The 115,343-nt window shown below is 56.7% G+C and carries 111 protein-coding genes, 2 tRNA genes and 4 pseudogenes (1 of these 117 running past the window's edge); 71 read left to right on the top strand and 46 right to left on the bottom strand.

The features are described from left to right. Window positions 1–68: 68 nt before the first annotated feature. The 6 genes from L0664_RS13465 to L0664_RS13440 are packed head-to-tail and all read left to right on the top strand — an operon-like array spanning window position 69 to window position 5,247. Window positions 69–1,202 (top strand): ABC transporter permease, encoded by a 1,134-nt coding sequence (locus tag L0664_RS13465; RefSeq protein ID WP_235226403.1) that lies wholly within the window; start codon window positions 69–71, stop codon window positions 1,200–1,202. Next, entirely contained in the window at window positions 1,199–2,011 is an 813-nt protein-coding gene (locus L0664_RS13460; RefSeq protein WP_235226402.1) for an ABC transporter ATP-binding protein, read from the top strand. The genes L0664_RS13465 and L0664_RS13460 overlap by 4 nt, the downstream gene beginning before the upstream one ends. Window positions 2,012–2,019: 8 nt before the next feature. Further along, complete coding sequence (locus tag L0664_RS13455; RefSeq protein WP_235226401.1) at window positions 2,020–3,759, top strand: MlaD family protein; 1,740 nt, start codon at window positions 2,020–2,022, stop codon at window positions 3,757–3,759. Between the two features lie 8 nt (window positions 3,760–3,767). After that, on the top strand, window positions 3,768–4,415 hold the full coding sequence (locus L0664_RS13450; protein WP_235226400.1) for an ABC-type transport auxiliary lipoprotein family protein: 648 nt from the start codon (window positions 3,768–3,770) through the stop codon (window positions 4,413–4,415). A gap of 46 nt (window positions 4,416–4,461) precedes the next feature. Further along, complete coding sequence (locus L0664_RS13445) at window positions 4,462–4,770, top strand: ArsR/SmtB family transcription factor (protein ID WP_235226399.1); 309 nt, start codon at window positions 4,462–4,464, stop codon at window positions 4,768–4,770. An 18-nt stretch (window positions 4,771–4,788) separates the two neighbouring features. Continuing rightward, window positions 4,789–5,247, top strand: a complete 459-nt coding sequence (locus L0664_RS13440) for an SRPBCC domain-containing protein (protein WP_235226398.1) — start codon at window positions 4,789–4,791, stop codon at window positions 5,245–5,247. A 34-nt stretch (window positions 5,248–5,281) separates the two neighbouring features. Here the strand turns inward: L0664_RS13440 and L0664_RS13435 are convergent, their stop codons facing one another. After that, window positions 5,282–5,974 (bottom strand): sensor histidine kinase, encoded by a 693-nt coding sequence (locus L0664_RS13435; protein WP_235226397.1) that lies wholly within the window; start codon window positions 5,972–5,974, stop codon window positions 5,282–5,284. Window positions 5,975–5,994: 20 nt separating this feature from the next. Then, entirely contained in the window at window positions 5,995–7,443 is a 1,449-nt protein-coding gene (locus L0664_RS13430; protein ID WP_235226396.1) for an ABC transporter substrate-binding protein, read from the bottom strand. Window positions 7,444–7,553: 110 nt separating this feature from the next. Between L0664_RS13430 and L0664_RS18635 the strand changes: the two genes are divergently transcribed. The 9 genes from L0664_RS18635 (at window position 7,554) to L0664_RS13385 (ending at window position 17,700) form a co-directional block, all read left to right on the top strand. Continuing rightward, window positions 7,554–9,479 (top strand): sensor histidine kinase, encoded by a 1,926-nt coding sequence (locus L0664_RS18635; RefSeq protein ID WP_235226395.1) that lies wholly within the window; start codon window positions 7,554–7,556, stop codon window positions 9,477–9,479. Further along, window positions 9,476–9,916, top strand: coding sequence for a response regulator (locus L0664_RS13420; RefSeq protein WP_235226394.1), 441 nt, complete (start codon window positions 9,476–9,478; stop codon window positions 9,914–9,916). Before L0664_RS18635 ends, L0664_RS13420 begins: the two co-directional genes overlap by 4 nt. Window positions 9,917–10,013: 97 nt before the next feature. Next, window positions 10,014–11,720 carry an EAL domain-containing protein gene (locus L0664_RS13415; RefSeq protein WP_235226393.1) on the top strand — a complete coding sequence of 569 codons (1,707 nt, stop codon included), beginning with the start codon at window positions 10,014–10,016 and terminating at the stop codon, window positions 11,718–11,720. 224 nt (window positions 11,721–11,944) lie between these two features. Further along, a complete protein-coding gene (locus tag L0664_RS13410) occupies window positions 11,945–13,414 on the top strand; it encodes a phage tail sheath family protein (protein ID WP_235226392.1) in 1,470 nt (489 codons plus the stop codon). A 44-nt stretch (window positions 13,415–13,458) separates the two neighbouring features. Beyond that, entirely contained in the window at window positions 13,459–13,815 is a 357-nt protein-coding gene (locus L0664_RS13405) for a phage tail protein (protein ID WP_336247110.1), read from the top strand. An 83-nt stretch (window positions 13,816–13,898) separates the two neighbouring features. Continuing rightward, window positions 13,899–14,363, top strand: a complete 465-nt coding sequence (locus L0664_RS13400; RefSeq protein WP_235226390.1) for a phage tail protein — start codon at window positions 13,899–13,901, stop codon at window positions 14,361–14,363. A 206-nt stretch (window positions 14,364–14,569) separates the two neighbouring features. Next, window positions 14,570–15,943, top strand: coding sequence for a sensor histidine kinase (locus L0664_RS13395; protein WP_235226389.1), 1,374 nt, complete (start codon window positions 14,570–14,572; stop codon window positions 15,941–15,943). Between the two features lie 29 nt (window positions 15,944–15,972). Beyond that, window positions 15,973–17,043: an isopenicillin N synthase family dioxygenase gene (locus L0664_RS13390; RefSeq protein WP_235226388.1), complete on the top strand. Its 1,071-nt coding sequence runs from the start codon at window positions 15,973–15,975 to the stop codon at window positions 17,041–17,043. Window positions 17,044–17,046: 3 nt separating this feature from the next. Further along, window positions 17,047–17,700, top strand: a complete 654-nt coding sequence (locus tag L0664_RS13385) for a LysE family translocator (protein ID WP_235226387.1) — start codon at window positions 17,047–17,049, stop codon at window positions 17,698–17,700. Window positions 17,701–17,727: 27 nt separating this feature from the next. Here L0664_RS13385 and L0664_RS13380 read toward each other — a convergent pair whose 3' ends face one another. The 17 genes from L0664_RS13380 to L0664_RS13300 all read right to left on the bottom strand — a co-directional run bounded on the left by L0664_RS13380 (window position 17,728) and on the right by L0664_RS13300 (window position 32,389). Further along, window positions 17,728–18,342 (bottom strand): trypsin-like serine protease, encoded by a 615-nt coding sequence (locus tag L0664_RS13380; protein WP_235226386.1) that lies wholly within the window; start codon window positions 18,340–18,342, stop codon window positions 17,728–17,730. Window positions 18,343–18,403: 61 nt separating this feature from the next. Continuing rightward, on the bottom strand, window positions 18,404–19,255 hold the full coding sequence (locus L0664_RS13375) for a glycine zipper 2TM domain-containing protein (protein WP_235226385.1): 852 nt from the start codon (window positions 19,253–19,255) through the stop codon (window positions 18,404–18,406). A 31-nt stretch (window positions 19,256–19,286) separates the two neighbouring features. Then, on the bottom strand, window positions 19,287–21,188 hold the full coding sequence (locus tag L0664_RS13370; protein ID WP_235226384.1) for a formylglycine-generating enzyme family protein: 1,902 nt from the start codon (window positions 21,186–21,188) through the stop codon (window positions 19,287–19,289). A gap of 3 nt (window positions 21,189–21,191) precedes the next feature. Continuing rightward, window positions 21,192–22,427 (bottom strand): ABC transporter permease, encoded by a 1,236-nt coding sequence (locus tag L0664_RS13365; RefSeq protein ID WP_235226383.1) that lies wholly within the window; start codon window positions 22,425–22,427, stop codon window positions 21,192–21,194. Continuing rightward, window positions 22,424–23,146, bottom strand: coding sequence for an ATP-binding cassette domain-containing protein (locus L0664_RS13360; RefSeq protein ID WP_235226382.1), 723 nt, complete (start codon window positions 23,144–23,146; stop codon window positions 22,424–22,426). The genes L0664_RS13365 and L0664_RS13360 overlap by 4 nt, the downstream gene beginning before the upstream one ends. Then, window positions 23,143–25,494 (bottom strand): vWA domain-containing protein, encoded by a 2,352-nt coding sequence (locus L0664_RS13355; protein ID WP_235226381.1) that lies wholly within the window; start codon window positions 25,492–25,494, stop codon window positions 23,143–23,145. The genes L0664_RS13360 and L0664_RS13355 overlap by 4 nt, the downstream gene beginning before the upstream one ends. After that, complete coding sequence (locus L0664_RS13350) at window positions 25,494–26,090, bottom strand: hypothetical protein (RefSeq protein ID WP_235226380.1); 597 nt, start codon at window positions 26,088–26,090, stop codon at window positions 25,494–25,496. The genes L0664_RS13355 and L0664_RS13350 overlap by 1 nt, the downstream gene beginning before the upstream one ends. Next, a complete protein-coding gene (locus tag L0664_RS13345; protein ID WP_235226379.1) occupies window positions 26,090–26,647 on the bottom strand; it encodes a hypothetical protein in 558 nt (185 codons plus the stop codon). Before L0664_RS13345 ends, L0664_RS13350 begins: the two co-directional genes overlap by 1 nt. A 32-nt stretch (window positions 26,648–26,679) precedes the next feature. Further along, window positions 26,680–27,210, bottom strand: a complete 531-nt coding sequence (locus L0664_RS13340; protein ID WP_235226378.1) for a hypothetical protein — start codon at window positions 27,208–27,210, stop codon at window positions 26,680–26,682. Next, a complete protein-coding gene (locus L0664_RS13335; RefSeq protein ID WP_235226377.1) occupies window positions 27,207–28,121 on the bottom strand; it encodes a tetratricopeptide repeat protein in 915 nt (304 codons plus the stop codon). Before L0664_RS13335 ends, L0664_RS13340 begins: the two co-directional genes overlap by 4 nt. Further along, window positions 28,112–28,777: a hypothetical protein gene (locus tag L0664_RS13330; protein WP_235226376.1), complete on the bottom strand. Its 666-nt coding sequence runs from the start codon at window positions 28,775–28,777 to the stop codon at window positions 28,112–28,114. The genes L0664_RS13335 and L0664_RS13330 overlap by 10 nt, the downstream gene beginning before the upstream one ends. Then, complete coding sequence (locus L0664_RS13325; protein WP_235226375.1) at window positions 28,774–29,253, bottom strand: hypothetical protein; 480 nt, start codon at window positions 29,251–29,253, stop codon at window positions 28,774–28,776. Before L0664_RS13325 ends, L0664_RS13330 begins: the two co-directional genes overlap by 4 nt. Before the next feature lie 3 nt (window positions 29,254–29,256). Beyond that, window positions 29,257–29,910 (bottom strand): MotA/TolQ/ExbB proton channel family protein, encoded by a 654-nt coding sequence (locus L0664_RS13320; RefSeq protein WP_235226374.1) that lies wholly within the window; start codon window positions 29,908–29,910, stop codon window positions 29,257–29,259. Beyond that, a complete protein-coding gene (locus tag L0664_RS13315; RefSeq protein WP_235226373.1) occupies window positions 29,907–30,293 on the bottom strand; it encodes a DUF1664 domain-containing protein in 387 nt (128 codons plus the stop codon). The genes L0664_RS13320 and L0664_RS13315 overlap by 4 nt, the downstream gene beginning before the upstream one ends. A 4-nt stretch (window positions 30,294–30,297) precedes the next feature. Continuing rightward, window positions 30,298–30,915, bottom strand: a complete 618-nt coding sequence (locus tag L0664_RS13310) for a hypothetical protein (RefSeq protein WP_235226372.1) — start codon at window positions 30,913–30,915, stop codon at window positions 30,298–30,300. Between the two features lie 26 nt (window positions 30,916–30,941). After that, window positions 30,942–31,592, bottom strand: coding sequence for a hypothetical protein (locus L0664_RS13305; protein WP_235226371.1), 651 nt, complete (start codon window positions 31,590–31,592; stop codon window positions 30,942–30,944). 2 nt (window positions 31,593–31,594) lie between these two features. Continuing rightward, the gene (locus L0664_RS13300) at window positions 31,595–32,389 is read right to left on the bottom strand and encodes a hypothetical protein (protein ID WP_235226370.1); all 795 of its coding nucleotides are present in this window, start codon (window positions 32,387–32,389) and stop codon (window positions 31,595–31,597) included. Window positions 32,390–32,701: 312 nt separating this feature from the next. Between L0664_RS13300 and L0664_RS13295 the strand changes: the two genes are divergently transcribed. Both L0664_RS13295 and L0664_RS13290 read left to right on the top strand, forming a co-directional pair. Continuing rightward, window positions 32,702–33,799, top strand: a complete 1,098-nt coding sequence (locus L0664_RS13295; protein WP_235226369.1) for a helix-turn-helix transcriptional regulator — start codon at window positions 32,702–32,704, stop codon at window positions 33,797–33,799. A gap of 158 nt (window positions 33,800–33,957) precedes the next feature. Next, window positions 33,958–34,527, top strand: a complete 570-nt coding sequence (locus L0664_RS13290; RefSeq protein ID WP_235226368.1) for a hypothetical protein — start codon at window positions 33,958–33,960, stop codon at window positions 34,525–34,527. A 41-nt stretch (window positions 34,528–34,568) separates the two neighbouring features. Here the strand turns inward: L0664_RS13290 and L0664_RS13285 are convergent, their stop codons facing one another. Together L0664_RS13285 and L0664_RS13280 are read right to left on the bottom strand one after the other, a co-directional pair. Next, window positions 34,569–35,420, bottom strand: a complete 852-nt coding sequence (locus tag L0664_RS13285; RefSeq protein WP_235226367.1) for a hypothetical protein — start codon at window positions 35,418–35,420, stop codon at window positions 34,569–34,571. Window positions 35,421–35,486: 66 nt separating this feature from the next. Continuing rightward, a complete protein-coding gene (locus tag L0664_RS13280) occupies window positions 35,487–37,997 on the bottom strand; it encodes a CHAT domain-containing protein (RefSeq protein WP_235226366.1) in 2,511 nt (836 codons plus the stop codon). A gap of 396 nt (window positions 37,998–38,393) precedes the next feature. On the opposite strand from L0664_RS13280, the gene L0664_RS13275 reads away from it, so the two are divergent. The 11 genes from L0664_RS13275 (at window position 38,394) to hemP (ending at window position 47,073) form a co-directional block, all read left to right on the top strand. After that, window positions 38,394–39,221 carry an ABC transporter ATP-binding protein gene (locus tag L0664_RS13275; protein WP_235226365.1) on the top strand — a complete coding sequence of 276 codons (828 nt, stop codon included), beginning with the start codon at window positions 38,394–38,396 and terminating at the stop codon, window positions 39,219–39,221. After that, window positions 39,218–40,216, top strand: coding sequence for a FecCD family ABC transporter permease (locus L0664_RS13270; RefSeq protein WP_235226364.1), 999 nt, complete (start codon window positions 39,218–39,220; stop codon window positions 40,214–40,216). The genes L0664_RS13275 and L0664_RS13270 overlap by 4 nt, the downstream gene beginning before the upstream one ends. Then, window positions 40,213–41,262 (top strand): FecCD family ABC transporter permease, encoded by a 1,050-nt coding sequence (locus L0664_RS13265; RefSeq protein WP_235226363.1) that lies wholly within the window; start codon window positions 40,213–40,215, stop codon window positions 41,260–41,262. Before L0664_RS13270 ends, L0664_RS13265 begins: the two co-directional genes overlap by 4 nt. Window positions 41,263–41,337: 75 nt before the next feature. Next, entirely contained in the window at window positions 41,338–42,318 is a 981-nt protein-coding gene (locus L0664_RS13260; protein ID WP_235226362.1) for an ABC transporter substrate-binding protein, read from the top strand. A gap of 67 nt (window positions 42,319–42,385) precedes the next feature. Beyond that, a complete protein-coding gene (locus tag L0664_RS13255) occupies window positions 42,386–43,360 on the top strand; it encodes an ABC transporter substrate-binding protein (RefSeq protein ID WP_235226361.1) in 975 nt (324 codons plus the stop codon). Between the two features lie 81 nt (window positions 43,361–43,441). Next, window positions 43,442–44,410, top strand: coding sequence for an ABC transporter substrate-binding protein (locus L0664_RS13250; protein ID WP_235226360.1), 969 nt, complete (start codon window positions 43,442–43,444; stop codon window positions 44,408–44,410). Between the two features lie 46 nt (window positions 44,411–44,456). Further along, window positions 44,457–45,419, top strand: coding sequence for an ABC transporter substrate-binding protein (locus L0664_RS13245; protein WP_235226359.1), 963 nt, complete (start codon window positions 44,457–44,459; stop codon window positions 45,417–45,419). Between the two features lie 30 nt (window positions 45,420–45,449). Next, the gene (locus tag L0664_RS13240) at window positions 45,450–45,650 is read left to right on the top strand and encodes a hypothetical protein (protein WP_235226358.1); all 201 of its coding nucleotides are present in this window, start codon (window positions 45,450–45,452) and stop codon (window positions 45,648–45,650) included. After that, a complete protein-coding gene (locus L0664_RS13235; RefSeq protein WP_235226357.1) occupies window positions 45,647–46,468 on the top strand; it encodes a (2Fe-2S)-binding protein in 822 nt (273 codons plus the stop codon). Before L0664_RS13240 ends, L0664_RS13235 begins: the two co-directional genes overlap by 4 nt. 279 nt (window positions 46,469–46,747) lie before the next feature. Then, a complete protein-coding gene (locus L0664_RS13230; RefSeq protein ID WP_235226356.1) occupies window positions 46,748–46,918 on the top strand; it encodes a hypothetical protein in 171 nt (56 codons plus the stop codon). Beyond that, a complete protein-coding gene (hemP, locus tag L0664_RS13225) occupies window positions 46,918–47,073 on the top strand; it encodes a hemin uptake protein HemP (protein ID WP_235226355.1) in 156 nt (51 codons plus the stop codon). Before L0664_RS13230 ends, hemP begins: the two co-directional genes overlap by 1 nt. A gap of 59 nt (window positions 47,074–47,132) precedes the next feature. Here the strand turns inward: hemP and L0664_RS13220 are convergent. Further along, window positions 47,133–47,222: transfer RNA gene (locus L0664_RS13220), tRNA-Ser, on the bottom strand. Between the two features lie 222 nt (window positions 47,223–47,444). On the opposite strand from L0664_RS13220, the gene L0664_RS13215 reads away from it, so the two are divergent. From L0664_RS13215 to L0664_RS13175, 9 genes are all read left to right on the top strand, one after another. Next, a complete protein-coding gene (locus tag L0664_RS13215; RefSeq protein WP_235226354.1) occupies window positions 47,445–48,341 on the top strand; it encodes an SPOR domain-containing protein in 897 nt (298 codons plus the stop codon). 17 nt (window positions 48,342–48,358) lie between these two features. Beyond that, window positions 48,359–49,543, top strand: a complete 1,185-nt coding sequence (locus L0664_RS13210) for a D-alanyl-D-alanine carboxypeptidase family protein (protein ID WP_235226353.1) — start codon at window positions 48,359–48,361, stop codon at window positions 49,541–49,543. A 4-nt stretch (window positions 49,544–49,547) separates the two neighbouring features. Further along, window positions 49,548–50,177 (top strand): dTMP kinase, encoded by a 630-nt coding sequence (tmk, locus tag L0664_RS13205; protein WP_235226352.1) that lies wholly within the window; start codon window positions 49,548–49,550, stop codon window positions 50,175–50,177. After that, window positions 50,177–51,310 (top strand): DNA polymerase III subunit delta', encoded by a 1,134-nt coding sequence (locus L0664_RS13200; RefSeq protein ID WP_235226351.1) that lies wholly within the window; start codon window positions 50,177–50,179, stop codon window positions 51,308–51,310. Before tmk ends, L0664_RS13200 begins: the two co-directional genes overlap by 1 nt. Window positions 51,311–51,319: 9 nt before the next feature. Beyond that, window positions 51,320–52,117, top strand: a complete 798-nt coding sequence (locus L0664_RS13195; RefSeq protein WP_235226350.1) for a TatD family hydrolase — start codon at window positions 51,320–51,322, stop codon at window positions 52,115–52,117. Then, a complete protein-coding gene (locus L0664_RS13190; RefSeq protein ID WP_235226349.1) occupies window positions 52,114–52,908 on the top strand; it encodes an MBL fold metallo-hydrolase in 795 nt (264 codons plus the stop codon). Before L0664_RS13195 ends, L0664_RS13190 begins: the two co-directional genes overlap by 4 nt. A gap of 74 nt (window positions 52,909–52,982) precedes the next feature. Then, window positions 52,983–53,912 (top strand): AEC family transporter, encoded by a 930-nt coding sequence (locus L0664_RS13185; protein WP_235226348.1) that lies wholly within the window; start codon window positions 52,983–52,985, stop codon window positions 53,910–53,912. Window positions 53,913–54,276: 364 nt separating this feature from the next. After that, window positions 54,277–55,173, top strand: coding sequence for a hypothetical protein (locus L0664_RS13180; RefSeq protein WP_235226347.1), 897 nt, complete (start codon window positions 54,277–54,279; stop codon window positions 55,171–55,173). Window positions 55,174–55,882: 709 nt separating this feature from the next. After that, a complete protein-coding gene (locus L0664_RS13175) occupies window positions 55,883–57,628 on the top strand; it encodes a helix-turn-helix domain-containing protein (RefSeq protein WP_235226346.1) in 1,746 nt (581 codons plus the stop codon). A gap of 500 nt (window positions 57,629–58,128) precedes the next feature. Here L0664_RS13175 and L0664_RS13170 read toward each other — a convergent pair whose 3' ends face one another. Then, the gene (locus L0664_RS13170) at window positions 58,129–58,281 is read right to left on the bottom strand and encodes a hypothetical protein (protein WP_235226345.1); all 153 of its coding nucleotides are present in this window, start codon (window positions 58,279–58,281) and stop codon (window positions 58,129–58,131) included. 172 nt (window positions 58,282–58,453) lie between these two features. Between L0664_RS13170 and L0664_RS13165 the strand changes: the two genes are divergently transcribed. The 11 genes from L0664_RS13165 to L0664_RS13115 all read left to right on the top strand — a co-directional run bounded on the left by L0664_RS13165 (window position 58,454) and on the right by L0664_RS13115 (window position 72,745). After that, complete coding sequence (locus L0664_RS13165; RefSeq protein WP_235226344.1) at window positions 58,454–61,486, top strand: Ig-like domain-containing protein; 3,033 nt, start codon at window positions 58,454–58,456, stop codon at window positions 61,484–61,486. Window positions 61,487–61,801: 315 nt separating this feature from the next. Continuing rightward, the gene (locus L0664_RS13160) at window positions 61,802–62,680 is read left to right on the top strand and encodes a LysR family transcriptional regulator (RefSeq protein WP_235226343.1); all 879 of its coding nucleotides are present in this window, start codon (window positions 61,802–61,804) and stop codon (window positions 62,678–62,680) included. Window positions 62,681–62,771: 91 nt separating this feature from the next. Continuing rightward, the gene (locus L0664_RS13155) at window positions 62,772–63,608 is read left to right on the top strand and encodes a putative hydro-lyase (RefSeq protein WP_235226342.1); all 837 of its coding nucleotides are present in this window, start codon (window positions 62,772–62,774) and stop codon (window positions 63,606–63,608) included. A gap of 12 nt (window positions 63,609–63,620) precedes the next feature. Beyond that, a complete protein-coding gene (locus tag L0664_RS13150; RefSeq protein ID WP_235226341.1) occupies window positions 63,621–64,652 on the top strand; it encodes a TRAP transporter substrate-binding protein in 1,032 nt (343 codons plus the stop codon). A gap of 38 nt (window positions 64,653–64,690) precedes the next feature. After that, entirely contained in the window at window positions 64,691–65,227 is a 537-nt protein-coding gene (locus L0664_RS13145; protein ID WP_418888033.1) for a TRAP transporter small permease subunit, read from the top strand. After that, window positions 65,224–66,507, top strand: coding sequence for a TRAP transporter large permease (locus L0664_RS13140; RefSeq protein WP_235226339.1), 1,284 nt, complete (start codon window positions 65,224–65,226; stop codon window positions 66,505–66,507). The genes L0664_RS13145 and L0664_RS13140 overlap by 4 nt, the downstream gene beginning before the upstream one ends. Before the next feature lie 9 nt (window positions 66,508–66,516). Continuing rightward, window positions 66,517–67,278 (top strand): LamB/YcsF family protein, encoded by a 762-nt coding sequence (locus L0664_RS13135; RefSeq protein WP_235226338.1) that lies wholly within the window; start codon window positions 66,517–66,519, stop codon window positions 67,276–67,278. A 5-nt stretch (window positions 67,279–67,283) separates the two neighbouring features. Continuing rightward, entirely contained in the window at window positions 67,284–67,976 is a 693-nt protein-coding gene (locus L0664_RS13130) for a 5-oxoprolinase subunit B family protein (RefSeq protein ID WP_336247109.1), read from the top strand. Next, window positions 67,969–68,970 (top strand): 5-oxoprolinase subunit C family protein, encoded by a 1,002-nt coding sequence (locus tag L0664_RS13125; RefSeq protein ID WP_235226337.1) that lies wholly within the window; start codon window positions 67,969–67,971, stop codon window positions 68,968–68,970. The genes L0664_RS13130 and L0664_RS13125 overlap by 8 nt, the downstream gene beginning before the upstream one ends. A gap of 293 nt (window positions 68,971–69,263) precedes the next feature. Next, on the top strand, window positions 69,264–70,205 hold the full coding sequence (locus L0664_RS13120) for a GlxA family transcriptional regulator (protein ID WP_235226336.1): 942 nt from the start codon (window positions 69,264–69,266) through the stop codon (window positions 70,203–70,205). 134 nt (window positions 70,206–70,339) lie between these two features. Beyond that, the gene (locus L0664_RS13115) at window positions 70,340–72,745 is read left to right on the top strand and encodes a GcvT family protein (protein WP_235226335.1); all 2,406 of its coding nucleotides are present in this window, start codon (window positions 70,340–70,342) and stop codon (window positions 72,743–72,745) included. Window positions 72,746–72,782: 37 nt separating this feature from the next. On the opposite strand, the pseudogene L0664_RS13110 reads toward L0664_RS13115, so the two are convergent. From L0664_RS13110 to L0664_RS13085, 6 genes and pseudogenes are all read right to left on the bottom strand, one after another. Beyond that, window positions 72,783–72,959, bottom strand: a pseudogene (locus L0664_RS13110) (2-oxoglutarate and iron-dependent oxygenase domain-containing protein); the annotation flags it as partial. A 71-nt stretch (window positions 72,960–73,030) separates the two neighbouring features. After that, window positions 73,031–73,696 (bottom strand): aspartate/glutamate racemase family protein, encoded by a 666-nt coding sequence (locus L0664_RS13105; protein WP_235226334.1) that lies wholly within the window; start codon window positions 73,694–73,696, stop codon window positions 73,031–73,033. Between the two features lie 2 nt (window positions 73,697–73,698). Further along, window positions 73,699–75,000 (bottom strand): TRAP transporter large permease, encoded by a 1,302-nt coding sequence (locus L0664_RS13100; RefSeq protein ID WP_235226333.1) that lies wholly within the window; start codon window positions 74,998–75,000, stop codon window positions 73,699–73,701. After that, complete coding sequence (locus L0664_RS13095; protein ID WP_235226332.1) at window positions 74,997–75,671, bottom strand: TRAP transporter small permease; 675 nt, start codon at window positions 75,669–75,671, stop codon at window positions 74,997–74,999. The genes L0664_RS13100 and L0664_RS13095 overlap by 4 nt, the downstream gene beginning before the upstream one ends. 69 nt (window positions 75,672–75,740) lie before the next feature. After that, window positions 75,741–76,724 (bottom strand): annotated as a pseudogene (locus L0664_RS13090) (TRAP transporter substrate-binding protein). A gap of 25 nt (window positions 76,725–76,749) precedes the next feature. Next, window positions 76,750–77,991, bottom strand: coding sequence for an NAD(P)/FAD-dependent oxidoreductase (locus L0664_RS13085; protein ID WP_235226331.1), 1,242 nt, complete (start codon window positions 77,989–77,991; stop codon window positions 76,750–76,752). A gap of 116 nt (window positions 77,992–78,107) precedes the next feature. Between L0664_RS13085 and L0664_RS13080 the strand changes: the two are divergent. Then, window positions 78,108–78,929 (top strand): annotated as a pseudogene (locus L0664_RS13080) (glutamate dehydrogenase); the annotation flags it as partial. 117 nt (window positions 78,930–79,046) lie between these two features. Here the strand turns inward: L0664_RS13080 and L0664_RS13075 are convergent. Further along, window positions 79,047–79,940, bottom strand: a complete 894-nt coding sequence (locus tag L0664_RS13075) for a LysR substrate-binding domain-containing protein (protein ID WP_235226330.1) — start codon at window positions 79,938–79,940, stop codon at window positions 79,047–79,049. Window positions 79,941–80,063: 123 nt separating this feature from the next. On the opposite strand from L0664_RS13075, the gene L0664_RS13070 reads away from it, so the two are divergent. The 9 genes from L0664_RS13070 (at window position 80,064) to L0664_RS13030 (ending at window position 88,214) form a co-directional block, all read left to right on the top strand. Then, on the top strand, window positions 80,064–81,092 hold the full coding sequence (locus tag L0664_RS13070) for an ABC transporter substrate-binding protein (RefSeq protein WP_235226329.1): 1,029 nt from the start codon (window positions 80,064–80,066) through the stop codon (window positions 81,090–81,092). A gap of 69 nt (window positions 81,093–81,161) precedes the next feature. Beyond that, window positions 81,162–82,208, top strand: coding sequence for an ABC transporter ATP-binding protein (locus L0664_RS13065; RefSeq protein ID WP_235226328.1), 1,047 nt, complete (start codon window positions 81,162–81,164; stop codon window positions 82,206–82,208). Beyond that, window positions 82,205–83,068 (top strand): ABC transporter permease, encoded by an 864-nt coding sequence (locus L0664_RS13060; protein ID WP_235226327.1) that lies wholly within the window; start codon window positions 82,205–82,207, stop codon window positions 83,066–83,068. The genes L0664_RS13065 and L0664_RS13060 overlap by 4 nt, the downstream gene beginning before the upstream one ends. An 8-nt stretch (window positions 83,069–83,076) precedes the next feature. Further along, on the top strand, window positions 83,077–83,871 hold the full coding sequence (locus tag L0664_RS13055) for an ABC transporter permease (RefSeq protein WP_235226326.1): 795 nt from the start codon (window positions 83,077–83,079) through the stop codon (window positions 83,869–83,871). Between the two features lie 2 nt (window positions 83,872–83,873). Further along, entirely contained in the window at window positions 83,874–84,968 is a 1,095-nt protein-coding gene (locus L0664_RS13050) for an NAD(P)/FAD-dependent oxidoreductase (protein WP_235226325.1), read from the top strand. Beyond that, complete coding sequence (locus tag L0664_RS13045; protein ID WP_235226324.1) at window positions 84,961–85,260, top strand: (2Fe-2S)-binding protein; 300 nt, start codon at window positions 84,961–84,963, stop codon at window positions 85,258–85,260. The genes L0664_RS13050 and L0664_RS13045 overlap by 8 nt, the downstream gene beginning before the upstream one ends. Continuing rightward, the gene (locus L0664_RS13040) at window positions 85,257–86,657 is read left to right on the top strand and encodes an FAD-dependent oxidoreductase (RefSeq protein WP_235226323.1); all 1,401 of its coding nucleotides are present in this window, start codon (window positions 85,257–85,259) and stop codon (window positions 86,655–86,657) included. The genes L0664_RS13045 and L0664_RS13040 overlap by 4 nt, the downstream gene beginning before the upstream one ends. Continuing rightward, window positions 86,654–86,995 carry a RidA family protein gene (locus L0664_RS13035; protein ID WP_235226322.1) on the top strand — a complete coding sequence of 114 codons (342 nt, stop codon included), beginning with the start codon at window positions 86,654–86,656 and terminating at the stop codon, window positions 86,993–86,995. The genes L0664_RS13040 and L0664_RS13035 overlap by 4 nt, the downstream gene beginning before the upstream one ends. Before the next feature lie 49 nt (window positions 86,996–87,044). After that, entirely contained in the window at window positions 87,045–88,214 is a 1,170-nt protein-coding gene (locus tag L0664_RS13030) for an NAD(P)/FAD-dependent oxidoreductase (protein WP_235226321.1), read from the top strand. A gap of 36 nt (window positions 88,215–88,250) precedes the next feature. Here L0664_RS13030 and L0664_RS13025 read toward each other — a convergent pair whose 3' ends face one another. The 8 genes and pseudogenes from L0664_RS13025 to L0664_RS12990 all read right to left on the bottom strand — a co-directional run bounded on the left by L0664_RS13025 (window position 88,251) and on the right by L0664_RS12990 (window position 96,127). Further along, window positions 88,251–88,841 carry an ANTAR domain-containing response regulator gene (locus tag L0664_RS13025; RefSeq protein ID WP_235226320.1) on the bottom strand — a complete coding sequence of 197 codons (591 nt, stop codon included), beginning with the start codon at window positions 88,839–88,841 and terminating at the stop codon, window positions 88,251–88,253. Between the two features lies 1 nt (window position 88,842). After that, window positions 88,843–89,982 carry a transporter substrate-binding domain-containing protein gene (locus L0664_RS13020; protein WP_235226319.1) on the bottom strand — a complete coding sequence of 380 codons (1,140 nt, stop codon included), beginning with the start codon at window positions 89,980–89,982 and terminating at the stop codon, window positions 88,843–88,845. Continuing rightward, window positions 89,975–91,348, bottom strand: a complete 1,374-nt coding sequence (locus tag L0664_RS13015) for an amidase (protein WP_235226318.1) — start codon at window positions 91,346–91,348, stop codon at window positions 89,975–89,977. The genes L0664_RS13020 and L0664_RS13015 overlap by 8 nt, the downstream gene beginning before the upstream one ends. After that, complete coding sequence (locus L0664_RS13010) at window positions 91,332–91,487, bottom strand: hypothetical protein (RefSeq protein WP_235226317.1); 156 nt, start codon at window positions 91,485–91,487, stop codon at window positions 91,332–91,334. Before L0664_RS13010 ends, L0664_RS13015 begins: the two co-directional genes overlap by 17 nt. A 1-nt stretch (window position 91,488) precedes the next feature. Next, on the bottom strand, window positions 91,489–92,187 hold the full coding sequence (locus L0664_RS13005) for an ABC transporter ATP-binding protein (protein ID WP_235226316.1): 699 nt from the start codon (window positions 92,185–92,187) through the stop codon (window positions 91,489–91,491). Beyond that, window positions 92,180–93,991, bottom strand: a complete 1,812-nt coding sequence (locus tag L0664_RS13000) for a branched-chain amino acid ABC transporter ATP-binding protein/permease (protein WP_235226315.1) — start codon at window positions 93,989–93,991, stop codon at window positions 92,180–92,182. Before L0664_RS13000 ends, L0664_RS13005 begins: the two co-directional genes overlap by 8 nt. A gap of 12 nt (window positions 93,992–94,003) precedes the next feature. Next, window positions 94,004–94,870: pseudogene (locus L0664_RS12995) on the bottom strand (branched-chain amino acid ABC transporter permease). 48 nt (window positions 94,871–94,918) lie between these two features. Beyond that, on the bottom strand, window positions 94,919–96,127 hold the full coding sequence (locus L0664_RS12990; protein ID WP_235226314.1) for an urea ABC transporter substrate-binding protein: 1,209 nt from the start codon (window positions 96,125–96,127) through the stop codon (window positions 94,919–94,921). Between the two features lie 802 nt (window positions 96,128–96,929). On the opposite strand from L0664_RS12990, the gene L0664_RS12985 reads away from it, so the two are divergent. The 3 genes from L0664_RS12985 (at window position 96,930) to L0664_RS12975 (ending at window position 99,396) form a co-directional block, all read left to right on the top strand. Next, a complete protein-coding gene (locus L0664_RS12985; protein WP_235226313.1) occupies window positions 96,930–97,622 on the top strand; it encodes a ThiF family adenylyltransferase in 693 nt (230 codons plus the stop codon). Continuing rightward, window positions 97,594–98,100, top strand: coding sequence for a Mov34/MPN/PAD-1 family protein (locus L0664_RS12980; protein ID WP_235226312.1), 507 nt, complete (start codon window positions 97,594–97,596; stop codon window positions 98,098–98,100). The genes L0664_RS12985 and L0664_RS12980 overlap by 29 nt, the downstream gene beginning before the upstream one ends. A gap of 132 nt (window positions 98,101–98,232) precedes the next feature. Continuing rightward, window positions 98,233–99,396, top strand: coding sequence for an SAVED domain-containing protein (locus L0664_RS12975; protein WP_235226311.1), 1,164 nt, complete (start codon window positions 98,233–98,235; stop codon window positions 99,394–99,396). Window positions 99,397–99,616: 220 nt separating this feature from the next. Here L0664_RS12975 and L0664_RS12970 read toward each other — a convergent pair whose 3' ends face one another. The 6 genes from L0664_RS12970 to L0664_RS12945 all read right to left on the bottom strand — a co-directional run bounded on the left by L0664_RS12970 (window position 99,617) and on the right by L0664_RS12945 (window position 103,924). Beyond that, window positions 99,617–100,216: a zeta toxin family protein gene (locus L0664_RS12970; RefSeq protein ID WP_235226310.1), complete on the bottom strand. Its 600-nt coding sequence runs from the start codon at window positions 100,214–100,216 to the stop codon at window positions 99,617–99,619. 2 nt (window positions 100,217–100,218) lie between these two features. Next, on the bottom strand, window positions 100,219–100,569 hold the full coding sequence (locus tag L0664_RS12965) for a TA system antitoxin ParD family protein (protein ID WP_089423281.1): 351 nt from the start codon (window positions 100,567–100,569) through the stop codon (window positions 100,219–100,221). A gap of 392 nt (window positions 100,570–100,961) precedes the next feature. Further along, entirely contained in the window at window positions 100,962–102,077 is a 1,116-nt protein-coding gene (locus tag L0664_RS12960; protein ID WP_235226309.1) for a hypothetical protein, read from the bottom strand. 569 nt (window positions 102,078–102,646) lie between these two features. Further along, window positions 102,647–103,126, bottom strand: coding sequence for a DUF6538 domain-containing protein (locus L0664_RS12955; RefSeq protein WP_336247108.1), 480 nt, complete (start codon window positions 103,124–103,126; stop codon window positions 102,647–102,649). Between the two features lie 129 nt (window positions 103,127–103,255). Further along, window positions 103,256–103,342: transfer RNA gene (locus tag L0664_RS12950), tRNA-Leu, on the bottom strand. A 75-nt stretch (window positions 103,343–103,417) separates the two neighbouring features. Continuing rightward, complete coding sequence (locus tag L0664_RS12945; RefSeq protein ID WP_235226307.1) at window positions 103,418–103,924, bottom strand: DUF2306 domain-containing protein; 507 nt, start codon at window positions 103,922–103,924, stop codon at window positions 103,418–103,420. Between the two features lie 99 nt (window positions 103,925–104,023). On the opposite strand from L0664_RS12945, the gene L0664_RS12940 reads away from it, so the two are divergent. The 8 genes from L0664_RS12940 (at window position 104,024) to L0664_RS12905 (ending at window position 111,164) form a co-directional block, all read left to right on the top strand. Beyond that, window positions 104,024–104,821 carry a LytTR family DNA-binding domain-containing protein gene (locus tag L0664_RS12940; protein ID WP_235226306.1) on the top strand — a complete coding sequence of 266 codons (798 nt, stop codon included), beginning with the start codon at window positions 104,024–104,026 and terminating at the stop codon, window positions 104,819–104,821. 4 nt (window positions 104,822–104,825) lie between these two features. After that, window positions 104,826–105,482, top strand: coding sequence for a lipoyl(octanoyl) transferase LipB (gene lipB, locus L0664_RS12935; protein ID WP_235226305.1), 657 nt, complete (start codon window positions 104,826–104,828; stop codon window positions 105,480–105,482). A 146-nt stretch (window positions 105,483–105,628) separates the two neighbouring features. Continuing rightward, window positions 105,629–106,885, top strand: a complete 1,257-nt coding sequence (locus L0664_RS12930; protein ID WP_235226304.1) for a glycosyltransferase family 87 protein — start codon at window positions 105,629–105,631, stop codon at window positions 106,883–106,885. Between the two features lie 108 nt (window positions 106,886–106,993). Next, window positions 106,994–108,667 carry a cytochrome c oxidase subunit I gene (ctaD, locus tag L0664_RS12925; protein ID WP_235226303.1) on the top strand — a complete coding sequence of 558 codons (1,674 nt, stop codon included), beginning with the start codon at window positions 106,994–106,996 and terminating at the stop codon, window positions 108,665–108,667. A gap of 80 nt (window positions 108,668–108,747) precedes the next feature. Continuing rightward, a complete protein-coding gene (locus L0664_RS12920; protein ID WP_235226302.1) occupies window positions 108,748–109,311 on the top strand; it encodes a cbb3-type cytochrome c oxidase subunit I in 564 nt (187 codons plus the stop codon). Further along, on the top strand, window positions 109,301–109,810 hold the full coding sequence (locus L0664_RS12915) for a DUF2244 domain-containing protein (protein WP_235226301.1): 510 nt from the start codon (window positions 109,301–109,303) through the stop codon (window positions 109,808–109,810). The genes L0664_RS12920 and L0664_RS12915 overlap by 11 nt, the downstream gene beginning before the upstream one ends. A 32-nt stretch (window positions 109,811–109,842) precedes the next feature. Next, window positions 109,843–110,217 carry a DUF1304 domain-containing protein gene (locus L0664_RS12910; protein ID WP_235226300.1) on the top strand — a complete coding sequence of 125 codons (375 nt, stop codon included), beginning with the start codon at window positions 109,843–109,845 and terminating at the stop codon, window positions 110,215–110,217. A 50-nt stretch (window positions 110,218–110,267) separates the two neighbouring features. Then, window positions 110,268–111,164: a DMT family transporter gene (locus L0664_RS12905; RefSeq protein ID WP_235226299.1), complete on the top strand. Its 897-nt coding sequence runs from the start codon at window positions 110,268–110,270 to the stop codon at window positions 111,162–111,164. On the opposite strand, the gene L0664_RS12900 is transcribed toward L0664_RS12905, so the two are convergent. Beyond that, the gene (locus L0664_RS12900) at window positions 111,161–111,619 is read right to left on the bottom strand and encodes a GatB/YqeY domain-containing protein (RefSeq protein WP_235226298.1); all 459 of its coding nucleotides are present in this window, start codon (window positions 111,617–111,619) and stop codon (window positions 111,161–111,163) included. The two genes, L0664_RS12905 and L0664_RS12900, sit on opposite strands and share 4 nt — an antisense overlap. A gap of 220 nt (window positions 111,620–111,839) precedes the next feature. Here L0664_RS12900 and carA point away from each other — a divergent pair, with 220 nt between their 5' ends. Beyond that, window positions 111,840–113,000: a glutamine-hydrolyzing carbamoyl-phosphate synthase small subunit gene (carA, locus tag L0664_RS12895; protein WP_235226297.1), complete on the top strand. Its 1,161-nt coding sequence runs from the start codon at window positions 111,840–111,842 to the stop codon at window positions 112,998–113,000. A 132-nt stretch (window positions 113,001–113,132) separates the two neighbouring features. Next, the gene (locus L0664_RS12890) at window positions 113,133–115,001 is read left to right on the top strand and encodes a glycosyltransferase (protein WP_235226296.1); all 1,869 of its coding nucleotides are present in this window, start codon (window positions 113,133–113,135) and stop codon (window positions 114,999–115,001) included. On the opposite strand, the gene L0664_RS12885 is transcribed toward L0664_RS12890, so the two are convergent. Continuing rightward, window positions 114,955–115,343 carry the 3' portion of a GntR family transcriptional regulator gene (locus L0664_RS12885; protein WP_235226295.1) on the bottom strand. Its footprint extends 265 nt past the window's final position, so 389 of the gene's 654 nt are visible here — the last part of the coding sequence; its start codon lies off the right edge, out of view; it ends in the stop codon at window positions 114,955–114,957. The two genes, L0664_RS12890 and L0664_RS12885, sit on opposite strands and share 47 nt — an antisense overlap.

Here is a 115,343-nt window from a genome sequence, read left to right as displayed (position 1 = left end):
TGCGCGCTGACCCATCTGATCGCAAGGGCACGGTCGCATTGTGCTGTTCGCCGCCCCACGGACTGCATATGATCCCGCCCATGGAGCGCCCCGATTTTCAAATCTCCCTCATCGACGCAGCCCAGCGCGTGACCATCAAGGGCGCGATGACCCTGCCCCACGCGACCACGACCGAAGCGGATTTTCAAACCATCGCAACGGATCGCGATGTGCATCTTGATCTTTCGGGTGTCACCCGGTTCGACACGAGCGCCGCATGGATCATCGCATCCTTGGACGCGCGCCTGAAGGACGCCGGTCAAACCCTTGAAATTAATGGCACATCCGAGGAAATTAAAAGCCTTTTGCGCAGCGTTACAGCCGCAATGCCAACCCCCACTGTCGTTGAACAGCCCAAGATGACCTTCATGGATTGGGTCGCCAGCATTGGACAATCTATGGCCAGTGCATTCATGTATCTGGCAGAGCTCGTTGGTTTCTTGGGCCTTTTTCTCGCGCGATTGGTACGATCCTTGCGCCATCCAAAAGATTTCCGGCTGACCGCGCTCTTTCATCATTGCGAAGAGGTCGGGCTTAAGGCCGTGCCAATTGTCGCGCTTATGGCGTTCCTAATCGGCGTCGTGTTGGCCTTTCAGGGTTCAACACAGCTCAAACAATTTGGTGCCGAAGTTTTTGTCGTGGACCTCATCGCGATATCCATCCTGCGCGAATTGGGGATATTGCTCACCTCGATTATCGTCGCGGGCCGGACTGCGTCTGCCTTCACCGCTGCCATCGGGTCGATGAAAATGCGCGAAGAAATTGACGCCATGGCAAGCCTAGGCCTGGACCCGGCGATGATGCTGTTTGTGCCGCGCATCCTCGCGTTGGTGATTATGCTGCCAATCCTTGGATTGATCGCCAATGTGATGGGTCTGCTGGGTGGTGGGCTTATGGCGTGGATCGACCTTGGCATTTCGCCCGCATTGTTCATGACCCGTCTGGTTGAAGGGACGGACATCAACCATGTCATCATTGGCATGGTTAAGGCGCCTGTATTTGCCTTGATCATCGGCGTCGTCGGCTGTCACGCGGGCATGCAGGTCAAAAGCAATGCGGAATCTTTGGGGCGGATGACATCCTCTGCCGTTGTTGCTGCCATTTTCGCGGTGATCGTGGCGGATGCTTTGTTTTCCATCTTTTTTGCGGGGATCGGGATGTGAACCAACCAAACGACACAGACCGCGAGGTCGTCATTTCCATCCGCGGGCTTCGCAATCAGTTCGGCAGCCAAGTGGTTCATGACAATCTTGATCTTGATATCTACCGAGGCGAAATCATCGGCATTGTCGGTGGATCAGGCACAGGTAAATCCGTGCTGCTGCGCACGATTGCCGGTTTGAACCGCCCCAAGGCGGGCAGTGTTGAGGTTCTGGGCATCGACGTCCTGAATGCACATCAAGACGGGCGCGCGGACGCAGGCGTAAACTGGGGCGTTATGTTTCAGGATGGGGCTTTGTTTTCTTCCCTCACTGTGCGCGAAAATGTCGAAGTGCCCATGCGCACCGTTGACGGGCTTGATCCGCAGCTGCGCCGCGCGCTGGCGGATTTGAAAATCTCAATGGCGGGGCTGCCCTATTTTGCGGGGGACAAATACCCGTCTGAACTATCGGGCGGGATGCGAAAACGCGCCGGATTGGCCCGTGCACTCGCGCTTGATCCCCAAATTGTGTTTCTGGACGAACCGACTGCGGGGCTTGACCCGATTGGTGCGGCGGATTTTGATCAGCTGATATTGGGGTTAAGCAGGTCTTTGGGTCTTACGGTCTTTCTGGTCACCCATGATCTTGATACGTTACACGCGATTTGTGATCGCATCGCGGTGCTTGCCGAAAAACGTGTGCTGGTGACAGGGACAATGCAAGACATGCTGACGGTTGATCATCCGTGGGTCCATGAATATTTCCACGGGGTCCGCGCGCGCGCAGCCCTCGACACCAAAGCGGCCGCATCCGGCCCGACAAAGGACTGACGCAAAGTATGGAAACCCGTGCGAATTACATTCTGATCGGCGCGTTCACCTTGGCGGGCATATTCGGCATGGTCGGCTTATTCTTGTGGTTTGCCCGCGTCGAGCTGGACCGCTCTTTTGATTACTACGATGTGCGGTTTTCATCCGTTGCAGGCCTGAACGAGGCGTCCGATGTCCGGTTTTCCGGCCTGCCCGTCGGCCAAGTGGTCGATGTTCGGCTGTCACCCAATCAGGACGGCACAATTCTGGTCCGATTAGAAGTCGACGCTGCAACGCCTGTGCGGATAGACAGTGTTGCCACGATCGAATCCCAAGGCGTGACAGGCGTGTCCTTTGTCAGCATCGGGCCTGGCAACCCGCAAGAACCCCTTATGGCGGAGCGTTTGGGCAATGACGTACCTGAACTGATCGCCGGAAAATCTGCCATCCAATCCTTAACAGAAGACGCGCCACAACTGCTCACCGAAGCTTTGGTTGTTGTGCAAGAAGTACGTGATTTGCTGGGAACCGAAAATCAGGAACGCGTGCAGAATATTTTAGAAAACGCAGAAGACGCGTCTGAATCCTTAGCCGCCACATTGGAAGCCTTCGCCGAAGTCCCTGAAACGATTGAACGGTTCTCGGATCAAGTCGAAACCTTCAACGCCATTCTGGCAGGCATTTCGCCAGAGGTTGAGGCACTACTGTCCACGGCTGAAACAACCGTCGATTCCCTTGGCTCATTGTCCCAAGAGGCTGAAACAATGATCCTGACCGCCAATGATACGCTGGCCGTCGCGCAAGGGACCTTTAATGACGCCCAGCGCTATATCTCTGAGGATCTCACGGATACGACGGACGCGCTGCGCCAAACCGTGACCCAATTGCGCGCAGAGATCGAAACCCTCAGCGCGGATGCCCAAGCCTTGATTGCGACGTTCGATGGCACCGGTGTCGCGGCGACAAACCGGTTAACAGAAGCCCAGGCCACGCTTACCTCTGTTAATGATGTCTTGTCCCAAATCAGCGACACCGTCGGCACAGTGGATGGCGCGGCCGCGCGGTTTGATACTTTGCTTGAAACCGAAGCGACACCGCTGATGGCAGACGCCCGTGTCGCCGTAGCAACAGCCACAGACGCGATCAACGTGATCGGAGCCGCCGCCCAGACCGACCTGCCCGCAATCGTCGCCGACGTTCGTCAGGCCACGCAAACTGCATCTGAAACGATCAAGCAAGTGGCCCAAGACATAACCGCTGCAAGCGGACGCGTGGACGGCCTCAGCCTCACCGCCGAAGCCGCGTTGACCCAAGTCACCACCACCTTTGACAACGCCAACACCACCCTAGAGGCGATTACCCGCGCAATGGAAACCGGCGACAGCGCACTGTCCGTGGCCCAGAACGCATTTGCCGGTGCGGACCGTGTGATCAACGAAGACATCGACGGGATCATCACGGGCCTCGAGGGCAGCTTGGCCTCATTGAACACTGCAATTGCGCAAGTCTCCGACGACATCCCTAGCATCACCGCAGATCTGCGCGCCGCGGGACAATCCGCCGACGCGGCCTTTGCCACGTTGCGGCGCACCATTGACGCGTCTGGGCCGTCCGTCAGCGAATTCACCCGCACGGCCCTGCCCCTGTACACCCGATTGGCTGATGAAACCCGCGGGCTAATCAGCAATCTTGACCGCCTGACCGTTCAAATCCAACGCGACCCCGCGCGCTTTTTCCTCAACCAGCAATCCCCCGAATTCCAGAGATGAGACCAAATATGATCCGTGCTGCCACACAGAAATTAGCCGTCGCAATAACCGTCTTGTCCGTGCTGGGAGGATGTTCCGCAATTGGCGCTTTGGGCGATGCGACAACGCCTTTGTCGGTGTTTGATCTGCGCGCACCCGCGAACGCGCCTGTGGCACGGGGGGGTGCAGCCCCGGTTGATATCACCGTCGAATTGCCAACGACCAGCGGTGTGCTTGATACTGACCGGATCATGATCCGCCCTGACGCATTACAAGCGCAATATCTGCCAAATGTGCGGTGGGGCGATGAGGTGCCCGTCATGATGCAAACCCTGATGCTGCGCGCGTTGGAAAACACGAACGGTGCGCGCTATGTCGGGCGTCGCCCCTTAGCCGGCAGTGGGGATTACGCCATCGTCACCGAACTGGTGGATTTTCAGGCGGAAGTCGGTGCAGACGGGATCACAACGCGCGTATCAATCCGCATGACGTCCCGCCTCGTGCGTGAACGCGACGCCAGCATCGTTTCAAGCCGGACATTTACGGCCCAAGAAGACGCCGGATCAACAGAAACGCCCGCAGTCATCGACGCCTTTGATCGCGCATCCGACGCGGTTCTACTGGACTTCGCCGACTGGACCATGTCCGCAATCGGGCGTCGTTTATCCCCTGCTTGATCGGGACAGCTTGACAAACACGTAAGTCAGCACTTACACGTAAGCCATGACTTACACACTAGCTTTGACCGCTTTGGCCGACCCAACCCGCAGGCACATTTTTGAGGCCTTGTGGGATCAGCCAAGCACGGTCACTGATCTAGCAAAGGGTCAAACCGTCAGCCGCCCCGCGGTGTCACAGCACCTTAAAGTTCTTCAAGCCGCACAGCTTGTTCAGGTGACGCCGAACGGCAGCCATCGCATCTATTCGGTGCGACCGGATGGATTGGATCCACTGCGCGGCTATCTCGACCAATTCTGGGGCGATGCTCTTAACGCCTACGGTGCCGAAGTCCGGCGGCGCACATCAAATTAACCAAACAAAGGTAGACCCATGCTCGACCCAGTCATTAAGACCATTGATGTTCCTTGCTCCCAAAAACAAGCCTTTGAGATTTTCTGCGATATGTCCACGTGGTGGCCTCTCGACAAGCGGTCCATGTCCTTGATGCGCGCGGATGGTCCGGCAAAGCGGCTGAGTGTTGATGCACAGCTAGGGGGCCGCATCGTGGAAACCGCGATCGATGACGTCGAACATCATTGGGGCACGTTTACCCAATTCAACGCGCACCATCACCTACAGCTTGATTTTCATATGGGATTACCTGCGCAACAGGCAGGGCAAGTAGACGTTCGGTTCACCCCGTTGAACGCCACAACCACCCGCGTAGAACTCATACACAGCAACTGGGAAGGCTATGACGATATGGCCGAAATGATGCGCAATGGCTACGGAAGCAGCTGGGGAATGCTGTTTGAGGAAGCCTTTGCGGCCGCCTGCGCATCCGAATAATCCATTCACAATCGCCGATCTCAATGGACGTGTGTCAGTTTGGAAACCAGACGGACACACGCCCGCTCTGTCCGTTTCTGCCCGCATGTATTGCCAATCCACCACCGTAATAATGCGCGATGCGCTGCGCGATGGGCAGACCAAGGCCGCTGCCCTCAGCCCTGTCCTGCTGATTAAGCGTCACAAACATCTCAAGTGCTGCGTCGCGCAAATCAACAGGGATGCCGGGCCCGTCGTCTTCCACCTCCAGAATGCAGCGGTTGGTTTTACGTTGTGACGACAGGTAAATCTGACCGCGTCCGAGGTGGTGATGCTTTGTCGCATTGGACACTAGTACCCCAGTCAAAACATCAAGATCATCTGACGCGATCTTGGGAACGGCTGTCAGGTTGGTCGTAATTTCAAAATTTTTGACAAGGGGCGTGTTGGCGCAAACCCTTTCAACAAGGTCGTCCCAATTGCCGTCAAATGTTCGATCTGAATGCCCAACTTGCGAATATAGCATCAGGTTTGTGATCAACGCTTCAAGCCGAGTGCTCCGTTGTTTCAGCAGAGCCAGATATGCGGTCACATCACCTGATACCGCGCCCTCAGCCAGTTCCTCTTCGATCCAACCGGCAAGCTCTGACATCGCCCGCACCGGAGACTTCAGGTCATGTGATAGCCGCGTGGCCAGTTTCACGAATTCCGCTGGGACAGATGTGCCCATCGACGGAGGATCATTCATTTGGTCAGTGATGCCATGTGTCATAGGTCGACCAGCAAACGTCGGGCGTGTGTCGGGTATTTTGAACGCAGCGCGCCCCATCTTTGGATTTGTTTGTCTCGGCCCACTTGCGCCGTGATGATGTTCCATTGCTGTTCCACACGAGCCAGCGCGACATCCGGTGCCGTCAGCCCATTCAATGCGCGCGCAATCCATTTGGACAAGGAAAGGAAATATTCCCCCTGCCGCGCAAGGTAAAGATCAGGGATCGCTGTTTCCATGCTCTCTTGATGGACGTCAAGAAAGGCCGATGAATACGCATCTATGATGCCTGGATCTGCATAATGCTCGGCCCTAAAAGGATCAAAAAAGCCGTCTTGTTGGCGCACAGCCAGCGTCGACATATCCGGACAAGTCGCGAAAGCCGCAAAGATAAGGGCAAGATCAGGCTTGGACGATCCTGCCAACACAACGTAGTTCCAGCCCCAATTGAAATAGGGCGTCGTCAACAACTGATCCCCGACCAGCCCGCCCGGTGTTTTACCAAAGGCAAGTTTTCCACGCAGCCCCGACCCCGGCTTGTTAAAGAACTTCTGTGATCCACCCCAACCCACATTCGCGTAAACATCGCCATGCGCGTAGCGGTTCCAATTGTCGAACAGCCCTGCGTTGGCCGCTTCGGGGGCTAAAAAATCGCTCGCTCGGATCATGTCCTCTAACGCGCCAACGCCAGCATCATTTGCCAATTGGGGGGTCATATTCGGGGCGAGCGGCCATATGCCCCGCGCATGGAACCTGATCCACCATTCCCACGCGACATAGTTTGGATTGCGAAACAGCATCCCCCCAAACTGGCCCTGATCCGGTCGATGGAACCACAGCATCTGTTGGTCAAGTTCCGCCCAGGTTTGTGGCACCCGAAGAGGCGCGCCAAACCTGTCCTCATAACGACGGGCCTGCGCCGCGTCCCAGAAATCGGTGTTGTAAAACATCACATAGGCATCGCCATCCGTTTGGAAACCGTAGTTCGCACCGTCAAATGTGTCGCCCGTCGTAAACAAAGAAGTCTGGCGCGATGCCAAGATTTCGTCATATGCGGCCATTCCGTCCAACGGTGCAAGAACACCGTCTTCCACCAGATCTGGGATCGAGAACGTCGCAGGAAGCGCAAGATCAAAGGTCTGTGTGCCGCTTAAATTGTCCAAGGCGAGTTGGACATCTACGTCATCGACGGGGACTTCGGTGATCCGGATTTCAATGCCCGTCAGGTGGCGAAACTGTTCAGCAACTGGTGCGACATTCGCGCCGGACCCTGCGGGCAACAAGATCCGTAAGTACCCGTCAGTCCCGAGCCCAAGGGATTGCACCAGGCCCGCAATATCATGATGGGACGCCGCGCCACCTGCTGACGCCGCCCCCGCGATTGATGCCAATCCCGCACCTAAAACCCAGCGTCGTGACTTCTGACAATGCCCAGAACCTTTGTTCACTCCTTGCGCCCTTCCTATGCTTACAAAAAGGGGGCCTAAGGCAAGGTTGTTTAGACTTGGTTAACACTGCCTCCCTACATTGGTGAAAAATTCCTTAAGGCGGACCTTGTGTGATCGGGCAAACAACCACCAACAACGGCTCAATTGTATTTCGATTACGGCTGGCATTTGGCTTTATTTTTGTTGCATTGTTTTTGTTTGGCCTGTTTTCGCAAGGAAAATTCGTCGAAATTTCTACGCGAAAAAACGATTTAAGCCAGCGGGCCATTCCTTTGCTTGTCCGCGCCCAAGAATTGGTGGCGCTGCTGTCTACCCATTCCCAACAGATCTCAACATTGCGCGACATTGACACAACTGCTGATTTTGAAGAGATCGCCACGATTGCCGCGCAACGCAAAGACCGCTTCAACGAAAGTGTGGCACGGTATCAACAGCTGGCAGCAGATGGCGGGCTGCAAAATGCCGCCGAACTATTGTTCACCTCAACAGACCGCCTGATTGACCTCCAGACGCAGCGCCAGACAATTGCCCGCCAAAACGAAGATCGCCTGTCGGATCTGGATGCGATCGTCGAACGTATGGAGATCACCATCGAGGGGTTGCGGCTCGACGTTTTGACGCAACTTCAATCCAACACCAGCCGCATTGGCACAGCCCCCACCGCCGCGGATCAAATCGGGCCTTTATCGATACAACTCAATACGTTGGTGTCTTTGGGGCTTTTGATCGAAAAGATGCAAGACCTCGCCCAAAGCACGCGGCAGGGCGACACGGACATCAACACTGGAACCATGTCCGAAAACATCCGGTTTGTCCTGCGCCAAACCTTGGGGTTGCTGAACCGATTGGATGCCTCTCCCGAACGGACGGTACTGGCGTCTGATATTGTGCTCGCGCGCGACATGATCTTTGGCACCAACGGTATCATCCAAGACGCGCGCACCTACATCGACGTGCGAAATGCCATCACTTCAAGCGTAGAAGACAGTCTTGGGCGGATCACGGACATCGAAACGATTATTGCGCGCACCATTGCGGCGGCGGATGCGGGCGCACAAGAAACCAGCGCGCTTCTGAATGCCTCGATCCGCTCGCTTAGCATTTCAAATCTCACGACGATCGCAATGCTGTTCGGCGGTCTGATACTGGTTGTGGTGTTCTTGGTGGAACTTCAACTCAATCGACGCATTCACAGCCTTAGGGCCTCTGCCCGGCAGCTGTCGGTTGGTAATTTCGATGGCGAAATCAGTGTGACCGGGCAGGACGAACTCGGCGAAGTGGCGGACTCCTTGCGTCAATCGCAAACCGTTTCGAGGGATTTGAAACGCTCCAACGCCGATCTCAAAAGTTTCGCCTATGCGGCCTCGCACGATCTAAAAACACCGCTGCGTGCGATCACGGATTTGGCGGAATGGACTTTGGAAGACGCCAGCGACGAATTGTCAGATGACAACCGCCAGAACCTGGTTTTACTGGCAAGCCGATCCGAAAGACTGTCCAGCCTTCTGGACGGATTGCTGTTGTACGCGCAGGTCGACGGGATGGAAGACCGGAACGACATGGTTGATCTGGCCGCGGAATGCCACGGCATTGCCGACCTTCTTGATCCCGACGGGGCATTTTCGGTCAATGTCGAAACGACACATCCGCAGTTCTCAACGTCGGTGGTGCCCCTTCGCCAGATACTGACCAACCTGATGTCAAACGCAATGAAACACCACGATGCTGCACGCGGACGCATAGACATCCGCGCCACGATCACAGGCGATATCGCCCAAATCGAGGTTGAGGACGACGGCCCGGGCATCCCCACGCAGTATCACGCCAAAATCTTTGAGCTGTTTCAAAAGCTGGAATCGGCAGATGTCGTTGAAGGTGCCGGAATTGGCCTCGCCTTGGTCAAAAAACTATCGGAACGCCACGGCGGCGGTGTGTCGTTAAAATCAAACCAGAATAACGGGCGTGGAAGCGTCTTTACGGTGCGCCTCTTTGCTCAGACGCGCGCCAAACGCGACAAAAAGGAACCCAAGTCATGAACCACTCAACCGTTAGTTTTCTGCTCGTTGACGATGATATCGTCAGCATCATGTCCATGAAACGCACGATCAAAAAACTGCGGCTTCTCAATCCGGTCGTGGTTGCGGGCGACGGGCTTGAGGCGTTGGACATCCTGCGCCAAACGGGCGACGTACCCGAGATCAAGCACCCCTTTATTGTGATCCTCGACCTCAATATGCCGCGGATGTCCGGCCACGCCTTTATGAAAGAAATCCGCAATGACCCCGCATTGTCCGACACAATTGTCTTTATCATGAGCACGTCAGATTCCGCCCAAGACGTCGAAGAAGCGTATCGCGCCAACGTGGCCGGCTATATTCTTAAGGATGGAAAACCAAATACGTTCCGCGATGCACTGGAACTATTGGGCACCTATTCTGAAATCGTTTTGCTACCAAAAACAAACGCGTCCTGATTTCAGCAAGGCCCATCGTAAATAAATTCTTGAAAATTCCTTCTTTACGGTTGTCTTAACGAGTTCATGACAAGGCTGCCCCACTGGAGGCCTGTTCATGAAAATACTGATTGTGGAAGATGACGAGTTTGACTGCCGCATGGTCAAACGAAATCTAAAACGCGCATTCCCGGATGCCGATTTGTCATTTGATTGGGTCGACGTGCCGATCATTGCGGATATCCATAAAACCGTAAATTCCTATGACGTCTGCTTTGTCGATTACCGTTTGGGCTCCGTTTCCGGAATCGATGTTATCCGTGGCTTGTGCGACCTCGGCGCCAAAGTGCCCTTCATCCTTCTGACAGGTGATGAAAGCAACGAATTGGATGAAGTCGCCCTGGCCGCAGGCGCAGCGGATTTCCTGCACAAAGACAATCTGTCCGTCAGCTCCATTCGGCGTTCGACCCGTTTTTGCCTTGCACGCAACGAACAGGAACAACGCCTTACCGAAATGGCCTATAGCGATGCCCTGACAGGTTTGGCCAACCGAGCAGCCTTCGATCAGCGTTGCAAAATCTACCTCGCCAATCGCCACGAAATGAGCCCACCGGTCGCCTTAGTCTTGATTGACTTGGACAAATTCAAAGTGGTGAACGACACATTCGGCCACCCGATTGGCGATGTTCTTTTGCGGGACTTTTCGCGCATGCTGGCCTCTCATTTCGGCCCATCCGACATGGTTGCTCGTCTTGGTGGTGATGAATTTGGCGTTCTGCTGCAGTTAACCGACAAAAACCAAACCCCCGCCAGCCTGCGCAAATGGCTGCGGTCGGTCATGAAAACGCAATTTCAGATCGCGGACCTCGTCCTTGATGTGTTTTGCAGCATCGGCGTCAGCATTGTCCCCCCGGATTCCGACATCACACAAGCAACTGACATTCTCAGTCAGGCGGACCACAGGTTATATTCGGACAAACGGCTGCGGCGTTTGGGGGCGTTTAATGGCAATGCCCAAAGCGGCTCGCTTGATCTTGATCTTGATCTCGTTGTTCACAGCCTCGAAAGCGCGATTGAGCGTGACGAGTTCGAAGTCGTCTATCAACCCAAGGTCAATTGTAAGACGGGCGACATTACAGGTCTGGAAGCCCTGCTGCGATGGAACAGTGTCAATTTTGACGTCGGCCCTGCCCATTTCATTCCAATCGCCGAAGAATTCGGACTGATCAATGAAATCGGCCGGTGGGTGCTAAAGGCCTGTTGCAAACAATTGAAGGACTGGCGCGCGGGTGGGCAAATCCTCCATCCGATTGCGATCAATGTTTCGACCTTGCAGCTCGAAGATCCCAATTTTGCGACGATGGTGGGCGCTACTCTAAGCGAGTTCGGAATTGACCCGGCACTGATTGAATTTGAACTGACGGAAGGCGCCTTCGGTCTCCAACTAGAAGCCTGCATGACACAAATGCAATCCGTTGCGAACTTGGGCTGCCAGTGGGCAATTGATGATTTCGGCGTCGGATATTCTTCGCTCAGCCGACTGCACAAACTGCCGATTTCCAAACTGAAAATCGACAAAAGCTTTCTGGATCAGCTTCCCCATGACGTTGGTGCACAAAACATCAGCAACGCAATCATCTCAATGGCCCGCAGCCTAAGCCTAAGTGTGGTCGCTGAAGGGGTCGAAGATTATGGGCAATTGACCGGGCTTGATCTGTCCGACCTCGACGATTTGCAAGGGTATTACTGCTACCGCCCGATGTCGGCATCGGGGATGACTGAAATACTTTCTGCCCCGCTCAAAGGTAAATTACGCGCCTCATAAGGGTGCGGTTCAATTCTTCAACGCCGGTACGCGCCAACCGCATTGTCGCGCCCGGCCGATCGGCTTGTGCGCAGCTATGGTCAGGCGCGACACCGTACCAATGCGGCCGAAACAGGCCAATCACGTTGCGCTTTGCATCCGAAACACTGTTGCCCTAGGGTCAATCTATTCCTGAAAAGACGCCAAGAATTCGGCGTCCCTTTAGCGTATTTTGAAAGCGATCCATGGTCCAATACAAAAAGCCCGGCGTCTACATCCAAGAAAAAAACGCTTTTCCGGATACGTTCGTCCCAGCTCCGACTTCAGTTCCGGTGTTTATCGGCTACACCCAGTTCGCGAAATCCGGCACGACGGACCTGACCAATATCCCGAAGAAAATTTCCAGCTTCGCCGAATATGAACAGTGTTTTGGCGGCGACGCGCCCATGACAGTCACACAAGGCGCAACACCAGACCAGATCACGTGCACAAGCCCGTTTTTGATGCACCGTGGCATGCGTCTTTTCTACGGGAATGGCGGCGACACCTGTTACATCATATCGGTGGGGTCTTACGTCGACAAAGACCTCAATCCACTGCTTCCAGATAAAACGGCGTTGATCGACGCACTGCATTCCTTGGTTAAAACACCTGAACCAACGATGGTCGTTACACCCGACACCGCGTTGATGACATTGGCCGAATGGGGCGATGTGGCAAAGGCGGTGCTGGCCCATTGCGCAAATCAACAAGACCGGATTGCGATCCTCGATTTGGTCAACGGGACCCAGAAATTCGGCCTGCCCGACGCCATCGATCCCGTTCGTGATTTCCACGAAACCGTGGGGGAAATCGGATTGGACTATGGCACCGCCTACTATCCTTGGGTCAACACGAGCCTCGCTGAACTGGACGACATCACGTTCCTTCAATTGAGTGACGATTTCAAAAAGTCCCTGCAAAAGGATGTTCTCGCCGAGGCGAAAGATCAGACGCCTCACAATGCCATGCTGGAAGAGCTGGCAAACTACATCACCAATGTGCGATCCCTGCCGCGCGCGAAATCCGCCCATACCGCCCTAATCCAGGCCAGTACAACCTACAAAGACACGATGAAAAAGGTGCTCGCGGCGGTCAATGTGATGCCGCCCAGTACCGCAATGGCCGGGATCATAAATTTCACGGACACAACCGTTGGCCCGTGGAACGCCCCTGTGGACACGTCGATAAATTTCGTTTTATCGCCCACAGTCGATATGACCTCAGGCGAGCAACAGACACTAAATACGCCATTGAACGGCAAAGCCGTCAACGCAATCCGGAGCTTCATGGACCGCGGCGTGTTGGTTTGGGGCGCGCGCACATTGGATGGCAACAGTCAGAACTGGCGCTACATTTCAGTACGCCGCATGGTCATCCTCGTGAAACGATGGGTAAGAACCGCCTGCGAACCCTTCGTATTTGCGGCCAATGACGCCCAAACCTGGACGACTCTCAAAGCGATTATCGAGAATTTTCTGACCAGTTTGTGGAAACTGGGGGCGTTTTCCGGTGGCACTGCGAAAGAGGCATTTTCGGTCGAGGTCGGGCTCGGCTCAACGATGACGTCGGACGACATCCAAAATGGATACTTAAAAATTACCGTTCTTTTGGCGAACACCCACCCAGCGGAATTCATCACGCTTACGTTTACACAAGAGATGCAAAAACCATAAGACTCTGACGTCCGGAGGACACGACCATCGAACACGAAAATGCCGTGTGGCCACATCCGAATTCCCGTTTCACCCTCGCAATGGATAGTTTTGAAACAGACATTCCATTTCAAGGGGCCTCGATCCTTGACCCAGGAATCGAGACGACCGCCCGCCGTGCCGACAATGCGGAACATTCCAATACGGGAAAAGTGCCCGGGCAGATGACAACCAGTACCATAACTTTGAAAAACGGGATTATGCCACGGAATGACAGTTTTCATGCTTGGTATACTAAGATCGTGGTGAACAAGGCCAAACGCGAGACCATCACGTTACGGCCGCTTGACGAAAGCGGCAAATCAACGGTGGCGTGGAAGTTATTGAATGCCTGGCCGGCAAAATCACGGGCCCAGACTTGAAATCAGGTGGCAGCAAAGTTCTGATTGAAACCCTTGAAATCGCCTGCGAAGGCCTTGAATTTCAGGCACCTTAGGTGATTTGAATGAATAACATTCCTCCCGCATCTTTCACGTTCAGCGTTGCATTTGGCGATCAACCCCAAGACCACGACGCCGTGTTTAAAGACCTCGCAGGGATTGAAACAAGCCGCGAAGTAACAGCGATTTCCGAAGGGGACGCCTACAGTTCCCTGCATCGCCTCCCAACTGGCGTGCGACAGACCAACGTCACCCTGAAAAGAGGTGTCCTAACAGCTAACTTCGCATTGCTCGCTTGGGTGAAAACATCGATTGAGGATAATTTTTCCACGCCGATACAGCCCAAATCGGTCATCATCACATTGCTCGATCAGGATCAGGCCCCCGTGGTGGCTTGGACGTTGAACGCAGCGTGGCCCGTCAAACTACAGGCCGGCGCCCTAGACGCAACATCTTCGAAGGTGGCTGTTGAAACGCTGGAATTCGCGCGCAATTCAATCAGTAAGAAGGCGTTAAAGTCAGATATTTGATTTTCCCGGTGCCCGGCCCGCGTATCAGCAAAGGATGCGTTAAAGCTGCAAAAAACAGCGCTTAATCGTGCCAATACCTCAAAAAATCAGCACCTATGACACTGTGATCGTTACAATTTAACTCAAAGGTGTATTTATTTTTGACACTACACCTAAGCGTGTAATTCTGTTAGGATCCCGCAAAACGTGATTGAGAGGCGCGATTTATGCCCGAAAGTGCACTAGAATCCGTTGGCTTGCCGCCAGCGTCAGAAGACAAAACGACGTTAAAGACGTTCAATTCTTTCGCTATTGATCTCATCTCGATTCCCAATGCCGAAGATCTATTTTGGTATGTCGCGCGAAATGTGGTGGGGCGGCTCAACTTTGTGGATTGCGTTATCTATCAGGCAGACGACGCGCAAACCACATTGACACAGGTCGCAGCCTTGGGTGGCAAAAACCCGTTCGGGCGCAGCATCATCAACCCGCTGAAAATTCCGTTCGGTCAAGGCATCACCGGACAAGTCGCCCAGACTCGCCAAGCGATCATCGTCGACGACCTGAGCTTGGATGAAAATTACATCGAAGATACCCAGCGCGCGCGGTCTGAAATTTGCGTTCCGGTAATGTGCGAAGACCGCATTGTTGGTGTGATCGACAGCGAACACACCGATGTCGCGGCCTTTGGCGCGGACGAACTTGAAGTGCTGACAACCATCGCCGCCATGACCTGCGCCAAGCTAAAGCTGTTGGCGGAAGAAGACAGATCAAACCGCCGATATCACGATCTTGTCGCCGCGCATGCCCAGTTGAGCCGTGAGACCACCAATCGAAAAGCCCTAGAGGCTGAATTGTTCAACGCCAGAAAATTGGAAACCGTGGGCCGCCTGACCGGTCGTTTTGCTCATGAATTCAACAACTTGCTTACGGTTATGTCCGGCAACCTTGATCTATTGCAAGAAGACATCGCAGACGGGCCGCAGCGTGAGGCCTTGCAAGACGCACAAACCGCCGCGACCAAAGGCGCCACGCTGATCCAATCCATGTTAACCTTTTCCCAGCGGACCAGACTGACGCCCACGCGCCAGAACCTCAATTCGATCGTTAAGGACGTTGTAGAACAAAATGTTGCTGCGAACGGCCCTGTCATCGAACTTAGTCTTGGCCAAGACGTCGGCAAAATCGACGTTGATCGCAAAATTCTCGAAACTGTGCTGCAGCATTTGATCGCAAACGCACGCGATGCGATGCCACAGGGCGGCGAAATCCGCGTCGAAACTGACAACATCACCCACGCGTTGGGGGACGAACGATCCCTGGTCACGCCGCTGGTGTCGGGGCCCTATGTCCGCCTGTCCGTGCTCGATTTTGGCAATGGCATCGCGCCCCATGAATTGCAGCAGATCTTTGATCCATTCTACACGACAAAGCCGGCAGGTGCGGGAACCGGCCTTGGCCTTTCGATGACGCTGGGGTTCATGCAGCAATCTGGCGGCACAGTCGCGGTGCAATCCGTCGCCGGAACCGGATCGACGCTCGAGCTATATTTCCCCGCAATCCCCTCCCATGAAAACGACTTGTTAACCATCGGCCGTTAACTCTGGGTTAACGCTTTTGGGAGGGATGTATGACGGACTTTAACGAGCAAACTGTGACCAACGGGGACCATCTTCCCCTGATTAGTATCGAAAAGCTGCGGCATCCGAACACGCCGCAATTTTTACAAACAGCTGACCAAATCGGGAATGCCGCACGCACCGCTGGATTTTTTCGAATTTGCGATCACGGGATTTCACCAGAAAGTATTGAAGAAACCTACGCCGCCGCCGCTACGTTTTTCGCCCAATCCGACGCCACCAAACGGCGATATTATATTGGCAACAGTTCTAATCACCGCGGCTACGTCCCGTTTACCGAAAAAGGCGATTACCCGGACGAAGCAAACAGAAGCTACGAGGCGTTTGACCTCGGCCTCGATTTGCCACGTAATGATCCTGACTACCTTGCGGGGAACAGGGTGCTTGGCCCGAATGTCTGGCCTGCCCTTCCCGGTTTTAAGCGGGCAGTTGCGGGGTATTACGCCAAAGTATCGATGCTAGGACGGTTGATTTGCACAGCACTTGAGGCGCACCTGCGGCTTCCGGCTGGCGCAATGACCCAACAAATGACGAAACCTATTTCACAACTTCGACTGCTGCATTACGTGCGTCAGGCCGCCACGAAAGTGCATACATCCGTGAACATGGGTGCGCACACGGATTACGAATGTCTGACCCTACTGCACACGCGCAACAAGGGCCTTCAGGTGATGAAACAAGACAATCAATGGGTCGATGTGCCCGTCGATCCTACCGTCCTGATCGTCAACATAGGCGACATGTTAGAAGCCTGGAGCAATGGTATTTTTCGATCCACCCCCCACCGTGTGCTGAACCTAAGCCCCGAAAGGTTTTCACTGCCCTATTTTGTCGCAGCCAACCATGACACCGTCATCAAACCGTTCCCGCAACTTGTGCGTGACGACGAAACCCCGAAATATGCGCCCTTTCTGGCCGGTGAGCACCTTGAAACAATGTTGATGCGCGATTTTCCCTATCTGCGCCACAAGACCAGCGCGACTAAGAAAACCATGTCGAAACGATCCAAAGCACCGGTTCAAAACCCGTTTGAAACCCGCCTAAAACAAAGTGTCCCTTAATCAATGCCACCCCTAGAAAACATCATTGCCGTTGTCATCGCCGGAACCCTGCTGAGCATCACGCCCGGCCCCTCGATGCTTTATGTCTTGTCACGCAGTATCGGGCAAAGCCGCGGCGCGGGTCTGGCGTCTGTCATCGGCCTCGCGCTTGGGGGGATGATCCTCGCCGTGGCCACGGCGTTGGGGCTGGCGAAACTGTTCGTCGACATGCCGTCAATCGTCATCGCCTTGCGCTATTGCGGATCGGCCTATCTGGTCTGGCTCGGCGTCAAAATGATCCTGAACGCCCGCGCCGATGCTATGACCGACCTAACCGTAGAAACCGTTGCCGCCAGATCCTATTCGTCAATCGTATGGCAGGGTGTCTTGGTCGAAATGCTGAACCCAAAAACCGTTCTGTTTTTTGCCTTATTCCTCCCCCCCTTTGTGGATTTGCAAGGCACCGGATACGCGTCGGGGTCGGTTCAATCGCAGCTATTGGTACTCGGGCTTCTTGTCCCCCTCACGGCCGTGCCGTCGGACGGGGTGATCGCTGTCATGGGCGGCACATTGACACAAAGCCTGCGTCACCGACGCAAATTTCGCGAAAGACTGGGTTGGATCGGCGGGCTGATCCTGATCGTCATCGCCGCGAACCTGCATTTCAGCTTGCTCTAACCCTATCGCGGCAGACGCCCCGAACTCCTAAAAGCTGTCTAACCGCGTGGCATCCGCAATCTGGGCGACGCCAGCGGTTTGCCGCTGCCCCCGCGCGCTCAAAAGACCGACGAGCGCGCCATTTTGAACGACGGGCGCGCCAGACCATCCCAGCCGAACCAGACAGGATACTTCGGTCAGCGTGCCCGATTGGCCCAAATATTCACATCGCACATTTCGAAATTCACCTGCGCTGTCACGCACAAGTATCTCGACAGGGCCAGCTTGCAACGGCGCGATCACAACCTCACCTGCCGCTCCGAATGGCGCTTCGACAAATATCTTGGCAAGGTCCAATCCCGCCGCGCTTGAGCGGTCCAAAAACTCATAGGCCGGGTGTATTTGTACCGCAGATGGGCGCAGCGTTGCCTCGGCCTCAATAACGCTCACATTCGTTCCATCCGCCAGACAATGGGCTGCCGTTGCGACAGTTTGCCCATCAAGGCGCACACCGTTGCACATCGTTCCACCCGCCGTTCTGATCTGAACTGGCGTTGGCAAAACCATTGCGGGCACGTCTTCGATTTCGACCACGGGGCCAAACAAAAGACCACACCCCGTCAATAGAACCGCGATACAGGAAAACAGAAATAATCTGTGCAAAAACAAAGCCCTTTATGATAACCCCAGCGCGACAACCAATGCTGCGCTGGGGTTGGTTGCTTTAGATCAGGATGTCGTTCAGATCATCCAAAGCGCTATCGATAGATTGCACATGAACAGCCGCGCCAGCGCTCAACTCCCGTTCTGCATAGCCCAGATTGGCAACCGCATTCGATGTTCTGGGCCGCTGGGACCGATCCACGCGCAAAGACGTTGATTGTGGTGCCGTGACGCGCGGCTCATACCGCTGGATTGAAGACACAAACGTATCGGTATCCGCGCCCGTCTGCTTTAGTGCGCTGACATAAAGGCCACGTGTCCGCGTCAAATCCCCGACAACGGCATTGATGGCACGGTTATCGATCGCCACTTTCTGACGGATCAAACGGATTTGCGCCATGGCTTGCGTGCGATCACCGCCCGCACGCACTGACCTCTCAAGCGCTGTGATCTGTTGCAAACGGCACCGGTTAAGCGAGGTCATCGCAGACACAAGCCGATCCGTTTCGCGAAGGTCACGCGCGGCATCCCCGTTCACAGCGCGCCGCAGGCCAGCCGTCGACGATGACCGATTTTCAAGATCGGCAAGATAGCCCCCTGTCGCCCCAAGAATCGCACCAACCAGCGCGCCCTGCAAGGCACCAGCCAGTTGGTTATCATTGCGGTTGCGCGCGATGGTCTGTCCTGCAACGGCGCCGACACTTGCGCCAATTTGCGCATACCGCGCGATACGCTGATTGCGTTCTGTCGAAATCTGCGTGAACGGTGCCCTGAACCGCGAACATTCGTCGCGCGTGGCGGCCAGTTCTTCGGCGGTCGGCGCGACGGCACAGCCGCTCAATCCTAAGGCTGCCGTAAGCACGGCCGTTGAGAAAAACTTGGCGGATCGCCCCAAAAAGCTTGCTAAAATCATGTATCTCTCCTGTTTTGTGGTGGTTTGATGTCTACGGGTTCGATGCGCGAAGCCGGTCGCGCGTCGCGCGTGCGCTGTCAAAAAGCGGAAGGTAGGTTTCAAAAAGATTGGCGGACGGGTCTTGCTGGTAATCGCCAAGAACCTGTTCAAACAACGGCCAGGCCCGTTCGTCGTACAGCCACAACCCTTCTGCGGAGACGTCGCGCTTCAGGTCGGCCAAAACCTCACGAACAAGGCTCGGGTCTTCTGTAGCAACCGAATTGATCAGCGCCAGAACCGTGCGGGTCTGGCTGTCAATCATCACGAGCCGCGCGTCCAGCTCGCGCTCGACACGTTCGATCCCGTCGCGCAGGCGCTGGCCTTCGGAATGTTGCGCCACTTCTTCGTTTTCCGCGACCATCGCCCGCAGTTGCGGCAACCGTTGCAGCAGCGTGACACCCACCACGCCGTTCACACGGATGTTCAAGATTCCGGTCGCCGCTGATCGTATGGTTGCACGAATTTCGGCGCGACGGGCTTCGTTGATGGCGCTTTCCGATTGCTCAAGCGCGATTTCAACGCGTTGCAATTGTTGTTGCAGATCGGCGTTGTTGGCACCGCCCTCGCCCACGGCCGCCAAAAGCGCCCGCGCCTCTGAGCGAAACGCAGCCCCCGGTGTCTGGCGAATTTCGACAAGGGTCTGGTGGGCGCGTTCAAGTTGCGCATCAAATTCAGAATTCTGTAAATCCGTGCGATACTGGCCCGCATCAGGCGCACCGGCGGTCAAGATTGGTGGGTTCAAAACAAGCCGCAGCCCCGCAGGTGCAGGTGCGACTTCGCCGTCCAGATCAAAGAAAGGGGCTTCGGCGCGATGGGCCACACCAGACAGCGACAGCGGCGTCAACGCATGCCCCCCGCGCAACACAAACCCGCCCCGCGCCCCGTGCAGCGCATCCGGCCGCACCATCTGAAACAAATCCTGCGTGATTTCGGATGCATTGCCGACCACATCAAACAACCCCGCCAGATTGGGCGCTTTCGTACCCACCGGACCAAACGTCTGGCGCGATGTGCCGTCACTGATGACAGCAATTTCTTCGACCGCGGCGGCGCGGATCACATCTGTCTGCGGCTCGCGGATCAGGTAGGACGCGATCTGGGCATTCACACCAATCCCGACAGACCCGCCGCGCGCCGCAAATTCCCATTCGGCCTCGGACGGCAGGCGAAAGAATCCGGGCGATCCGGCCTGCCACGGCACAAGGGGTTCCCCGCCCGCTGCAATCCGGCGACGACTTTCGGCGGAAATGTAGGCATTCAACGCGCGCAATCGATCCTGCGCGTCAAAATAGCTTAGCCCGATTTGTGGCCGCGCATCCCGCCAACGGATTTGATCAGATAAGGCGGTAGAAACCGCACAAATACCCGCGTTTTCCTCAACCGTCGGGGATGCATCTGCGGCCCACGCCTCCAACGCCCCGCTGGTGAACAGGCTGTCCTGAAGCTCGGTCCATTCATGGCTTTGAATGTACAGCGCGCGCGCCAACAACGTTTGGCCATCGCTACCCACAACCGTATAGCCCCCCGCAACCGTCGCCGTGCGCGGCCCCTGCACGTAGCGTTGCCGCAGGCTGCCTTCGGCTGTGCCACCAAAGTTTCCAACAACGTGATCAATGACGGTGTTTGCGGGTGTATCCAGCCGCCGCAACGCCAGATGGCGCCCACACGGCAGCGCAATTACCAAATCTTTGGGCAAATCAGACGCAGGTGCGGCGGGCGGACATTCAGGTACGTCCAACTGTCGAACCGCCCGAAACACGCCCGGCGCATCAAGTTCACACCACGTCGGCGAAACCGCAGGCGGTGAGGCCGGCTGCGCGTCTGCCATCGTGCCTGCCATTGCAAATGCCAAGGCGACGGCCCAATACCTTTTGTTGAAAACGGCAAATCCCATCACTCAGTCTCCTCGCAAGGCATGTGTCAAAACATCGGGCGTCAGCGTTCGAATGGCCGCTGTTCCCGCCAGCGCACCAATTGCTATCGCAACCAGAAAACCGAACATCAGCGGCAAGGCATCGGGTGATTGAATATCGGACGGGGTCGACAGATACCCTTGAACAATCGTTTCCACGGGGCCCTGCATCACCCTGACCAGCCCCAGCGAAATCGCGCAGGCCAACGCCGTCATCACCACACCTTGAAAGGCTGGAAAAACCGCCAGATGCGCACGGGTCATCCCGATCACAGACATCAGCGCAAAATCGCGTTTTTTGCGCACCACGCTGAGCCATTGCAGCAGGAACGCGGTGATCACAAAGGCGGTGGCAGACAAGATCAGCACGATTTTGAACATCTGCCGCAACCCGACCTCCAGCTTTAGGATCCGGTCCACCTGATCGGTCATAAGCCGCGTTTCAAACCCCTGCGCATTCAGCCGATCCCGAAGCGCGGTTGCCGCAGCGACCTCGGGCGCATAGATGCGCATGGATTGCCAAGTTGCGGTTATAAGCGGCGGCAACCCCGCCGGATCATCGCTGTCAAACGTCAACCATTCCCGAAATCCAAGCAGCGTTTGGGGCGACACAAAACCGTTCTCTCCGCCCCACCGCTGATCTGGCAAAACACCGACCACCAACAAGGGCACAGTTTCGCGAACGGGGCTGGAATCAGTAGGGGTGCGTGCCAACAAAAGCGCGACACTGTCCCCTACATGCACGTCCAGTTTTTGCGCAGCGCTCGCCGTTAAGACGGTTTCGAAGGCAGCCAACGGAATATCCAGAAAACCCGCCATCACCGGATCACCCCATGCTGTTGTGCGCAAGTTCAGATCAAGGGCGATACCGCGACTGTCCGCCTTGCGCGCCCGCTGCGTCGACACAAAGAACGACGGTTCGGGAACAACAAAATCCGTTTCGGGCCAGTCGCCAATCCCCACTAAATCTTCGCCGGTGATCTGGTTTTCACCGACAATTATGACCTCACGATTGCGAATATCCTTCGCGAGGTCCTGCGCCCAGGTTTCCACCAAACCAACCCGAAGCGTATGAAGAACCACAGGCGGTGCAATCAACGCTGCAAGCAGAATGATCCCGACCGCCGTCAAAAGACGATCATGGATCAAATCTGCAATGGCAAATCGAACCGACAACCGGCGGCCCGCGCCGTGGGTTTGGTGGGCGGATACATCTCTCATGCGGGCAGGCTTTCGCGATCAGTCTCAAGCTCAAGCCGGTGATCCGTAATCGTCGCAATTTCGAATTCCGCACGCCGCGCAAGATCAACATCATGGGTCGCGATAATCACCACACTGCCTTCGGTCTTTGCGACCCCCGCCAAGGCCATCATCACCTGACGGGCATTATCCGCATCGAGCCCCGATGTCGGTTCATCCGCAAGCAACAGCAAACGCCGAACCGCGAGGCCCGCCATCAGTGCCACCCGCTTTCGTTGCCCGCCTGACAGCGCCGCACGACGTTTTTCCAAATGATCCGTCAGATCAAGAAGATCAGCAAAACCGCCCAACCGCGTGCGGGCCGCATCCGACCCGGACAGCCCCGCCAGATGCAGCGGTGCCATCGTCTGTTCATGAGCAGTCAGAAACGGCAACACCCCACCCGATTGCGGGACATAACCGATCAACTGTTGGCGCAGCTGCGCGGCCTCTGACACGTGCTGCAGTTCAATCGGCGGTTCATCCGGGTCGTGGGCCAATGTCACAACGGCCCCGTTTTCGGGGCGCCGCAACCCCGCCAGAACCTCAAGCAGGGTCGACTTTCCGCACCCTGACGGCCCCGTCACCGCAAGACACGCACCGCGTTCCAACGCCAACGCGCCCACATCCAACGTGAACATCGCGTCGGCGTCATCGCCCGCTTTGACACGTAAATTCTTGATTTCAAGAACTGGCCTCACGGCAAATCTCTCAACGGCAGGGGGTACACCTGATCTTCGGTGGATCGTTCATCCAGCGTGATCCAGCCGTCCTGCGTCGCATAAATGCGGTTGTAGGACGCAAGTTTCGCCGTCACTTCGTTGAGCAATTGTTCACGACTGGTCTGGCCAAGGTCAGCCCACGTCCCCGGCGTCATATTGATGAACTTTGATCCATAAGGCAGGTCATCCAAATAGCTTGGAAGGAAACTGCCGAATGACGGATCAACCGCAGTCGATCCGGCCTCTGCCTGCACGGAGGAAAAGAAATCCGCCATTCCGAGGTCTTTTTCGCGCAGCCGCGTGACAATATCCCCCAGACGATTTGCCAAATCGCTCAGCTGGTCGCGGGTGACAAACACGCTCACCTCAAGGGATCGGCGGTCCGGGTTCGCGATATCCTTATCCACCGCCCAACCGCGATAAAAATCAGGTGCTTCCACCCCTGAACGCGCGCCCAGATATTCCGTTTGATAGCGAAACAGCTCTCCTGCGACGGCCGCCGCAATCAACGGCGCATCGCCCTCGTCCTCAATCACGACCGGCCCACCAGCGTTTACCGCATCCAGCAACGGATCGTCGAACAAGGCCTGCGGTTGCGTCAAACGCCCGGTCAGCGACAGCTCGCTCAGCTGATCAATCACCAGCCCCGCCACGAGGTTTAGCGAATCCGCAAACGCCTTTTCGGTCTGGCCTTGAACGCTGAAATATTTGGAAATTGCGGCATCACCGGTTTGGGACAGCCGCGCATAAAGCTGCTGCCCGCGCGCCGTGTCATCGTAGCCTTCCGTGGATTGGCTGACCGATGCGGCCTCTTCTGTTTGCATGTGCAGCACAAACAGGGAAATATTGCGCTGTGCGGCCAGTGCGTTGATGGTCTCGGGTCCCATCCGGCTATCTGACGCCAGTGCATCCCCAACAGAACGCGGCGACGCGTCTGTGATCAGAAACACCAACCGCGTGTTGACTTCGCCCCAGTTCAAACCGCCAATGGCCAGATCAATGCCCGCAAAGGCATCTTCACGCCAATTTGCAGTCGATGCGGCGGCGGGCTGCATGTCTTCCACGTCGGCAAACAGACTGCCCCGCGACGACACCCCGCCAAAGTCACGGTAAACCCGTCGCAGGTATTCCACATCTTGTCCCGCACCTACGTTGTCGCGAAACCCGACAAGCGCGAAATCAAACTGGTCTTGCAGACCCCTGTCCGACAATCCGAACGAAATATCGCGCACAAAATCCTGCGTGCGATCAATATACGGCCCCATGGACCGCGTGGTGTCGATCACAAAGGCCACACCAACCTTGAGATCCCGGGCGTCGGCTTCGGTGGTGATGCGGTCTTCGCCGACAGGTTGCGCGCCCGCCGTTGAAATATCAGTGCTGTCACGGTTCAGTGCAGCCAGCTGGAGGATTGTGACATCCCCGTGGGTTTCCGTGCTGGTCTGAACAAAATCCAGCACAGGCATCAGATAGGGCCTTTCGACGCTGTTGACGGTCAACGCAGGTTCAATCGCGACAATTTTGTCAGGGTTATAACTGCCCTCTTCGATCTGGGTGTGGATCGAACGGATCGCGGCGCCTGATCCTTCTTCGAGATCAAGTACGTCAAAAACATCATTCTGCGAGGCGAAAAACACCGTCCGGTCCCGACCTGTGTTGGGCGCGTAAGACATGACCAGCATCGTGCGCCAGTCTTCGGTCTGGGACGCTTGAACCCAGCCTTCAGCCCCGCGTGTGCCCCGGCCCACCGCGAGGATCGGGACCGACCCGCTCATCCCCTCCGCGTAGACGTAAAAGACCGAAAACGCAGGCAACGGTGTGAAATTGCCCGCCTCATCCTGCAACCGCGCACCCGGTCGGCTGAGAACACGGCGCGCGCGTTCGTTGTAGGCCAGCGGAGATACCAACCCTGTAAGGGCGGGCTGGCCGGTTGTTGTCCAATCGGTGAGCATTGGAATTTCCGGCTCAGGCACCTGATCTGGTTCTTGATTTGGCACCGGTTCTACAGGCGCTTCTGGCTGAACCACGGCTTGCGGGAATGCGGGCAAAGCAGCCAAAATTGTATTTTGTGCCGCAGCGATGGCGCCCGCCGTTGTGTTCATCGCCTCCTCTTGGTTTTGCAACGCTGCGCGAAGTTCATCCAACTGGCGTTGTGCGGCGCCCTCAGACCCTTCGACAAACGGCACGGCCTCTGCCGCCTCGATCTCGACCGCAAATTGGTCAATCGCTTGTGCCACCTCTTCAACGGTTTGCATCTGTGCGTTGGCCGTCAAAGGCATAAGACCCACAAGGGCGCATGTGAAAAATGTACGCGTTGTAAACTGCATCAAAACACCTGTCGGAATTGGCTAAGGACAAAAGCGAAACCGTCTTGCGGGGCCCACACGAGCGTAAACGCGCCGGTTTCTGCGACGCGCAACATCGTAGTTCGTGCGCTGAGCGTACGCAGCACAAGCTGCGGATCAGTGATCGGCTGGGCATAGAGCGTCGCCTGCGCGTCAATCAGCGCAAGCCCAATCTGCGGCTGAGTGCCCGCCGCAAGACCGGGCGGAAGCGGCTGTCCCCCATTGGACGCAAAAGCAGCCGCCAAGCCCTCAAGATTGGTCGCCTTCCAATTGGCAATACGAAGCTGCCCTTCATTTTCAACGATCGCGGCATTGACGCTTTCAATCTGCTGGGTGGTTTCTGCACTGGCCTGCCCGCGCAACACACCATCACGAATGTCCCGCTGTTTAAGGTCTTCAAACCGTGCCCTCAGATCCGCAACGACGGCTGGGGCAACACCGGGCTCCAAAAGAACTTCCGCCGTTACGGGGGCTTCCAATACCGCATCCGGCAGCGCCAGCCCTTCTGCGGTGTCTTGGGCCACCGCGGCCCCGGCCGTCAGCATAGCCGTCAGCAAAAAAGGTTCGAATTTGATCATCACACAAGACCTCCTAGGGCGAAGAAAACGGGAACCAGCGCCAAACCGGTCACAGCAAAACCGGCATGGCGGCGGCCGAAATACGCAGCCACAGGGGCGACAATCGCCAAGGCTGTTGAAATTGTTAAGGAAAGCCCAAAGCATCCAAGAACCAGCCCGCCCGACATCAGCGCCAAAGCACCGCCAGACGGCCCCGCCAGAACCGCCCCACACATCACCGCGACCAACCACGCACAAACTACAGCCGCTGTGGCAGGGTCCGGCAAATAAGGGTCGGCAAAGACGGCCACAAACGGCGCGCTGGCCCCAATCAAGAAACCTGCAACCCCCGCAAACATAAGCGCAGGCCTGTGGCCACTGCGCGCAAGCGCCCACACACCTGCGCACGCCACCGCCCAAAACGTTACGTCCACGAACGGGGGCGGATTGCTAAGGAACACCACCAAACAGGCCACCACGCAGACAAGCCACACAACCTGCGCGACGCGGCTGAAAAACCGGATGTCGAAGACAAAGGCATAGGCCACGCCGATAAGGCCAAGCGTCAAACTAGACATCCCGCGACCTCCGCGCATGTTTGGCGCACGCCTTAGTCATAGATGTCACCCAACAACGTGCAGCGCCGGTTCAAAACGTCATGTTCCGAAACGAGCGCCTGAGTACGGAACCCCAAAAACATGGCCTGCTTTGTGGCGTCCGTTACGTCGACATCGATGCGGAAAATGCGTTTCTGAACCTCGCCCAAGCGCAAAATCAATTGGCTGTCGTTTTCCGCCCGCGCGGCTTCAATGTCAGCCAACACACGTCCGTTGAAGAAAAATGCGCAATCCAACAGGGTATCACTGCGTGCAGTCAGTGCGTCCACATCCAATGAAACAGCCGCTGCGCGACTTTGTTCAAGGCCTGCCGGGCAGCTTTCCGGATTTTCCTGCGCCCCCGCGCTTAGATCGTTGAAACGGGCGAACATTGTGCTCAGCTGATCCGAAAACGCGGACACATCGGCTTTGTAATCGTAGGTCGCGGCCTCGAACTCGGACAACCGGAACGAACAGCTTTGCGCGGCCGCACCCGTGGCCACCAAAGCCGCAGCCGTCGCCAACACGGACATGAAAATTCTCACTGCTCATCCTCCGTTGCGGCCAACATCCCGTTTAGTCCTGTGCGCAAGACCCCATCACAGTGCGACGGGCCAAGTGCTGCCAACCCTTGCTGATAGGCCGCGCGGGCCGCCTCTCTCTCACCGGTTTGGCGCAGGATCATCCCGCGCAGCAACGCAGTTCGCCCGTTCGCAGGCAAGGCCTCAAGCGTGCGGTTAAGACGCTGGAATTGCGTGTCTTTCTCGGCCAAAGCGCCAAGCTGAACAACAGATTCAAGGGTGCGCACCGCATCGATTTCGCACTGCTGCGCATCCTCCCCGGTGCCTTCGGCTGAAATCAATGCCAGTCGTTCCAAGGCAGACCAAAACGCAGGATCAATTTCAACGGCGCGGGCCAGCAATGCCGCAGCCTCTGCGCGGTCCGTGGCCAGCAATGCTGCAAAAAAAGCCTCGTCCGCGCGGCAGGATGGTGGCACGTCTCTGTCAGCGGCGTTCGCTAGGTGGGCTAACGCGGCCTCCTTTTCATCAGCCCGCAACGCCATTTCGACGAAGGCCACATCGACACGCCACCGTGCCGCATCAACGTGCGCCGACGCCATCAAATCATCCAACATGGCAGCGCGTGTTGTTGTTCCTGTGGCAATCGTTGCAGCCGCAAAACCGTGGCGCCACGCGCGGTCAACGCCCACGGCCAAGCGCGGCCTGCGCATCAGGCACGGCGATGCCATAGGAACAACGTTCGGCTCCTGCGCATTGGCTTTGGCCTCATCTTCAGCTTCGCCCGATTTGATAGCTTCAATGGCTTCAATCAATTCATCCGATTCCGGTGGGGGCTCAACCAAATCCACAGGCAAATCCAGCAGTGTTGCCGCCGCTAAACCCAAGACCAGTGCGCCGAGCGTGACGGAGTACAATTTGGTTCGCGTCACTGCCATTGCCGCGACCTCGTTTCAAAATTGCTCGCGCGGCGCGTGAAAACCAATGGTGTTCTTTCTTCGATCGGCACCCAACGCGTGGGCACCTGTTGGGCGCGCAAATCCCAATAGATGGCTGAAAATGCTTCGGTCCCTGCTGGCGTGACCACAAACGTCGGCACCTGCCCCGTGTTCACGAACGCGTCCGTGACGAGGGTGCTAAGATCAATGGCCTCTTGCGTGGTCGTGATTGGCAAGGCGGTGTCACGCAAGGCGCCCCATTCCAGATTAAGGCTCATGCGGTGATCGTTTAGATCGCGGTAGCCGCGCCGATCCATCGTCAACGTCGCCTCTGCCTGCGCGGTTGCGGCGACGGCTGCCCCATCCACCAAACCCACGGCAATCGCATCAAGATCAAGCAGCGTCATACCCGCGTCCGTGACAATCCAATAGGCACTTTGCGGCACCACGGCGACATCCAATGGGGACGGATAAAATAGCTCTGGGCGATCATCGGATCGCACCTCCCCGCGCGGTGTCGGCGGCGACGCGACCGTCAGCACCAACATCGTCGCAAGGATCAACACCGCCAGGGCATTAGCCGAAATATCGAGCATTCCAATATCGGAATCCGCGGCCCCACCAGCCTGCCGCGCCCTGAAGCCGAGGCCAATCATGCGCCGCCTCCGTCCAAAAACCGCTGACGCAGCACATCCGCACCCATTTCCCCTTGCCCGAGGGGAGAAAACTCAAACAGGGTCAACGGGGCGGCACCTGTGGCGGGCCGCGCAGACAGGGTCGTTTCAAGTTTGGTCAGCAGCGTGGCGATACTGTTTGCACCATCCTTCCGCACACAATCGCCGGCCAACGCAACCAGCACGCGCCCGCCCTGCATAAGACGTTCTTCAAGGCGTCCGTTGTCCAGATCATCAATCGCAAGGGAGGTTACCGTGTCCGAACCGGCGCTGAGATAGCTCAGAACCTGTCCCTGCTCACATAACACCAAATGGGCATAAGGCGCAGGTTGAAGGTCTTGAGGTGGCTGCACATCCTGCAACGCAAAAACAATGACGAACACACCAATGGTCGCGAACAGAATATCCACAAGGGCCGTATAGGACGCGCCGTGGCTTATGGTTCGCGATATCCGCATGACCTAGTGGTCACCCCCGTCGCCGAAATTTTGCGCAAGGGCCGCATCACGCGCCGCATCGGATTTAAGCGACACAGCCGTCGTCAGCGCCATCACCGGAATAACAAGAACCAGCCCCGCAAAGGTCGTATCAAATGCAAATTGAAGAGCGCCCAGAACAGAGGCGAGCGCCTCTTCGCGCGCGCTGTCCGCAAAGACATCGCCAAGATCACCGATCGCATCAGAAATGCCGATCACCGTGCCGATGAACCCCAGCAATGGAAGCACCCAGATCGCATAAGACAATGGTGCCAGCCTGATCGCCGCAAGATGATCCCACCGCTCACTGAACAGGCCTGCTGACACGCTTGTCTCTTGCGCGGTGACGACGCTGGGCGCGGGGCCCGTGTGCCCCGCCAGTCGCGCGAACAAACCGCTGGGTGCAGATTGAAACCCCCAAAGCTGGAGAACCCCGAACACCAGCGACCACACGCCAACCACACCAATCAAAACAACAAACCCGTTGCCAAACAGCCGTTGAACCATGCCCGTTGCCGCCTCCGCCCCGGGGTCGGCCAACGCCCACCCACAAGATGCGATGGCCCCCACAGCCACAAGACCACTCAATACAAGGGGGGCCATCAGGCGGGCAGACCGGAACTGCACATGACCGGTCATCCTTCGTCACCTTCCGGTTCGGCGGCGCGCAACACATCCATATGACCGCGAAGGGTGACGATGCTTTGCGCAATGCGGTCCCGCTCCCCCTCAAGGTTGGTCAGGGTCAGGTTCATACGGTCGATGATCCCGCCCAGTTGCGCGGCCTTGTCCGCCTCGCCAGCCTGCTCAGCCGCATCCCTCTGGTCATAAAAGGTGTCCAATTTTTCATCCTGCTCTGTGATCAATTGATCCAATGCGCCAAGGTGGCGTTCGGCTGCCGCCAACACGTCTTCGATTTGGGTAAGTGCCAGTTCGGGATCAGGCGGGGGCGTGTCCTGCGCGTGTGCAGTCACGACAGCGCCCAAAAGGGCGAGCACCCCAAAAAGAAGACGCACAGGCATCAAATCATTCCGTCGCGACGTTGGACGGCTCGGCGACGATGCCAGCCTGACTGACAATCGATGACATCTGCTCGTTCATCTGGCCCAGTTCATCGGAAATCGCCCGCATGGTTTCCAACGCCTGATCCGCCAGATCCGCCTCGTAATAGGCGATGACGACTTCACGCTGGTCCTCGATCTGGTCAATCAACGCGAGGGATTCTGCCGACTGGTTGCGAATTTGCTCTCGCAGGGTCAGCGCTTCGTCGATGCGGGCCTGCCAGGTGTCTGCCACAACCGACAACGCCTGATTGTTGGCCGCGCGCACGCGCAGATCATCGCGACGATCCGCCCAGATTTCGAGCATGGCGTTGATGTCCTGCCACACCTCGCTGTCACTACCGAGGTCCGCCTGCATCTGCCGCGCGGCTTCCAACATTTCGTTAAGCGCCTGCGCTGCGGCGTCACCATCCGTGGACGTGGCGATCACTTCGCTCAGGACAGCAACACGATCTGACAGATCAGTCGCAATGACCGTCACGCTTTCCACAAGCTCGACCATGTCGGGTTCGTCGGTTTGGGCGAATACGGGCGTTGCGCTGGCCAGCAGCGCAACAAGAACCGAACGATAGATAATCTTCATGTCATTTTCCTTTTAGGATGGGGCAATTATTCAGTGGCGAGGCTGGCCTGAGTGGGCACAACCACAACATTTTCCGAGATTTCGGACAGCACAGACGCCATTTCTTCCAGGCCGTCCGTCAGCGTGCTCAGATCCTCGACAAAGGCCTGAACCGCGCGCACTTCTCCGTTGCGCATCAATTCGGCGCGCAACAAGGCGTGTTCTGCCAGCAGGGAATTCAGCGTGCCTTCCGCCGCGATGATCTGCGCAGATTGCGCATCAATCGACGAAAGCGAATTGGTCAGCGCCGCGATACGTGCATCGCGCGACGGGCTTGGCGGGTCACGCTCGTTCTTGCGCAGCAGAACCAGAACGCTCGCGCGCGCATCATCCAGCGCGCTCATGAAGGGGGACGTCACGCTGATTTTTCCGATCACCTGACGGGTTTCGGTTTCGATTGTGTCCAGAATTGCGAAGGCTTGATTGGTCCGGTCATCCTGCGACGTGCTTTGCAGGTTTTCCATGGATCGCATGGTCTGATCGACCGATGATTGTACGCGTGCAGAGATGCCGCTCAAATCCGCGCCCAATTCCTGCAACTGTTCCTGCCGGGCAAAACCGTCCTGCGCAAAAACCGGCGTGGTCACAAAACTGGCCACCACGGCAGCAATCGCGACTGCGCTTACACACCTCAACATCATCAATATCCCCCAATAAGTTCGCAACGTCGCAGAATTGCGCCCGTCGCAGCGTCAAGCCTGCGGCCCCGTTGGTCGTAAAAAACAAAATTGCTGACAGCCTCGGTCACTTCGGCATCCGCATTCGCCCAGCGCCGCAACACGCCCCCGATGGCCAAACGGTCCGTCGCTGCATCCGGATCACTGCTTTGTGCAAGATCCTCCATGCGGTTGTTCAAGGCCTGCAAACCTTCTTGTGCGCAGGCTGAAAACGTGTCGGCCCGCTGGATCAGATCAGCCAGTTCCAGTTGGGACAAATCTTCGCGGAACTGTTCTGCGCTGTCGACAAAGGCGGTGGGGCATTCCAGCAGGTCCTGATCAGTCTCGAACGCGCGGTTTTGATCTTCGATCCGCGAAAACCTTTCGGTAAGCTCAAGGGCGATCACGTCAATTGCATCCACCTGATCCGTCAAAGACCGCGCTTGTTCCCCGATCTGCGCAAGCCGCGACGGACAGGCTTGTTCGGACAACAACGGCAAGAAAACAACGTCTTGCGTTGCATCATCGGCCGCTTCGGTTTCATCCAGACCGCTCAAGATATCGGCGGGCGGCAGCGTTGCTTCGAAATCAGGCTGGGCCAGCGGCACGGCCTCAACGGCGACGACGATGGGCGCGCTTTGCACGGATTGCTCAAGCGCGCTTAGCGCTGCTTCGATGTCATCAACGGACACCTGCGCGACACTGCCCGACACCCCTGCCACCACCAACAGCGCTGACATCGGCAGCGCCCCGTGGCCAACACGTCGTGCGTTTTTCATCCACTTGTTTTTCGTTAGCACCAGCGTCCCCCAACCCCAGAATTCCTCCGCCTCTGAAACGGTTAACTGGATGCTTGCCAAATGTGACCGGACCCGAGTCCGGTACGCCTTGGATTTTTGAAAAAGCTTCCTCAGCGCAAACTGAAAGTGAATCAAGTCACTGCACCACCCGCCACGAAGCGCTTGATACGATATGCAGAACATGCATGAATAAGGACGGTCCGAGGCCCCTGCTGGGGGGCGCCCTACCATTCCTTATGCTGGCTGACCTTTCGGGGACCGGTGAGCCGCACAAGATTTCGGAAGATACGGTTGGAACGACTGAACGCGGACACGTGGGAAAAGACATTCCCCCTTAAGCTCGTAAACGCCATTCAGGACCCTCAAAATTGGGGTGAAGTCCTTGAGGTGTTCATGCGCATGACGGGCGCGACAGGTGCAATCATCACTTTGCGCGACAAAGAAACCTGCCAGATCGTTAACGATGTCGAACTTGAACAAAAATATCACTCGCCCCTGATCCGCGGCTTTTCCACGGACGCTATCGTGCATTACCTGACCAATCTGCGCACCATCGATCCGTGGGCAGAATTTCAGCGGTCTTATTACCCCCACCGCCCCGTGCAGATGTCAAAGGTTTGCCCGCAACACACCATTGAGGACCGCCGCTTTTTCGACTGGCTGAAAACTGTGGGCTTTCAGGATACAATCGTCTTCGAACTGGACCGGATGGCAGGCTATTGGACAGCGATCAATCTGTTCTATGAAACCCCCGACATGCCCGAAACCCAAAAAGCCATGGAGACGGCCAATGCCTACTACGACCTGATCCGCAACGCGTGGGTCACGTCCCAGACCATGGCCAAAACGCGCCAATCCAGCGCGGCCCTGCTGGATCGTGCGGCAGGTGCCGGATCGCCCACGGCAATCGTGGGGCCCAACGGGGAACTGCTGGAAAACAATGATCTGTTTGATGGCGTCCTGGGGAGCCAAGCGATCAAACTGTCCGGCAAAAAAAAGAAGCTCAGCTTTGCGCATTCGGTGTCAGTGGTCGGGCTTGATAAATGGGCGCAGCACAACTTTTTGCGACACGCCGCCGAAACTGCGCCACTGCTGCTGTTGGCCAGCCCCGTTGATCCTGATCCGATCTTTGCAGGCAAACGCGAAAACCACTGGTTGTTGACCTGCACCACCCAAGATGCCGCCGTTCCGGCGAAAATCACCGAAACGGCGGCAAATCTCGATGCGCTCACGCCTCAGGAACGCGCGTTATTTATGGCCATTGCCAAGGGCCAGCCGGTTGCACAAGCCGGCGAAGCTGTCGGGCTGAAACGGTCCCGCAGCTTTGAGGTCTGGTCGTCCGTCAAAGAAAAGCTGGGCATCAAAAGCGCGCACCAACTGCGTGGCTAAGCTACGAAAAACGCATCCAATTTGAAATAAACCGTTAAAACGCAACCCGTCGCAACGCGGCGCAACCGCGTGCGCGCGACCGTTGTCTATCCGTTCTGCACTGGCATCCCAATTCGGGGCTGCCTGACGATCCCACGTCCGCAGGAAAGGTTGACGAAATGAAACATTTTACCCTCTCTCTTATGAAAGCCGCGATGTCGCCACGCCAGACGATTGGGTCTGTCATTGACGGTTTCGCCCAAATGGGTGCGCCTACCCTTGCCCCAAACGCCAATGCGGTAACCTACAGCCTGACGCCGCAATTCGTGCGCACATTTGCGATGTCGGGCTATCCGTTCCTGACGTTTTATGAATTCAACGATCTGGCTGGATGGTATCGCGACACGTACTTCGCGCCAGATCACGTGGCGGGCTACACAGAAGACGTGGGCAAGACCTACACTGTCTGGACCCACCAAACGGTCAGCGCCTATCGCCGCCATATCATCATGGACGATCTGAAAGACGACATCGAAATTTCATTCGAAGTCCCGTCCCTGAACAGCGCCGCGTGGTTCCCCCTGCGCATCTGTATCTATGATCGTGACGGGCTGTATTTCCAGATGGACCAAAAGCTGGTCGTCGATCGCATCCATGCACAGGGCACATCGCTTACGTCGTGGAAGAAAATCGCGCCCCTGTGCGAAAGCCTGCCCCGGCTTCATTCGCTGACGGATACGGCACATTAAACAAACAAAGCAGTGGGCGTCGTCATGATGCGCCCGCTGCCCTATTTCAGCAAATAATCCCCGAACGACACATGCACGGACTCGTCGCCCTTTTCTGACACATGGGTCAGAAAATCCATCAGCAATGCAACCTGTGCAAACGTCAGATCAACCACACCGGATGTCGCGTCCGTTAGGCCGATATAGTCGGCCAAATTCGTCATCGTGTGCAGCCCGTACAGGCATCGATACCCCGCATCACCACTGACAGGAAACGCCAGATATCCCGAACTGCTTTGTGGCAGCCGGAACGTTTGCCTGTCCGACAAAGGCTCGGGCGCAAACATCGATGGCATCAAACACGACATCGCCCGCCCGTTGGGAAAATCATGCAGCAACAGAAAATGCCCCGCCTGTTTGACGGGCTGTTTCAATGTGATTTTCAGAGTCACCTTGTCGCGCGGTGTGAAATAGGCAAGGCCGCCATGGCCCTCGTCACCGCCAATTCCGCCAACGTTCAAAACCCTGTCGCGATGAATGGCAATCGGGGCTGTGGGGTCAACGCGTTGGCGCAGTGTTTCGCGCAACTGACCCGCCGTGGACACCCCGTAACTGCCCACGCCCGCCCGTTTCAACGCAGCATCAAAATCGGCAAACGGTTGCAAAAACAGGCGGTAATCAAACCCGAACCGCGCCAGGTCGAACAGATCGACAAACCGTGCCAGTTCCCAATTCGCAGCCATCCGTTTGCCGGACTTAAGTCGCGAAAACTGGAACTTGTTACAATCAAGAACCTGTTGCTGAAGCTCGTTCCCGAAGGTGTGTTTGGGCAAATAAGCCCCCAGCAAACCTTCCAGATGCGCCAACTTCTGGCCAAAATCCTCAATTGTGTGTTTTTCAAATTCGGCCGTCATATTGAAACCCTTCTCGCATTTTGCCCCACATGTTTTGCACCACGTATCAGGATCAAAGGTATCCGTTCAGTCCGCTGGTTGCGGCGGGTTGCACTTCTCAAACACCGCAAATGCGGCCCAACTGACGGGGGCCACTTCGGGCGCAGGGCTGCCGATGCCACCCGTTCTGTTTTGTGCCGCGCCGACCGGATCAGCCTTGCCCGCCGCACCCGACTGAAGCATTTTGAGAACATGCACCGGATCATGGGTCGGGTCATCCCGCAGCGCCTGCCAGAACTGCGCAATAAACGCATCCGCGACAGAACTGGAAATATCCCAAAGCGTTCCGACAAAACACTGCGCGCCCTTTTCCAACACCAAAGCCGCAAGCGACGTGTTGTGCGCCAGTGTGACATCATCAACCCCCGAAGAACACGCCGCGACCAATGCAACACGCACGCCGTTCATATCAAAATCATCGCGCGCAAAATCCGTCAGGTACAAATGCGTCTCATCCCCCAACTGCAAGGCCGCTAAATCCGGACGCGCCGGTTCCGTTTCAAGGTGCGTGGCAAGGGACACATAGGCGGGTTTGGTTCCCAACAGGTCCACGGCGCGGCCACGTGTAAAGTCCGCACCAGAGGCAAAAGTTATAGGCCACATCATACCATCGTCAGACTCGGGCGCCAGTACAGGCATCTCATTAGGCTCACGTGCAAAGGCGTTGAACTGAACCAACCCGCGCCGCGCTGCACCATCCACACGAACAGGGGCCACATCGATCACATACCGAACAGCGATGCGTTCAACCAAACAGGTCACACCATCGCTCAAAATCCCGATCGGGATCATCCCGAGCGCGCCCGATGCCTCAATCTCAAGACACTCCGCGTGGTCCAACTCATCCGCAATCGGCGTTATCAAATGGCCGTACAAAACCTGCGCGGGGTCACGCCATGCAACCGGGTCTGACACCGCGTCCCGCAGATCGGCGACAGTTCTGTTGAAGGTGGCTGGTGTCATATCAATCCGCTCAACCCGGCTGTAGTCGTGCCCTTGAACATGCAATTCGCAAATGTCCCCAGCCGGCACAAAGCTTAGCCGGATACGTCCGCGTAAAGGGGGCGGCAACGTTGCCACCTGCCCTGTGTGCCGCGCGGTAGTTTCAAATGCCAAAAGCCCGTCAACAACCTGCGACATGCGCGCCAGAAGCGGCGCGGTGCCCTGTGCTGCGCGCATCTGGGCAAGGTCTTGTCGCCACGCGAGCCATTGCTGTTCCATCTTCAATTCTGCGGCGTCAAAGGGCACGGGTTGGTGGGCCAGTGCCTCCGCCATCGGCCTGCGCGACAACAACGCGTATCGGCGCACGCGATCAAAGAAATTGCGCAGCACCATGACCTCCTGAAACCGCCCAGCACTGCGCAAATCGGCCGTCGTGAGGTCCAACAGCTTTTCGCTTTCTTCAATGGCACTGCGCAACGCATCATCGTCCAGATCATGGATCAACAGCGCCAGATATTTCAGCGCCAATTTGCCTAGAAAAACCGCCGCGTCAGGCTTGCCCGCAAAGTGCGCCAGTGCTGCAAGGGTGGCGACAATCTCCGCCTCACTTTGCGCCGTGCCATCCCCGACAAGAAACGCCCCCGCCCGTTCGATGTTGTGGCGCGCACCGTCCAGATCAGCCCGTTCCAGCAGGATTTGCGACAACATCAAGGACCCGATCCAGGCCAGCTCCATGGGGGCTGCGGCGCACATCTGCGTCAAATAGCGAACAACCTCATCAGAGGGCCGGGTCCGCTGCGCCGCAGCCACATAATGCGCCACCAGATCAAGTTTATGCATCCATTCATCGGGGTCATTTTGATCAATCCAATCCAACCCGTCCCGCAGGATTGCGGCCTCTTGCGCATGATCCCCCCGCAACGCGGCAAGGGCTGCACGTGCTTTGAACAGGCTTGTTTCACTGGGCAACGGGATCGCATCAACCGCTTGGCGAATCTCAACCATCCGGTTGATCAGCCGATATGCCCGCGCAGAATTGCCCATATGCAGGGCCAAGCGTGCGTCATTGCCCAGCACGGCCAAATAGGGTGCGGCCTTTTCGGGATCATCCGGCATCGCAGCCGTCGCTGCAGCCAAATGCGTGGCCGCATCCGTCAAACGGCCTTCGGTCCAATCCAGCAACCCGATAGCATTCGCCCATTTCAGCCATTCAACCTGCGGCGCATCCACGTCAGGCTTTGATTTTTCATACAACAGGCGGGCGCCGTCAAAATCCCGCTTTTGCTCAAGCGCGATGGCCCACTGACGCCCGATTTTGCGCGCATCCAGCCCCGCCGCCAAACATCGTGCCTCAAGATCGGGATACAGCGCCAGTGCCGCGTCAAACTCGCCGTTCTCGCGCAGCGCCAGCGCAAACGACCCTGTCACATCCACAACAAACTGGTCAGATGCCGAAGGGGGCAACGCAGCCACAGCGTCGCGAAAACAAGGCAACGCCTGCGCAGGCTTCCCCTCTCCCCACAGCGCTTGCCCCTGTGCGAAAAGTCGCGCCGCGATATCCTGATCCGTCTTGGCCATTTCCAAATAGGATGCCATGCCCCCCGCGATATCAAGAGACCTACCCAGCGTTTCCAACAAAACAATCAAATATCGACGCTGCACACTGCGGCGCAAAGTTTTGCAAACGGACAGCAGTAACAAACAATCCGCTTGCCTTTGAAATTTCCTGACAATAAAAGTCAGGTATAGCCAGGGCAGGTCTCCTACCGCGTTTTTGCGCGCCCAAGCCAAAGTGACTTCACCAGAAAGAGGAAATCTAACCGTTTCCGAGGGCACGTGGCTTTTACGAACATGAACACGCTTGTGACTTATATGCATCCCCTATCGCGGGGCGAAGATCGTCCTCGTATTGGCGATCCTCATGGCGACGGCAACAGGTTTGCTGGCTCTCTGGAAAAGACGCGAAATCGTTTTGACCGTTGGGACGGCAGCATGACACTCAGTTCACCACTTACAGCCAAAGGACTCTCGGTGGGGTATGGCGACACCACCGTCGTCAAGAACATCGACCTTGAGATTCCAGCAGGCCAGATCACGGCGCTTGTCGGTCCGAATGGATGCGGGAAATCGACCTTGCTCAAGGCGTTTGCACGGATCCTGAAACCCACGACCGGCCACGTCACGTTGCAGGGCCAGCCGATGACGTCTTATGCCACACGCGACGTGGCGACCCGGCTCGCGATCCTGCCGCAAGGGCCTGTTGCCCCCGAAGGCCTGACCGTGACCGAACTGGTGGCGCAAGGGCGGTTCCCCCACCAGACACTGTTTCGCCAATGGTCCCCCGGTGACCGTGATGCCGTGGAGCGCGCGATGCGCCTGACTGATCTGGAAGACTTTGCCGACCGACCCGTGCACAGCCTGTCCGGCGGGCAACGCCAACGGTGCTGGCTGGCCATGGTGCTGGCGCAGGATACGCCGCTTTTGTTGCTGGATGAGCCGACGACCTTCCTTGATCTCAAGGTGCAGGTTGATCTGATGGCGCTGTTGTCGCGCATTGTACACGAGGACGGGCGCACCATGGTTCTTGTCCTGCATGAATTGAACCTTGCCGCCGCTTTTGCCGACCGCATCGTCATGATGCGTGACGGAGAAATAGTTGCGCAAGGAACCGGCGCAGAGGTCATCTGCCCCGAAGAATTGCGCGCAGTTTTCGATCTGCGGTCTGATGTGATTGCGGACCCCGTAACAGGCCGCCCGGTGTGTTTGCCACGCACATCCAATCATGTGGCGACGCCCATAATTGCGGCTGCTGCGGAATGAACGCGACACGCACCATATGTGCCGCCACCGGATTTTGGCTGTGCCTTGGCGGGGTCGTACTGGCGTTCCTGTGGCACGTCTCGGTCGGCGCAAAGGCCATCCCGCTGGGGACTGTTTGGCAGGCCATAACAGCCCCACAAGATGGGGTGTTTGACCATGTGGTCGTTCGGGATTTGCGGATGCCGCGTGCCATCTTTGCACTCAGCGTTGGCGCTGCCCTTTCGGTTGCTGGTGCGTTGATGCAAGGGGTGACGCGCAACCCGCTGGCGGAACCGGGGATTCTGGGCCTGATGGCGGGCGCGACCTTTGCGGTCATTATCGGGATTGGCTGGTTCGGGCTGGCTGGCACGGCATATGTGCCGTTGTTCGCGGCGATTGGCGCCTTGATCGGTGCGGTCTTGGTCTGGACAATCGCAAGTGCGGCCCCGGGGGGCGCAACCCCGCTGACGCTGATCCTTTCGGGGGCCGCAGTGGGTGGATTTCTTTATGCAGTCGAAAGCGCTGCGATCCTGCTGAACGAAGACACATTTCGCAATTTCCGGGTGTGGCTGTCCGGCTCACTCGCGGGGCGCGATATGGCTACCTACCTGTGGGCGCTGCCGTGGTTCATTGGCGGTCTGATCGCGGCATTGCTGATCGCCCATCAAATCACGGCACTGGCCATGGGCGAAGAAACAGCGGCTGGGCTGGGCGTCGATACGTTCAAGATCAAGGTCGCCGCGTTGGGCGCGGTCGTGGTTCTGACGGCGGCGGCGGTCTCGGTCGCGGGACCGCTTGGATTTGTCGGGCTGGTCATCCCGCATCTGGTGCGCTTGTTCGTAGGATCGGACTACCGCCTGATTGTGCCGTTCTCGGCGATTGTCGGGGCGGGATATGTCACGCTGGTCGATATCGCCGCCCGTGTCGTACTGGCACCTATCGAAATCTCTACGGGGATCGTCACCACGATGCTTGGCGCGCCAATGTTCATCTGGTTGGTAAGGGTCAAGCTATGAGCACGACAACCCTGATCGGTTTTGGCGGGCGGCTGGCACTGCGTGTGCCGTACCGTGCGGCGCTTGTTAGCTTGGGACTTACGTTTGCAATTATTGGCGTGCTGACATGGAGCCTGATGACAGGGTCGTATCCGCTTGATAGCACCCAAGTCTGGGCGACATTGTTTGGCAATTCACCCTCTGACACTGCGTCTACTGTCGTGTGGGAATTTCGCTTTCCACGCACCTTGGTTGCCTTACTCGTGGGTGCGTTTTTGGCCCTCTCTGGGGCGGCACTGCAATACGTCACGCGCAATCCTTTGGCCGATCCCAGCCTTGTGGGGGTCAGCCAAGGCGCCGCTTTGGTTGTCGTTTCAGTCACCATTCTGGCGCCGGGCATGGGGTCCTACCTGCGCCCCATTCTGGCCTTTGGCGGGTCACTGGCAGTGGCCGCATTGATCCTGCTGGCATCCTCATCGCGGCGCGGCGGCGACACGCTGCGCTTCATTCTGATGGGGATCGGCGTCGCGGCACTGATTTCGTCTTTTACATCGGCCTTGCTTACGTACGGCGACATAGACCGCGCTATGTCAGCCCTCGGCTGGCTTGCAGGGTCCGTTCATTCCGTCGGCTGGGACGAGGTGCGCTGGCTTTCAGTGACGGCGTTCTTTGTGATCCCTGCGTTCATGGCAGCCGCACGCCCGCTGTCGGCAATCCGGTTCGGCGAAGACGTGGCCACGGGTCTTGGCATACGGGTGCGGATGGCGCGTTGGGGGTTGATCATCCTCGCCGTGGCACTGGCCGCCACGGCGGTTGCCGCCGTTGGCGCGTTGGGGTTCGTGGGCCTTGTCGCGCCGCATCTGGCCCGCCGTTTGGCGCACTCCGGTGTCGGTATGCATCTGGTGTTGACCGGATTGACCGGCGCTTTGCTGGTTGGTCTGGCCGATTTCGCGGGACGCGCGGCCTTTGCCCCCATCCAAATCCCCGCCGGATTGGTCACCGCGATCATCGGCGTGCCCGTCTTTGTCGCGCTGATCCTTCGAACACAGGCGCGATCGCAGCTTTAAAAAACACAACATAAGAAGACCGGTCAGGCAGCAGCATCTATGCCACCCCGCGGTCAAACACCAAAGGATGAACCTATGAAAACCCTTGTTTGGGCCACGGCCACGCTTTTCGCCGTGACATCGTCTGCACTGGCACAGGATACACGCACGGTCACGGATGACCTTGGCAATGTGGTCGAAATTCCTGTGACGCCGCAACGCATCGTTGTCTCACGATCTGACTGCCTTGCCACCCCGCTGATTGAGCTTGGCGCGCCACTGATCGGTGCCGGATCCATGCAGGATGACAGGTTTAACAACGGCAAGCCCTTCATTCGTGGCGCGACCGCTCTTTATGGCACGCAATTTGATGCGGATCTTGTAGATATCGGGTTCATCAACCAACCTGACCCCGAAATTATTGCGGCACTAGAACCAGATTTGATCCTGATCGCGGCATGGGCTGCGGACAACTATGATCAGCTGTCCGCCATCGCCCCGACCTACGCCGCAGCTTGCTTTGATCCACCCCTTAAGGAATGGCTCGCGACGTTGGCCGATCTTGTTGGCATGACCGCTGAACATGACAGACTTATGGCTTCTTACACGTTCAAGCTGGCGAACACCCGCGCGGTCTTTGCCGATCGCATCGGTGATCCGGCGGATGTCAGCGTGGTTTTCGCAGACCCCTTCGATGAAGGGATCTATGTGGCAGACGATTACGGCACGTTTACCGTGGTCGCCGACGATCTTGGGCTTTCCCGGATCACGGCCACTGATCTGGGCATGTTGACTGACAACGGCAACCTGAGCTTTGAATTGGTCGAAGAACTGGACGCCGATTTTATCTTTTCCAGCCATCAAAGCTTTTTCGGCCAGCCGCCATCGCATCAAATGGAGGTTTGGCGCAGCAACGTTCCCGGGTTCGACGACTTGTTGCACGCCCCCCGCAATAACCAACTTGTCATTGTGGATCGCAGCCTTGTGCGGGCCTTCGCGGTTGATGGGCTGAACACAATGCTCGCGGTGCTGACCAGCCAGATCGCTGAACGCGATTTCGTCCCCTTGGCAGAATAGGCCTCCCCACAGCAAGGCAGCGCCCCCTTCGCGAAACCCAGCGGACACAGTAATCGAAGGAAACACCATGAAAACGAAGCTTACCGTCCTATGCCTGACGATCTGTGCGGCTTCGCCCGCGCTGGCGCTAGACTGCGCTGACGGCCAGCGCGCCTTTACCCATGCAGGCGGTGAAACCTGCATTCCCGAACAGGCGCAGCGCATCATCGGGTTGCACGATCAATCCGTCACCCTGACACTTGTTGAATTGGGCGCCCCGGTTGTCGGCAGCCATGGCCGCGTGGATGACGACGGACAATTGTACATGCGTTCGGTTGATCTTCTCTTTGGTCTTGATTTCGACAGTGGGCAGATCGGTTATGCTGGTACGTGGGACCAGATGGATTTTGAGGCAATGGTCGCGATGACCCCCGATCTGATCATTGGTCGCGAATATGACATGGAAACGCGCGACAAATTCGAAGCCATCGCGCCCACTGTTTTTATTGCTGATACCCCGACCGGCCCCATGGCCTTTCCGCGCGAAATTGCCGACGCGGCGGGTGTCAGCGACACGTACGAAGCCCAGCTCGCGATCTATGAAGCAAACCTAGAACGCGCAAGATTTGCATTGCCGCACGTGCAAGGTGCCACCTATTCCAAAATACAGGGGTGGGACGGCAAACTCGAAGTCTATGCAGGTTATGGTGGGCTGACCAAGGTACTGGCCGATCTGGGGTTTGCGCGCGGCACGGTTGGTCAGCGCATGGCTGATCGTGGTGTCGTTTGGGGCGAAGAGGTCAGCGCCGAAATCCTGCCAGAACTCGAGGCGGACTACCTGTTTGACACCTACACAATCGCCTACGGCGATACCCTCGCCGATCCCGCATCACGCCTGAACGACGCCGTGCCCGGTTGGTGTGACTTCCTGACGGCCTGTACCGAGGGCCGCTACATCGTGTTGCCACGCGAGTATGCGACCGGGTTTTCTTTCACCCAGCTGAACATGTTGTTGCAGATGATCACCACCAATGTGGCCACCAGCGGGGCACCCCACGGTTAAGCAGCCCTAGCAGCACCAACCTTCCGGTCAGGCAGCTACCGCGCCACCCAGCCATTCCAGAACCTCAAGGAACTTTGGCCTATGAAACAACTCCTCATCACCGGCGCGGCATTTTTTGCGGTGGCCACGCAAGCATCAGCAGACTGTCATGATGGTCAGCGTGCTTTTGTTGACGACCGCAATATCAGCGTTTGCATTCCCACCACCCCGCAACGGATCGTCACGACTGTGGACGAGGCGATTTTCGTGCCGCTTTATGAACTGGGCGTTGTTCCTGTTGGCACCACAGGATCAACCCTACCCGACGGCACGCCATTCATTCGCGGCGGCATGAACAACGTTGGGGTCGATTTTCAGACCGCAGATAACGTCGCCTTCATCGGCGACTACGACGTTATGGATTATGAGACAATTGCCGCAGTAAACCCCGACCTCATTATCGTTGGACACTGGGGCGATTGGTTCAACGGAGATATCGAAAAACTGTCGCTGATTGCACCGACAATCAGTATCAACATCGAAGAACGCACGGGCTTTGCCACCCATGACTACCTTGCCGATATCACCGGAACCCAAGCGGAACTCGCCGAGGTCAAGGCCCGCTACACGTATCAGGTTGAGACGCTGCGCAGCGTTGTGCCGGACGGGACGACAGCCTCAATTCTTGTCCTTGATAGCGGCCAACTCCATGCGTTTCATACCTGGCCCGGTCTGGGGCAAATCCTGCGCGACGCGGGAATTGATGCGCCCGATATCATCAACGACATCGCAGAAGGTCAGTCAGCCACTTTTTCCGCCGAAGTGTTGGAACAATTCGACGCGGACTGGGTGTTTCTCTCTTACGCGAACCAAAACGGCGAAACGCCCGCTGACGCCATCGCCAACATGGATGCATTGCTCCCATCTTGGTGCGCGGCACTGACGGCCTGCCAAGACGGGCGCGTCATTCCTGTTCCCATTGTCGAAACCGCCAGTTGGTCGCCTGACGCATTCTTTGCCACGACGATGATGCTGATCAGCACGATGGGAAATCCGCTGAACTACAACTGATGACACCTGAAATTTAGCATCACCCAGCCATATGAAAGGACCCGCTATGAAACATCTCATGTCATTTTTGGTGACGCTTTTGGTAATGGTCTTTCCTGCTTTTGCGCAGGACTACCCCCTGAGGATCGAACATAAATTCGGCACGACGATCATCGAAACCCCACCAACGCGGATCGCCAGTGTGGACTTTAACGGTGCGGACAATTTGCTCGCCCTAGGCGTTCAGCCTGTTGCGATCCGGTACTGGTATGGCGATAGCGAAAACGGACTCTGGCCCTGGGCGCAGCCCCTACTGTCATCAACCCCAGAAGTCCTGCGGGGTGATCTGAACTTTGAACAGGTCGCGGCATCCGAACCCGATGTCATCCTGGCCCTCTGGTCGGGTATTACCCGCGAAGAATATGACCAATTGTCCAAAATCGCGCCCGTTGTCGCCGTACCGGACGGGGTGGGCGACTATGCTTTGCCGTGGGATCAACTCGCCCTGATCGCGGGCGAAGCGACGGGCAAGTCAATTGAGGCTGAAAAACTGGTCGCAGAACTGCGTGCAGACATCGCCGCGATGGCCGCCCGCAATCCTGAATGGCAGGGAATGACCGCCGCTGTCGCATATTATTGGAACGATACACCGGGCGTGTACGCGGGCAACGATATCCGGCCTTTGCTGCTGTCCAATCTGGGGTTTCGCACCCCCGACGACATCACCCAAGCCATGCCAAGCGGTGAATTTGCCCTCACGTTCTCTGAGGAAGAATTGGACATCATCGATGCCGACGTCCTGATTTGGATCACCGATGGCAGCGCAGACCAACGCAATAAAATCGAAGGCCTCGCCCTGCGTCCGGTCCTTACGGCGTTCCGAGAGGGGCGCGAAGTGTTCACCGATGATATTCTGACATCCGCGTTCAGTCACGGCTCACTCCTCAGCCTGCCCTTTGTACTAGAACAGCTGGAACCAAGGATAAACGCAGCGATCGACGGTGATCTGGCGATAGGCGTTCCAGAATAATCCTCAATCTCATGCCGAAGTGTCTGACCGATGAAACACCTCATCAAGATCACCGCAACGCCGTGGCCCGATGGCACCCAAACGGTCGCGATGCCACAGGCAAATCAGGTTTTTGCTAACGACAGCAATTCCATCTGCGCCACCTCTCGGAGGTCGATTCAGGATACAGCGCGCGCCGTCGTCCATGTGATCGGACAGCATCGCACCAACCGCGATTTGGTGACCGAATGAGCGAGATACCCCCCGCCCTTCATGATCTGATAGCGGACCTCGCGCCGCTGGAGGGCGCGTTCTCGCCGGTTCTAAGTATGGGTCGGTGTTCTGCGGCCAACCTGTCGTTGTCGGATATCACAGACGATTGCGCCCGCCGCTTGATGGCAGATGTAGCCCTCAGTGAACCGGATGGGGACGCAAAGCTTGCAGCGGCTTATCTGATCGCAACGGTGTCATGGAATGTCTGCGAACCTCTTGCAGGCTTGGCCCTGCGCGGTCTTTGGATCGTGGCTGCAAAACAAGATGCAATCGCGCTGTCTGAACGGTTTGTGCATTGGGAACAAGACCGCGAAAAAGGCGTGAGCCTCACATTTGACCTCACCATCAATGAAACCGCCGTCGCTTTTGCCGACGTGCCTGCACCCCGCGAATTCGCCAAGGTCCTTGAACAGTTGCACGCCCCGCTTATCGAAACATTGCACCGTGTCTGTGGCCTGTCGCGCTCAGCGCTTTGGCGATTGGTATCCGACAGTCTCGCCTCCGCCTTTCTGGAACAAGGGCGCGCGATTGATCAGGCTGAAATCGCCATTGGTCGCGCACGCCGCATTCTGCGGGATCGCGGATCGAAACTGTTCAACAAACAAACCAACTTTGAATGGATCAGCCTGCCAGAAGCACCAGACATCGGTGACTGGATGCGCCTTCGCGGTGGCTGTTGCCGATATTATACCTCTGGTCGATCAGATGCGGAGTACTGCACAACATGCGTCCTGCGATCCGCCGACAGTCGCCGGGACCGCTATCGCGATCACCTGCGGCAAACAAAGCTGTCATGAAAAACAAACGTGTGGGATGGCAAACATTCCCAGTTTTAATTGGGTGCGAACCACAACCTGACAACGCCGGGGCCGTCGTCGGCCTTTTGCGCCAATGGGATCGACGCTTTCTCTGACAGAACAGCCCATCCCATATCAGTGCGCGGCATATTTCGCGCATTTGTCACAGGTAAGCCCTACCCAGTTGACATACCCTACAAAATCACTCAGGTATAAACTAGCAGCCATCCTGTACTTGGAAAGCCAGAACGTCAGTCAGTTTCAAACCGAGGTCTTCTGATGACCAGCAATCCAATCGAGCCCGCACCAACCGATCCTGAACCACGTCACTCCCTCCCCCCGCGCGCTGAGATTTTTCAGTTATTCGAGGAGACTGGAGGAGAAATGGAAACCGAGCTTGAGGCTCTCTTGACACGGCGGGCGGCCCAAACCGCAAAGCCGACAAAGTGATGTATACACCGACCAAAACCGAGAACGCGTCGCACACGCCCGCCTATGACGCCCGCGAGATGACCGACGCGGATGGCAAAGCCCTCATCACGCTGGATGGACAGGTCTACACTCTTCGCATCACCCGATTGGGAAAGCTGATCCTGACAAAGTAAGCCCCAAGTGAAGCGGGTCTGAAAACAATCTGGAAACAACGCATGTTCGCTAGATGAAATGGCGGAGGCTCAGGGATTCGAACCCTGGGAGGACTTTCACCCTCGTCGGTTTTCAAGACCGGTGCATTCGACCACTCTGCCAAGCCTCCGCTGGTGCCTTCTATAGGGGCGCATGTTTGATTCGAAAAGTCCGATCACATCACCGCCATCCAAAGGGGAAATCCGCCGAAAAACCGCGCAAAGCCTTTCAAAGCAATGCGACCAAGGCTAGTGTCCATCAAAGGCGGGCGTTAAGCGCCCCCACCACAGAGCGGAAAAAGCCCGAAAAGGGCACAGCGACCGGTAAACCGGCGCACATAAGAGGGCAAGACATGTCGGGCAAGACACTGGTATCATTCAAACAAATCGGACTTCCATTGGCATTGGTATCCACATTGATCCTCGCGGGGTGTGATGAAAATGGTGAATTTGCATTCCCCACGCTTCAAAACGCTGCTGCCAACGAAGACGTCCCCGCCGTCGCACAAAGCGTGCAATTGGTCGAACGCGACGTCGAAGCGCCCGACGCATTTCAAGTCACAGAAGCCGGTTTATGGGATGGTCGCCCGTCCCTTGGCGGTGTCTGGGTGGCCCACCCTGACGTGACCGAACCCGAACGTGTCATCATCCGCAACCAATCAAACGGGACCTTTGTGATCGGCGCCCTGTTCCGCCGTGAACGCGACAACCCCGGCCCGGCCCTTCAGGTGTCATCTGATGCGGCATCCGCGCTGCAAATGCTTGCCGGATCGCCAACCCAATTGCAGGTAACAGCCCTGCGCCGCGAAGAAGTCGCCGAAACACCGCAAGCCCAGCCAACAGCCGAATTTGAGGCCCCCACAAACATCGCCGCAGCCCCCATCGCAAGCACACCGCTTGACGCCCCGGGCGCCGCGACGCCCGATCCTGTCGCCGTGGCCGCAGCCGCGATTGATGCCGCTGAAGCGGCCGCCCCCGCGCCCCGTCCGGCCCCCGCAGCGGCAGTGTCGTCAAACCTATCCAAACCGTTCATCCAGATCGGTATTTTCTCAATCGAAGCGAACGCCAACGGCACCGCTGATCGGATGCGCGCCACTGGCATCGTGCCCACTGTGCTGGAACAAACCAGCCAGGGCCGCACATTCTGGCGTGTTATCGTCGGCCCGACGTCTTCTGAATCCGAACGGGCAGAACTGTTGCGCCAAGTCAAATCACAGGGCTTCGAAGACGCCTACTTTGTTACCAACTAACCGATAGACGAGGCCACATGATCCGCCGTTTTGCTGCCACCTTCCTGCTGATCGCAACCGCCGCCCCGCTGGCCGCACAGTCCTTTGACACCCGTGCGACGGCGGCCTACGTGATTGATCATTCCACAGGCACCGTCCTGTTGGAAAAGAACGCGGATGATCCGTTACCGCCGGCCTCCATGTCCAAACTCATGACGCTTTACATGGCATTCGAGGCGATCAATCCCCAAGGCGGCCAAGACCCGATCCTGACAGTGGATGATGTGTTGCCCGTGTCACAACACTGCATGGATTACACTGGGTCAACGATGTTTCTGGACACAACTGACCGTGTCCGCGTTGAGGATTTGCTGCGCGGCGTGATTGTGTTGTCGGGCAATGATGCGTCTTGCGTGATCGCCGAAGGCCTATCGCGTAATGGGTCAGAAGCAGGGTTCGCGCAGCAAATGACGGTACGCGCACAACAGCTCGGTATGATGAATTCCAGCTTTGCCAATTCCAACGGCTGGCCCGCGGCGGGGCAACGCATGTCCATGCGCGATCTGGGTATCCTCGCGGATCGCCTGATCAGCGATTACCCCACCTTCTACCCGCTGTTTGCCGAACGCGAATTTGACTATGACGGCGAACACCCCGCAAACACGCGAAACCGCAACCCGCTTCTGGGTCTTGGCATCGGCGCGGATGGTTTGAAAACCGGCCACACCTCTGAGGCCGGATACGGGCTGGTCGGGTCGGCGAAGCAGGGCAACCGCCGCGTGATCTTTGTGCTCACGGGCATGGAATCCGCCGCACAGCGCGCAGAAGAGGCCGAACGCATCGTTAACTGGGCTTTCCGCCAATTCACCCAACGCGACATCGCCCGCGGGGGCACCCGCATCGCAGAGGCGGACGTCTGGATGGGCGAACACCCCATCGTCGGGCTGGCCTTGCGAGAGGATTTATCCCTTCTCGTACCTGCAACAGGGAACGGCGATATCGACGCCGAAGTCGTCTACAACAGCCCCATTTCTGCCCCCATCGCAAAGGGCGACGAGATCGCAGAACTCGTGATCCGTCTGGAAAACTTGCCCGAAACGCGCGTGCCGCTTGTAGCAGATACCAGCATCGAGGCAGGCGGTTTCAATTCACGCTTGCGCACTGCGGCTGAAATTCTGGTCGCCCGGATGGTGCCCGCCGACCCTGCCCTCGAAGCGGAATAATTTCATGGCCAACGCCGCCCGCACGGGCCTGTTCATCTCATTTGAAGGCATCGACGGGTCCGGAAAATCGACCCAAGTCAAATTGCTGGCCGAAAAGTTCCCCGATGCCGTGATTACACGCGAACCCGGCGGCAGCCCCGGCGCCGAAGAAATCCGCGCGCTTTTGTTAACGGGCGATCCAGACCGTTGGTCTGCCGAAACCGAGATTTTGCTGTTTACCGCTGCGCGCCGCGACCACCTTGAAACCACGATCCAACCTGCGCTGGACGCAGGGCGCACCGTTATCTGTGATCGCTTCGCCGACAGCACCCGCGTTTATCAAGGCGCGACACGTGGTGATTTGCGCGCAACGGTCGATGTGCTGCACGACGCCATGATCGGGCGCGAACCGGACCTGACCATCATCATCGATATGGATCCCGCCGTCGCCTTGTCGCGTGGGTTGGCGCGCGGATCAGGCGAAGACCGCTTTGAAGACATGGGATTGGCCTTTCAGGAAACCCTGCGCCACGGCTTTCTCGCGCTTGCCAAGGCCCACCCGAACCGCTGCGTGCTGATTGACGGCAACCGCGATCCCGCTGCGGTGGCCGCTGAAATATCCGCCCATGTCGCGGACCGCACGGAACCGGCCTGATGGCCACTGCACCCGAAGACCGCCCCCTGCCCGATCAGATCGAAGGCGCGCCGCATCCGTCGCAAACCGCCAATCTGTTCGGCCAGTCACGCGCTGAGGCCGATTTCCTTGAGGCATTCACAACGGGCCGTCTGCATTCCGGCTGGCTGATCACGGGCCCCTTGGGTGTCGGCAAGGCGACGCTGGCGTGGCGTATGGCGGCCTTCCTGTTGTCCCAGCCCGTCGTTGCGGATGATGATATGTTTGGCGCACCCCCGCCCCCGACGGCGCTCGATGTGGATGATGATCACCCCGACATGTGCCTGCTACGCTCGGGCGCGCACCCACGCCTGTTCACCCTGCGCCGCGCATGGGATGAAAAGGGTGATAAACTCAAATCCGTAATAACCGTGGATGAGGTCCGCAAACTCAAAAACTTCTTTGGCATGTCGTCAGCAGACGGCGGCCGCCGCGTCGTGATCGTCGACCCGGCCGATGAAATGAACGTCAACGCCGCCAACGCGATCCTGAAACTCCTCGAAGAACCCCCCGCCGATGCGGTGATCCTGATTGTATCCCACCAACCCTCGCGGCTTTTGCCCACCATCCGGTCGCGCTGTCGCGAACTGCGCTGTGGATTGCTCGGCGCGGATGATGTCACCGCCGCCCTCGCACAGGCCGACATTCACACCGACGCGGGCGAAGCACTGACAGCACTTTCTGGTGGTTCCGTGGGCGAGGCGATCCGCCTCACCAACATGGACGGCCTCGCCCTATACGACGAACTGGTGTTCCTGTTCGGCGGTCTGCCGAAATTCGACCGCCCCCGTGCTCTGCGGCTGGCCGACAGCTGCACCGGGAAGGCAGGCGCGACCCGCTTTGCCCTCACCCTTGATCTGATTGACAAATTCCTCGCCCGCACTGCGCGCGCAGGCCTTCAAGGACCACCTGACATTCAGGCCGCCAAGGGCGAGGCTTTGCTGCTGGCCAAACTGTCCCCCCATGACGCCGCCGCGCGCCGCTGGGCCACTTTGGCGCAAGAGGTGTCCGATCGCACGCGCCACGGCAAGGCCGTCAATCTTGACCCTGCCGCGCTCATCCTTGATACGCTATTCAAGATCGAACAGGCCGCGCTGGACGTGGCCCCTGCTTAAGGCCGCTTTATGTCTGCACCACACATCGTCGACAGCCACTGCCATCTGGATTTCCCGGACTTCGATGATGAACGCGCCGACGTTGTGCAGCGCGCCGTGGACGCGGGCGTCACCCGCATGGTCACCATCTGCACCAAACTGAAAAACGAACCCCACGTGCGCAAGATCGCCGAAGAATTCGCACCGGTGTTTTACGCCGCCGGCACGCACCCGATGTCGGCGGCCGATGAACCCTTGGCCAGCGTTGATGACCTTGTCGCGATGTCCCAGCATCCTAAATTCGTCGGCATCGGTGAATCCGGGCTCGATTATCACTACACGTCTGAATCCGCCGACATTCAAAAACAATCCCTGCGCATCCACATTCAGGCCGCCCAGGAAACGGGCCTGCCGCTGATCATCCACAACCGTGCATCTGACGACGACATGACCCGCATTCTGTCGCTGGCCTACAACGACAAACCCTACACCTGCGTCATGCACTGCTTTTCCAGCAGCTCCGAACTGGCGCGCGTCGCGATTGACCTCGGGTTTTATCTGTCCATGTCCGGCATCGCCGCGTTCCCCAAATCACAAGACCTGCGCAACATCTTCAAAGACGCCCCCGTGGACCGCATTTTGGTGGAAACCGACAGCCCCTACCTTGCCCCGCCGCCCCATCGCGGCAGACGCAACGAACCCGCATACACGGCCCACACTGCAAAAATTGGCGCGGAGACCTTCGGAATGGATTACGCAGATTTCGCCGCGCAAACCTCAGCCAACTTCGATCGCCTGTTCGCCAAAGCCGCGGGTTGGACACCATGACAACAACCCTGCGCATCCTTGGCTGTGGCTCCTCTGGTGGCGTGCCCCGTTTGGGCGGCCATTGGGGCGCGTGTGACCCTCAAAACCCTAAAAACATCCGCAAACGCTGCTCCCTTCTGGTGACGCGCACGACCGACACAGGCACCACTCGCGTGCTGATCGACACCTCCCCCGACCTGCGCCAACAGCTGCTGGACGCGGACGTGGGTGAACTGGACGCGGTTATTTACACCCATGCCCATGCGGACCACGTGCACGGCCTCGATGACATCCGCATGATCGTTTACAACATGCGCCAGCGCCTTCAGGTCTGGGCGGACGGGGACACTGGCAATCAACTCTTGGCGCGCTTCGGCTATGCTTTCGTGCAGCCCAAGGGTTCTAGCTATCCGCCAATCTGCGATCTGAACACCATTCAAGGCGACGTTACGATTGATGGCGCGGGCGGCCCCATCACCTTCACCCCGTTTGAGGTCGAACACGGCAGCATCGACGCGCTGGGGTTTCGCATCAACGACGCGGTCTATCTGCCGGATGTGTCCGACATCCCCGATGATGTCTGGCCGCATCTTGAAAACCTCGATCTATGGATCGTGGACGCCCTGCGCCGCGACCCGCACCCGACCCACGCCCATCTTGCCAAAACGCTGGACTGGATCGAACGGGTCGCCCCGAAACGCGCGGTGCTGACAAATATGCACATCGATCTTGATTACGAAACGCTCAAGGCCGAAACGCCCGACCACATCACCCCCGCCTACGACGGCCTGACCCTGACGTTAGCCAACTAGGTGCACCGCTCCCCCTTCATCTTGGCCAAAAAACTCCCGCCGGAGGCACGTTTCAGCACGGTGCAGCATACCTGATGGTCGATATCGTCAACATCATCCTGCCGGTCTTTATCGTGATGGGTTTTGGATATCTGGCAGTCTGGCGCGGGTTATTTTCTGATGATGCCGTCGACGGGCTGATGAAATTCGCACAGCAATTCGCGATTCCTGCCCTTTTGTTCCGTGCAATCTCGACCCTTGATCTGGGCCAGAATTTCGACGCCCCGATCCTCATCAGCTTTTATGCGGGCGTCGTGGGGGCGTTTGCCCTTGGCATGATCGGCGCAAGGTTTCTGTTCAAACGCAGCTGGGAAGACAGCGTCGCGATTGCATTTTGTTGCTTGTTTTCAAATACTTTGCTGCTTGGCTTGCCGATCACCGAACGCGCCTTCGGGCCCGACGCGCTGCTCGGCAATTACGCGATCATCGCCTTTCATGCCCCGTTCGGCTACGCGCTTGGCATCACCGCGATGGAACTGGTGCGCGCCCAAGGCACCCCGCTGCGCCATCTGCCCGCCAAAGTCGGCAAAGCGATGTTTTCCAATGCGCTGGTGCTTGGCATTGCGCTCGGCTTCGTCGCCAACCTCGGTCACATTCCCGTGCCGATGGTCCTGACCGAGGCGATTGATCTGATGGTCCGCGCCGCCCTGCCGGCCGCCCTGTTTGCCCTAGGCGGCGTGCTTTATCGCTACCGACCAGAGGGTGACATCCGCACGGTCCTGTTTGTCTGCGCCGTTTCCTTGATGGTCCATCCGGCCATCACCTGGACATTGGGCGGCGCGCAAAATCTATCCGACACCGCCCTGCGCTCTGCGATCCTAACGGCCGCCGCCGCGCCGGGCATCAACGCCTATGTCTTTGCCAATATGTACGGCACCGCCAAACGTGTCGCGGCCACCTCCGTTCTGATGGGAACAGCGCTGTCGATCCTGACAACGTCGTTCTGGCTGACGATTCTGCCGTAACGCACGTTCAAACGCGCGTATCAGTGTGAATTTCAAGCGGATCTTGCGCGATAATCCGGTCGAATTGGCAGGACGTCAGACGAACCGGATCTTCAATACAAATCCGCCAATATCCGGCTCGACCTCTTTAGTTGCACTATAAAATTCCTTTGCCGTGACCTGCACGATCACCAACAGCCCTTTGACTGACATCGGTTTTCAGCCAAATGTTTGCTGATCCCCGCCAATCCTTTGGATCGATATTTCAATCACAACAATGACCTGCCTTTTGTAATTGCAGATCACGTGCGGGTTCGCCGTGACAGCAGTTCGCGCACGGCGCGATTGGCTGATCTCATGAGATTTGAACGCAGGGACAAGTAACATGCATAATCGGGAAACGTTGCCAGCTGGCTTACGAATGATCACCGGGCTTTTTATTGCTTTGGTCGTGGCCATGGCGACGGTTATCATCTTTGTTCTCACCGTCTTGAACAGGCTGGATCTACCCATTTTGTGGGCTTTCTTTTGGACGCTGGTCGTCTATGCGACGTCCGGGTCGTTATCGCTGGTCATCACAATGGTCTTATTTTCCAAACGTGATGAAAGGTTGCGAAACGGGTTGACGGCTCGAGGAGGGCGTTCTGTCCGTGGGACAGAAAACAGAATTCGTTTCAATGAAAGGCGCATAGGCGCACAAACTACCCGTCTTTGTCGTGCTTGGGACAAAGAACTGACATCCCGACATGGTCTTAATGTCATCCCGATCAAACAAGTCATGATGGGTCGGGTGCTGAACCAAGTTAATGGGCACCCGCAGGATGCAGACTTGGTTGATGATTTGACTGCCAATGTCGTCAGGTTGGGGGCAAACTCTAAGCCTCAGATAGGAACTGAGAGCGCATTGGCGTATTTCGGAGAGGCACATTCCAGAAATTTTGACGCGATCGCTGATTGGGCCGGCCAAGATATCGGCTTGGTTCTTGCTGTTCGCAGCGAAGAAGCGTCATGGAAAGAGGTTCAGTCAATCATAGATCGTGCGGATGTGTATTTCGTAGACGCGGATTTCATGGGTGATCTGGAAGACACCGTCGACTACTGTTTGCGGCTGCGCAACCACGCGCCCAACATCCCACTGATCCTGATTTCCAGCGAAGTTCGCGGTCATGATCTCACGGCGGAACGGTCCGCTATTTGTGATGTCACGCTCAAACCACCCCTCACGAAGGCAATAATACAAAACGGGCTTTCGACGGCCTATCAAAACCAAAGAAGGGGGTAGCTCCCCATACCGACCAACCGGCCTGACCACTTCGAACACGTCAGCCAGCAGCTTGTCTGGCAATATGCCGCTGTCGATCGCCAAGTCTTGTGAACATCGGGAACTGGCCCAGGACATCCATGCTAGTTCGGTCGAATCGATCTTGCTTAGGGGAACTTCGAAGAAGGCCGAATGTGTGCCGACGACAAGCACGTGCGTTGAGACGCGACAGGAAAGTTGAATCTGCGGATTTCAGACAAAAATCGCTCCAGATTGGCCAAAGTGCACATCAGACATTTCAATACCCCGAGAGCTGCATCCTTTTGCGGCCCGTGAAGGTCGCAAGTCAGACCTTTGGCAATGATCATGAACGGATTTGGAGACAAAAATGCAGCTTAACGTCTTAACAGCACTGCAACGCTGCCGCTTAGGGCGGCAACAAGGCGTAAGTTTACGCTATCGTTAACTCGCACGTTTCCCGGGATCATGGGCATGTGGACGGTACGGCCAAAATCGTTCTAAACTGGCCACGCTGGCTCATTTGCGGAATGCGATGCCTCTTCGTGAGGCGAGAGCCCATGGATCACTCGCCCAAACGCGAAGATTCCTCAATATTTCCTGTTTGAAGCGCATTCCTGCCCGACGAAAAGACTGCCTTGTGTTTGGTACCTTGCTCGCCCGTTCATGCTTTTGCTGCCGATGGAGAAACCATCCCCCAATGTTAGGACGTTTGAAAATTCTATTGATCTGTGTGGTTGTTGGCTTTGGGGGGATGCTTCCCGCAACGGCTGATCATTTGGCACAGGACTGTGATCCCGCCGGTGAAAGCGCCCCGGCTTACAACACGCTTGAGGACGTCTCCGGCGGCCAGCTACGTCCCTTGATGACGGAACACCTTTCCGATCCGTCAGGGATGATTGCCAGTGACGACATCCACACGCACGCCTTTTCCTACACACCCTGCGTCGATCGATACGCGATCAAACGCCCCGATGGTGCGCTTTGGCTGCGGTTTACGTTGAACAACCCCAATGATCATCGGGTCGAATGGAGGATTGCCTTCATGGAGACTATTTTTGATGAAATGGCCCTCTTTGAACAAACCGAAACGGGGCTGGACGAGCTTGCGCGAAACGGCAGAACGGTCCCGACGGATCAGCGGTCTATTGTCAGTGTGAGGTCCGCGCTAGCCGTCACCTTGGCCGCCAATGAGACCAAGGAATTTTACGTTCGAGTGGCAGGCACCTTTACCCCGCATGCGACACCACTTCTTGTGTCCGAGGAATTCTTTTATCGGTGGTCAACGTCGTTTCAGACCATTTTGATCGTTTTGATGGGGCTTATCGCCCTTCTGATCATGCTCAGCTTGATCTTGTTTCGTCAGGTGACGACCGAGTTTTACAAGTATTATACGCTCTATTTGCTCGCGTCGTTCATGTTCATCTTCATCCTTTACGGCTGGTTCCACAGGGTCTTCGATGTTCAGTTCCCAGTCACATTTACGGTTCCGGCCATTCAGCTTGCCGTAGGGGTCGGCGTCATCACCAACATCCAGTATACGCGGGTCCTGTTATCAAGCGGAAAACGGTCTCGTATGCAGCAGCGCGGCTTTGTTATCCTGACAGTCATTGCCGTCGCCTTATGTGGGATCGCAGTTCTGAGTCCCTGGCAACACGCCATGCCAAACGTCCTCATGCAGTTCATCAGCCCCTTGATCCTGTTGGCCTTCGCGTGCGCGCGATTGGGCCGTGGCCTTCCACAGGTGCTGCCTTTGTGCGGGTCTCTCATCTGTCTGGTTATTGGGCTTGCAATCGCGAACTACTTTTTTGTGTTCCCGCCCCACATCACGGCGTCAGACTCCGTCATAGAAGTGATGCGTTGGCGTGCAGGGACGTACAGCTATACATTTGCGATCATTGGCGAAGCGATGTTCATGATGTTGGCGATTTCGATGATGCTTCAGGGTATCCGAAGCCGGAGCAAAATTGCATTTGAGGAAGTTGAGACCCTGCGCCGTTCGCTCGAAGCGACCCAGGCCAAGAACGCTAAAATCGCAGAAATAGCGCAGGCGCGGGCGCGGTTCGTAGAAGACGCCTTGGGCGACGAAGCCGAAGAACGGGTGCTACATTTCGAAGACCGCCTAGAGGTGCGAGCGCGGAAAATTGTGCTCGATAATGTCGGGAAAGAAGGATTCGGGCCACAAGCACTGGGTGCAGAACTGGGCGTAAGTGAACGCACGCTCAGTCGGCGGATGAACGACGCCCTCAATATATCGCCCGCAAGATTTATTCGGGAAACACGTCTTGAACTGGCGCGCGACCTTATTGTGCTTCGACATTACAGCAGCGTTGCCGAAGTTGCCTATGCGACGGGGTTCTCGAGCGTGAGCCATTTCACGAGGCTCTATGGTGCCAAGTTTAACGAAACACCCCGTGAAACATTCAAAACGACCAAGCGGGCAAAGGCAGCATTGTGATCTGTCAGGCATGCACCATGCGCCTGTCCTAGGGCGCGGTGCACACGCGAATTTCGCGCGATCAAGGCCTGACAACCGGCCCATTTGGCCCGCCCAGCATGCCGCAACCGTCCCATCACAGATATCCCATTTCGGACAAGTTTGAGTACGTTTCAGACAATCCATCCATGGCGTGTTCCCCGACGTCAAACGTTGTGTTTCAGGTGCATCACGACGTGCAACTGCTGCCTGCCCCCCCTGAAAATCAACACCGCTTGCCTGCGGATTTCGAGGGCGCGGTAGACGTTTGCACAGTGCGAAATGACCCTTATCGCGCGACCGTTCTTGTTTGGTCGCGCTTCAACGTCTCAACAGGAGAAGTTTTTGATGGCGAACCAATTTGTAGGATTTTTTGAGACCAGTTCAGTTGTTTTGTTTTCACCCAACACCTTATCACGTCGATCCTCGCCTGACGTACCACATCAAAATAGCGCCAAAGCGACGACAAGCGCCTTGTTGCGTCAGTTGTGCAAAATCACGGCCTTTGCGATCCTGATTTGGTGCGCGTGGGTCATCGCAGCATTTGCCCAAACGGACACAACAGCGCCGACTCTTTTGTCGATAGAACGGCTGGACCCGTTGGACGAATACCCCACAGTAACGACATTGACCATGAGGTTCACCTTCTCTGAGGATGTGAGGGAGTTCGACCTGAAAGATGTTGGCATCAACAGGGACCCCACTAGCGTTGCGAGTGTCTTATCCGGGAGTGTCTCGCAAGAGTCCGCGTCAGTATATGATGTCACAGCGGCTTTCACGGTTTCAGGTGATGATGGGGCTGTAGCCATGCGTCTCTATGACTTTGCCACGATCGAGGACCTCGCTGGAAATGCATTGACCGACGCAAGCGCCACAGGCGTTGCCGAATGGTACAGATTTGATACGAGCGCGCCCACAGCTGTCATCGGATCAACAGAGCCTGATCCCACAAATGCATCGCCGATCCAGGTCACGTTTGAATTTTCAGAAGAGGTTACTGGGTTTGCAGGGTCCGACATCAACGTAACCGGCGGCTCGGTCTCCGGATTGACGGGATCGACAACCAACTACACTGCGACGATTGTACCGTCCGGCGATGGGACCATTACGGTCGATCTACCCGCAAACGTCGTGGATGATCTGGGCGGTAACAGCAATGCCGCGGCGGCCCAATTCACCATCGAAAGTGATCGAACCGCGCCGACAGCGACGTTCTCTGCGCTGCCCTCCACTCAAGGGTTGGCAAGCACGCAGATGACGTTGACATTTTCGGAAACTGTCAGCGGCCTAACTGTGGCGGATTTTGAAACACCCAACCTGACGGTGTCGAACCTGCAATCAACGGATAGTATTACCTACACGTTCGATGTGGTTGCGAATAGCGACGGGGTGGGCAGCATATCCCTTCCTGCGGGCGCCGTGCAGGATGGCGCGGGCAATGCCAACGACGCGGGGGGTTCTTTATCGACGACAGATGCTGTGGTGTCACGGCCAGACGTTACCTTTGTCGATGTGACCGAAAACATGAACGACACCCTGCCTGATATGCGACAGTATCAATTCCTCGTGACGCAGCCCGGCGGAGGCGGTGTAGACGAAGGGCCAAGTTTTGACCCCGCTAATGTTGTGGTTACGAACGCAACGGTTTCCGCGGCTATTCTTAGCAACGGCGACGGCAGTTTCCTACTCTACGCCGAACCGACGGGCGGCGATGTTACGGTCGGTTTTCCTGCGGAGTTCTTCGAAGATGACGCCTCAGGCAATCTAAGCAACGCCATCGCCCCGATTTATATTGAGACATTTGACTTCACCCCGCCGACCCCGACGATCAGTTTCGAGGGGTATGACCTTGAAGACACCTTCACCGCACGGATCACGTGGGATGAGGACGTCACCGACTTTGATCTGTCCGACATCACGCCCGTTGGCGCGACGCTTGGTGGGTTCACCACGGTTAGCGCCGCTGAGTATACCGTCGAGGTGACGGCCATCGACCTGACCACCGCACCGTCCATCAACATCGCCGCTGATGTAGCCGAGGATCTGGTGGGCAATGGCAACGTGGCTGCGACCGGATCAACACCGACAGCCGACGGGACCGCACCAACGCTTGTTATCAGCGGCGTGCCCGACGGTTTTGGCGGGCCGCAGACAGTGACGCTGACGTTTGATTGGGGCGAACGCGTTCTGGGGTTTGAAGACAGCGACATCGCCGTTACGGGCGGCACGATCGGCACAATCAGTGGCGGCCCACAAAGCTGGACGGCCCAGTTTACTGTTCTGGGAACCGAGGATGTCTCGGTGACGGTGGCCGCCAACGCCGTGCTGGACGCCAGCGGCACACCCAGCGCCGAAACCAGCAGCAGTGGCGCGGTTGAGACAACTTCACCCACGCCCACGATCACCTACACAAACTATGACAGGATCGCCCCGTTCACAGCAACGATCACCTTCGATGAGGACGTGACCGAATTTGTTCTCGGTGATCTTGTGGCGTCCTCGGCCCAGCTCAGTGAATTCACTGCGGTGTCAGCCAGTGTCTACACGGTGACAGTGCAAGGGCTCGATCTGCTGACACCGCCCGAAATCTCGGTTCCGGCTGGTGTGGCGCAGGATGCGGCGGGCAACCTTAACGTCGCGGCCGCTGGCCCAACGCCGCCGGCGCCCGACGGTGTTGCACCTGTCGTCACGATCACCGGCGTGCCGGACGAGTTCACAACCACACAGACCGTCACGATCACATTTGATTGGGGTGAAGATGTCATCGATTTTCGCGATGATGACATCACTGTCACGGGCGGGACGCTCGGATCGATCAGTGGCGGCCAGCAGACGTGGACTGCCAGCCTGACAATTGACGGGGACCAAAATGTGGTCGTGGCGGTCGCAGCCGGTGCCGTGCTGGACGGATCGGGAACGCCCAGTGCCGCGGCCTCTGTCGTCGGCACGTTTGCAAGCGGGACAATTGCTGAAGAACTGATCCGCGATTTCATGGCTGCACGTTCGGTGGCACTGCTGGCAGCACAACCGTCTTTGTCGGGATTGCTGGATGGTGATGAAACGTCCGGAGCGATTTCAGTGTCGCGCAAATTGGGCATCGTGGAAATTCAAACGGGCGGTGGACGGCCGATTTGGGGGGCACTGAATTCCAACTGGTCCTTCATTGACGGTTTTGACACGGCCTATACCAACCTCAGCTTCGGATCGCATTTGACGCTGAATCACGAAAAGCTTTTGGGTTTGATGGTTCAGTTCGACCATGCGGTGTCCAACGAAGGACTATCCGAGATCGAAGGCACAGGTTGGCTGGTAGGCCCCTACTACGTGGCGCGCTACAATGATGTCGATCTGGATGCACGGCTGCTTTGGGGGCGCACGCATAACGATATCCGCCCCATCGGCACCTACACCGACAGCTTTGCCACAGAACGCCTGTTGGCGATGATCAACCTGTCCGGTGAAGTAGATGCAGGATCAGCGACACTGCACCCGTTGGTCGGTTGGTCGTTCACCGACGATCACTCGGGCGCCTATATTGACGCATTGTCCAATCCTGTGGCGGCCCAGCGCGTGCGGCTGAACGAACTCGAAGTGGCGTTGGATTGGGTCTTGCCCATTGTGAATACGGGCACTGATTTCATCGGCGGCGCGGCGGGTATTTTCGCAAAAGAGGATGGCGGCAACGGGGTAGTCGACGGAGGACGCGCGCGGCTTGATCTGGGTCTTCGCAGAAAAGGTCACGGACCGCTCGATCTCGAATTTGGTGTATATGTCGATGGTCTTGGACAACCCGACTACGATGTTTATGGCGTAGATCTGGTGGTGGACTGGCGGTTCTAGTCTGCGGACGCCGGGCACTGCCCATCCCCTCTGATCAACAATCATGGCCTTCCCCCAAACCTTTGACGTTGGGGGTAGGCTGTTCTGCATTTGAGGCGCCAGGCAACGGCGAAAAAACCGAATTCGCCGGTTGGGCCAAATCGCTCGCCCGACAAAATAACTCATGAAATCTTGGGTCTGCCGGGGCAGTGAAGCAGGGCAATACTGCGTTGCCGGTGCGCACTCAAAGGCGGACACCTTCGCAAACTACCCCTGCCCCTATATTCAAGATTATTATGCATTTGCAGCCCTATCTATCCAACGTATGAATAGGACATGACTTTTGATCAGATCAAAACCTTCTTGTGGGTGGCGCGGTTGGGCGGTTTTCGCAAGGCAGCCGAACGGTTAAACCTGTCGCAGCCCGCCGTCTCCACCCGCATCTCCAATCTAGAACAAGAACTACGTGTGCCCCTGTTTGAGAGGGGTCCGGGAGAGCTTGTTCTGACAAAACACGGGGCATTGCTGTTGTCTTATGCCGAACAAATGCTGTTCGTTGAGGAAGAAATCAAACAACGCGTCGCAAATCCGTCCGAAGCAGAAGGCCTGTTTCGTGTCGGCGCGTCCGAAACCATCGCCCAAGCCTGGCTGCCGGACTTTCTAAAGGCGTTCAGCGAACAATACCCGCGCGTAAACGTCGATCTTACGGTCGACATTTCACTCAATCTGCGCACGGAACTGCTTGATCGGAAACTTGATCTGGCGCTGTTAATGGGCCCTGTGTCCGAATTCACCGTTGAAAATGTCGACCTGCCGTCCTTTGATCTGCATTGGTATCGCTCAACAGCAAACCCGCAGACCGATCTGAAAATCATTCCCGTCATTTCATACTCTAACAAAACCCGCCCCTATCGCGAATTGATGTCGGAATTGTCGCGCAGGGTCGGGCCGAAACTTCGGGTGTATGCCTCCGCGTCATTGTCAGCGAGCTTGAAAATGATCGCGGCGGGAATCGCCGTCGGCCCCTATCCTCGCGCACTTGCAAACGACTTTCTCGAAGCGGGGCAGATCGTTGAATTTGATCCCGGCTATCGCCCCCAACCACTGTCGTTCACCGCATCCTACCTGTCAGAACCACGCAGCTTTCTAGTTGAAAACAGTGCAAAAATCGCGCGGTCCGTGGCCCAAGAATGGGACAAAACCCACCCCAAGTAGTTCCAAAAAATCTATCACTATAGATCAAAAATGATAATTTGATTGGTGACGCGCCAACATGTGATGGTTGTTCGTGAACCTGGGGGCGCGCATGACATCAAGACTGACATCACATTCCGATTTGGTCGCCGCGTCCGCTATCGATGTGCGGGCGGCAATCCGCGACGGGTCCTACACGGGCCATACGGCTGGGCTGGCGGCGGGCAAACTCCAATGCAATCTTGCGATTTTGCCGGAACGATTTGCCCTCGATTTCTTGCGATTTTGCCAGCGTAACCCCAAACCCTGCCCGATTGTTGGCGTTGGCGATACAGGCAAACCAAACCTGCCGACCCTTGGCCATGACATTGATATTCGCACAGACGTATCAAAATACCGCGTGTTTCGAAATGGCGCGCTCAGCGAAGAGGTCACCGACATTGCGGATGTTTGGGCCGATGATCTTGTGACTGTTGCGCTTGGCTGTTCGTTCACGTTCGAAAATGCGCTTTTGCGCGAAGGTATCCCTGTGCGCCACATCGAAAAGGGGCTGAACGTCCCGATGTATCGCACGAACATTGATCTGGTCCCCGCGGGTCGGTTTGGCGGCCAAATGGTTGTGACCATGCGCCCCGTGCCCGAGGCGCAAGTTGCACAAGCCCACGACATCAGCCGTCGTTTTCCGCAGGCGCACGGTGCCCCAATCGCAACGGGCGACCCTGCACAGATCGGCATTTCAGACCTGTCGCAACCCGACTGGGGTGACGCGGTTGAGGTCCGAAACGGCGAAGTGCCCGTCTATTGGGCCTGTGGCGTGACCCCCCAGAACGTTCTGCTGGATGCGGGCCTGCCAATCTGCATCACGCACTCGCCCGGTCATATGTTGATCGCGGACGTGGCCGAGGACGCAGAGACAACAATTCTAAAAACAGAAAAAACCACCAACTAGGAGACTAAAATCATGAAACGCACCCTATCCATTCTTGCCGCCACAACGGCGCTCGCGGTTCCCGCATTCGCGGAAGACCTGTCCGTTGTTGGCAGCTGGTCCAGCCTGCCCTTGCACAACCAGTACGAAGTGCCGTTCTGGACAATGACATTGCCCGAAGCATCCGGTGGCAAGATCAATGTCGAACTTACAACACACAACCAGATGAGCCTTGGTTTGGGCGATGTCTATCCGCTGCTCGGCCAAGGCGTTTATGATGTGGCGATGACCGTGGGCGATTATGCCGTTTCTGATGCTCCCGAACTCGAAGGGCTCGACGTGCCGCTTCTTGCTCTGACAGCCGACGATGCGCGCGCCATGGTCGATGCGGCCCGCCCGATGGTGGACGACATTTTCCGTGATCGTTTCAACAGCCAGGTTCTGGCGGTCGCGCCCTACCCGCCGCAAGTCGTGTTCTGCAACAGCGAGATCGGCAGCCTTGCCGACCTTGAGGGCCTGAAGGTGCGCGCATCCGGCCGCATGACAGCACTTCTCCTCGAAGCGCTGGGTGCTGAGGGCGTGAATGTGTCCTTTGCCGAAGTTCCGGGTGCATTGCAAAACGGCGTTGTCGATTGCGCTGTGACCGGTGCCGGTTCGGGTTACAGCGCTGGCTGGTGGGAAGTATCCACGCACCTGTTGCCGATCCCCCTTGGGGGCTGGGACCCTGTTGTCACCGCCATGAACCTCGACAAGTGGAACAGTCTTGATGCAGAAACGCAGGCGTTGATCTCGTCCGAGATTGTCACCGGTTTCGAAGACCTTGCCTGGGCCAGCGCGCAAGATGCTTTGGTCAACGACGTGGCCTGCCTGACCGGAAACGGTGAATGCCAAACGGGTGAAGCGCGTTCCATGACACTGGTTGAGGTCAGCGACGAAGACTTCGCACGCGCCCGTGACTTGCTGACCTCCGAAGTGCTGCCAGACTGGGCGGAACGGTCAGGCGAGGATTGGGCCGCGCGCTGGAACGAAAGCGTCGGCCAAGTTGTCGGTGTCACGATCGAGTAACCTTCAAAAAAGTGGACGTGCCGAACATGGAACTCAAGATGATACAGACACTTCGGGCTCTCAACCGCAAAGTAGCCCTGCTGGTCGGCTTTGGATTGCTCGCCTGTGCAGCCTTCGTGCTGACAGATATCATCATGCGCCGGTTCGGCACGTCGCTGGGCGGCACCGAGGAAATCGCGGGCTATGCTATGGCCCTCGCCACATCCTGGGGCATGTCTTACACACTTCTTGAACTTGGCCACGTGCGCATCGATCTGGTGCGCACGCGGTTCAAAACCTTCGGCAGGGCCCTGTTCGACGTCTTTTCCATGATCGTTATGACAGGCGTGATTATCACGATCGCAATCAAGGCGTGGCCAGTCGTGGCCCATTCGCTGACCAATGGATCACGGGCGAACACACCACTGGAAACGCCCCTCGTCTGGGTTCAGTTTCCGTGGTTCGCAGGCTGGGTCTGGTTTGCCATCATGTCGACCCTTACGACGTTGTGCGCGCTTGGTCTCTTGCTCAAACGTCGCCACACAGAAACCGAAAGCATCATCGGTGCCTTCGCTGAACAGGACACTTTGCAATGATCCCCTTCGTCTCCGTCGGCCTTCTGGCGTTGCTGGCGCTGTCCATTCCTGTCGGCATTGTACTGTTCTTGCTGGGCTTTGGCATCGATGCCTTCTTTTCCGGCTTTCCGCTGATCCGGGGCTTGGGCAATATGGTCTGGTCGTCGTCCAATTCAGCAACGCTGATCGCAATCCCGTTCTTTGTGCTGCTGGGTGAAATCCTCGTGCGCAGCGGCGTTGCAACCCGCACCTACGCTGCACTTGACCGCTGGGTGTCGTGGCTGCCGGGTGGGTTGGTGCACGCTAATATCGCGACCGCGACAATGTTTTCGGCCACCTCCGGGTCATCCGTCGCCACAGCTGCTACGGTGGCCACGGTTGCCATGCCGCAAGCCGAAAAGCTGGGGTATGATCCGAAATTATTCTCAGGCGCAATCGCCGCTGGCGGCACGCTTGGCATCATGATCCCGCCATCCATTAATCTGATCGTTTACGGGTTTCTGACCCAGTCTTCGATCCCGCAGCTGTTTCTTGCAGGGCTTATTCCAGGCATCGCACTGGCACTGATGTTCATGCTCGTTACAGTGATCATCTGCCTGATCCGGCCTGATCTTGGCGGTTTGCGCCGCACGTTCCCGATTGCGCAGATGTTGCGGGCACTGATCGATTTGATCCCGATCATTATCCTTTTCGCGATGATTGTCGGGTCCATCTATCGCGGTTGGGCCACCCCCACCGAAGCGGCCGCTGTCGGTGTTGCGGGTGCATTCTTGATCGCCTTCGCGTTCGGCGGAATCTCATGGGACATGCTCACCCAAAGCCTGACAGGGACGGTCAAGATCACATCGATGATCATGCTGATTGTCATAGGCGCATCATTCCTGAACTTCACGCTGGCCTCTGCCGGACTGGGCCGCGAATTGACCGCGTTCATGGAAGGTCTGGGCCTGTCACCGCTTGGTTTCATCCTCGTGGTTGTGGTGCTCTATATCGTGCTCGGATTTTTTATCGAAACCCTGTCGCTGATGGTTGTAACAATCCCCATCATCGTGCCCATGGTTCTCGTGCAGGGGTATGACGTAATCTGGTTTGGTATCCTGATGATCGTGCTGATCGAAATGGCGCTTATCACGCCGCCCGTCGGGCTGAACCTTTATGTGGTGCAAGGGGCGCGTAAATCTGGCAGTTTGAACGAGGTGATGCTGGGCGCATTGCCCTACTGCCTAACGATGTTGGCGATGGCGTTCCTCTTGATCGCATTTCCGAACATTGCTCTCTTCTTGCCGACCTACCTTCAATAGGACCGAGATATGCGTATCGACCTCAACTCTGATCTAGGCGAAGGCTTTGGGCCTTGGAACATGGGCAACGACGCACAGATGCTGTCTATCGTGACGTCGGCCAACATCGCCTGCGGCGGCCATGCCAGCGACCCCGAAACGATGTTTCGAACGCTTGAACTTGCGCGCGATAACGGGGTCTGTGTCGGCGCTCACCCCGGCTACAACGACCTGATCGGTTTCGGGCGGCGCGTGATCCCCATGTCCCCGGCCGAAATCGGCAGGATGTGTGCCGCCCAAATCGGCGCATTGATCGGTATTGCCGCGCAAGTCGGCGTGCCCGTCACATATGTAAAGCCGCACGGCGCCCTTGGAAATCTAGCGGCGCGCGATCGCGATGTCGCCGATGCCATCGTCACGGCTGTGCAAAAGATTGACCCTGAACTGGCCATCCTTGCGATTTCTGGCACACAAAGCGAACACGCCGCCCGTGCTGCAAACGCGCCGGTGTTTTCTGAAATATTCGCAGATCGCGGGTATCTGTCCTCTGGGCAACTTGTCCCCCGCGACCAAGACGGCGCAATGATCCACGACGCGGCCGCGGCGGCGGATCGTCTGGTTTCGTTTCTTGAAAGCGGCCTTATGCCAGTCATCGATGGCGATCCGATTAAGCTCGCTGCGCAGTCTATCTGTGTGCACGGCGACACTGCGGGTGCGGTGGATATGGCCCGCGAAATCCGCACAAGACTTACAGCCCAAGGCGTTCAAATCGCCAGTTTTGCGCGTCAGTAAGGCCCATGATGGAACCGCAGTTCAAGGCCATTGCTGATCACGCGGTGTTGGTGACATTTGCCAAAGACGTCAGTGAAGAAGCCCACAACAGCGTCATCGCACTGGACAACGCGATTGCCGCTGACACGCCCGTTGGTGTGATTGAAACGGTGCCCGCTTTGGTGAACCTTTTAGTCTCTTTCGATCCCATCATGACGGATCACATAACCATCGAGGAACATATCCGAAAATGCCTCAATGGTTTGAAAACAAAAGTAATAACAGGTGTTCAGCGGCATATTCAGGTGTGCTACGAGGCGTCGTTCGCACCGGACTTGGGCGCCGTCGCATCCGCGACTGGGCTTTCGAAAGATGCAGTTATTAATGCGCATCTGGCAGGCGATTACCACGTTTTGATGTACGGTTTTTCACCGGGCTACGCTTATTTGTCGGGCGTGGCAGAACAGATCCAAGTGCCGCGAAAACCCGCTCCGGTTCGTGACGTTCCGGCAGGCAGCGTCATCATCGCTGGCCCTCAATGCCTCATAACGACACTCACCATGCCAACAGGTTGGTCGATCATCGGCCGTTCACCCAACGCGATCTTCACGGGCGATCCGACCCACCCTTTCCTGTTCGATGTCGGGGATAATGTGACTTTTGAACGGATCGACCTCGCAACGTTTGAGAGTTCCAACAGGAAAATCGATCATGGCTGACGCGGTGTTTTCTGTTTCATTCGCCGGGCCGCTGGTCACGGTTCAGGATGCGGGCCGTCCTGGAAATATGCGATACGGCGTGTCGGCCTCTGGCCCGATGGATCGATTGGCCTATGACGCCGCCAACGCGGCCCTCGGCAATCCGCAGGGGTCCACTGCGATTGAAATATCCCTTGGCGGCTTGATGTTGCAGTGCAAAGAAGGTGCCGTCACCCTTGCCATTACGGGCGGTGATTTTGTCGTCGAACACGGGACGCAAAAAACCAGTTCCTGGACGGTCCTGACGATCAGCAAAGGTGAAAGGATTGCGATCCGCGCCGGTCGGGCGGGAAGTTGGGCATATCTCGCATTTGCGGGGTGTGTCGTGTCAAAGGATTGGCTCCAAAGTCAGGCGACACATTCGACATCGGGTTTTGGCGGTGGTGCTGTGCAGGCGGGGCACTCCCTGACAATTTCTGACGCCACTATTTGTGACGATCGTCTGGGCGAAATAGTACAGCCAGATTTCACGTCTGACGGCCCTATCCGCATCGTAACCGGCCCCCAAGACCATCATTTTTCCGAAGGCGCCACAGAACGGCTTGTGACCGAAACCTACCAAGTCACGGATGCGTATGACCGCATGGGAATGCGTCTGAGCGGCCCATTGTTGGAATTGGACGGTGCGCTGTCCATTCCTTCGGAACCAATTGTGCGCGGATCGATCCAGGTGTCTGGCGACGGGGTTCCAACTGTGCTCCTCGCGGATCATCAAACCACAGGTGGGTATCCGAAAATTGCCACCGTCATCTCTTGCGACACAGACAGATTGGCGCAATTTCGGGCAGGACAGTCTTTGCGCTTCACATCGATTTCAAGTCCCCAAGCGATTGACGACGTAAGAACCTTCTTGACCCAGAAAACCCAATATCTACGGGACATTTCTGTGCCCCGTGGCTCATTGGCGCAGCGGTTGATGCGTGAAAACCTCATACACGGCTGCGTGTTCGACTAAGTGCCATTTTGATGCTTCGCACGCCTATCGTCACACGACCACAAGCGTTGAGGCACAGCTTCACCCTTTGACGGGAACTTACATTTGACAGCTGTGCCAGCCCCCTTGGCCGCCATGGCATGTTAAGGGAAATCAACAATCCCTAACGATAGCCACGCCCAAATGCCCTATTTTGCGAAAAACCGATTACGCAGATGACGGTGTTGGGCTGTGTACACCCCGACCGTTGACGGTATTTGGCAGACACGGCAATCTATCGCAGACTCGCCCCGTCAAGAACTGGACCTCTCACTTTGGGACCTTCAGAAGAGAACTTCGCATTCATCGTCGAAGACGGCTTTACCATGCAGGCGTTTTCATCTGCGATAGAAGTCCTGCGCGTTGCGCAAAAACTGGGTGCCGGAAATTCCACCTCTTACTGCGTCGCGTCTTTGGATGATGGCCCCGTTGCGGCGTCCAACGGCATCGAAATACTTCCGACATGTGAAATCGACCGACTACCGATAAATGCGACCCGGGTGATCGTGGCAGGTGCGGGGGCGGCGCGCCGTGCGAACAGCGAAATGATCAAACGGCTTCGGCGTTGGGCCCGGGCAGGACAATCAATCTGGGCGATTTCGTCTGGTGTTGTCCGGCTCGCGCAGGCGGGCCTGATTGATGGCCGCACTGTTTGTGCACATTGGGAAGACGTGCCCTATCTTAAGGAAAACCACCCCAAAGTCGACGTTTCTACGTCTCTGTTCATCATGGACACAAAGCATTCTACCTGTTCGGGTGGCGGTGCCGCAGCTGATTTGATGTTGAAATATGTTCACGACAATTGCCCCGATGGCATGGTCGAAGACATCGCGTCCTGCCTGATGATGGAAGGCGTACGCGACGGCAAATTAAAGCAAACATATCCCGCGCAGCTTCGATACGTCACGGCCAACAGACAGGTTTTCGCGGCGATCCAATTGATGGAAGCAAATCGTTTTGATGCTTTGTCATTGTTTGAAATTGCCCGCCGGTCTGGCGTGTCTCAACGTCAGTTAGAACGGCTATTCCAATCCGAATTCCAAAAGACGCCCGGCGCGATATACAAAGAACTGCGCATGTCCGAGGCCCGCCAAGAGGTCCTGATGGGGCGCAGGTCTATCGCCGATATTGCCCTGGATTTCGGGTTTGAACCTGCGCAATTTTCCAAAGTCTACCGCAAGGTTTTTGGTGTTCTGCCGTCCGCAGACAGAAGATAGGCGTTTGCGTTCGTCGCAATGCATCCACGCTGACGTCGATATCTGCCCGTTGCATCCAACCAAATGCCCCTATCGTAAGGCCTAATGCGGGTGCTGTCCCATCGTGTCCGTGGCCTTATGAAAAGTGAAATACCATGACCACACATGCACGGATTATTATCATCGGCGGCGGCATTGTCGGCACCTCGACGCTGTATCATCTCGCCAAAGCAGGTGAAAAAGATGCGTTGTTATTGGAACGGCGTCAGCTGACGGCAGGGGCCACTTGGCACGCGGCTGGCAACGTCCACACCCAAAGCGCTTATGCAAATCTGTCCGCGCTTCAGGCCTATTCCCTGCGCCTTTATGACGGCCTCGCCGAAGAAGTCGGGCAAGAGGTCGGAAGCCATATCGTTGGCGGATTCTTCCTTGCGCAGACCAAGGAACGGATGGAGGAATTCAAGCACCTCGCCGGTAAATTCCGCAGTATAGGGCTTGAGTATGATCTGGTGACGCCTGACGAAATCAAAGCAAAATATCCGCTGTTGAATGTGTCCGATCTGGAAGGCGGCGCGTGGGACCCCGAAGAAGGCTATGTTGATCCCTATTCCGTCACGATGGGTCTGGCCGCGGGTGCGCGCAAATACGGCGGCAAAATCAAACAGAACTGCCAAGTTGACAGCATCACACGCCTGCCGTCTGGCCAATGGCGGCTGACCGCGAACGACGAGGTATTTGAGTGCGAAACCATCGTGAATTGCGCCGGATTCTGGGCCCGCGAAGTCGCCGAAATGGTCGGCACAACCGTGCCCATCACTAATATGGAACACCAGTATTTGGTGACCGACACGATGCCAGAGGTCGCCGCACTTGGCTATGAATTGCCAATGATCCGTGATTGCGACAGCCAGTATTACCTGCGCCAAGAAGGCCAAGGCCTGTTGCTCGGCCCATGGGAACAAAACTGCCGGACAGCGTGGAGCAAAGGCCGCGCGCCGTGGTCGTTTGGACAAGAGTTATTCGAGGATGATTGGGACCGGCTTGGCGATGGATTAGCATCAATCTTTCACCGGGTTCCAGCCTTGGACTCTGCGGGCATCAAACGCGGCGTGAACGGCGCGATCAGCTTTGCCCCCGATGGCCGCCCGATGATCGGCCCCATGCCCGGCGTGCCGAATTTCTTTGTGGCCTGCGGGTTCCTTGGCGGGATTGCACAGGGCGGCGGCATTGGCCTCGCGATGAGCCAATGGATCCTTGAGGGAGAAACCGAGCTCGATCTGCATTTCATCGACGTGGCCCGATTTGGCGATTGGACCACCCGCGAATTTGCCCGCGAACGCACCCACGAAATCCTGCCGATCCGCTACGAGCTGATCTACCCCGGCATTGAACGCAAAACCGGGCGACCTTTGAAAACAACGCCGATTTACAATGACTTGCTGTCGCACGGCGCGGTGATGGGGCAAGCCTACGGTTGGGAACGTCCGCTGTGGTACGCGCCAAACGGTGAGGTCGATGAGCCGAGTTTTCAGCGCCCCAACTGGTGGGACCACGTCGGCCGCGAGGCTACGGCAATGGCAGCGGGCTGCGGTCTGTCGGACATGTCGAGCTACGGGAAATTCCGGATTTCCGGCCCCGATGCGCAGGCGTTCTTAGACCATATCGGATCAGCCAAAGTACCGTCAAAACCGGGCAAGGTGGCGTTATTGCTGATGCTGAACGAACGCGGCGGGATCGTCGGTGATATCACGATCGAAAACTCTGATGATGGCAGTTTCTACTGCGTCGGCGCGACGATGGGCGTCGCTTTGTATCAACGCTGGATGGAGGATCATGCGGGCGATTTCGCTGTCTCAATCGAAAATATAACCGACCAGTTCGCCGCCATCGGGATCGCTGGTCCAAAATCGCGGGCCTTGTTGAACACACTGTCCGCCGACGATTTTGACGACTTTCCGTTCATGTCCTCAAAACAAATCGACATCGGGCGCGTGCGCTGCACTGCAATCCGTATTTCGTTTTCAGGCGAACTCGGGTGGGAATTGCACTGCCCGATGTTGAACCAGAAGGCGCTGTTCGACGCATTGATGACCGAGGGCAAAAACCACGATCTGATCTTGATGGGTGGACGTGCCATGGGAATGTTGCGGATCGAAAAAGGCTATCGCAGCTGGGGCGCAGAAATGACGACCGAGGTCACACCACATGCCGCTGGGTTGCAGCGGTTCTGCTCAAAAACCAAAGACTACATCGGCCGCTCTGTGGTCGACAGGCAGCGCGATATTGCGCCCGCAAAAGTCTTCGTCACGGTCGAAGTCGACGCCAACGCGCCGCCTTGCTGGGGGACAGAACCTGTCCTGAAAGACGGGCAATTGATCGGGTATGTCACGTCGGGCGGTATGGGCTGGCGGTGCGGAAAAATGCTTGCGGTGTGTTGGATTGATGCAAAGCATCGCACAATTGGCGGTGCACTGGACCTACAGGTTTTGGGCCAAATCTATTTAGCGAAAGTGCTGGCAGACCCCGTTTTTGACCCCAACAATCAACATCTATTGGGTTAAGCAACGAAAACCATGCTGCCCGCCGCGTCATGCCCTGTGCCAGCCAGCCCCGCTGATTTTTACCCACGGCCACGGCCTTTTTGTCGGCCTCTGGCAATTCGAAAAGCACCTTAGGGGCCGCAAACACCTGCTCTATCGGGGTAGGATCGATCCCGTGATTTGCGATGTAAAAGAACCCGTGATCCGTCGCGGCGCCCCAGATCGCACCGGACACGTTGATAACAGGGACCGTTTTGACATCCGTTGATTAGGCTTTTGCAAAATCTGTTGTCACAACAATATCCGTCAAGAATTCAGATGATCAGGATTGATCGTTCCCGGGCGTGCGGCCTCTATAAGGGTCAGAATATCTGTGATCGGCAGATCCGTCTGTGCGGCGAGCACGGATTTATAAGGCGGCAGATTGGTGCATTCCAACAGGATATGTTTGTGATGGGGTTGGCGACTGGCCGCGACAAGCTCACCAATTTCGCGACCCGCCCGGGCGGCGTCTAGTGCTGTCAGGTTTTGGGCAATGACCTTGCGTAGATGCGAACCGCGAGGCAATCCGATGACGTCGGTTTGGTACATTCCGAAATGGGCGGTGTTCAGGCTTTCGGCGTCAAAGGTCACGGTCAGGATGTCTTGGGGCGCGTAGCGTGCGCACAGATCCGGCAAAGCAACCAACGCCGAACTGATAAAAGGCTTGTCAGTCAGCTGAGAAAGATGCGCCTGCCAATACGACAAAAATCCGCAGGACGTGACAATCACATCACCACGTGCCTGCGCAATCGCCTCTTCAAACGGCGCAATCGGAATCGCCGCGGGATCATTGCTAACGATCTGGCCCACGCTGGCACCGGACACCCGCAAAATCTCGATATCGCCAAGATAGGTCGCCGGACTGGCGACATCCCCTGCAATACGTGGGAAATCGGTGTCGAGTTGTAGAACAGTGACCAGAGGCGGCATGTCTACTGCCTGATATTCTCGGGCAGCCATGTCGCCAATTGCGGAAATGCGACCAGCAGCACGATCATGACCAACATCAGCCCCACCATGGGCAGCGCCACCTTCGAGATATAGCCGATCTCGTGGCGGGTCATGCCCTGCAATACGAACAGGTTAAACCCGATGGGCGGTGTGACCTGCGCCATTTCCACAACGACCACGATGAAGATACCAAACCAGATCGGGTCGATGCCGGCTTGTCGGATCATCGGTTCAACAATGGCCATGGTCAGCACAACGGACGAAATACCGTCCAAAAACATGCCAAGGATGATGTAGAACACCGTCAGCGCGGCGATGAGAGTAATCGGGGACAAATCCAACCCATCAATGTAGGCCGCCAATGCGCGGGGCAATCCGGTAAAACCCATCGACAGCGACAGGAACGCCGCCCCCATCAGGATCAACGCGATCATCGCCGATGTGCGCGTGGCCCCCATGAGGCTTTCAAAGAAAGTGCTCAAGCTCAGCGAACGTTGGAACATCGCCAGCGTCAGGGCCCCCAGCACCCCGACGGCTGCTGCTTCGGTCGCAGTGGCCCAGCCAAAATACATTGATCCGATGACCGCAAAAACGAGGCATAAGACAGGGATAAGAAAACGACTTTCGGCCAGCATCGTACCAAAGCTGATGCTTGGTTCAGGTTCGGGACGCTGGTCGGGGCGCAGGAAATGCCAGGCCACGATGTAGGACATAAACAACGCCGCCAACACAAGGCCCGGAATGATGCCCGCCATAAACAGTTTAATGATGCTTTCATTGATCGACACGCCGTAAACGATCAGTGTCAGCGACGGCGGGATCATCAGCCCCAACGTCGCCGCCCCTGCCAATGTGCCCACGATCATGTATTCTGGATAGCCCCGTTTGCGCAGCTCTGGGATCGACATTTTGCCAACAGTCGTAAGGGTCGCCGCCGATGACCCCGATACAGCCGCAAATATCGTACAGCCTGCGACATTGGTGTGCAGCAATCCACCGGGCAGCCAGCGCATCCACGGGGCCAACCCGCGAAACATATCTTGCGATAATCGTGTTCGATAAAGGATTTCACCCATCCAGATGAACAGCGGCAAAGCCGTGAGCGTCCAAGACGATGAACTCGTCCAGATCGTGGTGATCATCGCATCCCCAGCCGGGCGCGTGGTGAACAGCTCCATGCCGACAAAGGCAACGCCCATCAGGGCAAGGCCGATCCAAATAGAAGACCCAAGCAGCGTGAACAGAACGAGAAGGAAAACGATTGTTGCATAGGCTTCGGTCATTCTACGGCCTCCGACACAATGGGGTTCACGCCGGTCACCAGCATCCGGTACAGCGTATCCCACAGCGCAACGGCCAGCAAAATGGTACCAATGGACATGGCCAATTGCGGAATCCAGACGGGGGTATAAACCAGTATGCGACTGCCCTCCGCCACGGCTGCGAAATCCAGCTGGAACAACGCGACCAGCCATTCAGGAAGTTGGTCTTGCCCTTGCGTGCGGTCGTTCAGCATTTCGGAAAAGAAATTCGCCTTCACGGCGTAGCGTGCAAAATAGGTGGCAATGATAGCAGCCCCGAACACGGCGAACCGGTCCAGCCATTTGCGCAGAAAATCATTGGTGTTCAGGATAATCGACACGCGGATATGCGCCCCGCGCGTCAAGGCATGGCACAGCGCAAAGAACGATGTCGCGGCCATGGCGTAGCCTGCAAATTCGGTGGTTCCCGGCACCGCGACACTTGTCCAGCGCGCGACCATGCCGACAACAATCAGCGTCAGGATCATGATCATAAAGAACCCGGCAATGACGCCACTGGCAACGTAGACCCCGTCCAATACACGCCACACCGGGCGCAACATGCGTTCAAGTCGTGGCCCCGCGATCAGACACAAAACGCCCACTAAGCTGGGCAGGACAAAGAGCCAGACCCAAGACGGGCGACCAGTCACGCATGCAAGGTACTCATTTCTAGTATAAAAACGGGCCAGCCCACACGTGTGCAGGCTGGCCCTTTGATCTTAGTTTGCGTTGTACGCGTCAAGGATCGCCTGGCCGTCCGCACCGGCTGTTTCAAGCCAATCGGCAGTCATCTGCGCCCCAATCGCCTCCAACTCCGCAAGAAATTCGGGACCAGCGTCCTGAACGGTCATGCCGTTGCTTTCAAGCTCTTGAAAGTAGAAATCGGACAGCTCAGCAGATTTGGCGGCACAGGATGCGGATGTCTCATCGGCGGCCTTCTGGATGCCCGCCTGAACGTCTGCGTCCAGACCGTCCCACACTTGCGTGTTCACCATCACATAGTTGCGCGGCAACCATGCGTTGACCTTGTAGTAGTGGGACAGATGTTCCCACACCTGACGGTCATAGCCAGTTGAACCCGATGAAATGAACGCAGATGCAACACCAGTGGCCAGCGCCTGGCTCAGTTCTGCTGCTTCGATCTGCACAGGGATCATCCCCAGTTCTTCCGCAAAGGTCGCCGTGGCCGAATTGTACGAGCGGAACTTGATGCCTTGCGTATCAGCCGATGAATTCACTTCTTGATCGAAGTAGAAACCCTGACCAGGCCATGGGCACGTATAAAGCGCGACGAGGTTAAGGTCAGCCAACTGCGCGTTGACCGTGTCACGGGCTGCCTGCCAAAGACGCTCGTTGTCGTCATAGCTTGTCGCGATGAATGGCAGGTTGTCTCACCCCAAAAGCGGCGCTTCGTTGGCATGTGCAGACATGAACCGCTCACCGATCGGCACTTGGCCTGTCTGGACAGCGCGCTTGATGTCGCCACCGCCAAACAACGACCCGCCCGGGTGGACTGTGATGTCGATCGCGCCGTCTGTGTAGTCGCGCACAAGGTCTGCAAAGATCACGCCATGTTCAGAATGGAAATTTGTGGCCGCATAGGCCATCGGCATGTCCCAGGATTGGGCGTGGCCGTCTGCGATTGCAGATGTTGCCATCAATGCGCCGAACGCAGTTGCGGATACTGTTTTAAGAAAAGTCATTTATGTCCTCCAAGACGGCAACGCATCAACGCGCAGCATATTTTCTGGGATCGAAGGCCCCCAAATCTATGTTTGGCTTTCTTCCGCCTATCAGGTCCGCAATGATCCGACCCGTTTTAGGACCACCTGTCAAGCCAACGTGCTGATGCCCAAACGCGCTATAACTCTTGCCCGACTTATCATTGGCCCCGATCAACGGCAGACTATCGGCGGGCGCCAGACGGTGCCCCATCCATTCAACGACGTCATCGCATGTCATATCTGGCAATATCTGTGCGACCTGACGGCGCAGCATTTCAAGCGGCGCGCGGCTGGCATCTGTTTCAAGACCACCAAACTCGATTACACCCGCCGCGCGCAATCGCCCTTCCATCGGCGTAAGCACAAACTTGCCACTTGCCACCATCATCGGAGCCTTCGGCATCACGGATGGGTTGATGAATTCCAAATGGTAGCCCCGCTCACTTTCGAACGGCACCGTCACGCCCAACTTATGCGCGATCTCTTTTGACCACGGCCCCATGGCAAAGACGATGTGATCCGCGATCATGGGTCCAGCACTGGTTTGCAGCCCTGAAATGACGCCACCCTCGACATCCACATCCTGCACCTCAACAATCTGCAACGCACCGCCTTGATCTACAAAATGATCGGCCAAGGCTTTGACATACGCGCCGGGGTCAGCAATCCGTCCGTGGTTCTTGCACGCCACGACCGTATGAAACGCGGGCCCGAACGACGGGTCTCGCGTGTCGTATTCCGCCCCCGAAATCACCTCAAAATCATATCCGGCGGCTTTGCGTTTGTTCCAGCCATAGGCATCCGCCTCATAGGACGCGCGGGTCGCATAGCCGAAACAATAGTCGTCATCATGGATGAACCGCGCTGCGGGCGATTGTGCTGCCAGCTGGCGGTGTTGGTCCAACGTGTCGTGCATCAAGGCACCCATCGCGGTTCCGTAACGATCCACATGTGCGTCCGTCGCGTGGCTTAGGTATTTCGCCAAAAAGGGCAGCAATTTAGGAAGATAGGACCACTTCAAAAACAATGGCGCGTCTCGGTTCAACACCATCGCAGGCGCTTTTCGCAAAAGCCCCGGAACAGTAACCGGAATAATGGCGCCCGCCGCTAAAACGCCCGCATTACCGTGGCTCGTGCCCGATGCAGGCCCAGCGCGATCGACAATGGTTACGTCATGCCCGTCCCGCTGCAACCAGATCGCACAAGACAGCCCGACGATGCCTGCGCCCACGACGATCACTTTCATGGCCCACTCCCGTTCTTCACGCAAAACCGTCCCACAGCGCGTGCCAGAATGAAACCCCGGTCGGTTGACTGTCCTGCTGCCCCATGCGTCTTTGACCCACCAACAACACGGGGCGCAGCGTTCAATATGCCATCCATAGCTATCTTGCCGATGCACATTTTGACGGCATCAATGGCAACCGCGATCTGTCCCGCATGACGGTTGCCATACAGGGGTTCGGCAACGTCGGGTATCACGCCGCCAAGTTTCTGAGTGAGGACGACAAAGCCAAAATCATCTGCGTCATCGAACATGACGGCGCGATATATGATCCTGCTGGCATCGACATTGAAGCCCTCAAACAGCATCAGATCACCAGCGGCAGTATCAAAGATTTCACAGGTGGATCGGTCTCGATCACTCAAGATGAAGGTCTTTGGGTCGCGTGCGATATCCTTGTGCCCGCAGCAATGGAGAATGCGATTACGATGGCCAAGGTCGACGAAGTGCGGGCAAAACTCATTGTCGAGGCGGCCAATGGCCCAATCAGATTTGATGCAGACCAAATCCTGCGTTCGCGCGGCATTACAATCCTGCCCGATCTTTTCGTGAATGCAGGCGGTGTCGCGGTCAGTTACTTCGAATGGATCAAAAACCTGACCCATATCCCGTTTGGTCTTATGGAGCGACGTCGTCAGGAACGACGCGGTATGACGCTGACCCATGCAATGGAAGAAATCTCAGGCAAGCAGCTTTCGCCAGACCTTCGACAAGAACTAATCGGCAGCGGAAACGAGATCGATTTGGTGCGGTCGGGCTTGGAAGACGTTATGCGAAACGCCTACGAGAGGATGTCGACAGCGCTTTCGCAGAACCCCGAACTGAAAGACTTTCGAACCGCGGCATATGTCTGCTCTATCCAGAGTATTGAAGCGGCATATGACGCCATCGGAATTTAGTTACTTGCTTCAAACAATACAATTGCCACCGCTCACGTCAGGCAATAAATTCGCGACCGCTCATTCCACAACTATTTCCAAAAAGTGGCCCATGGAATTGGGGCTGGATAGGTGCGCCTAGAATTTTCTTAAATCTTCGGTTGCTATCTGCAGGAATGTTTCACCCAACGGTGACAACGGTCTATGAGATGGCAGCAAGACGCGGAACGCAAATTCTATTTCCGGCAAGAATGGCCGAATCTCGATCATTCCATAGTCGCGCAAGGAACGGGCTGTCACGAGGTCGATAATCGATACCCCTGCCCCAGCTGCAACAAGGTTCCCGACGGCCATAGACAGCTGGGATTCGATGTTCATTATTCTTTGGACATTGTAGGCGAGAAATATCGCATCAATTTTTCGACGAGATATGTAGTCCGATCCAAGGGAAATGTAATTCTGCCCCTCGAAATCATTGGGCCACAAGACAGATTTTTCAAGTAATTTGTGCCCTTTAGGTAAAATGGCAACGAAGGGGGCCGCATGCAGAATTTTGGACGTAACCGAGGGATGTTCGACGTCAGTTTCAGCAAAGCCAATATCAAACTGTTGGGACGCAACGCACTGCAACACACGTGGAGAACTGTGGATCTTGAGGCTGACCGAGATGTCAGGCCTGTCATCGCAGAACTGAGCAATGACCCTCGGGAGGAAATCGAGGGCGAGTGCCGGTAAACCTGCAATATGAAGCGCGCCACGTCTGAAACTGCCAATATCTTTTGCCGCGTCTGCGATTGTATCAAGACCGATGAACGACCTCTCGACTTCTTCATACAGCGCAATTGCTTCGGGCGTCGGCAGCAGCCTCTTTCTTTGACGCAAGAACAAGGCGTAGCCGATTGTCTTCTCTAGGTCGGCAATCAACCGGCTGGCCGCAGGTTGTGTCACATGCAGGCGGCTTGCGGCCTCTGTGACGCTGCCCGTGTCGATCAGGGCGCGAAACGCCTCTAACTGGCGATGGTTAAGACGCATTTTCGATGGCTTCCTATGACTCTATATTTATAATATTTATGCATGAAAACATCATTATATACAATTTGCTATATGATGTGCCGTCTGGAAATATTTGTGAATATCAACAACAGGGAGAAAAAAATGCAAAAATTATTCGTCACGGCCAGTATTGTTGCACTGTCAGCAGTTGCAGCATCTGCGCAGGACCAAACTCTTTACCTTGGCGCTTACGGCGGCTCGACAGAGACATTGATGAACGAAACGATCATCCCGATGTGGGAAGAAAAGACAGGTGCGACTGTCGTTTATGTGGCTGGAAATTCGACCGACACTCTGGCAAAACTGCGCGCCCAAGAAGGGGCGCAAGACCTTGATGTCGTGTTCATCGACGATGGCCCGATGAGCCAGGCAATCGGTTTCGGATATTGCGATACTGTAAACGAAGAAACGTTCTCCGATCTTTACGATGCTGCGCGTATGCCGGAAAACAAGGCGGTCGGTGTCGGCATCATTGCGACGGGCCTCGCCTATAATACTGAAGTTTTCGCTGCAAATGGCTGGGACGCGCCGTCGTCGTGGAACGATCTGGCCGATCCAAAATACCAAGGCGTTCTGGCTGTCCCGCCGATCACAAACGGCTATGGGCTGCATGCCTTGATCGCCACGGCCATCGTCAACGGCGGCGGTGTGAATGACATCGAGCCGGGCTTCGCTGCATTTGAAGATGCAATCGACGACAATGTTCTGGTCTATGAACCGTCATCCGGCAAGATGTCCGAACTTTTCCAGAACGGTGAGATTGCTTTGTCCGTCTGGGGCAGCGGCCGCCTCAAGGCGCTGGCAGATTCCGGGTTCCCCGGTGCATTCGCATACCCTGACGAAGGGGGGATCAAACTGCTTGTGACGGCCTGTCCGGTCGTAGGTTCGGATGTTCCTGAACTGGCGCAAGACTTCTTGGCATTTGTCACATCACCCGAGGCCCAACGCCTGTTTGCCGTCACCAATGGCTGGGCACCGGTGAATGCAACTGTGGAATTGACCGCAGAAGAAAGCATCGCCCTGCCCGTCGGGCCAGCGATTGTCGATAATCTCATCACCGTTGATTACACAATCGTTAATCCTGCCCGGGGTGATTGGACACAACAATGGACCCGTCGGATCGAGAACTAAACGTTGATCTGACAAAACGGGCGCGTACAAGATTTGTGCGCGCCCCACATTATTATTGGGGGCCATGCAGTGTCATTTCTCAAATTTGAATCGCTAAAAAAAGAATTCGGTGACTTTGTCGCCGTGGGTGACATGAGCCTTGATGTGGAACGCGGTGAATTCATTTCACTGCTTGGTCCGTCGGGCTGTGGAAAAACCACGACGCTTCAGATGGTGGCAGGTTTGTTGCAGCCAACTTCTGGTAAGATCATGTTGGACGGCAAGGACATTACCAACACGCCCCCCAACAAGCGGGGTCTTGGCATTGTGTTTCAAAGCTATGCCCTGTTCCCGCATATGACCGCCACCGAGAACGTCGCATTCGGTCTTGAAATGCGGGGTGTCGGCAAAGCAGATCGGATGGCGCGTGCCCATGCGGCGCTCGAACAGGTTCGGTTGGCGCAGTTTGCAGACCGCTACCCCAAGGATATGTCGGGCGGCCAGCGACAGCGCGTCGCGTTGGCCCGCGCACTGGTGATTGAACCACCCGTTTTGCTACTGGACGAACCGCTCTCAAATTTGGATGCGAAGCTGCGCGAAGAAATGCGGATCGAATTGCGGCTTTTGCAACAAGACATCGGCGTAACGACGATCCTGGTCACACATGATCAGGAAGAAGCCCTGTCGATGAGCGACCGGATCGTTGTGATGCAGCGCGGTGAGGTATCGCAAATCGCAGCACCGCTGGATTTATATGAACGACCAACGAACACCTTTGTGTCCGACTTTGTCGGCAAAACAAACCTTCTGAACGGCCACGTCAGCGCGCCAAACACAGTTTCCGTAAACGGCACGACCATCGACGTCGATACTGCATCCGCAGATGTGGGCAGTCAGGTGACGTTGTCGGTGCGGCCGGAAAAACTGCGCCTTTGCGATGACACGACTGGTCAAAAAGTCCGCATCGACGCGGCGATTTTCCTTGGCTCAAGTTGGCTCTACCGTGTGACGGGCGAGCTGGGTGAATTGTTCATCACTCAGCCCAACACAGGCTCTGCTGGGTATTCAAAAGGCGACATGGCACACGTGAGCTGGCCTGCCGGATCGCTCACCCTGTTCGAGGATGCAGTGTCATGAGCGCTGCGAGCCCCAGAACAACACCCTATCTGCTGACAGCACCCGGCGTGCTGTTTTTCGCCGCGCTGTTGGGTTTCCCGATGGTGATGACGTTTGTCTTGAGCCTGCATTCGTATGATTTCAACACAGGCATTCAATCAGACTGGACCCTTGCGAACTATGCCGATGTCCTTGGCGACAGCTATTTTCACAAGATCTTCAGCCGGACGTTCGGGCTTGGCCTTTTGGTGACGCTGATCTGTGTTCTGATCGGGGTGCCAGAAGCCTACGTTCTATCGCGCTTAAGCAGCGGATGGCGGTCTGTTTTCTTGCTGGTGGTGCTAGGCCCCCTCCTCATTTCAGTCGTTGTGCGGACTTTGGGGTGGGCGTTGTTTTTCGGGGGTAATGGTATTCTCACTATGACCGCGCAAGCATTGGGGTTCAGTGACGAACCCGTCAGTCTGATGTTCACCTTTGCTGGTATGACCATTGCTCTCGTCCATGTGCTTGTCCCGTTTATGGTGATTTCGGTCTGGGCGTCGTTGCAGAAAATCGACCCCCAAAGCGAAGACGCCGGCCTTAGCCTCGGGGCCACAAAATTTACCGTTCTGCGCCGCATTACTTTGCCGCAGGCCATGCCGGGTATTCTGTCGGGCAGCATTATCGTGTTTGCACTGACCGCCAGCGCCTTTGCAACGCCCGCAATCATCGGTGGACGGCGCATGAAGGTCGTGGCGACAGCCGCCTATGACGAATACCTCAGCACGTTGAACTGGCCATTGGGCGCGACGATCGCGGTCCTGCTGTTATTGGCCAATATCGTCATCATCCTGAGCTTCAACAAAATCATCGAACGGCGCTACGCCAAAGTATTCGAGTAGGAAAAATCATGAGACGTCTTGGCCCGGTTGCCCTCATCTTTCACGCCGTTTTCGTCATCTTTATCCTTGCCCCTTTGGTGATGGTGATCGCTGTATCATTCACGGACAAAGGTTATCTTTCACTGCCGACGGACGGTTTGTCGTTGCGGTGGTTCTACGCAATTCTGGACAACCCTTCGTTCATTGACGCCTTTTGGATGTCGGTCTGGCTTGCCCTGATTTCCGCATCCATCGCCGTCATCATTGCTATTCCGGCGGCTCTGGCGATTGCACGGCACAAATTTCCGGGTCGGGACTTTATCGCAGCGTTTCTGCTTTCCCCCCTGATGATCCCGCATCTGGTGCTGGGCGTCGCATTCCTTCAGTTTTATTCACAAATCGGGTTGGGCGGCTCGTTTTACGGGTTGGCGGCGGCGCATATCGTTCTGGTGACGCCCTATGCACTTCGGCTTGCGTTGTCAGCGGCGACCGGTCTGTCGATTGAGGCAGAACAGGCGGCACTCACACTCGGCGCTAATAGATTTACAGTTTTTCGCAAAATTACGTTGCCGCTGATCCTGCCGGGTGTTGCCGGTGGCTGGCTGTTGTCTTTCATCACCAGCTTCGACGAACTGACGATGAGCGTGTTCGTGGCGTCGCCCGCGACCCAAACCTTGCCCGTGAAAATGTACAATCACATCACCCAGACCATCGATCCATTGATTGCATCCGTGTCCACGGTACTGATCGTTCTGACCTTCATCTTGATGCTGATTTTGGACCGCTTTTATGGCTTGGACAAAGTCTTCGTCGGGAAGGGCTAACGATGGCCCATATCGTCATAGGAGGCGGCGTCGTTGGTTTGTCCATCGCCTACGGACTATTGAAACGAGGCAAAGATGTCGTCGTTCTGGACGGTGCCGACGATGATTTTCGGGCGTCGCGCGGGAACTTCGGACTCATCTGGATCCAAGGCAAAGGCGAACACGCGCCACATTACGCGACGTGGTCACGTCGGTCCGCAGACCTTTGGGCCGGTTTTGCCAAGGATCTTTTGGTCGAAACGGGTGTCGACGTCGCCTATCAGGATGCCGGTGGCATTGATTATTTCACGGACGAAGACGTCTTGGAAAAACGCGGTCGATCCCTGTCCCAATTGGCGCAACAACTGGATGACGATTATCCTTTTGAAATTCTGGACCACAGCAAACTTAAGGCACTCGTTCCGGAAATTGGCCCCAAAGTCGTGGGCGGCATTTACTCTCCCATGGATGGCCATGTGAACCCGCTTTCCCTGCTGCGGGCCTTGTCGATTGCGGTGCGCAATGCTGGCGGAACGATCAGGACAGGGGCGCAGGTTATCAGCGTGGGCGCACGCGACAGGGATTTTTCTGTACTGCTGGCGGACGGCGCGAAAATAGACGGTGATGCGCTGGTTCTCGCGGCGGGTCTTGGTTCCGTTGAACTGGCCGAAGAACTTGGGTTTGACGCGCCGATCAGGCCCCAACAGGGCCAAGTTCTGATTACCGAAAAGCTCCCTCATTTTTTGAAATACCCGTCGGGAACCATTCGGCAGGTCAATGAAGGTGGCGTGCAAATCGGCGCATCCAAAAGCGAAGCGGGGACGAATGACAGCGAAGACATCGCAACGAGCGCTTCTCTCGCGCAGCACGCAATCGACATTTTCCCGCATCTGGAGCGCGTGAAACTGGTCCGAAGCTGGGCGGCGCTGCGCATTATGTCGCCCGACGGCTATCCGATCTACCAACGGTCCCAATCCGCGCGCGGCGCAAGTTTCGTGACCTGTCACAGCGGCATAACGCTTGCTGCGGCACATGCCAGCCTGATGCCCGACTGGATTCTGGAACGAAACAGGGCTCCGGACGTCTCCCAATTTAGCGAAAGCAGGTTCCATGTTTAAACTTATGGAGGGCGAGGACGTGCAAGACAGCGTCACGTTCTTGTTCGAAAATCAGCCGGTTAGTGCCACCCCCGGCATGAGCGTCGCCGCCGCGTTACTGGCCGCAGATGTCTCAATTTTCCGCCAAACACCGGTCAGTCAATCCGCTCGTGGTCCGTTTTGCATGATGGGCGCATGTTACGACTGCCTCGTGTTTGTGGACGGGATGAATGTGCAGGCCTGCATGACGAAGGTGCGTGACGGCATGAAAGTGTCCCGCGTTCCGATCATCAATAAGGACATCGAAACATGAATGACCCGTTCGACATTATCGTCATTGGTGCCGGCCCTGCGGGAATTTCCGCGGCGTTAGAGGCAGATCACCACGGGGCAACCGTCTGTTTGCTGGATGAACAGGCCAGTGCGGGGGGGCAAATCTATCGCAACGTGTCCCAATCCACATCGGCGCGCACCAAAGTGCTCGGGCCTGATTACCTTGAAGGGGGCAAGATGGTGCGCGATCTTGAACAGTCAGGGGTCGTTCACCGCACGGGCGTTACCGTTTGGAAAGTCGGTCAGGACGGGTCCGTGGCCTATAGCAAAGAGGAAACAGCGGCGCAGATCAAAGGCCGCCACATCATCATTGCAAACGGGGCAACAGAACGTCCCACCCCCCTGCCCGGATGGACAAAAGCCGGCGCAATGACTGTCGGGGCAGCACAGATTTTGATGAAATCCGCAGGGATCGTGCCGACAGATGCCGTGCTGATCGGGTCTGGCCCGTTGCTTTATCTTGTTGCGCAACAATTGGTGTCCGCCGGGGCGCCCCCCAAAGCCGTGATCGAAACGCAGACCAAAAAGGATTTGTTGGGCGCGACCCGTCACCTTGTGCCCGCGCTCAAGGGCTGGAAACAACTGGCGAAGGGTTTGCAGTTGATCGCTGCGATACGGATGGCTGGCGTTCCTCGTTTTACCGCTGCCACCAACATCGCGATCCACGGCGAAGACAAAGTGGATCGGGTCAGTTTTGACGCAAACGGGAAAAGCCATTCTATCCAGACAACAAGCGCGTTGCTGCATCAAGGTGTTGTTCCCAACACGCAGATCACGCGTTCGATTGGTTTGAAACACGTCTACAACGCCCAACAACACTGCTTTCATCCCGTGACCGATGCGTTCGGGCAGTCCTCAAATAGCGTGTTTTCGATTGCCGGGGATGGTGCCGGGATTGGCGGCGCCAAGGTCGCGGCGCTTTCGGGTAAAATCAGCGCCCTGAACGCAGTGTGTCAGATCGGCATAATACCGAGGGGCATTTGCGAAACGCGCGCCGCGCCATTGCTCAAAAAGCGGTCTTCTGAACTCGCCATTCGCCCGTTTCTTGATGCAGCCTATCCACCGCCTACGGATGTTCTCAGGCCCGCCGACGATACGATTATTTGTCGATGCGAAGAAGTCACCGCTGGTGATATCCGCCGTTTCGCCAGCCTTGGATGCAAGGGACCAAACCAGGCCAAATCCTTTGGCCGGCCCGGAATGGGCCCATGCCAAGGGCGTTATTGCGGGCTGACAGTCACCCAGATCCTCGCCCATGAAACAAACCAGTCCCACGACGCCGTGGGGGCGTATCGCATTCGCGCACCGCTCAAACCCATAACGTTGAAAGAACTGGCCAGCCTTGAGACCCCCAAAGAACCGGAGACCGCGACGTGATACAAAGACTTCATACGACCGAACGCCTCAGCAAAATCGTAAAGTACAATGGCGTGGCCTATTTTTGCGGGCAAGTCGGGGATGGCGATACTGTGGCTGCGCAAACAACGGACTGCCTTGCGCGTGTCGATGATCTTTTGACGCAAGTCGGTTCAAACCGCGAAAACATCCTACAGGCGATCATATGGGTGGCGGATATCGACGATGTCGCAGAGATGAACGCGGTCTGGAATGCATGGATACCGCAGGGCCACGCGCCTGCCCGGGCCTGCAGTGAAGCAAAACTCGGGCGGGCCGAATTGAAGGTCGAGATCATTATCACAGCCGCCTGCCCCTAACGGACAGCACGGCCCAGAACCCGACAGTCACCTCAGACGAGGCACGAAAATGAACCCGAAGTCCAATTCGATCACCACTGAAACGATCATCATAGGGGGTGGTTTGCATGGTCTTTCGACCGCCTTGCATCTGGCCATGCGCGGGATGACGGTCGTGGTGCTTGAAAAAGACCGTGTGGGGCGTCACGCCTCGAGCGCGAATGCCGGTGGTGTGCGTCGTCTGGGGCGTGCATTGCCCGAAGTTCCTTTGTCCGTTGCATCTGCCGATATCTGGCAAAATATGACTGACCTTGTTGATGACGACTGCGGTTTCGTGTCCTCTTTTCAGGTGAAGCTGGCCGATACGCAAACCCATATGGACCAACTGCGTGAGCGTGCGAAACAGGTCCGTGCGATCGGGTTCGAGCACGAAGAGATCATCGACCAGCAGACCTTGCGCGACCTTGTGCCAGCCGTTTCAAAAGACTGCATCGGGGCATTGGCCGTCACAGGTGACGGGTATGCAAATCCGTTCCAAACCGTGCGGGCATTTTACACAAAGTGCATCGAGTTGGGCGTCGTCATTCATCAGGGCAGCGGCGTTGAAAACATCAGTCGTGTTGCAGATGACTGGTCGGTTCGAACCGCGCACCACACAATCACAGCCCGAAATATCGTAAATTGTTCTGGCGCTTGGGGTGGAAAAATTGCTGCCATGTTGGGGGATCACCTGCCGATTGACGCAAGGGCACCGATGCTGATGATCACAGAAAAGATGCCGCATTTCATGGACGGCGTCGCCGGTGCACAGGGCATCCCCCTGTCGTTCAAACAATTCCCGAACGGAACCGTTCTGATCGGCGGCGGCAATGTCGGCAACGCCTATCTCGAGACCAATAAAACCGACCTCGATTATCAGGGGTTGGCATTATCGGCGGCCACCGCGCGGCGGTATTTTCCAATCATGGAAAACGCGAAAATCGTCAGGTGCTGGGCGGGAATCGAAGGATTTATGCCCGACAACATTCCGGTGATCGGCAAAGGTCGGCAAGACAACGTGTTCCACAGTTTTGGCTATTCGGCACACGGATACCAGATGGCACCGATATGTGGGAAAATCCTCAGCGAATTGATCATCGACCAAGGGGCCACTTTGCCGATTGATGCGTTCGATCCGGCAAGGTTTCGTAAAAATTCGCGTGAAAATGGTTCAGAGAGCATCGCAGAATTTGCCTCTTAGTGGCAAACAAAACGCCATGCGTTTGGGGTCATCAAGCTAGATATCATTCGAAGAAATTATGGCTTCCGCGAGGTCGGCAATTGCGATCTTCGACGACATGGATTTGTCCCTCAGCCGTTTATAGGCATCTGCCTCTGTGATGTTCTTGGTCTGGGACAGAATGGCGACCGCCTTCTCTATCTGGCGACGTGCCTTCAACGTCTCATCAAGCGATTTGATACGCTGTTTCAATCGACCCTCATGGCGGGCGACGCCGATGGACGTCGTAAGCGCGGACAGAACGCCAAACACGCGGACAGGTTTGGACAACACGCCATGCACGTGAAGGCGCTCAAGCTCAGCCAGAATTTCGGGTGTTTCGTAAGCGACGATTGCAATCCTTGTGATCGTGTCACTGCTGGCCATCCACGTGAGGTCCTTTGCGTCGTCAAGACGGTTCAAAAGGAACATGACCACATCCACATCATCAGGCACAGACGTCGGAACTGGCCAAATCGTGCTCGTCTGGCACCCGATACGCCGAAGGTGATCGTTCAGCGTCTTGCGGTCTTCGTCATCGGGATGAATAACCAACACCCGCGTTTGACGCAGGCGTCTAAGAAGTTTGTCGTCTCGCTCGTCTTGCATGTCAGAGCGCCACTTCTGGTTGCGGAACCGAGCGATTATAGGTGATCAAATAAGGGTCAGGGCGAACCGCGGTTTTGCTGCGCCACACGATCTCATAGGATCCATCGGCATTTGACACCGCAACATGCGGGCGAAGCGTGAAATGGTTGGTATCCAGATCAATCGATAGATCGCCCCCCGGCGCCTTGAAGACAGCGCCCGACAACGCGGACAAGACATTGTCCGTATCGCTACTGCCGCTCAAACGAAAGGCTTCAGCGAAAAAGTGAACAAGCGAATAGGCAACCTCTGCGTAAACGCTGGGACTACGCTCGCCACCATATCGGTCCTCAAAGCCCTTTCGAAACAAGATGTTCTGCGGCGTATTCATCGATCCGAAGTATGCGGCGACCGCGATGTGCCCGGCCCGCGCTTGCGTCCGCAACTGCGCGAGTTCTGATTCCATTGTCGTCAGGGACGCGATCGGCGCGTTTGCTGCACCTTCGCTCAGCGCTGCATGGGCGTCATAAAACGTGACGCTGTCCTGCCCCACAACTGTTGAAATGATCACATCGGGTTTGATTGCAAAGACCTTGCGCAACTCGGCCTTCATATCCGGTCCACTCGTACCGAAGGGGAGGTAGGATTCGCCGATGATGTCGCCATCGCTATCGGTGACGAATTCCTTGACGATGCGGTTGATCTCGCGTGCATAAAGCGTGTCAGAACCGAGCAGCCCGATCCGCTGCCCGTGATGTGCATAAATGTATTCAAGCAATGGAATGACCAATTGGTTCGGCGTCGCGCCGCCGTAGATCACGTTTGGCGAATATTCAAAGCCTTCATAAACCGAAGGGTAAAACAAGATACCGTTCAACCGTTCGACGATGGGCAACACGGCCTTGCGGCTTGACGACAAGCAACACCCGAAGATGAAATTCACCCGATCCTTGAGCAAGAGTTCGGTCGCCATTTCCGCATATTTCTGATCGTCCCCTTGGGGGTTCATTATGATCGGATCGAGAAGTTTGCCGTCAATTCCGCCGCTGGTGTTGATCTTTTCAATGGCCAGCAGCGTGCCTTGCAGATGCGCGTTTTCCGTCACGGACATTGATCCGGATTGGGAAAACAGCACGCCGATCTTGATCTTACCTTTATCCATCCGTGCCACTGCCTGCGCCCAATTGTTCATCGACCTGCTGACCAATCGCGAGGAGTTTTTCATCCTCACCGGGCCGCCCCATCAACATCATACCAACCGGAAGCCCGGATGTCCCGGTTCCGATTGGTAGCGTCAAGCACGGCAAGCCCGCCAAATTCCCGATCCAGCAAAACCACGTCATGGCGTCCTGCGTGCTCACACGCCGCCCACCAAACTCCTGCCAATCATCACCGTGTCGCGGGGCCGTCACCGGCAACGTTGGCAAGCAGAGCACATCCCAATTGCCAAATTCGGACAACAAGGTCTTGATCAGCCGCGCCCGCAGTTTTTGGGCGTGCAAGACCTCAACAGCCCTAAGCTCCTTGCCCGCTTCAAGATGCGCGCGGGTCACGGATGAAAAGCCGGTCGGGTTTCGCGCGAGGAGTTCCGCATGATACGACGACGCCTCACAGTGCAAAATCGCCTCCCACGCGGCAAAATAATGCCGCACCCCTGCCAATTCGCGATCCTCAACATCTGCACTCAGCCTGCCCAGCGCTAATCTAAGGCATGCGTCGACATCGCCCGTCCTCTCAAGGCCCGGCCCAACCAGATTGATGATCTTGACGTTAGCAGGCGGTTCTTGGGTCTGGAACGTCACTGCAGTGTGGGTCGATACATCGTTGGGATCAGGCCCCAGTATGATCGGCAAGATCGCGGCAATCGCATCTAGGGACGTAGCGATTGGCCCCGTTGCGTCAAGCGACCAACTGAGCGGCAAAACCCCATATCGCGATGCGCGGCCATAGCTGGGTTTGAAACCATAAATGCCACATGCACTGGCCGGAATACGAATAGATCCCCCAGTGTCGCTGCCCATTGCTACGGTCACTATCCCTGCGGCGACGGCTGCCGCTGATCCGCCACTGCTACCGCCCGTGATGTGATCCGTGTTGTGCGGGTTGTTTGTTTTGCCGATGTTGGATGTGGTGTTGGTCGCGCCGTAGGCCCATTCGTGCATGTTGGTTTTTCCAAACACCACAGCCCCTGCCGCCCGTAGCCGCGCGACGACCGTTGCATCCATGCCGCCGGGTTCAAGCGGTCGTGCATCCGAACAGGCGGTCGTGGGATAATCCACCGTCAGGTAATTGTCTTTGAACGCAATCGCCAGTCCGTCAATAGCGCTGAGCGGCGTTCCAGCCTTGCGCCGCGCATCTGAAGCTTCGGCTTGGGCCAAGACGTGGCCCGGATCAATCGTAACGAACGCGTTCAAGGCCGCCGCGCCCGCCGCGCGGTCCAAGGCCCGTTTAGCCAGCGAAACTGCCGTTTGCGTCCCTGTGGCGAGGGCACGGATGTCATCGCAGATCGGGTTAGGTGGTTTCAACATAGTACGCCTCCGCAACAAAGGTGTGTGCTGGCTCGTCAAACGGGGATCCCGTTAGGGTTTTCAGGCCACCCCGAATGCGGGCCAAGGTCGCTGCAATGCGCGCTTTCTGGTCTTGCGTGAGATCTTGATCCTTTGTCATATCAAACCCCCAACAATTCCTGTTGCAGGTCCTTGTCCGCCAAAAGGCTGTCGCGGTCGGTCTCCATGCGCACTTCGCCCTTTTCCATGACGTAGGCCCGTTCACTGATCGACAGACAGAAATCGAGGTTCTGTTCCGCCACAAGGATCGCGATGCCGCGCTCTTGGTTGATGCGCTTCAGGATTCCCGCCATTTCGTCGATAATTGATGGCTGCACACCTTCTGTCGGCTCATCTAGCAGTAGGATTTTCGGGACCGTGGCCAGCGCACGCGCCAACGCAAGAACCTGCTGTTGACCACCCGACAATCCACCCGCCAAGTCGCCAGCTTTGGGGTGCAGCAACGGGAAATCCTCCATCGCCTCGGCCACCGCCCGTTTGGCGTCATGCCCGTTGGTGGCCGCCGCGACAGCAATGTTTTCTGTCACAGTCATACGGGGAAACACGAACCGGCCTTGCGGAACGTACCCCAACCCCAATTTCGCGCGTTTGGCGGGTGAATTCGGGGCGGGTCGACCGTCAATCTCAACCGAGCCAGACATTGCAGGGATCAAGCTGGTTGCATAGCGCATGACCGTCGATTTCCCGACGCCATTACGGCCCAGCAGGGCAACGATTTCGCCTTGCTTCACCTCAAGCGACACGTCGCGAATGATGGTGGTTTTGCCATAGCCGCCGGTGGCATTTTTGATCTTAAACATGCGCGCGCCTCCCCAAATAAATGTCCAGAACGCGATCGTCCGCGCGCAGCGTTTCAATGTCGCCCTCCGCAAATACCTCGCCCTGATGCAACACGGTGACGTGCCCCTGCAACGTGCGCACAAATTCCATGTCGTGTTCGACAACGACGACCGTGGTGTGCCGCGCAAGGATGCGCACCAGCGCCGACAATTCGCGCGTTTCTTGCGTGGTCATGCCCGCCGCCGGTTCATCCAAAAGAACGACACGCGGCGCCAGACACAGCACCATCCCGATATCGAGCCATTGTTGCTGACCGTGCGAAAGTGCCCCAGCCTGAACCTCGGCCTGTTCTTCCATCCCCAACATGCGCAGGATCTTGTCGCTCACATCGACGGCCTTTTGCGGCGTCTTTGTCCGGGCGTAGGCGGCCACCCAAAGGTTGTCGCGCACGCTCAGATCGCCGAACACCTGCGGCTTTTGGTTTTTCACGCCCATGCCGTTGCGCACCCGCTCAAAGATGGGCGCGCGGGTGACGTTTTGCCCCCCAATAGACACCGTGCCGCCCTCGGGTTGGTACAACCCCACACAGGTTTTCAAATACGAGCTTTTGCCCGCCCCGTTGGGACCAATCAGCGAATAAGGCCGACCGGGCGTAAACGTCCGCGTGACGTTGTTGACCGGAATGACACCGCCAAACCGCTTGAACGCATCGCGCGTTTGAAGGTCCTTGGCAGGACCCGCCTCGATCGCGGCGTCCTCAAGGATTTGACCTAGAACGGCTTCGTCAATCTGGACGGCACCGGCGTGGCGCGCGGCGTCGTTGGGGTCGGGTAGAAACCGTTTCCACAGATCGCCCAGCGCGCCAAGGATGCCGTTGTGAAGGTATAGGACCAGCAGGATCAGCACAGCACCAAGGATCAGGGTGGTCTGCCCGCCCGCTGATCCACTGCCCAGCCAGAACGACAGGCTGCCGATCAGCAGCGCGCCCAGAAACGGCCCCGCCAAAGTGCCCAAGCCCCCGACCAGAACGTAAATCGGGATCAACAACGCCTCTTGCACCGAAAAGATCGACGGGTTGAGGTAGTTTGCCCAAAGCGCGAACAACGCCCCCGCAACGCCAGCGATGGCCCCCGCATATGAGAAGTTGAGCACCTGAATTTTACGCACATCGTAGCCCAAAAGTTCCGTCTTTTCAGGGTCGATCCGCACGCAGTCCACGATCCGCCCGAAGGTGCTTTTCATCAAAAAGCGGGTCAAAAAATACAGCGCGGCGGCCACGATAACGACCACGACAAACGCGGCGTTGGGTTTCAGCTTGCTCGCCTCGCTTCCAAAGCCAATCACAATGCCCGGAATGTTTGACAGGCCATTGTCCCCGCCAATGACCGCGTCGCCAACGACCAATCGATAGGTCTGCGTGACGGACCACAACAAAAGCGTGAACGTGTACGACAGGATCGTGCTTTGCAGCGCGCCCATACGCGCGTAGAAAATAATATAGCCCAGCAGCGCCGCCACAACCGCCCCAAACAACGCGCCCGCAGGCAAGGCGAGGATCAGTGTGTTGCCCAGCGACGGCGCAAGATTGATCGCGATGACGCTGCCGAAATAGCCCCCGAGGCCATAAAACGCCGTCTGCGCGAGGCCGAGGAACCCGCCTCGCCCCCAAACCACATCAAGGCTTAGGCCAAGCAACCCCGCGATGATCCACGAGGTCGCCACAAAGGCGAGGTACGGGTTAAGCAGGCCGGACACCGCAAGCGCGATCAGTGTCGCGAGTGCCGGAAACACCAATCCTGCCGAATTGAATAGTTTTTGTGACATTGAAAATGCGCCTTACAATTTGCGACGCCATTTGGCCGAAATCCCGAGCGGGAACAGCCAAAGCAGCAATGCGGTCATGAGGAAAAAGAAGACATCGCCGATCACGGATGTCATGAAACTTGCGGTGATGGACGCGCCCCCACCAAGGCCAAGCGCGGCAAGCGCACTGCCGGTCAAGGTCACAGGACCCGCAACAACGACGGTCAGAAACCCTTTGACCGCAAAGAATAAACCCATTGATGGGGTTGCTGGAATAATCGGCAATAGTATTGCACCAGCAAACCCGGCCAACCCGCAGCCGACCGCAAAGGTCAGCGTGTTCACCCGCGCCGATTCAATGCCGATGGCCTGCGCCATTTCGGGCGACTGGATGGACGCGCGGGCCTTCATTCCGTAGACCGATTTGGTCATCAAGACATAGACGAAGACAACCATCAGCGCCGCGATCCCGATCATCGCCAGCGGATAGATCGCCAGGCTATAGCCGCCGATCTGGATATTGCCCTACGGCATTCCGATGCCGGGTGTCACTGTCCCGAATAACAAAACAGCCCCTTGGTTGAAGATCATCCCAAGGCCCCAAGTTGCCAGCATCGTATCAAAAATGCGCCCATAGAGCTTTCGGATAATCAACACCTCGACGATGGCCCCGATCAGCATGGTCATCGCCACCGCAAACGGGATGGCCAACAGATAGGGAATGCCGATCTGTGTCGCCGTCAGCGCCGAATACGCGCCCACCATCAAAAACTCGCCATGGGCCAGATTGATGACACCCATCAAACCGTAGACCACCGCCAGACCGATCGTCGCGATCAGCAGAATGGATGCGCTGGACAAAGACGACAGCAGCACTGTCGCCAAGAAATCTAGTTCCATTGGAACCTCCTTGGGATGGGCGCACCGTGACCGATGCGCCCGGCAAATTTAGTCAGTTTCGGGGGTGAAATGTTCGGCCAGATCAGGGGACGCAACCAGATCACAAACCTCGTTTTCATAAGACGGGGCCGCGTCTTCGATCTTGAGAACTGTATCGAACGCACTGTCCGCGTTGCCCCGCACGATGTAGATGTTCTGGCGCAAATTATGCGATCCGGGTTCCATCGTGACGGTGCCGTTTGGCGCATCAAAGGTGATGCCGCTTTCCAGCGCCGCAATCACCGCATCTGCATCGGTCGTCCCCGCGGCCTCGGCCGCGGCGGCCCAGACATGCACCGCGTTCCACGTATCCACCGCGACGGACACAATCGGTGTGCCATCGCCGTAAGCATCGATCCACTGCGCCACGAATTCATCGTTCGCCGGATTATCGACGTGCATGAAATATCCGGCACTTGCGATCAGGCCCTCGCCGGCTTGCGTGGACACAACGACCTGTTGATTGCCGGACCCGTAGTTCGAGGACACGACACCGATGTTGTCTTTCAACCCGGCAGCCGCGAATTGTTCCAGAAATCCGGTCTGGTTCGCCCCAACCGGAAGCGCGACGACAAAATCAGGCGCGGATTGCTGAATTTTCTGAATGGCCGGCGCGTAGTCGGTAACAGACAAAGCAAGAAAATCCTCGCCGACAACCGTGCCACCGAATTGTTCGGCATATTCGTGAACCCAGTGCGCGGAAATTGTGCCGAAGTTGTAATCAGGCGCCATGATGTAAATGTTGGGGCCGTATTCTTCGATGGCCCATTTGATCAGCGGTTCCAACTGCTGGGACGCCGATGATCCGGTCACAAAAGTCTGGCGATCACAGGCACCACCTTCGTAAAGCGACGGATAGAAATACGGGATGTTGGCATCGCGAAACACCGGGCGGATGGCTTCTCGGGATGAACTGGTCAGGCCGGCAAACATCGCCGCGATCCCGTCGCGCAAAACGGAGGTGTTCGCGAATTGTGTGTACTTGCTCAGCTCGGATTGTGAATCGTAGCTGACCACTTCGATCTGCTCGCCCAGAACGCCGCCATTTGCGTTGATGCTTGCAACCGCGAGGTCCAGTGCATTGCCCTGCTGGATGCCGTAAATGTTCAAACCGCCGGTCAAATCAAAGATGGACCCGATTTTGATGTCTGCCAACGCCGCATTCGCCGAAAGGGCCGCGGTGAGTGCAATGGTGCTGATGCTAAGGACGTTTTTCATTTCAGATATTCCCCTGTTGAGAGAGGCAGACTGAACATCCGAAATTTTATGTGCAAGAATCAAAAATTCACAACAGAACAAATGCCCAGCTGCGATGCTTGATGATTTCAGGTGCTTCATCGCACTATCATAGCGTGATTTGTTACTGTGGCGATGTCAACCCATTGAGTGTGCTGATCACCCTCAATCAATAACACATTGATTAATATCAAAATTTTTAAATTTACAGGTATAGCTTCATTTCGACGTTCTTAAAATACACGCTTATCGTAGCTTTTTGATCCTTGCGCGAGGGATTACCAACCAGCAGTTACAACCTGCTGCAAAGCAGAAATTTCCATCAAAACAGTCACCGGAAATACCGGCCAATGTAATATAGTTTCATCATCTTTGTGCCATTCGACATCGGTTAATCTTGGCGGGGCTTGGACGGATGCCGATAGTTTTTCGGGACCAGTTTGCAATCAGTGCAGGATAAATAAGACCTGCCACAACACGAGAGCAACTTGCGCAATTTTCATAAATCATGTCTGCATGTTGATCCGCACGACTAATAGAAGCCTGCGTTATTCCAAGGTTCAAACCATGAGCACGCAACCAACGATGTCAGCAGAACCTGTTCCAAACGGCAGCTTAATGATCCCATTCAGTCCAGAATTTGGGGTGATCAACGGCTACCTTAGATCATAGTTCACTTTCCGCGATCGTGAATCCCTACCCCAGCAGATCAAGAAAATTGCCGAAGATAAATTCGACATATTGAACCTTATGCGATTTTGATCTGTGTAGCCGCAAAGCGATAATGTCACCCCTGCGCAGCAGCGGCACGCATAAAGTGAAAGCCCTACGTGATCGACTGATCAGAATAAACCCAAGTGTCGACGTCAAAACACTGCAAATCACTCTGGGTGGTCAAGAGAGTGCAAAATCAATGGCCGGTGCTCTGGAACAACTTGGAAACTGTGATCTTCTGATCGACGCCACCGCAGAACCAACAGCTTTTAATATGATCGCATCTGTCGCGACACGCAAAAAAGTTCCAATGGTCTGGGTAGAAGTCTTTGCTGGGGGCATTGGTGGCATCGTTGCGCGTTCCCGTCCCGATATTGATCCGGTCCCTCTTGCAGCGCGCGCGCAAATTGTGACCTGGTGCCAAGATCAAAATGTCGAATGGGTTCGCCCAATTGCGGGCAATCCTTACGAGCAGCAGAATGCCGAAGGCACGCCACAGATTGCATCAGACGCAGAGATTTCCATAATGGCAGGTCATGCCACACGTTTCGCAACAGACCTACTTTCAAGACCCATCGGGAGCATCTTCCCTATGTCCGCTTATGTCGTTGGGTTTTCTTCTGAGTGGCTTTTCGGCCAGCCGTTTGACACCCGACCAATTGACCTTCAACCAGCCGGCGCATGGGGTGGGACCGCTGAAGAGTTAGAGCCAGGGGCCGTTCTTCGCCTCTTGAATGAACACCTGTCCCCAAGCGAAACTTGAGATGCAGATACTTCTTCCCAAAGATGTCGTCCGCAAGCTTCGCGCACCTATGCTGCGTGCAGGCCGCCGTGAAATAGGTGGGATGATCATGGGCGAAGATCTTGGGGATCAGCGGTTTCGGATCGTTGATTTTTCAGTGGACGCAGTGAGCGGCACTCGCTCAAACTTCGTACGCAATGCTGCGCAACACGATCAGGCGCTTGCAGCTTTCTTTGATCGGACCGGTGCTGATTACGAGCGTTTCAATTACCTTGGCGAATGGCATACCCATCCCAGCTTCAGTGTGCATCCAAGCCTACAAGATGTTCACGCCATGCAAGATCTTGTCGATGGATCGGGAGGGGTTCGATTTGCATTTTTGTTGATTGCAAGGCTTCGGTGGCATTGGTGGTTCGAAGCCAGTACCCACCTATTTGTGCAAGGGCACGTTCCGACACCCGTCGACCTGATCCTTGAGCCGGATATGCTGGAGCCTTAAGAAGTGATCTATGACTATGGTGGAGCCAAGCAGTCAAACGCAAGTCGAACACGGCGGGTCTGCTCCTCTTTTCTTAAAGCCTAACAGCAAAGCTATTTGGCAAACAAATAAAAGTATGGAGACGACGGTTACATGGCGGAAAAGACAAAAAAGACATCTAGAGGCCGCCATGGGAACGTTACAGGCAAGGCTCTCAATTTGGTATGGGCACGTGCCGCTGGTCGTTGTCAGCTTGAAGGATGCAATGATGATCTGACTCGCCATCTGGTTGTCGGAAGCCGAACCGCAAACAAAGCGTATATCGCTCATATTATCGGCTCCAGCGCGGACGGGCCACGCGGCGACCTTGAACGCTCCAAACAACTCGCGAAAGATCCCGACAACGTGATGTTACTCTGTGATGGATGCCACCGCGAGATTGATCGCGAACATCCCGAAGATTATCCTGAAGACCGGTTGCGCGGGATGAAACGCAGGCACGAGGCTTGGGTGTCTCGAGCGGTTGGTCTCTCGCCAAAAAGCCAGTCACATATTCTGCGGTTCACAAATCGCATTGAAAACAATGAGACATCTATCCCTTTTGACGATTGCGTCATGGCGCTGCGTGGGATCGAAAAAACACCTGCTGAAATCCATGCAATCGATCTCAAAATTGGCCTTACAGGGCATAGTGAAACCGACGATGTGTATTGGGCCGCAGAACCCGTTGATCTTCAAAATTTCTTTAACAAAAAGCTAGAAAGCTTTTTCAATACTGAAAAAATACGGCACCTATCTGTCTTTGGTTTTGGACCAATGCCGCTCTTGGTTAAGCTGGGGCAGCTGCTCCCAGACTTGCACGACATCGATGTGTTCTCTCGTCACAGGGAACCCACACCCTCTTGGGCTTGGAAGAGGGGTCTTGCGCGCATGAACCCCCTCGCGGTAAGAGGCGACGCAAACGCCAGCCGCGTCGCAATCAAGCTCAGCATCACTGACCGCGTCAACGATGAGCGCGTCCAAGCTGTTGTTGGAAGCGACAATCTTTCTATCTGGGAGATAACCTGTGAACAGCCCGGTTACGATGTTTTGTCGACACGTGCCGATCTGGGGGAGTTTCGGAAAGTCGTCCGTGCCGCATTCAATGAGATCAAACAAATTCACGGCGAAAAGGCTGGGGTTTTCGTGTTCCCTGCTGCTCCGGCAGCCTGCTGCGTTGAGTTTGGACGCGTTTGGCAACCCAAAGCTCATTTGCCTATGGAGATCTTCGACCAAGTCAAAGACCGCGGATTTGTTTCTCGGTTACGGATTGAGTAGTAAGCGTTGGTGAGTAATCCCACCAAAATTCAATACTCGAGGAAGATACCTCACAAAACGCAAACTATTCATGCACCTGATATGTGCACCAACTCAATCCCCTTCTTTTCATGGCCTTAGAAGCTCGTTGCAAATATCATGAATTGCGCTCCACTCCCCCAGTAACGGTCGTTGATGGCCAGCCGACTGTGACTGATGGGCCTGTCATAAACAGCGCAGCCTACAGAACTAAATCATCGCCGTAGAGATCGAGCACCCAGTTGGGAAGCTGCGGCAAGGCAAAGGTGAGGGTTCCGTTTGCGAACGACAAAGCCCGCGCTGGTGGTTGGTTCAGCTTAGAATTGTCGAAAACATGGCCGATATCACTGGCCAGAATGGCTTGGCGGATCAATGGACCAGATCTATCATACCGGTTTCTTATTTTCTCTTCAGGTACGGGATGCCCACCTTCATTGACCCTTTCACCGACGCGGGCGACGGATAGGTCCGGATGCGCGACAGAGATATGAAACGTCATGACGCGATACCCAAGGGCCTTGGCTTGGGTCATCAGATCAAGCTTGGAGGGATGAGAGAACACGGTTTCTGTGGCAAAGCTCTTGCGCTCCGCCAACAAAGACGCGCGGCGCTTGGTTGCAATCTGTGCCGCCTCGTAAGCTGCATTCACATCGCCGTCCTTCAGTTCATCGCGCTGGATGATATCGGCGTTGATGAATGGCGCGGCAAATTTTGGCGCGATCCGTGTCTCGTAAAGTGTGGATTTGCCTGATCCGTTCGGACCTGCCAGCATCACGAGTGTTGGACGCGGGACAGGGGTCACGCTCAGGCTGCGGCCTCAGGGTAGACCAGCTCGCCTTTGTCATTCAGCCCTACACCACGGCCCAGTTGGCGACGCTGGGCAAAGAACGCTTCTTCTTGATCAGACGGCGCGGTCATATCTTCACCAAACTGCGCAAACCAGACTTCTTGCTCTTCAGCGCTCAACTCATCCGGAGACAACTCCCCTGCAAGAGCGGCATTGATGTGCTGATAGTCAAATGCGCTCGATTGCTCGATGGCACGACCGATGTTGATCCAGTGGGTGATTTGCCCCGCAACAGACCGGCTTTGCAAACCAGACTCGCGACGGACAACTGACATGACGTCATCAGAAAGTTTGATAGATTGGGCCATAACACCTCCATCGCCAGAAAGGTAGCAAAATGCCACCTGCATTGGATATATGGTGATATATCTGTAAATGTCCAGTTATTTCGTAGGCATCTGCGTCGGGTTTCATCGGTTGAAACTACAAAACAACCATTGGCGCATAACGCGGCGAACGGCAGCTTCGAGCCCAAAGTACCGAATGCTGCACCGTGCACGAATGTCCGTTATACACGAACAAAGCTAAAAATCTTGGAGAACGACCTCGGTTTTGAAGCTGATTTTAGATGCTCAATTACGACAACCCGCAGCCGTTCTAAAACGAGAGTTTCAGAATTTTATAACTGCTTTACGTAATGCCGCTGCCGCTGTGCCGACAACGGCTCTAGGGGATTAGTGCGGTCGCTCCATCCGTCTCGTCAAAGATCAGGTGCATTGGTTTCTTGCTCTGCGCTATCTTCGGTCGCTGCTATAATCCGTGCTGCCTCATCTGTTGCCGCTAAAAGCTGGTCACGCAATAAACTGTCATGACGCCATAACGTCTGTTCCATTCTCGCAACGGTGTATCCTTCAATTAGGTCAAGCCGAATTCGTATGGCGACGCCGCAAGAGGAGGCACCTGTCAACAACAGTGTGTAAGGTTGCCGCGTTCTATTTGTAAAACCAGTTGGAATTTCTGAGGAGTAAGACACCCTTGAAGCGCGTTGATCACTGACGGAGCAAGCAAGTGCATTTGCGTCTGTTAGTAAATTTGCTTCAAGATCATACTGCCATTCGTAAATGCTGTATCGTTCTTCTTCCACTTGTATTGACGGAGTCCCAAACTTGTCGAAAAGCGCCCCGCGCATCGTATCAAGGTTGGGTCGCTCCTCTGCTGATGGATTCCAAAAACGAGCAAGAGCGGCGACTGGCATCGCGGACATCTCTGCTTGACTGATTGTTCCATCTTCATCTGAAATGACGCTTTCACTCAGTGCCATGTAGATGTTTGATCCGTCATTCTGTTGGTAACTGTAACTGATGCTTTGCGGGTTACGGCCTACAATAGCTACATTTTCGGTCATTTCCGCTAAGCCCGTAAAGAGCGTTTGGGAGTCGCTCATTGATATACCAAGCGAAGCCCCTTGAATGTCTAGCCCGTCTGGAATGGCCCCAGCAGATTGAACTTTGTTTCGTAAGCCCAGCGGGTAAACCTGCGTCTCGTCGCGGCTCGTGATTTCGATTGGTAGCGTGTCGCCGTCTTGTGCTCGGAAAACCACGCGAGATAAGCGATCACATCCTCGGACGTTTTCGTTTGTGATAATTGGCGCAAACGATCCATCACTTTGCTCGCCCAAAACGGCTTTGCATGCCCGCCCTATACCACCATCAAAGTATATGACGTAGACATCATCAAAATCAGTGATTGAGACTTCGCCACTTGAATATCCAGATTGAAATGACATCCCCCAGACGACGGTTGAAGATGCTTCCTGTGCGATTGTAGAACTAGAAAATGCGACTGCAAACAAGGTGGATACTAGTCTATGCTGCATCAACGTTCTCCTAAGCATCAGATTTTAAATAAATAAGTTTGAGATGATATTCTCGTCTGGTGTTCAAAGTGTCAAGCAAGCTAATCCTCCTTAACTCAGACCATATCAAGAGTTGGATCGGCATTAATAGACAGGCTCCATAAGAGGAATTTCAAAAACGACCGCTGGTGGAGCACGTTCCCAATCCAGATATTGATTGACGTGCAACGAACGTTCGAAAAGTCCGCCCTCTGTGAGTTCCGGCGCAATGCAGCGAATGGCTGCGATGCCCCGATCCGGCCATTCGCGGCCAACGCGGCGAAGGTCTGGAGTGAGCCCAATCTGTGAATTCAACTTTCTTGCTGCGCGCGCTCGCGGCAAGGGAATGCCGCAGGTGCATGATTCCGGCGCTGCCGCGCAGCAGCGAAACCGTCCATTCATGCAAGACGCAGCGAGACCAATCCGGCGAACTCACGGATTGCGGGACAAAATTAGATGCGGTTTTTTCAAGGGTTTGTGGCACAGAGATTTCTACGTGACTTCGGGCGTCATCCGGACTCGGACAAAAACGACCGTCTAAGCGCGTCTGCCTATACAAAGAAATCATAGTCATATGCGCTGACAACACCCGCATCACTGAAAGCGAAGTAATCCACCGTTTCTGCCTCATGAACGGTCTCCGCATTCAGGCTGGTCTCCTCCTCCACAGAGACATCGAACGTCGACGCAGTGCTGCCGTTGCCCCGCGCCCAAGCTGAATCCCCACCGGCAAAGCTCGACAGCGCCGCGATGATATTTGCGCCACCAGCCATACTTGATCCGAGTGCAACCGAGGAATTTGCATCCGTGACGCCAGACCAGTATAGATCGTCAGCTTTCTCGATCGCGTCACGCTTGATCCGAGCGACTTCGAGGGAGGTCGTTTGCAAAGAGAGTTGGATCACACCCCGCGGGTCCCAGCCAGCCAGGTGCGTCGGAACCCGACGGACATAGTGCCAACGGCGCCCGCGAAGTTTGTGGTAGCGGTCAGGATTGGCTGGATCGGGCGCTCTGAATGTCTCGCGTTTCATCGGGTCCGCCTTGCCCGGTCTGGGTGCGGTTGTAGTGCAATTTGTAGTGCAAAATGCCCGAAAAAACGTAATCTTTCCATCCACCGGGCCATAAACCCGGGGAAAAAAGATCCAATAAAAGGAAAGCTCTGGTGCGGTCGGGGGGACTCGAACCCCCACGAGTGTTACCTCACAGCGACCTCAACGCTGCGCGTCTACCAATTCCGCCACGACCGCATGATCCAAGCGTGAGAGGCGTGTAGCCAAGACCACTCCCTACCTCAAGCGTTAAATGTGCCTATCGTTGCGAAACTATGATGCAGACGCCGCGCGCACTCCGTCGTCCTTGGCCCGCCCTGCCCGCGCCACCAGGATCAACACCATCGCGCCCGCCCCGATCACCCACCAGCCAAGGTGGTCTTGGCCTGCGAACACCGCCTCGTTTGTGCGTCGATCCGGCATGAAATTGGCAAGCCCTGCGATCATCAAACCAAACCAGTACAGGCTGCGAAACGTCGCTTGATGCGCGTGGATATGGCCCCGCCGCGCAAGCGTCACGCCGCGCCACAGCGACCAGAACGTCAATAGGGCGAACCCGTGCAGCGGGCTGAACGGGCCAAGCACCGCAAAACTGTGGATCATGAACGCCGTAAGCGCGACGGTGAACATCGCAATCACCCAGATATAACCGCTGATCTTATGCAGGCGGTCGCGGCGTTGGCGATACAAAGGCAAAGGGCCCAGCGCCACGGATATCACGGCAGCAGCCACGTGAATTTGAATGTGCAGCGGCGCAGTCAGGAAGGGTTCAAATGACATGGGCGTCCTTTCGGTTTGGCAGTCGCGATGTGATTGCCTATGTCTTGACCAACGGCCCCCGTACTCCAACGCGCACTACGTGAACAAAGGACCTGCTTCGTGAACGACACCCAACCGCAGCCCGCGCTTCGTGAATGGCGCGCCCATATGACGGACCCGTTGCGCATGGCAATCTTTGCCGCCATCGCGGTGATCCTGACGGTTATAGGCCCGTTCAACACATCCGACGTCATGCGCGCGCTGCCCCGCCTCGCCTATTGGGCGGTGATCGCGGTGTCGTGCTACAGCGTCGGATATTTCGGCAATCAACTGGCCCAAAGGTGGACGGATGGCAAAAGCGTGCTGATGCGCGCACTCACCGCCGCCGCCCTCACGGTGGTGGGCGTTTTTGGTGTCATCTATCTGATCAACGGCTTGGCCATCGGATATTGGCCCACAGGCACGGCCTTGCTGATCCTCGCGGGCAATGTGGCGGTGATTTCATCTGTCATTACGTTTGTGTTCCAGATCGCGAACCATTCCGCCACGGCTGCTTCCACGACGGCCCCCGCCCCCACGACGCCCCCCGCCCCCACGACGCCCCCCGCGCTGCTGGACCGCCTGCCCTTTGACAAACGCGCACCCCTCGTGGCCCTGTCGGTTGAAGATCACTACGTGCGCATCCGCACCACCAAAGGCGAAGACATGGTGCTGATGCGGCTGGCCGATGCCATCCGCGACGTCGGCGATACCTGCGGGCTTCAGGTGCACCGTTCGCATTGGGTCGCGCTGGATCACGTCACCGCCGCCACCCGCAAAGGCGACGGTGCGATGATATCGATGGCCCATGGCCCCGACATCCCCGTCAGCCGCGCCAATGTCCCCGCACTCAAAAAGGCCGGGCTTTTGCCCGCGTAGACACATGGTTGAATGGATCACCACGAACGGGCTGACAGATTACGCCGACGCCGTCGCTTTCATGGAAACCCGCGCAGACGCGATCTATGCGGGCACGGCGGATGAATGTATCTGGCTGGTCGAACACCCCCCCCTTTATACCGCCGGAACCTCTGCCAAGATCGAAGACCTCACCGATCCGGACCGCTTTCCGGTGCACGACACCAAACGCGGCGGCCAATACACCTATCACGGCCCCGGCCAGCGGGTGGCCTATGTCATGCTTGATGTGGGCAAGCGCGGTCATGACGTGCGCCGTTTTGTGAAAGACCTTGAAACATGGGTGATCGCGACCTTGGCCGAATTCAACGTTACAGGCGAAATCCGCGATGGCCGCGTCGGGGTTTGGGTGCAGCGCGATGACAAACCCCTCACACCACTTGGCCCCGCAGAAGACAAAATCGCGGCCCTCGGTATTCGCCTGCGCAAATGGATCAGCTTTCACGGCATCAGCATCAACGTCGAACCCGACCTCAGCCACTTTGACGGTATCGTGCCCTGCGGCATCACCGATCACGGCGTGACGTCGCTTGTCGATCTGGGCCTGCCCGTCACGATGGATGATGTCGACGTCGCCCTGCGCAAAACGTTTGACGCTACCGTCACCCCGAAACACCCCTAGCGCACCGATTTGGCACAGGTCCCAAGATTGATCCCGCGCCCTGCTGACGGCGCGATCAATTTAGGGCAGACAAGGCGCGACACACCGAAATGATCGACAGACCCCACCCCATGCGCACCCCACCTTCGATAAAACCAACTCCCGTCATGATCCTCGTGCCGCTTGTCATGCTGGCCTATGCCCTGTTCGTGGGCACCCGCACGGGGCTTGATACCCAATCGGCGGATCTGTTTGCCATGTGGCTGGCCGGGGATTTCATGGCCATGGGCAGGCTTGATCAAATCTATCCGTCCAGCGCCGTGATGTTTGACATGACGACCCCGTCCGAATGGTGGCCCTACGTTCAGGCAACGGACCCAGATGCGCGCATCTTTCCCTATATCTACCCGCCCCTTTGGGCAAAGCTGGTGTCGTGGCTGACGCAGATCACCACATTCGCAGTCTTTGATACGGTGTTCTTGTTCGTGCATCAGGCACTGCTGATCGCCACAACCTATCTGGCCGCTAAAATGTGCGGATTTCGCGGATTGTCCGCCCTGTTGGTCGTCGCCGTCACCTACGAAGCCCTGATCCTGACAATGCCAATCGGTATCGCGCTGGGGGAAAACCAGCCACAAATCCTTGTCAGTTTCCTGATCGTTTATGCGTTTGAACGCGCCCAATCGGGTGCACCGCGCGCCGCAGGTATCCTGCTGGCCCTCGCCGCCGCAATCAAAGTGTATCCTGTCCTTTTCATCGTCATCTTCGCCGCGCGGCGCAACTGGCGCGCTGTGGTGGCCTTTGGCATTGCGGGCGGTGCCCTTGGGCTGACGTCCATCGCCCTCGCGGGTTGGCCCCTTCACGCAGACTACCTCTCGATGCTCGGCGTTCTCAGCAAATCGGTCATCGTCACGAATTTCTCGTTCTCGGCGGATGCGCTTTATGCGGGTGCAATCCTCGAAGATCAGCTTCTCCCCGTGTACCAACCCAGCACCGCCGAAGAACAGATCGGCTGGGCCGCCATCGCCAAAGGCCCAATTTGGCACGCGGTGTCCTCGATCGCCCAAATCGCAGCGATCGCGGGAGTGGCCTTCCTTGCCGCACGCCGCCCGCATGATCCGCTGATCGTGCCGTTCGCCGTGACGTTGTTCGCGCTCGTGAGCCCCCTCAGCTGGGCCTATACCTACCTGCCCGCCTATGTGTTCATTGCCGCACTGCCCTTGCGATTTGGGCTTATCGGCTGGGGTTTTGCGGCGCTCATGGTGGTCTATTTCCACCCGATCATCGCGGGCATCACCCTCTATCAAGATTCGTGGAGCCTGTGGTCCTTTGGCGTTGGCGGCGTCTCTCTGATGGTCGTGATGCTGGCCTTGTTGCTGCTGGCCCTGCTCAAGCGCCCCCCTGCGCCAATTTTACCCACATAAACACCGACATGAATGGTTGCCCTAAACTGCGCCACCACCTAAAACCACTTCAAGCCAAGGGGTGAGTCCGCTTATCCCACAGATTTTACCATTTCGAGGGAGCGCCACATGGTAGACGCAGCCGTCCACGACCAAGGGCACGAAGACAATCGCGGGTTCTTTACCCGCTGGTTCATGTCCACCAACCACAAAGACATCGGTATTTTGTACCTGTTCGTATCCGGTTTCGTCGGATTCTTGTCCGTCGCCTTCACCGTTTACATGCGGATGGAGCTGATGAACCCCGGCGTGCAGTACATGTGCATGGAGGGCGCGCGTCTGTTCCCTGCCGCGCTTGATCAATGTACGCCAAACGGCCACTTGTGGAACGTGATGATCACGTATCACGGCGTCCTGATGATGTTCTTTGTTGTTATTCCAGCCCTTTTCGGCGGTTTCGGCAACTACTTCATGCCTTTGCAAATTGGCGCGCCAGACATGGCATTCCCGCGTCTGAACAACCTGTCGTTCTGGCTGTTCTGTACCGGTGTTGCGCTTGGTATCTGCTCGATCCTTGCCCCCGGCGGTAATGGTCAGGCGGGCTCTGGCGTTGGCTGGGTTCTGTATCCACCGCTCTCCACCACCGAGGCCGGTATTTCGATGGACCTCGCGATCTTCGCGGTCCACGTGTCCGGTGCCTCGTCTATCCTTGGCGCGATCAACATGATCACGACCTTCCTGAACATGCGTGCCCCCGGCATGACGCTGCACAAGGTTCCACTGTTCGCATGGTCGATCTTTGTCACTGCATGGCTGATCCTTCTGGCCCTGCCCGTTCTGGCTGGCGCGATCACAATGCTTTTGATGGACCGCAACTTCGGCACGACCTTCTTTGATCCTGCTGGCGGCGGCGACCCGATCCTGTACCAGCACATCCTGTGGTTCTTTGGTCACCCAGAGGTTTACATCATCGTTGTACCTGCCTTCGGTATCATTTCGCACATCATCTCGACCTTCTCCAAAAAGCCGATCTTCGGCTACCTGCCGATGGTCTACGCGATGGTCGCAATTGGCGCGCTGGGCTTTGTCGTGTGGGCGCACCACATGTACACAGTCGGCATGTCCCTGACACAGCAGTCCTACTTTATGCTGGCGACCATGGTGATCGCGGTGCCCACCGGCGTCAAAATCTTCTCATGGATTGCGACAATGTGGGGTGGTTCGATTGAATTCAAAACACCAATGCTTTGGGCGATGGGCTTCTTGTTCTTGTTCACAGTCGGCGGTGTCACAGGCATCGTTCTGTCCCAGGCCGGCGTGGACCGTGCGTATCACGACACCTACTATGTTGTGGCCCACTTCCACTACGTGATGTCGCTGGGTGCGGTGTTCGGTATCTTCGCGGGTATCTATTTCTACCTGCCGAAAATGTCGGGTCGCATGATCCCTGAATGGGCGGGTAAACTGCACTTCTGGGCCATGTTCATCGGCGCCAACATCACGTTCTTCCCACAGCACTTCTTGGGTCGTAACGGCATGCCGCGCCGCTACATCGACTACAACGAAGCCTTCGCGCTTTGGAACTACGTGTCCTCCATCGGTGCGTTCATCTCGTTCGGATCCTTCGTGTTCTTCATCGTGATCCTGTTCAAAACGCTCCTGTCCCCGAAAAACGCGACAGAGCCGAACCCATGGGGTGAATACGCTGACACGCTGGAATGGACCCTCCCGTCCCCTCCACCAGAGCACACCTTCGAGACGCTTCCAAAGCAGTCCGATTGGGACAAACAGCCGAGCCACTAAGCACGGCGAGGTTTAAGAAATCAGGGCCTCGGCGGAAACGCCGGGGCCTTTTTCATTTCACCTGTTTCAGGCACCCGTTGATGACATACTTTTGGTCCCTCCTGCTCCTCGTTCCGTCCCTTCTGGCAACCGCCGCAAGGGCGCGGTCCGCTTGGCTTTGGCTGTGGTTGGCCATCGGGTTCGGGGCCATCTGGGCCATGCTATTCTATGTCACATGGAATTGGGCCCAGGGTGGCACAGGCGGCATCTTTGCCCCCATCTTCGCCCCGCCCCCGATAGATCGCGCCTTCCACGACACCTATTACGTCGTCGCGCATTATAAATACCTCGGCGGCTTCCTGGTCCCGTCGATACTCATCGCGGCCCTGCTGTTCATCCCGCACCACCCGCGCCGTGCAAAAACAGACATCGTTCTGTTCTGGGCCGCCGTCGCCCTGTTCGTCACGATCAACGTCGCCCCGCAAATCTATTTGGCAAACGGCGGGATGCCGCGCCGCTACATCGACTACACAGAGACATTTCAGATCATCAACACCCTCACCAATGCCTTGGCGAGCGTTTTTCTAGCCGTGTTGGCCGTCGCCGCCCTACGCCCCCTTATCAGCTGGTGGCGCAATCGCGGGGACAACAACAATGCCGTATGAATGGATTGAACCCGACGGCAAAGATGCCCCAACGGTAGAACTGCACCTGTGGCCCTACCGATCCCTCTTGCGCAAGGATTTCGTGCTGTTCATCGGCGGCACCTGCGCCATCGTGTTGCTGCCGCTGCTTGTGTTGCTTGGCTCACCCGTTTTGTGGGCGCTGTTGCCGTTCTTTGCCATCGCCGTGGGCGGGGTCTGGTACGCCATCAATCACAGCTACAAGTCGGGTGAAATCCTCGAAGAATTGCGCATCTGGCCCGACCGCATAACGCTCGAACATATCCACCCGCGACAGGGCAGAAAATCATGGGAGGCAAACCCCTATTGGGTCCAGCTCAAGATTGATCCAAACCATGATCGCATCACAAACTACATCACCCTCAAAGGGGCGGACCGCGTCGTCGAACTCGGCGCGTTCCTGCCCGAAGACGAACGCGCGGTGGTGTTCAGCGAACTGCAAGACAGGTTGCGCATGGTGCTGAACGCGCGCAACGACTAGTCTGGCCGCAACCCGGATAAAAAGGACACCCCATGCGCATCCTCGCCAAAGCCCTCATCGCCCTGATCGCCGCCCTGCACCTTTATATTGCTTGGTTTGAAATCTTCGCATGGACGACGCGCGGCCCGGTTGTGTTCTCCAGCTTTCCGACCGATCTGTTCGAACCCACCATCGCACTGGCCGCAAATCAGGGGATTTATAACGCCTTCCTCGCCGCTGGTCTGATCTGGTCCCTGCTCATCCGCGATGCCCGCTGGCACGCCAATGTCGCCACCTGTTTTCTGCTGTTCGTGCTGGTCGCAGGCGTCTTTGGTGCGGTCACCATCAGCCCGCGCATTATGGTTGTGCAATCTGTCCCCGCCCTCGCCGCGCTGATCGCACTTTGGATCGGCCAACGCCGCACCTAAGCCGCATCTTTCGGGTCGCGCTTGCGCGTGTTCGCGCCTAGCGTCGCCCCATGACACCACAGCGCAACATCACCACCCGCACATGGGCCGAACTGTTCATTTTAGGGCTGATCTGGGGCGGCAGTTTCCTTGCCATCCGGCTGGCCCTGAACGAAGTCCCCTTTGTCACATCCGTCGCCCACCGCGTTTTCTGGGCGGCACTGATCCTGTGGGGCTACGTGATCCTGCGCGGCCTGCCGATCCCGCGTGATCCCAAAATCTGGGGCGCACTGTTCGTCATGGGCCTGCTGAACAATGTCATCCCGTTTTCGCTTATGGCGTGGGGGCAATTGCATATTCCCACGGGCCTCACCTCAGTTTTCAATGCGGGCACGGCGATTTTCGGCGTGGTCATCGCCGCGCTGATCCTTGCGGACGAACGATTGACCCTGCGCAAAACCATCGGCTCCGCCATCGGGTTCTTCGGCGTGGCAACGGCCATCGGCCTTGATGCCGTGCGCAATTTTGACATCACGTCCCTTGCGCAACTCGCCGTGATTGGCGGCACGATTTCTTATGCCTTCGCAGGGGTCTGGGCGCGTATCAATCTGGCAAACCTCACCCCGCAAGTCGCGGCGGCGGGCATGTTAACCGGATCATCCATCATCATGGTTCCGGCGGCCTTTGTGATCGACGGCGCACCGTCCTTTGACCTTAGCCCAACGGCCTATCTGGCCATCGGCTATTACGTCGTGTTCGCCACAGCGGGCGCTTATCTGCTGTATTACCGCATTCTCGCCGCGGCCGGATCGGCCAATACGATGATCGTCACCTTGCTGATCCCGCCCGTGTCGATCGTCCTTGGCGCGCTGGTCCTGAACGAAAGCCTGTCCTCAAACGTCTACGTCGGCCTTGCGCTGCTCGCCCTCGGCCTCGCCATCCTCGATGGACGACTGTTCAGACGCTAGCCCAGCTTGTCTTTGACCATCGGGCCGGTTTTGCCAAAATCCATCTGGCCGGTGTATTTGCCTTTCAGCACGCCCATGACCTTACCCATATCGCGAATGCTGTCGGCCCCGACCTCTGCAATTGCAGCATCGATGGCGGCGGATGCTTCGGCGTCCGACAACTGGCGCGGCAGGAAATCCTCGATAATCTTGATTTCCGACAGCTCTTTTTCAGCCAGCTCAAGACGCCCGCCTTCTTCGTAAACCTTCGCGCTTTCCTGACGTTGCTTGACCATCTTGCCCATGATCCCAAGAACAACATCGTCGCCCACACCCTCATCCTGACCACCGCTGCGCGCTTCGATGTCACGGTCTTTGATGGCCGCATTGATCAGCCGCAATGTCGACAACCGTGTCGCATCTTTCGCCTTCATAGCCTCTTTAAGGGCCGTATTGACCCGCGCGCGCAATTCCATTTTCATCATCCCTGATAAGTTTCGCCCGAGTGAGAGCGGTAACAGTCGGGGACACTACTCCGAATTCCGCCGCAAAAACAAGCACCCTCTCGCCCCTGCGCCGCAAGGTCATTTCACGGCGTCAAACCAGCCTTGACCACGCCCTGACCACCCCTTAGACAGCCACAAGTTCGGCGTCGTTTCCGCAAGGCGGGGCCTTCATTATCGGGGGATATGAACGATGGCCAGCCGCGAAAAACCAACAGCATGTCTCGTCCTCGCCGATGGAACTGTGTTCTACGGCAAGGGTTTCGGCGCCACGGGCCAAACCGTGGCCGAGCTGTGTTTCAACACCGCGATGACGGGCTATCAGGAAATCATGACGGACCCGTCCTATGCGGGCCAGATCGTGACCTTCACCTTCCCCCACATCGGCAACACGGGCGTCATGCCCGAAGACGATGAATCAAACGATCCCGTCGCCTCCGGCATGGTCGTGAAATGGGATCCCACAACACCCAGCAACTGGCGGTCCGTCGAACAGCTGGAACCCTGGCTTGAAAAACGGGGCCGCATTGGCATCGGTGGCATCGACACCCGCCGCCTGACCCGCGCGATCCGCCAACAAGGCGCGCCACACGTGACATTGGCCCATAATCCTGACGGGATTTTTGACATCGAAGCCATGGTCGCCGCCGCCCGCGCTTTTGCTGGCCTCGAAGGGCTGGATTTGGCCAAAGACGTCACCTGCGCACAATCTTACCGCTGGGATGAAATGCGGTGGGCATGGCCCGACGGTTTCCCCAAACAGACCGACGCGACACACAAAGTCGTTGCCATCGATTACGGTGCCAAACGCAACATCCTGCGTTGCCTCGCCTCTGCAGGTTGCGACGTCACCGTGTTGCCCGCCACCGCCACCGCGCAAGACGTGTTGGCGCTGAACCCCGATGGCGTGTTCCTGTCCAACGGCCCCGGCGATCCGGCCGCGACGGGCGAATACGCCGTGCCAATGATCAAAGACATTCTAGCCAAAGACCTGCCCGTTTTCGGCATCTGTTTGGGGCACCAAATGCTGGCCCTCGCGCTTGGCGCGAAGACCATCAAAATGAACCACGGCCACCACGGCGCCAACCACCCCGTCAAAGACAACGACACCGGCAAAGTCGAAATTACATCGATGAATCATGGCTTTACCGTTGATGCACAATCCCTGCCCGCAGGTGTGCGCGAAACCCATGTGTCTTTGTTTGACGGGTCAAACTGCGGCATCGCCGTAGACGGCAAACCGATCTTCTCGGTGCAATACCACCCAGAAGCCTCGCCCGGTCCGATGGACAGCTATTACCTGTTTGAACGCTTTGCCGCCGCCATGGCAGACCGCGCAGGCGTCACAGCTTAACTTTCCTTACGTTTGCCTTAACGCGCCGTTAACCGTTCGTGGTCCAGTGTGATCGCGGGACAGGTTAACGAGGCTTACATGGCTTTGATTTTCAGGACGAGTCGCCGCCCTCGGGCGGCGGGCGATAAAGATATGGCGAAACGTCTGGCAGAACCGTTTTCGGTGGCCGACGTGCTCACGCCGTCGGGCACCGCTGCGGCGCGCGCGCATGCAGCATTGGACCGCGCGCAGCGTGACGACAGCGCCCTGCGTTACCGCCCCACGCTCATTGATGCGCAACATCAGGCCGGTTTGGTCGGGACAAGCCTGATTGACCCCGAAACGCATCCCCCCGATCCTCGATTGATCGCCCAATTCGGGGCGCATCTGTGCCTGAAACACCGCGTGCTGCCATGGCGTTCAACCGCCGGCCGCGTGACGGTTCTGGCGGCCTCGCCCGAACATTTCCTGCGCGTTCGCGATGCACTGACCGTCATTTTCGGGCGGGTCCATTTGGCAATCGTCGCCCCCGACAACCTTGACCTCGCGCTTAGTAAAACATGCCACAGCGCATTGATGTTAAACGCAGAAATGCGCACCGTTGATGCCGAATCCTGCCGCAATTGGGACGCCGGCAAAGCCTTTCGATGGGGCACCGCCGTGCTGGCCGCCATTCTTGCTTGCATGATCATTTGGCCAACAATCAGCTTCTTTATTCTGTGCGGCTGGGCCGTGTTCACACTGATCCTGAACACATTGTTAAAGATCGTCGCGGCGGTCTTTCATGTGTTCCCCAAACCCGCCAAACCGGTGCCCGCCAACCCCGAACTTGTGCACCTTCCAACCGTCACAATCCTCGTGCCGCTGTTTCGCGAACGTGACATCGCAGGCGCATTGGTCAGCCGGTTGTCCAAACTCGACTACCCCACAGACCGCCTCGATGTGTGCCTCGTCCTCGAGGCTGACGACGGCACCACGCAAGACGCGCTCGCCGCCACGCAACTGCCCCACTGGATGCGCGCAATCCGCGTCCCGCTGGGCACATTGCAAACCAAACCAAGGGCGTTGAACTACGCGCTCAGCTTTGCAAAAGGTTCTATAATCGGCGTTTACGATGCTGAAGACGCCCCCGCCCCCGATCAGATCCACGTGGTGGTCAATCGCTTTGCCCAAACAGGGCCGGACGTGGCCTGCCTGCAAGGGCGCTTGGATTTTTACAACTCCCATTCCAACTGGCTCGCGCGGTGCTTTACCGTGGAATACGCCACATGGTTCCGCATCATTTTACCCGGTCTCGAACGGCTCAAACTGGCCATTCCGCTTGGTGGGACAACCTTGTTCTTTCGCCGCGATACCCTCGAAAAATTGGGCGGCTGGGATGCCCATAACGTCACCGAAGACGCAGACCTCGGCATCCGCCTCGCGCGTCACGGCTACCGCACGGAAATCATCGACACCGTCACCCAGGAAGAGGCAAACGCACGCGCCTGGCCATGGGTCAAACAGCGGTCCCGCTGGCTCAAGGGGTATGCGATCACCTACGGCGTCCATATGCGTAACCCCCTGAAACTATGGCGCGATCTTGGGGCGTGGCGGTTCTTTGGGGTGCAGCTTTTGTTTGCGGGCACCATCACGCAATTCCTGCTGGCCCCGCTGCTGTGGTCGTTCTGGCTGATGCTGTTCGGCGTGCCCCATCCGCTTGATGGCGTGCTCAGCCAACCCGTCGCCCTCACCTTTGCCGCGATCTTTTTGCTGTCCGAAATTGTCGGCATCACCGTGTCCGCCATCGCCGTCACATCCGCGAAAAAACCGGACCTGATCAAATGGACGCCGACGCTGCACTTCTACTTCCCGCTTGCCGCACTTGCCGCCTACAAAGGCATCATCGAACTCGCGACAAAACCGTTCTATTGGGACAAAACCACACACGGCATTTTCGCCGCAACAGGGGCCGCAGAACCGGATCAGCCCGTGGTTAACGCCCCGCCTCGACCGCTTCCGCATCCAGTCGCAGCCGAATGATAAACGCTTGGGAAATATGATCGCGCAGCGCTTTGTCCGCCGCATCGCCGTCCCCTGCCTCGATCGCTTTCACAATGCGTTCATGTTCTTCCAACGTATCTGTCGGCCGCCCCGCCACAGCAATCGACGTTGACGCCAAAAGCGCCATAGACCGATGCACAAGGTCCAACTGCTGCACCAAAAACCGGTTGTGGCTGGCAAGGTGAATTTGCTTGTGAAACCGTCGATTGGCGCGGCTCATCGCGTCGGGGTCGTCAATCAGCTTGCGATCGGATTCCAGCATATCGCGCAACACGGCCAATTCTTCGGGCGTGGAATGGCGCGCCGCCAGCCGCGCGGCCA

The sequence above is a fragment of the Octadecabacter dasysiphoniae genome (assembly GCF_021532615.1).
Lineage (GTDB): Bacteria > Pseudomonadota > Alphaproteobacteria > Rhodobacterales > Rhodobacteraceae > Octadecabacter > Octadecabacter dasysiphoniae.
Note: the sequence above shows the minus strand (reverse complement) of the source record. Positions and strands in the feature narration are given on the sequence as shown.

Excerpts from the sequence above, each read along its gene's own strand:
- L0664_RS13465 (WP_235226403.1), top strand. The coding sequence starts at position 69 with ATGATCCCGCCCATGGAGCGCCCCGATTTTCAAATCTCCCTCATCGAC.
- L0664_RS13455 (WP_235226401.1), top strand. The coding sequence starts at position 2,020 with ATGGAAACCCGTGCGAATTACATTCTGATCGGCGCGTTCACCTTGGCG.
- L0664_RS13450 (WP_235226400.1), top strand. The coding sequence starts at position 3,768 with ATGATCCGTGCTGCCACACAGAAATTAGCCGTCGCAATAACCGTCTTG.
- L0664_RS13445 (WP_235226399.1), top strand. The coding sequence starts at position 4,462 with ATGACTTACACACTAGCTTTGACCGCTTTGGCCGACCCAACCCGCAGG.
- L0664_RS13440 (WP_235226398.1), top strand. The coding sequence starts at position 4,789 with ATGCTCGACCCAGTCATTAAGACCATTGATGTTCCTTGCTCCCAAAAA.
- L0664_RS13435 (WP_235226397.1), bottom strand. The coding sequence starts at position 5,974 with ATGAATGATCCTCCGTCGATGGGCACATCTGTCCCAGCGGAATTCGTG.
- L0664_RS13420 (WP_235226394.1), top strand. The coding sequence starts at position 9,476 with ATGAACCACTCAACCGTTAGTTTTCTGCTCGTTGACGATGATATCGTC.
- L0664_RS13415 (WP_235226393.1), top strand. The coding sequence starts at position 10,014 with ATGAAAATACTGATTGTGGAAGATGACGAGTTTGACTGCCGCATGGTC.
- L0664_RS13410 (WP_235226392.1), top strand. The coding sequence starts at position 11,945 with ATGGTCCAATACAAAAAGCCCGGCGTCTACATCCAAGAAAAAAACGCT.
- L0664_RS13400 (WP_235226390.1), top strand. The coding sequence starts at position 13,899 with ATGAATAACATTCCTCCCGCATCTTTCACGTTCAGCGTTGCATTTGGC.
- L0664_RS13395 (WP_235226389.1), top strand. The coding sequence starts at position 14,570 with ATGCCCGAAAGTGCACTAGAATCCGTTGGCTTGCCGCCAGCGTCAGAA.
- L0664_RS13390 (WP_235226388.1), top strand. The coding sequence starts at position 15,973 with ATGACGGACTTTAACGAGCAAACTGTGACCAACGGGGACCATCTTCCC.
- L0664_RS13385 (WP_235226387.1), top strand. The coding sequence starts at position 17,047 with ATGCCACCCCTAGAAAACATCATTGCCGTTGTCATCGCCGGAACCCTG.
- L0664_RS13375 (WP_235226385.1), bottom strand. The coding sequence starts at position 19,255 with ATGATTTTAGCAAGCTTTTTGGGGCGATCCGCCAAGTTTTTCTCAACG.
- L0664_RS13370 (WP_235226384.1), bottom strand. The coding sequence starts at position 21,188 with ATGGGATTTGCCGTTTTCAACAAAAGGTATTGGGCCGTCGCCTTGGCA.
- L0664_RS13365 (WP_235226383.1), bottom strand. The coding sequence starts at position 22,427 with ATGAGAGATGTATCCGCCCACCAAACCCACGGCGCGGGCCGCCGGTTG.
- L0664_RS13355 (WP_235226381.1), bottom strand. The coding sequence starts at position 25,494 with ATGCAGTTTACAACGCGTACATTTTTCACATGCGCCCTTGTGGGTCTT.
- L0664_RS13350 (WP_235226380.1), bottom strand. The coding sequence starts at position 26,090 with ATGATCAAATTCGAACCTTTTTTGCTGACGGCTATGCTGACGGCCGGG.
- L0664_RS13345 (WP_235226379.1), bottom strand. The coding sequence starts at position 26,647 with ATGTCTAGTTTGACGCTTGGCCTTATCGGCGTGGCCTATGCCTTTGTC.
- L0664_RS13335 (WP_235226377.1), bottom strand. The coding sequence starts at position 28,121 with ATGGCAGTGACGCGAACCAAATTGTACTCCGTCACGCTCGGCGCACTG.
- L0664_RS13330 (WP_235226376.1), bottom strand. The coding sequence starts at position 28,777 with ATGATTGGCCTCGGCTTCAGGGCGCGGCAGGCTGGTGGGGCCGCGGAT.
- L0664_RS13325 (WP_235226375.1), bottom strand. The coding sequence starts at position 29,253 with ATGCGGATATCGCGAACCATAAGCCACGGCGCGTCCTATACGGCCCTT.
- L0664_RS13320 (WP_235226374.1), bottom strand. The coding sequence starts at position 29,910 with ATGACCGGTCATGTGCAGTTCCGGTCTGCCCGCCTGATGGCCCCCCTT.
- L0664_RS13315 (WP_235226373.1), bottom strand. The coding sequence starts at position 30,293 with ATGCCTGTGCGTCTTCTTTTTGGGGTGCTCGCCCTTTTGGGCGCTGTC.
- L0664_RS13310 (WP_235226372.1), bottom strand. The coding sequence starts at position 30,915 with ATGAAGATTATCTATCGTTCGGTTCTTGTTGCGCTGCTGGCCAGCGCA.
- L0664_RS13305 (WP_235226371.1), bottom strand. The coding sequence starts at position 31,592 with ATGTTGAGGTGTGTAAGCGCAGTCGCGATTGCTGCCGTGGTGGCCAGT.
- L0664_RS13300 (WP_235226370.1), bottom strand. The coding sequence starts at position 32,389 with ATGAAAAACGCACGACGTGTTGGCCACGGGGCGCTGCCGATGTCAGCG.
- L0664_RS13290 (WP_235226368.1), top strand. The coding sequence starts at position 33,958 with ATGAAACATTTTACCCTCTCTCTTATGAAAGCCGCGATGTCGCCACGC.
- L0664_RS13285 (WP_235226367.1), bottom strand. The coding sequence starts at position 35,420 with ATGACGGCCGAATTTGAAAAACACACAATTGAGGATTTTGGCCAGAAG.
- L0664_RS13280 (WP_235226366.1), bottom strand. The coding sequence starts at position 37,997 with ATGGCATCCTATTTGGAAATGGCCAAGACGGATCAGGATATCGCGGCG.
- L0664_RS13275 (WP_235226365.1), top strand. The coding sequence starts at position 38,394 with ATGACACTCAGTTCACCACTTACAGCCAAAGGACTCTCGGTGGGGTAT.
- L0664_RS13270 (WP_235226364.1), top strand. The coding sequence starts at position 39,218 with ATGAACGCGACACGCACCATATGTGCCGCCACCGGATTTTGGCTGTGC.
- L0664_RS13265 (WP_235226363.1), top strand. The coding sequence starts at position 40,213 with ATGAGCACGACAACCCTGATCGGTTTTGGCGGGCGGCTGGCACTGCGT.
- L0664_RS13260 (WP_235226362.1), top strand. The coding sequence starts at position 41,338 with ATGAAAACCCTTGTTTGGGCCACGGCCACGCTTTTCGCCGTGACATCG.
- L0664_RS13255 (WP_235226361.1), top strand. The coding sequence starts at position 42,386 with ATGAAAACGAAGCTTACCGTCCTATGCCTGACGATCTGTGCGGCTTCG.
- L0664_RS13250 (WP_235226360.1), top strand. The coding sequence starts at position 43,442 with ATGAAACAACTCCTCATCACCGGCGCGGCATTTTTTGCGGTGGCCACG.
- L0664_RS13245 (WP_235226359.1), top strand. The coding sequence starts at position 44,457 with ATGAAACATCTCATGTCATTTTTGGTGACGCTTTTGGTAATGGTCTTT.
- L0664_RS13240 (WP_235226358.1), top strand. The coding sequence starts at position 45,450 with ATGAAACACCTCATCAAGATCACCGCAACGCCGTGGCCCGATGGCACC.
- L0664_RS13235 (WP_235226357.1), top strand. The coding sequence starts at position 45,647 with ATGAGCGAGATACCCCCCGCCCTTCATGATCTGATAGCGGACCTCGCG.
- L0664_RS13230 (WP_235226356.1), top strand. The coding sequence starts at position 46,748 with ATGACCAGCAATCCAATCGAGCCCGCACCAACCGATCCTGAACCACGT.
- hemP (WP_235226355.1), top strand. The coding sequence starts at position 46,918 with ATGTATACACCGACCAAAACCGAGAACGCGTCGCACACGCCCGCCTAT.
- L0664_RS13215 (WP_235226354.1), top strand. The coding sequence starts at position 47,445 with ATGTCGGGCAAGACACTGGTATCATTCAAACAAATCGGACTTCCATTG.
- L0664_RS13210 (WP_235226353.1), top strand. The coding sequence starts at position 48,359 with ATGATCCGCCGTTTTGCTGCCACCTTCCTGCTGATCGCAACCGCCGCC.
- tmk (WP_235226352.1), top strand. The coding sequence starts at position 49,548 with ATGGCCAACGCCGCCCGCACGGGCCTGTTCATCTCATTTGAAGGCATC.
- L0664_RS13200 (WP_235226351.1), top strand. The coding sequence starts at position 50,177 with ATGGCCACTGCACCCGAAGACCGCCCCCTGCCCGATCAGATCGAAGGC.
- L0664_RS13195 (WP_235226350.1), top strand. The coding sequence starts at position 51,320 with ATGTCTGCACCACACATCGTCGACAGCCACTGCCATCTGGATTTCCCG.
- L0664_RS13190 (WP_235226349.1), top strand. The coding sequence starts at position 52,114 with ATGACAACAACCCTGCGCATCCTTGGCTGTGGCTCCTCTGGTGGCGTG.
- L0664_RS13185 (WP_235226348.1), top strand. The coding sequence starts at position 52,983 with ATGGTCGATATCGTCAACATCATCCTGCCGGTCTTTATCGTGATGGGT.
- L0664_RS13180 (WP_235226347.1), top strand. The coding sequence starts at position 54,277 with ATGCATAATCGGGAAACGTTGCCAGCTGGCTTACGAATGATCACCGGG.
- L0664_RS13170 (WP_235226345.1), bottom strand. The coding sequence starts at position 58,281 with ATGGTCAATGTCGTTACTGTGGGGTATTCGTCCAACGGGTCCAGCCGT.
- L0664_RS13165 (WP_235226344.1), top strand. The coding sequence starts at position 58,454 with ATGCGTCTCTATGACTTTGCCACGATCGAGGACCTCGCTGGAAATGCA.
- L0664_RS13160 (WP_235226343.1), top strand. The coding sequence starts at position 61,802 with ATGACTTTTGATCAGATCAAAACCTTCTTGTGGGTGGCGCGGTTGGGC.
- L0664_RS13155 (WP_235226342.1), top strand. The coding sequence starts at position 62,772 with ATGACATCAAGACTGACATCACATTCCGATTTGGTCGCCGCGTCCGCT.
- L0664_RS13150 (WP_235226341.1), top strand. The coding sequence starts at position 63,621 with ATGAAACGCACCCTATCCATTCTTGCCGCCACAACGGCGCTCGCGGTT.
- L0664_RS13145 (WP_418888033.1), top strand. The coding sequence starts at position 64,691 with ATGATACAGACACTTCGGGCTCTCAACCGCAAAGTAGCCCTGCTGGTC.
- L0664_RS13140 (WP_235226339.1), top strand. The coding sequence starts at position 65,224 with ATGATCCCCTTCGTCTCCGTCGGCCTTCTGGCGTTGCTGGCGCTGTCC.
- L0664_RS13135 (WP_235226338.1), top strand. The coding sequence starts at position 66,517 with ATGCGTATCGACCTCAACTCTGATCTAGGCGAAGGCTTTGGGCCTTGG.
- L0664_RS13130 (WP_336247109.1), top strand. The coding sequence starts at position 67,284 with ATGATGGAACCGCAGTTCAAGGCCATTGCTGATCACGCGGTGTTGGTG.
- L0664_RS13125 (WP_235226337.1), top strand. The coding sequence starts at position 67,969 with ATGGCTGACGCGGTGTTTTCTGTTTCATTCGCCGGGCCGCTGGTCACG.
- L0664_RS13115 (WP_235226335.1), top strand. The coding sequence starts at position 70,340 with ATGACCACACATGCACGGATTATTATCATCGGCGGCGGCATTGTCGGC.
- L0664_RS13105 (WP_235226334.1), bottom strand. The coding sequence starts at position 73,696 with ATGCCGCCTCTGGTCACTGTTCTACAACTCGACACCGATTTCCCACGT.
- L0664_RS13100 (WP_235226333.1), bottom strand. The coding sequence starts at position 75,000 with ATGACCGAAGCCTATGCAACAATCGTTTTCCTTCTCGTTCTGTTCACG.
- L0664_RS13085 (WP_235226331.1), bottom strand. The coding sequence starts at position 77,991 with ATGAAAGTGATCGTCGTGGGCGCAGGCATCGTCGGGCTGTCTTGTGCG.
- L0664_RS13075 (WP_235226330.1), bottom strand. The coding sequence starts at position 79,940 with ATGCGTCTTAACCATCGCCAGTTAGAGGCGTTTCGCGCCCTGATCGAC.
- L0664_RS13070 (WP_235226329.1), top strand. The coding sequence starts at position 80,064 with ATGCAAAAATTATTCGTCACGGCCAGTATTGTTGCACTGTCAGCAGTT.
- L0664_RS13060 (WP_235226327.1), top strand. The coding sequence starts at position 82,205 with ATGAGCGCTGCGAGCCCCAGAACAACACCCTATCTGCTGACAGCACCC.
- L0664_RS13055 (WP_235226326.1), top strand. The coding sequence starts at position 83,077 with ATGAGACGTCTTGGCCCGGTTGCCCTCATCTTTCACGCCGTTTTCGTC.
- L0664_RS13050 (WP_235226325.1), top strand. The coding sequence starts at position 83,874 with ATGGCCCATATCGTCATAGGAGGCGGCGTCGTTGGTTTGTCCATCGCC.
- L0664_RS13045 (WP_235226324.1), top strand. The coding sequence starts at position 84,961 with ATGTTTAAACTTATGGAGGGCGAGGACGTGCAAGACAGCGTCACGTTC.
- L0664_RS13040 (WP_235226323.1), top strand. The coding sequence starts at position 85,257 with ATGAATGACCCGTTCGACATTATCGTCATTGGTGCCGGCCCTGCGGGA.
- L0664_RS13030 (WP_235226321.1), top strand. The coding sequence starts at position 87,045 with ATGAACCCGAAGTCCAATTCGATCACCACTGAAACGATCATCATAGGG.
- L0664_RS13025 (WP_235226320.1), bottom strand. The coding sequence starts at position 88,841 with ATGCAAGACGAGCGAGACGACAAACTTCTTAGACGCCTGCGTCAAACG.
- L0664_RS13020 (WP_235226319.1), bottom strand. The coding sequence starts at position 89,982 with ATGGATAAAGGTAAGATCAAGATCGGCGTGCTGTTTTCCCAATCCGGA.
- L0664_RS13015 (WP_235226318.1), bottom strand. The coding sequence starts at position 91,348 with ATGTTGAAACCACCTAACCCGATCTGCGATGACATCCGTGCCCTCGCC.
- L0664_RS13010 (WP_235226317.1), bottom strand. The coding sequence starts at position 91,487 with ATGACAAAGGATCAAGATCTCACGCAAGACCAGAAAGCGCGCATTGCA.
- L0664_RS13005 (WP_235226316.1), bottom strand. The coding sequence starts at position 92,187 with ATGTTTAAGATCAAAAATGCCACCGGCGGCTATGGCAAAACCACCATC.
- L0664_RS13000 (WP_235226315.1), bottom strand. The coding sequence starts at position 93,991 with ATGTCACAAAAACTATTCAATTCGGCAGGATTGGTGTTTCCGGCACTC.
- L0664_RS12990 (WP_235226314.1), bottom strand. The coding sequence starts at position 96,127 with ATGAAAAACGTCCTTAGCATCAGCACCATTGCACTCACCGCGGCCCTT.
- L0664_RS12985 (WP_235226313.1), top strand. The coding sequence starts at position 96,930 with ATGTCACCCCTGCGCAGCAGCGGCACGCATAAAGTGAAAGCCCTACGT.
- L0664_RS12980 (WP_235226312.1), top strand. The coding sequence starts at position 97,594 with ATGAACACCTGTCCCCAAGCGAAACTTGAGATGCAGATACTTCTTCCC.
- L0664_RS12975 (WP_235226311.1), top strand. The coding sequence starts at position 98,233 with ATGGCGGAAAAGACAAAAAAGACATCTAGAGGCCGCCATGGGAACGTT.
- L0664_RS12965 (WP_089423281.1), bottom strand. The coding sequence starts at position 100,569 with ATGGCCCAATCTATCAAACTTTCTGATGACGTCATGTCAGTTGTCCGT.
- L0664_RS12960 (WP_235226309.1), bottom strand. The coding sequence starts at position 102,077 with ATGCAGCATAGACTAGTATCCACCTTGTTTGCAGTCGCATTTTCTAGT.
- L0664_RS12955 (WP_336247108.1), bottom strand. The coding sequence starts at position 103,126 with ATGAAACGCGAGACATTCAGAGCGCCCGATCCAGCCAATCCTGACCGC.
- L0664_RS12945 (WP_235226307.1), bottom strand. The coding sequence starts at position 103,924 with ATGTCATTTGAACCCTTCCTGACTGCGCCGCTGCACATTCAAATTCAC.
- lipB (WP_235226305.1), top strand. The coding sequence starts at position 104,826 with ATGGTTGAATGGATCACCACGAACGGGCTGACAGATTACGCCGACGCC.
- L0664_RS12930 (WP_235226304.1), top strand. The coding sequence starts at position 105,629 with ATGATCCTCGTGCCGCTTGTCATGCTGGCCTATGCCCTGTTCGTGGGC.
- ctaD (WP_235226303.1), top strand. The coding sequence starts at position 106,994 with ATGGTAGACGCAGCCGTCCACGACCAAGGGCACGAAGACAATCGCGGG.
- L0664_RS12920 (WP_235226302.1), top strand. The coding sequence starts at position 108,748 with ATGACATACTTTTGGTCCCTCCTGCTCCTCGTTCCGTCCCTTCTGGCA.
- L0664_RS12915 (WP_235226301.1), top strand. The coding sequence starts at position 109,301 with ATGCCGTATGAATGGATTGAACCCGACGGCAAAGATGCCCCAACGGTA.
- L0664_RS12910 (WP_235226300.1), top strand. The coding sequence starts at position 109,843 with ATGCGCATCCTCGCCAAAGCCCTCATCGCCCTGATCGCCGCCCTGCAC.
- L0664_RS12905 (WP_235226299.1), top strand. The coding sequence starts at position 110,268 with ATGACACCACAGCGCAACATCACCACCCGCACATGGGCCGAACTGTTC.
- L0664_RS12900 (WP_235226298.1), bottom strand. The coding sequence starts at position 111,619 with ATGGAATTGCGCGCGCGGGTCAATACGGCCCTTAAAGAGGCTATGAAG.
- carA (WP_235226297.1), top strand. The coding sequence starts at position 111,840 with ATGGCCAGCCGCGAAAAACCAACAGCATGTCTCGTCCTCGCCGATGGA.
- L0664_RS12890 (WP_235226296.1), top strand. The coding sequence starts at position 113,133 with ATGGCGAAACGTCTGGCAGAACCGTTTTCGGTGGCCGACGTGCTCACG.